Consider the following 115,343-nt stretch of genomic DNA (forward strand, 5'->3'; position numbering starts at 1 on the left):
GCGTAGGCTCGTTTCTTCTTTGCCAATGAACATATCACCGGCACGGAAAGTCGTATCAAGATCAGCGTTCGTCAGACCGTAGTGATTGATCGACAAATCATCTGGGGCAGGACGTTGCCACAAACCCAGCGGATCGAGCTGGGCGCCCTGATGGCCCCGCATCCTATACGCCTGGATCAGCCGCAGTACTTCAACCTGCTTCTTCTCGTGTTCGCTGCTCACGCTACCGGCGGAAACCGGTTGGGCGCGGCGCTGGTTTTTGGCCAGCAACACAAAATGATCGCGGATTGTAGAGTGCGAAACATCGGTGGCAGAGTTGCCGTCAGCGGGCAACTTCTGAAAGTAGGTGCGCCATTCTTCTGGCACAGCGTTAGGGTCGTGCAGGTAGAGCTCATAGAGCTCTTCCACATAGGCAGCGTTACCACCGGAAAGGTGGGCACTGTTCCACATGCGCTGCATCACGCTTTCTTGCATGCTTGGTCACCCTCGGTAAGGGGACACCACCGGCGAAGACACCATAGCAAACCTGAAAAAGTCCATGTGCAGCGACTAAGACAAGCCACCAAGGTCCACGCAGATAGTCCGGGTACCAGCCCGGATGCCCCTGCTGGTCTCATTTCTTCAAAGTAAGAGCCGCAGCTTTATGAGCTACTGCTCAGGTTAAAACTACGGCGCCGGTTGAAGCCTGCGCCGTAGCTAGTACAGGTACATCAGTTACGGGTGCAACGGTGCTACGTGTACAACAATCAAATCAAACGCCGCTTTGCAGCAGCATGCTGCGAATGTGACCGATAGCCTTGGTTGGGTTCAGGCCCTTCGGACACACGTTCACGCAGTTCATGATCCCGCGGCAGCGGAATACGCTGAACGGGTCATCCAGCGAAGCCAGACGTTCCTGGGTTTGAGTGTCACGGCTGTCAGCCAGGAAACGATAGGCTTGCAGCAGTGCAGCTGGACCCAGGAACTTGTCAGGGTTCCACCAGAAGGACGGGCAGGAAGTCGAGCAGCAAGCGCACAGGATGCACTCGTACAAACCGTCCAGCTTCTCGCGTTCTTCAGGTGACTGCAGACGCTCGATGGCCGGAGCCGGCGTGTCGTTCAGCAGGTAAGGCTTCACCTTCTCGTACTGCTTGTAGAAGATGCTCATATCGACGACCAGGTCACGTATAACTGGCAAACCAGGCAGTGGACGTACCACCAGCTTGTTGCCCTTGACCACTGCGGACAGCGGCGTGATGCACGCCAGGCCGTTTTTGCCGTTAATGTTCATACCGTCGGAGCCGCAAACGCCTTCACGGCAAGAGCGACGGTAGGAGAAACCTTCGTCCTGTTCTTTGACCAAGGCCAGCACGTCCAGAACCATCAAGTCTTTACCGTTGGTATTGACCTGAAATTCCTGCATGAACGGCGCGGCGTCCTGATCCGGGTTGTAGCGATAAACACTGACTTGCAACATATCGGCCACCCTTAGTAAGTACGAATCATGGGTTCGAAAGTCGGAACAGTCTTCGGCGAGAAGTTCACGGCACGCTTGGTTACGCGCTTTTCACCCGGGAAGTACAGGGTGTGGCACAGCCAGTTCACATCGTCACGGTCTTCAAAGTCTTCACGGGCGTGAGCACCGCGGGACTCTTTACGATTTTCTGCAGCAATTGCCGTAGCTTCAGCAACTTCCAGCAGGTTTTGCAGTTCCAGCGCTTCGATGCGAGCCGTGTTGAAAGCCTGGCTCTTATCGTTAATCTTGACGTTGGCGATCCGGCCACGAAGATCTGCCAGCTGAGCGATACCTTTCAGCATGTATTCGCCAGTACGGAATACACCGAAGTAGTTCTGCATGCAGCTTTGCAGTTCTTTACGCAGAGAAGCGACGTCTTCACCGGTGGTCCGCGCGTTCAAGCCAGCAAGGCGCTCAAGGGCGAAATCAACATCGCTTTCAGTAGCGCGACGGTATTCAACACCTTCACGCAGGCTTTGTTCCAGATGGATACCGGCAGCACGACCGAAGACCACCAGGTCGAGCAACGAGTTGCCACCAAGACGGTTGGCACCGTGCACCGATACGCAAGCCACTTCGCCAACAGCGAACAAGCCTGGAATGATGGTGTCCACGCCTTCGGCGGTCTGGGTGATCGCCTGACCATGAATGTTAGTGGCAACGCCACCCATCATGTAGTGGCAGGTAGGAACGACAGGAATCGGAGCAACGGCTGGATCGACGTGCGCGAAGGTCTTGGACAGTTCCATGATCCCAGGCAGACGGCTGTGCAACACTTCTTCGCCCAGGTGATCGAGCTTGAGCATTACGTGATCGCCATCCGGACCACAGCCGTTACCGGCGATGATCTCTTTGACCATGGAGCGAGCTACCACGTCACGACCGGCAAGGTCTTTCGCGTTCGGAGCGTAACGCTCCATGAAACGCTCGCCGTGCTTGTTGATCAGGTATCCACCTTCACCACGACAGCCTTCAGTAACCAGTACACCTGCGCCGGCGATGCCGGTTGGGTGGAACTGCCACATCTCGATGTCCTGGACCGGCACGCCTGCACGCAGCGCCATGCCGATACCGTCGCCGGTATTGATCAGGGCATTGGTAGTCGACGAGTAGATACGGCCCGCGCCGCCAGTGGCCAGTACGGTCGCGTTTGCACGGATGTACGAGGTTTCACCGGTTTCGATGCAGATCGCAATAATGCCGACGAATACGCCGTCCTGGTTCTTCACCAGATCCACCGCATAGTATTCGTTCAGGAACACAGTGCCGGCTTTCAGGTTAGCCTGGTAAAGGGTGTGCAGCAGTGCGTGACCGGTACGGTCGGCAGCGGCGCACGTACGTGCAGCCTGGCCACCCTTGCCAAAGTCTTTCGACTGACCGCCGAATGGACGCTGATAAATGCGGCCTTGTTCGGTACGGGAGAACGGCAGACCCATGTGCTCAAGTTCGAAGACCGCTTCTGGGCCTACGGAACACATGTATTCGATAGCGTCCTGGTCACCGATGTAATCGGAGCCCTTGACGGTATCGTACATGTGCCAGCGCCAGTCATCATTTGGATCCGCGGAGGCGATGGCGCAGGTAATGCCACCTTGAGCGGAAACGGTATGGGAACGAGTCGGGAATACCTTTGTGACTACAGCGGTCTTGTGACCACCCTGAGCCAGCTGCAATGCTGCGCGCATGCCAGCACCGCCACCACCAATGATGATAGCGTCGAAAGAAAGCGTATTAATGTTAGCCATGAATCAGATACCCCAAAGAATCTGCACACCCCAGACGAAGTAAGCGAACATCGCGATGCCGCAGACAGCCTGGAAGAGGAAACGTACTGCAGTCGCGGACTTGCCCAGCGCCATTGGCGTCAGGTAATCGGTCGCGATGGTCCACATGCCGACCCAGGCGTGAGCACCCAGAGCAACAAAGGCCAGCAGGCTGAAGATACGCATCCCGCTGTTCGCGAACAGCGCATGCCATTGGGCGTACCCCATGCCAGGGTTCGCAATGATGTACCCGATCAGGAATATGAAATAAGCCGCGAGCACGACCGCAGATACGCGCTGAGCCATCCAATCATAGAGGCCCGAACGCGACAGGTTAGTGACGTTGGTTACCATATCCATACTCCCGCCAGAACGATCAGCACCGCGGAGACGGCGAGAACGATTTTAGAGCCCAGTTTGCCGCCTTCCAGCGATTCACCGATGCCCATGTCCATAATCAAGTGGCGAATACCTGCCACCAAGTGATACAGCAAGGCGGACAGCAGACCCCAAATCACTAGCTTCGCTAGCACACTGGTCAAACACGCTTTCACTTCTCCGAAACCTTCCTCAGAACCCAGCGATTTGCCCAATGCATAAAGCATGATGGCAAGGCCGACAAAGAGGATGACACCGGAAATACGGTGAAGAATGGACGTGTAAGCAGTGACTGGGAGTTTGATGGTCCTTAGGTCGAGGTTTACAGGTCGTTGGCTATTCACGGCTTTTTTTCACACTTGAAGAGCCCCTAACAATCAGGGCAAAGTTGTTGGGAAGTGCACTGGTCAGGTACCCACCACCCAGGGAGTGACGACCCCTATGAAACAGGCCCTAAAGCCCCCGGCGGTCGGACGCAGAGTATAGACAGTTAGGCTACTAATGACAACGCGCAGACCTCACGCTAATAGGCAATTGCGCCCGCGTTATAAAAGGCGTAAACGGCTGTGATCTGCGAGGAAATAGCGCGCCAGAAGGCCTCTAAAGCATGACTTTAGGCAAATTGACTTTAGGATTTATCTCACTATAGTGGTGCGGGCCCTGCGTGGGGGGTCTGTCTGATGATTTGAAGCATAAATAGGAGGCCACATGGCTGACAAAAAAGCGCAGTTGATCATCGAGGGCGCAGCCCCCGTCGAGCTGCCAATTCTGACCGGCACCGTGGGTCCCGATGTAATCGACGTTCGCGGTCTCACCGCCACCGGCCACTTCACATTCGACCCTGGTTTCATGTCGACCGCCTCTTGCGAGTCGAAGATTACCTATATCGACGGTGACAACGGCATCCTGTTGCACCGCGGCTATCCGATCGAACAGCTTGCTGCACAATCGGATTACCTGGAAACCTGCTACCTGTTGCTCAACGGCGAACTGCCGACGAGCGAACAGAAAGCCGAGTTCGTCATCACCGTGAAAAACCACACGATGGTGCACGAACAGTTGAAGACGTTCTTCAACGGCTTCCGTCGCGACGCTCACCCGATGGCCGTCATGTGCGGCGTGATTGGCGCCCTCTCGGCGTTCTATCACGATTCCCTGGACATCAATAACCCGCAGCATCGTGAAATTTCCGCGATCCGTCTGGTTGCCAAGATGCCGACCCTGGCAGCGATGGTCTACAAGTACTCCATGGGCCAACCCATGATGTACCCGCGTAACGACCTGAACTACGCCGAAAACTTCCTGCACATGATGTTCAACACCCCCTGCGAGATCAAACCGATCAGCCCGGTGTTGGCCAAGGCCATGGATAAGATCTTTATCCTGCACGCCGATCATGAGCAGAACGCGTCAACCTCTACTGTGCGTATGGCCGGCTCCTCTGGCGCCAACCCGTTCGCCTGTATCGCGGCTGGCATTGCCGCCCTCTGGGGCCCGGCACATGGCGGCGCCAACGAGGCTGTATTGGCTATGCTCGATGAAATTGGAGATGTCTCGAACATCGAAAAATTCATTGCCAAGGCCAAGGACAAGAACGATCCGTTCAAGTTGATGGGCTTCGGTCACCGCGTTTACAAAAACCGCGATCCGCGCGCCACCGTGATGAAGCAGACCTGCGACGAAGTACTCAGAGAGTTGGGTATCACCAACGATCCACAGCTGGAACTGGCCATGCGTCTCGAAGAGATTGCGCTGACCGATCCGTACTTCATCGAACGCTCGCTGTACCCGAACGTAGACTTCTACTCGGGCATCATCCTGAAAGCTATCGGCATTCCCACCAGCATGTTCACCGTAATCTTCGCTTTGGCGCGGACTGTCGGCTGGATCTCGCACTGGAAAGAAATGCTCTCCAGCCCGTACAAGATTGGCCGTCCTCGCCAGTTGTACACCGGCTACGTGTCTCGCGACATCGTGCCACTGGAAGATCGCAAGTAAGATCGCAATCAGTTCTCGACCTTAACCGTCGAGAATAAAAAAAGGGCTGCCAGTGGCAGCCCTTTTTTGTACCGCCGGGAAAGCTGTCATCAGCTCCCGACGATCAGGATCGATTACTTCTCTGCCCGTTCTTTCAACGCTTTCAACGTATTGAAAGGGGCGTCTACTACGAACTTGTTGGCCAGCCATGACGGCACGCTACCACCCGGCTCGGTGTGAACCTGATACGTCACTTCAGTTTGATCGGCACCTTTGGGAACGAGCTTCCAGAAACCCTCCACTTGCGCGACCCTCACAAAGCCTTTTTCCTCAGGAACATACGTTGGCTCACCCTTCAGCGTACGAGTCAGAGTGCCATCAGCGCCCTGCTCAGAAGTCACCAACAATACCGAATCGCGCGGAGTCACAGGCCAAGGCGTATTGAACTGGGTGTAAGTCCAGCTCTGAGCACCGTCATGCTTGAGCAACTTCTGCGACTTGCATTCATGAATCCAGGCGCAGGCACCCACGACGTCCTCCTGCAAGCTGCGCAACTTGGCCACGCTCGCCTTGATCGTGGTGACACCGCGATACGCCTTGTACTGAGAACCAGCCACTTCGCTCAAAGAAATCTTGATGCCATCCGCATCCTTCGCAACCTGCCAGTCTTCAGCCTGAGCGGCAGCAGCCATCAATACAGTCAAACCACACACAACAGCTATCCGATGCAGCGAACTCATTGTTTTATTCCTTATTGTCAAAGTTCTGGTAAATCGGCTTTCGGTAAATCGGTCCAGCCCAGGCAACCAACGTCACGCAGCCCATCAAACTACTGCAGTCGCTTGCTCCCACCAGTCAATCAGGCGAATTGCCTCGGCCTGGCTTGACCCACAGACTTCCTCATCAGCCAAAAATGCGCTGCATACCGCTGGCCGCTCTAGCCTGCCGAACAGACCACACAGCGATTCGACAGAAAGATGCAGGCAACGTTCTCCTGCGGCCTTGCCATTTGGCATGCCGGGAATTGGCGAACTGATGGAGGGGGCGATGCAGCAAGCCCCGCAATCTGGACGGCATTCCATGGCGAATATCCTCACGACAGACGATCGGTAAAGTACCAGGAGATAGTACCCCCTAAAACGGCCGTTTGAAATGACCTGAGAGCGGACTGTGGGCCGGCGTTAGTGCTTGAACTCGAAATCGAGGGCCGCACCTTCCACTTGCCGGCGATTCTCATCTCGCAGTTGCAGACTCATTGCGTTATTCAGCAAACGGCCATTGAGCTGGAAGGCACTTTCCGGCGCGATCTTTTTGTCACTGAACAAAGGGGGCAGCAGGGGCGTGTTGACAGTGGACCCTACCCGACCAACGGACACCATCTCCTTGACCATATCCACCGGCAGACTCAGGTCCAGATTTGGCTGGGGGAGACGGGCCTGCTGCACAGTCTCGGCGGCTGATTGAGCGTTGCTAGCTATAGGCGCACGCGGCTTGACCGGCGCCTGCTCTGACTTGGTTTTGTTGGATGCGGCCTTTGGCACAGGGGCCTTGGCAGCGTGAGCATCCGGCTTTTTCGCCGCAGCAGGCTGACCCTGAGCAGCCGTCACTGGAACCACCGGCACGTTCGGCGGCAAGTCATGCACCGGCGGCACCACTGACGCAGGCGGCGCGGCTACCTGCACTTCAGCCGTAACCTTTGGCGCAGGTGCAGGGGTTTTCTGGGGGTCACAAGCACTCACCAGTACAATTAACAGCAAACCGATACAACGAAGAGAAGTCATAGGCATACATAGCAGCAAGGCAGAGGGCCATATGCTGGCCCGTTGGAAGACTCATGACAAGCCGGCAGATTCACACCGACGAGCATAATAATAGCGCTGGGCACAGGATTCGCCTCAGCGGGTGACACCTTAATAAGCGTACGCTGTCTCCTGGCACAGTTGTTTGGCAAGCATGCCCAAGGTCATCAACGCGCGCTCCGCCTCCCGATTCCATGGGATGCCACAGTTGAGTCGAATGCAGTGATTGAACTGTTCTGTATTGCTGAAAATAAGCCCCGGCGCGATGCTGATCCCCTGCTCCAAGGCTCGAACATGTAATTCCTGAGTATTAACCCGTCCTGGCAAGCTCACCCACAGAATGAATCCTCCCGTTGGGCGGCTCATTTGCGTGCCTTCCGGGAAATATTGCTGCACGGCCAACTGAAACGCGCTCAGATTTTTACGGTACTCCAAGCGAATAAACCTTAAATGGCGATCATAACCGCCGTTCTCCAGATAAGCGGCAACACCCATTTGCGTGACACTGCAGGCCGAATGGGTACTGAACGTCTGCAATCGCTGGATTTCTGCTTGATATTTCCCCGCAATCGTCCAGCCGATACGCACACCGGGCGACAGGGTCTTGGAAAAACTCGAGCAATAAATCACTCGCCCCAGCCGATCAAAGGCTTTCAAAGCCTTGGTTCGCCCAAGCTCAAACATCAGTTCGCCATAGATGTCGTCTTCAACGATTTGAATATCGAAATCCGAAGCAAGTCGTAACAGCTGCTTCTGCCGCTCCTCAGGAACGGTCCCACCCAACGGGTTACTCAGGCGCGACGTCATCACCAACGCCTTGATCGACCATTGGTTGGCCGCCAACTGTAATGCTTCCAGGCTGATGCCAGTAGCCGGATCACTCGGAATCTCGATAACCTTGAGCCCCAAAAGGTCTGCCATTTGCAGCAAACCATAATAGGTGGGCGACTCGGTCGCAATCAGATCGCCGGGCCGGGTAAGCACCCGCAAGGACATCTGCAATGCGTCGACGCAGCCGTGAGTAATCACCACCTCGGAGGGGTCGACCACTACACCCGCATCACGCATACGAATCGCAACTTGCCGGCGCAAGGGTTCGAAACCGGGACTGAACATATAGCTAAAGGCACGGGGGCTCTGAAAACGGGTGACCTTTGAGATTTGCTGATGCAATGCCCGCACCGGCAGATAGTCAACGTGAGGCACAGCCGCCCCTAACGGAAACACACCTTCGCGGCGCGATTCGACTAAAACCTGCTGGATAATGCTGCTTCGGGTGACCAGACCAGGGCGCTCTACCCGAGCAATATCCGGGGTGGGCGCAGTCAGCGCCGGTGTCTGGTGCACGTAATAGCCCGACTGTGGACGCGCTCGGATCAAACCTTGATCCTCAAGGTTTGCATAAGCCTGCAGCACCGTCGCATGGCTGACGTTGAGCTGCGAACTCATCTTGCGCACAGAGGGCACGCGCTCACCAGGCTGATAGACGCCACGGCGAATATCCTCGGCCAATTGCTGAGCAATACGTTGATAAAGTAAAAGATTGGTCATGACGCCACCCTTGATGCTGCTGACAACTTATTTTTATAGGGTTTTTAACACGGACACCTACCATAACAGTTACGAAGTGTACTGGGACAGTTTCTAAAAATGATAGCCCTATGGTGCATTGATTAGAAAATTCAATGGCAAAGCAGCCGCGCTTCAGTATTTTATACCCGTAAAAAAACCCGGCACCTTGCAGTTACCGGGCTTTTAAACGAAAAGCGCCTAGCGCGCTGCGCCCAAACGGCCTTTTTCGTCTGAGAAAACGATCTCAACCCGACGATTCTGCGCCCTACCCCGCTCCGACGCGTTTACGTCGACCGGGAACTCATCACCATAACCTTCAACGTGAAGACGCTGTTCATCGATACCCAGATCCGTCAGCACATCAGCCACCGACTGCGCCCGGTCTTTGGAAAGCTGAAGGTTTTCCTGCTTGCCGCCCGTGCTGTCGGTATAGCCCTCGATCCGCACGATACGCTTGGGGTTGAGCTGGAGAAACTGCATCAGCCTGAGCACTGTGCGGTTGGCCGAACTTTTCAGTTCGGCGTTCCCTGTATCAAATAGAACATCGCCCAAGGTCATGACCAGACCGCGATCTGTCTGGGTAGTGGCCAAGGCAACCATCTGCTTTTCCAGCCATTTGCCCTGTTGCTGCACACTGGCCAATTTGGCTTCACGAAGCGCCAATTGCAGGCGCTGACGGTCGAGCCCCGACCTCACCAACTGTTCCTGGTTGAGCATCAGGTTCGTATGCTCGCGAGCAATTTCGCTGTAGCGGCGGCTGAGGTAAGCGTAATGAATGACATCTTCGCCACTGCCCCAATACCCAGACAAACGCTCGGCACGCCCCAACGATTCGCCCGCGCGAATAACGTCCTTGGGGGCGCCACGCAGAACGTTGGTATCTTCTTTGACTTTCTGGAAGTCGGCACTGGCTTGCTGCAATGCCCGCTCGCTGTCCTGGTGCCCCGCACAACCAGACAGGCCAGCCGAACCCAGCAGAATGAACACACCCATCAGACGAGGAATGCGATTTACCGCGCGGCTCATTCAGCCTCTCCCACTTGCTTGCGCAGACGATTGAGTCGGGTGTCCAGTTGGGTCAATTGCTCCTGACTCCTCTGGGTCAGGACGCGCGCTTCGGCGAGCCGCGCATCGAGCTCCGACTGCTCGGCCTGCATGCGCGCCTCTTTGAATGACTGGTCCGCCATGTCGGCGCGGGCCTGAGTCAGTTTCGATTGAGCCAGGGTCAGCTCAGGCACTTCTTCGGTGGCACCCACCGCCGTGGCTTGCTCCACGGCTTGCTCAGTCAGTCGCAACTGTTCGATCGGTGCCGGATCGTTGGCACAGCCTACCAGGGCAGCAAAGGCTGTGACGGCGAATAAAGGTCGAATACTCACGAAAATCCCTACTTGTTTGGGGCGCTGGACGGCAGCGGCAGCTGCGCTTTCCAGAGTTCCAGATTGCGCTTCAGCACTTCATCTGACAGGCCAGAGGCGGCCGATTCTGTCATCTTTTTAGCCAGCTGTCCGCGCAACCATGGATCATTACAGGCCGAATTGAACGACAACGCCAAATACAGGCCCGGTTTATCCAGTGGCAAAGGCTGTGCAATCAGGTCCGCCGACATCCCCAATGCCTGAGCCATCGCTAGCCCGGCGTAGCGGCCCGCCAGTACGTATTCAACCTGCCCCAACATCAGTTTTTGAAACGCCTGGGTCAGATTCTCTACGCGCTCCAGATGCAGATGCTCCTTGGCTGCCGCCTCGAAGGGTTGCGTGAGGCGAATCTTTTCCGATACCGCACCGGGATGATCGTACAAATCGGCGAGGGCATTGAATGGCTGCGCATGATCATGCCGGGTCCAGACCATGATTTCGTTCTGGGTGATCGACGGATGAATGTAATCCAGCGATTCGAGTTCCGACGACTTCAACGGCGCGTCGACCAATAGGTCCATACGTCCGCTGCGCACTTCCTCCAGCGCCTGACTGCGCTTGCCCGCGTACAGTAATTCCACTTTCAGACCCAGCGCCTGGGCAGCCTGTTTGAGCAGATCGGCATTCGCGCCCATCAGGTGTTTCGGGTCCTGAGGATCACGCCATAGATAGGGCGGTGCGTCTGGGCTGCCCGTCGCGATCAGGCGCTCGCATTTGCCCGCCGCGACACTCAGCGATGGCAGGATGAACACGCCAAAAAGAAGCGATGGCAATAGCAGCCGAGGCTTGCTCATGGGGCAATCCTTAATCGAATCCAATAAAAAACCCGCTCATCGAAGGCCTTGGGAATCTGCGGCATGCCGCAACTTCACACAGCCCGAAATGAACGGGTTCTCTTTATAAGTGAAGAGCCTGGATTAAACCAGCTTCTCAAACTCAGGTATGGCTTCGAACAAATCAGCCACCAGGCCGTAATCAGCCACCTGGAAGATCGGCGCATCTTCGTCCTTGTTGATCGCAACGATCACCTTGGAGTCTTTCATACCGGCCAAATGCTGGATCGCGCCGGAAATACCGACGGCAATGTACAGCTGTGGCGCAACGATTTTGCCGGTCTGACCGACCTGCATATCGTTGGGTACGAAGCCTGCGTCAACTGCGGCGCGCGAAGCACCCACAGCGGCGCCCAGCTTGTCGGCCAGGGCGTACAGGTGTTTGAAGTTCTCGCCGTTCTGCATGCCACGACCGCCGGAAACGACGATTTTGGCAGCGGTCAGCTCTGGACGATCGGACTTGGCCAGTTCTTCGCTAACGAAGGTGGACTTGCCAGCATCGTGAGCAGCAGTAACCGCTTCAACTGCAGCGGAACCGCCTTCAGCAGCAACCGGATCAAAACCGGTAGCACGCACGGTGATCACTTTGACGGCAGCCGAAGACTGGACCGTCGCAATGGCGTTACCGGCATAGATCGGACGCTTGAAGGTGTCAGCACTTTCAACGGCGATGATCTCGGAGATCTGATCGACATCCAGCAGCGCGGCAACGCGGGGCAGAATGTTTTTACCGTTGGAAGTGGCTGCAGCCAGGATGTGGCTATAGGACTTGCCCAGCTCCACGATCAGCGGCGCAACGTTTTCTGGCAACTGATGTGCGTAGGCAGCGTTGTCGGCAACCAGCACTTTCGAGACACCAGCGATTTTCGCTGCTGCTTCGGCGACTGCGCCAACGTTGGCACCGACCACCAGTACGTGAATATCACCACCGATTTTTACAGCGGCAGCCACGGTGTTCAGGGTTGCCGGGGCAACGACACCATTTTCATGTTCAGCAATAACCAAGATAGTCATTTAGATTACCTTCGCTTCGTTTTTCAGTTTCTCGACCAGTTCAGCCACCGACTTGACCTTGATGCCGGCGCTGCGGGTAGCCGGCGCTTCAACTTTCAGGGTTTTGGTCGTGGAGGCGGTGGAAACGCCCAAAGCTTCAGGCGTCAGCACTTCAAGAGGCTTCTTCTTGGCTTTCATGATGTTTGGCAAGGAGGCGTAGCGTGGCTCGTTCAGACGCAGGTCTGTGGTCACGATCGCCGGCAGGCTCAGGGACACAGTCTGCAGGCCCGCATCGACTTCACGCGTGACGCTGACTTTGTCGCCAGACACTTCGACTTTAGAGGCGAAGGTGCCCTGGGCGTAGCCGCTCAGTGCAGCCAGCATCTGGCCGGTCTGGTTATTGTCGCTGTCGATGGCCTGTTTACCCAGGATCACCAACTGCGGTTGTTCTTTGTCGACCACAGCCTTGAGCAACTTGGCCACGGCCAGGGAGTTCAGCTCGTCGGCACATTCAACAAGAATGGCGCGATCTGCACCCAGAGCCAACGCGGTACGCAGTTGTTCCTGAGCGGTGGTCGGGCCAATGGAAACGACGACGATCTCGGTCGCAACGCCTTTTTCTTTCAGGCGGACGGCTTCTTCCACGGCGATTTCGCAGAAGGGGTTCATCGACATTTTGACGTTAGCGAGATCGACGCCGGAGTTGTCCGCTTTGACGCGAACCTTGACGTTGTAGTCGACCACTCGTTTGACAGCTACAAGAACCTTCATGGATTCCTCGTTACTCTCCGGTGAAAAGAAAATCGCCCGGGCGGGCCTGGCGATTGATACGCGTCGGTAAAAAGGACACCTCTAAAAACAACTGCACCGCGTTCACAACGCTTTTTAGAGGTGCCCTTGAAACCAGCGGTCAGCCTACGGCGAGCGCAAAACCGCCCGTATCTTGACCGGAACGTCTTTTCTGGTCAATACGCCAAAATAGTCAAACATGAGCAGCGCATCTTTGATTTATCTGGCCTGCAGCAAATTCAAACAAACGTTTGTATTGGACCTGAGCGATGGTCCAGATATACTGCGACCCTTTGCGGCGTGCAGGTCGGTTAATGTTACTCGCGACCCGCGCTAGTTGCTTCATATAAAAAAAACTGTTGAGCCCTGAGTAGGAGATAGCCTGTGGAACGCGAATACATGGAATTCGACGTCGTCATCGTCGGCGCAGGCCCCGCGGGTCTTTCCGCTGCTTGCCGACTGAAACAGAAAGCCGCCGAAGCCGGAAAAGAAATCAGCGTCTGCGTGGTGGAAAAAGGCTCTGAAGTAGGCGCGCACATTTTATCCGGTGCCGTGTTCGAACCTCGCGCCCTGAACGAATTGTTTCCGAACTGGAAAGAACTCGGCGCGCCGCTGAACACGCCGGTCAAGCGCGACGATATCTTCGTACTCAAAAGTGCCGACAGCGCAACTAAAGTGCCCAATGTGTTTGTGCCTAAAACCATGCACAACGAAGGCAACTACATTATTTCCCTGGGCAATCTGTGCCGCTGGCTCGCTCAGCAGGCTGAAAACCTCGGTGTTGAAATCTACCCGGGCTTCGCCGCTCAGGAAGCACTGTTCGACGAGAACGGTGTGGTGCGCGGGATCATTACCGGCGACTTGGGCGTTGACCGTGAAGGCCACCCCAAAGAGGGTTACTTCACCCCCGGCATGGAGCTGCGCGGCAAATACACGCTGTTCGCCGAAGGCTGCCGTGGCCATATTGGCAAACAATTGCTCAAACGCTTCAACCTCGACACCGAAGCCGACGCACAACATTACGGTATCGGCCTCAAAGAAATCTGGGAAGTCGATCCGGCCAAGCATGAACAAGGCCTGGTGGTGCACACCGCAGGCTGGCCACTGGACGTGATGGGCACCGAGAACACTGGCGGCTCCTTCCTTTATCACCTGGAAAACAACCAGGTGGTGGTCGGCCTGATCGTCGATCTATCCTACTCCAATGCCTTTCTGTCACCATTCGATGAATTCCAGCGCCTCAAGCACCACCCGGTGATCAAACAATACCTGGAAGGCGGCAAGCGCATCAGCTACGGCGCACGCGCCATCTGCAAGGGCGGCTTGAACTCGCTGCCGAAAATGGTCTTCCCGGGGGGCGCGCTGATCGGCTGCGACCTCGGCACCCTGAACTTCGCCAAGATCAAGGGCAGCCACACTGCCATGAAATCCGGCATGCTCGCGGCTGATTCGGTGGCTGACGCCCTCTTCGCTGGCAAGGAAGGCGGAGACGAGCTGAACACCTACGTTGAAGCCTTCAAAGCCAGCTGGCTGTATGACGAGCTGTTCGCCAGCCGCAACTTCGGCCCGGCACTGCACAAGTTCGGTCCGATCCTGGGCGGTGCGTTCAACTTCATCGATCAGAACTTCTTCGGCGGCAAGATCCCGTTCACGCTGCACGATACCAAGCCGGACTATGCGCGCATGAAGCTCGCGGCCGACTCGAAAAAAATCGATTACCCAAAACCCGATGGCAAGCTCAGCTTCGACAAACTCAGCTCGGTGTTTCTCTCCAATACCAACCATGAAGAAGAACAACCCTGCCACCTGAAGCTGGCCGACCCGAGCATCCCGATTGGCACCAACTTGCCGCTATACGACGAACCGGCCCAGCGCTACTGCCCTGCCGGCGTGTATGAAGTGATCACCAAGGAAGACGGCGAGAAACGCTTCCAGATCAACGCGCAGAACTGCGTGCATTGTAAAACCTGCGACATCAAAGACCCTTCCCAGAACATCACCTGGGTGGCGCCTGAAGGCAGTGGTGGTCCGACTTACCCGAACATGTAAGGCTGGCGATCGAACATCAAGGCTCCTTCGGGGGCCTTTTTGTTGCGTCTGAAAAACGACCTGCCCGCACCGGAACCATCAGCATCACTGATGCGTGCCAATCGCTTCGTCCCCAGGGCTGTGCTCGAAGTAGCGTTTGTATTCCCGACTGAATTGCGAGGTACTTTGATACCCGACGCGCAGGGCGGCCTGAGCCACACCGATGCCTTCGGCGATCAACATCCGCTGCGCCTTGAGCAGCCGTAGACGCTTCAAATACTGCACCGGGGACAACAGGGTGCCGCGCTTGAAGTGCTCATGAAAGGTCGAGGCACTCATGTTTGCGCAACGCGCCAGAGTCTCGACGCTGAGCGGCTCAGCATAGTGTGTATGCAAATGACTCAACGATGCAGCAACACGGGCAAACGGCCCTTGCTGCTCGACCAACGCCCGCAACACACTGGCCTGAGGCCCCCGAAGCGCGGCATACAACACCTCACGCAAACGTGCGCGGCCCATGATCTGGCATTCCATAGGATCGTGCAGGCAACGCAACAAGCGCTCAACACTGTCGCGCATCTGCGCATCGAGTGCGGCAGAACTCATGGACTCCAGGGTCTGGGGCTGAACGTCACGGCCAGGCATCAACCCCATGGACAGCACCAACTCCCCCAGCATGATCCGATCAATGCCAATCGCAACGCCGAGCAACGGCACTTCGGGTGTGGCAAAGGTTTCGCACTCGAAAGGCATCGACAACGCCTGAACCAGATAGCGCCCAGCGCCATATTCCAGAGTGCGCTGCCCCAGGTAGGCCAACTTGCTGCCTTGGGCGATGATCATCAGGCTCGGCTCGTAGATCTGTGGGCAACGCGCCACATTGCTTCGGGCCGAAACAATCTGCACCTCAGGCAATAGCGTCGGCAGAAATCCCGGACGAGTGGCGAGCGGCCGAATCAACGAGACCAGTGTTGCGTTGGCATCAAGGTAGCGGGTCAGCAACATGGGAATCCAGCTTCGCAAGAGGAATAGACGGCATCATCATCGCAGATCCGCCCAACAAAATAGCCAATCAGCGGTGATGCCGGAGGAATAGGCACGATAGCCGGAGGAATGACCATGGCCGGTCATGCCGTGCACGGGGACAATGGCTCGCATCACCCAGTCATTGTTTTGCGAGGTTCACTATGTATAACGCCATCGGTTACGCCGCTCAGTCGGCCACCGCCCCCCTCGCCCCCATGACCTTCGAACGCCGCAGCCCTAGGGCCGATGATGTGGCTATCGAGATTCTCTACTGCGGCGTCTGCCACTCCGACATCCACCAGGCGCGCAACGAATGGGGCTTTGCCGTCTACCCTTTGATGCCAGGCCACGAGATCGTTGGCAAGGTGACGGCCACCGGCGCGAATGTCAGCCGCTACAAGGTCGGCGATATCGTCGGCGTCGGTTGCATGGTCGATTCCTGCCGCCAGTGTGAAGCCTGCAACGCCGATCTGGAGCAGTATTGCCTGGAAGGCCCGACTCAGACTTACGCGTCGAAAGACCGCGTCGACGGCAGTATCACCATGGGTGGCTACTCTGACAGCATCGTGGTCAGCGAGCGCTTCGTCGTACGCATTCCGGAGAAACTGGACCCGGCCAGCGCGGCACCGATTCTGTGCGCCGGGATCACCACGTACTCGCCACTCAAGCACTACAACGTTAAACCGGGTGACAAGGTCGGCATCCTCGGGATGGGCGGCCTGGGTCACATGGGTATCAAATTCGCCAAAGCCATGGGCGCCGAAGTGACCCTGTTCACCCGCTCCGAGGCCAAGGCTGAAGAGGGCCGTCGTCAGGGCGCCGACCATGTGATTGTGTCAACCGATGCCCAACAGATGGCAGCCGCAGCCGGCCATTTCGACTTCCTGTTGGACACCATTCCGGTGCAACACGACCTCAACCCCTACCTGCAGACCCTCCGTTTCGACGGCGTGCACATTCTGGTCGGGCTGATCGAGCCGGTGGAACCCCCACTGCATGCAGTTAACCTGGTCATGAAACGTCGCGTGCTGGCAGGCTCGATGATCGGCGGCATGGCGGAAACCCAGGAAGTACTGGATTTCTGCGCCGAGCATGGCATCACCTGCGACATCGAGATGCTCGACATCCGCAACATCAACGACGCCTTCACCCGAGTGGTCGCGGGCGATGTGAAGTACCGTTTCGTCATCGACATGGCGAGCTTGAAAGCCTGATTCAGGCTTTGGCCCCTAACTCGGCCGAGAGTCGCGCTGCAGTCTGTTTGATCAGCGGGATCAGCTCGGCCATTTTATCCAGGGGCATATAAGGCACGGTACTGGCAATGCTGATGCCGGCAACGATTCGGTTGCTGGCATCACGTACCGGCGCGGCAACACAGCGAATCGACGGTTCGTTGTCCTCCAGATCAAACGCATAACCGCCCGCGACGTAGTCCATCATTCGTTGCTGGAACTGCTCCCAGGACTGCTCCTGATGCTGCGGCCACACGATGGATTTTCCGTCGACTGGCAAACTGATCCGATACAGACGCTGCCACTCGTCCTGCGTGCAATCAATCATCAACGCCTTACCAATCCCGGTGCGTGCCAGCGGCATGCGATGGCCCACCCGCGAGCGCATCTCGGGACCATTGCGGCCAGGGTTTTTGTGCAGATACAGCACGTCGTCACCCTCACGAATCGCCAGGTGCACGGTATCGCCGGTCAGTGCTGACAACTCGTCGAGATACGGACGCGCCAGAATTGCCAGCGGCACTTCCTCGCGGGCCTGAAAACCCAACTCGATCAACTTGGGCCCGAGCAGGTAACCCACCTGCGGCAAGACCCGCAGATAACGCTCTTCCACCAGACAGCTGACCAGTCGATGAGTCGTGCTGCGCGTGGTACCGATAACCCGCGCAATCTCCTTGAGGTCACGAGCACCACTGGCCACGGCCTGAACCACGCCAAGCCCACGCAGCAGGGTCTGGGTACCGGTTGGCGCAGCGTCCTTGATGGCGTTGCTTATCACAGGGTTGAGTGAGTCGTGCTGCATATCACGCCTTATCCAGTCAAAAAGCTGGCGACATTATCGTCGCCAGCTTGCCTCGGTTACAACTCGATGCGCTCAACCTTCCCCACCAACAGGATGTACGACAGCGCACCCACCAATGCCAGCACTGCCACGTAGGTGATGGCGGGCGCAAAGGAGTCGCCTGTTGCCAGAAAGCCGATCACGATGGGCGTGGTGATCGCCGCCAGATTGCCGATGAAGTTGAAGGTGCCACCGGTCAATCCCAGCAAGCGCGCAGGCGCCAGGGTCGAGACCAGCGACCAGGTGATGGACGCCAGCCCGTTACCGAAAAATGCCAATGCCAAAAAGGCGATCACCAACGGTGTCGACTCGACGTAGTTGGCGCCAATGATTGAGGTCGAAATCAACAGTCCACCAATAATGGGCAACTTGCGGGCAAACCCCACGCTGCTCCCGCGACGGATCAGCCAATCGGAGAAGAAACCCGAACAGAGCACACCCACGAACGCCGCAAGAAACGGCAGTGAGGCCAGTAAACCGGACTTTATAAAGTCCATGCCACGGTATTTCACCAGGTACGTTGGGAACCAGGTCAGGAAGAACCACAGCGTCGAGTTCAGGCAGAACTGCCCCAAATAAATACCCCAGAGCTTGCGCTTGCTCAGCACGATCCCCAGATCTGGCCAGCTGAAACCGCGTTTGTTTTTCTCGGTACTGGCCTGGATATCCACCAGCCCGCCGCCGTCGCGAATCAACTCGATTTCCGCCTGATTGACACCGTTGAAATCACGCGGCTCGCGATAAACCAAAAACCACACCAGCGCCCAGATAACGCCCACGACACCGGTGCTGACGAAGACCATGTGCCAGCCATACTGCGCTTGCAGCCAGGCTAGAACCGGCGTCAGAAACGCCAGCCCGACAAATTGCCCGGACGTATAAAAACCAATGGCCGTCGCCCGTTCACGCTCCGGGAACCAGGTGGTGACCACGCGGCTATTGATCGGATAAGCCGGCGCTTCCAGGGCGCCCACCGCCATGCGCAGAACAAACAGCGCGATAAAACTGGCAGCAAAGCCGAGCATGATGGTCGCCAGTGACCACAGCAACAGCGCGACAGCGTAGAGAATCCGCGGTGGCACGCGGTCCACCAACCAACCACCGGGGATCTGCATGGCGGCGTAGGTCCAGCCGAAAGCGGAGAAGATCAAACCGACATGAATCGGATCAATCCCCAGCTCAGTGGTCAAGGCCGGTGCGGCAATCGACAGGTTGGCGCGATCCAGGTAGTTGATCACTACCGTAATAAACAACAGCACCATGATGAAAAAACGCTTACGGGTCGGCGTCACTAACGACGCCTTTCCTGCGAAGGTCTGAGGTTGCATGAGGGTGCCTCTTTTTTATGTTTATGTGAGGACGTTGGATAACCTGTGGGCAGGCTTGCCTGCGAACGGCGCCGTATCTGATACACCGCGAATCGCGGGCAAGCGCGCTCCTACAAAGGGCTGCGGCTTCACCACTCGGCAAAACTACCGTCGGCATGGCGCCAGATCGGGTTGCGCCAGCGATGGCCGATGGCGGCGCGTTCCTTGACGTATTCTTCGTTGATTTCGATGCCCAGCCCGGGGCCGTTGGGGATCTTCACGAAGCCCTTGTCGTAGTCGAACACTTCCGGGTTTTTGATGTAATCCAGCAGGTCATTACTTTCGTTGTAATGGATGCCCAGGCTCTGCTCCTGGATAAATGCGTTGTAGCAAACCGCATCCAGCTGCAAGCAGGCGGCCAGGGCAATCGGCCCCAGCGGACAATGCAGCGCCAGGGCGACGTCGTAGGCTTCAGCCATGTTGGCGATTTTGCGGGTTTCGGTGATTCCTCCTGCGTGCGAGGCATCGGGCTGAATGATGTCGACGTAGCCTTCGCTCAGCACTCGCTTGAAGTCCCAGCGCGAAAACAAGCGCTCACCCAAGGCAATCGGGGTGCTGGTCAGGGGCGCCAGTTCCTTGAGTGCTTCATAGTTCTCGCTGAGCACCGGCTCTTCGATGAACATCAACTTGTACGGATCAAGCTCCTTCATCAGCACTTTGGCCATGGGTTTGTGCACCCGGCCATGGAAGTCGACGCCAATGCCTACGTTAGGACCGACGGCATCCCGCACAGCCGCAACGTTGGCCAGTGCAAGGTCGACTTTTTCGAAGGAGTCGAGGAACTGCAGCTCCTCGGTGCCGTTCATCTTGATGGCCGTGAAGCCACGGTCCACGGCCTCTTTGGCAGCGCGAGCGGTGTCCGCCGGGCGATCACCACCGATCCAGGAATACACCCGGATCTTGTCGCGCACCTGACCGCCGAGCAAATCGCTGACCGACACCCCCAGGGCCTTGCCCTTGATGTCCCACAACGCCTGATCGATACCGGCCAAGGCGCTCATGTGCACCGCCCCGCCCCGATAAAAACCGCCGCGATAGAGCACGGTCCAGATGTCCTCAATGTTGCGCGGGTCCTTGCCAATCAGGTAATCGGACAATTCATCCACCGCCGCAGCGACCGTGTGCGCACGGCCTTCGACCACAGGCTCGCCCCAACCAGTCACGCCTTGATCGGTCTCGACTTTGAGGAACAACCAGCGTGGCGGAACAATAAACGTCGTGAGTTTGGTGATTTTCATGTGTGCGCTCTCTTATTGGAGGCGACGCTCAAGGCGCCTGATCAACTCAATTCATTCCATGCCGACACGTAGGCTTCGGCTCGCTCGGCAACTTCAGCGGCGCTCATCCCCGGTTTGAACAGCCCTGAGCCAAGTCCGAAACCGGACACGCCAGCGTCGATAAAGACCTGCATGTTGTCCGGGGTAATACCGCCCACCGGGATCAGTGCGGTACCGGCTGGCAATACAGCAAGGAAGGCCTTGACCACTGCCGGGCCCATTTGCTCGGCGGGAAACAGCTTGAGTACGTCCGCGCCCTCAGCCAGTGCGGCGAAGGCCTCGGTCGGCGTGGCGACACCCGGCGACAGGTACAAGCCCGCCGCTTTGGCTGCGCGCAGCACCTTGGGATCGCTGTGCGGCATGACGATCACTTGACCGCCCGCTTTCTTGACCAGCCCCACTTGTTCGGGCGTCAACACCGTGCCGGCGCCGATCAGGCAATCGGCGGGCAACGTCGCGCGCAGAATACGGATGCTGTCGTAAGGCTCAGGTGAGTTGAGTGGCACTTCGATGACGCGAAAACCCGCCTGATACAACACCTCACCGATGGACGCCGCTTCTTCCGGGCGCAGACCGCGAAGAATCGCGATCAAGCCGTTTTTAGCCAGTGTTTGTTTGAGCATGTCAGACCTCTGCAAGAGTGGGCTTAAGCAAGTTGGCCTGTACTGCCAATTGCCATAAACCGCGTTCGGTAGCCTGTTCGGCCACGGTCACCTGAGCGAAGCCGCAGGCCGCCAGGGCACGTGAATATCGCGCGCACAGCTGGCCATTGCCGATCAGGATGATGGGAGGAAGGTGTTCGCTCGTCCGCCGCTGCAAGGCGACAAGCGCGACCAATTCGTGACCGATCAACACGCCGGACAGATAGTCGGACTGCGCGGTGGCGCTGAGTTCACCGGTCAGGCCAAGGGTCCGGCAGCTGAATATCGTCGACAGCAGCCCGGCTGCACCGTCAGCAGACCCTGCGACAGCGACGCCACGATCAAATGCCTCGGCGTCGAACGTCTCGCTGTGCTGCAGGGTTCGACCGAGGATGGTGTGTGCACTCAGGGCGGCATAGACCTCGCCCGTCATGAAGGTATCGAAATGCACAATGCAGCCATCGGCGACCTGCACCCATTTCGAGTGACTGCCAGGCAGGCCGATCAACAATGGGCCGTGATTTTTTTCGGCGGGTAAGCTGGCGAGAATGCCCACGACCTGGGTTTCTTCACCACGCATCACGTTGGGCAACACAGAACGCTGCAGCACGCCAGGAACGATGTGCACATCAACCCCACGGACACTGCGTACGGTTTGCAGGGCTGCGCTGAGACCCGCCACATCCGCAGGGGTTTCGAGGTACACCGCCTCACACCATCCCTGGGCGCTGCCCACCATGCCGCAGGCGATGACGGGCGTCCCGGGCTCGGCGTCGAGCCAATCGCCACACGCCTGATCGAACGCCAGTTCAAATCCATCGGCACACATCACCCCCGCAATCAGCCGGGGCGCGGTCGGTAACTGCATGATGCCTGCGCTCAACGAGCGCTGTTCCAGAACCTGGCCATGTTTACCAAGCCGATAGGCACGAAGAGAGGTTGTCCCCCAATCGAGCGCGATCAATAGCGCGTGCATCGCTTCACCTGTTTTTTTTGGGGTATGAAGTACGCAGTGACTATAAACCCGAAGCGCAATTTATCTCAATATGTAAATTACAATCCCACATATAGGGATAAATAAAAGTGACGTGCAAACTACCCATGCGCACAGGCATTATTTCCAGTGCTCCCCTCCCCACCTGCAAGGACGGCCGAAATGAAGCAGTTTCAGGTGCTCGATAGTTTTCGAGGGTTGTGTGCACTCATCATCGTGGTGCACCACTCCCACGTGCTGCAAAGCATCACGGAGCTGGCGTTGTTCAAGAACGCCAACTACCTGGTCGAGTTCTTCTTCGCACTGAGTGGTTTTGTGCTCTATCAGCGGTACGCGAACGCGCTGGGGTCCGTGCAGCAACTACGGCAGTTCATGATTGCCCGCACCTGCCGCGTGTACCCGCTGCACCTGTTCATGCTGCTGGTGTTCATCGGTTTCGAAGGCCTGAAGCTGATCTCATCCAATAACGTCAGCTTTGGCGGGGATCGGGCGCCGGGTGAGATCCTGCCAAATCTGCTGTTGATTCAGGCCTGGTGGCCGGGCTTCAACGCCCTGTCTTTCAACTACCCGTCCTGGATCGTCAGCGTCGAGTATTACGTCTGGCTGCTGTTCGGCCTGATTGCGCTGGCCTTGCCCAAGCACGCGGGCAGGGTTTTTGTTGCCATCGCCGCGCTCGCGTTGCTGGCGCTTTATTTCAAGGGCACGCCGCTGACCGATAACGTATTGAGAGGTTTGGGTTGCTTCTTCGCTGGCGGCGTTACGTATCGGGTCTACAGCCATCTGCAAAACCTGCGTCCAGGCCTCCTGCTCGGCAGCGTGCTGGAGGTGCTGATCCTGACAGCGATCTATCGGGTCATGACCCGTAGCGACACCCCACAGGACGCCCTGCTGAGTGTGCTGTTCTGCCTGGCGGTCGGGATTTTGGCGTTCGAAGCCGGCTGGGTATCGACGCAGTTACGCAAAGGTCTGTTTGCTTGGCTGGGCACGCGCTGGTTTTCGATCTACATGACCCATGCGACGGTGATTTTCGTAACGTCTATCGGTGTGATGGTAGCGGCCAAGGTCACCGGTCGGACACTGATGATTGATCTTCCCAGCGAAATCGCGGGGCTCACCACGCGTTACATCAGCACGGGCAGCGTGGTACTCGACAATCTGCTGATCGTCGTTGAAATCGCCGTGGTGCTGGTGATCTCCGCATTGACGTATCGCTACATCGAACGGCCCGGCATTGCGCTGGGCAAGAAATGGAACAAGGAGCACACAAAAGCGTATGCCTGAGGCTTTATTGCAGCCATAAAAAACCCGCGTCTCGAACCGAGACGCGGTTTTTTTTGAAGCGGCTAACGCATTAACGTTCCAGCAGAATCCGCAACATACGACGTAGCGGTTCGGCGGCGCCCCAGAGCAACTGGTCGCCAACAGTGAACGCGCCCAGGTATTGCGAGCCCATGTTCAACTTGCGCAAACGGCCCACCGGGATGCTCATTGTCCCGGTCACCGCCGTTGGGCTCAGCTCTTGAATGCTGGCCTCACGGTGGTTCGGTACCAGTTTCACCCAAGGGTTGTGCTGGCTGATCATGCCTTCGATGTCGGCGATCGGCACATCCTTGTTCAGCTTGATGGTCAGCGCCTGGCTGTGGCAACGCATGGAGCCGATCCGCACGCAGATACCATCGACCGGAATCGGGTTTTTGAATCGACCCAGAATCTTGTTGGTCTCGGCCTGACCTTTCCACTCTTCGCGGCTCTGACCGTTGGGCAGCTCTTTGTCGATCCATGGGATCAGGCTACCGGCCAATGGCACGCCGAAGTTTTCTGTCGGGAAGCCTTCGCTGCGCATCGCTTCAGCAACCTTGCGGTCGATGTCGAGGATCGCGCTGGCCGGGTTGGCCAGTTCGTCAGCCACGGCAGCGTGAGTAGCGCCCATCTGCTTGATCAGTTCACGCATGTTCTGCGCGCCGGCACCGGAGGCCGCCTGATACGTCATGACGTTCATCCACTCCACCAGACCGGCTTCGAACAAACCGCCCAGGCCCATCAGCATGAGGCTGACCGTGCAGTTGCCGCCAATGAAGTTCTTGGTCCCTGCATCGAGTTTTTGGTCGATAACCCTGCGGTTTACCGGGTCCAGCACGATCACCGCGTCATCCTCCATGCGCAGGCTGGAAGCGGCATCGATCCAGTAACCCTGCCAACCGGCTTCGCGCAGTTTCGGGAAGACCTCATTGGTGTAATCGCCACCCTGACAGGTCAGAATCACGTCGAGGGTTTTCAGTTCTTCGATGCTGTAAGCATCCTTCAGGGGCGCAATATCCTTGCCCACGGCCGGGCCTTGGCCACCGACGTTGGAAGTGGTGAAGAATACCGGCTCGATCAGGTCAAAGTCCTGCTCTTCCAGCATCCGCTGCATGAGCACGGAACCGACCATACCGCGCCAACCGATCAGACCTACACGTTTCATCGCAACTGCACCTTTAACGAAAAAGTGGGCCGCTCCGATAAGAGCGGGCCCGAGATATTACAGATTGAGCAGCGCGGCGACTACGGCTTCGCCCATTTCCTGCGTACCGACCTTGGCGTTGCCGAGCGACCAGATGTCGCCTGTGCGCAAACCTTGATCCAATACCAGGCTCACAGCCCTTTCGATCGCATCAGCAGCCTCCAGCTGATTGAAGCTGTAACGCAGCATCATCGAGACCGACAGAATCGTCGCCAACGGATTGGCAATGCCCTGCCCGGCGATGTCCGGGGCCGAACCGTGGCAGGGTTCGTACATGCCTTTGTTGTTGGCATCCAGCGACGCCGAAGGCAGCATGCCGATGGAGCCGGTGAGCATCGAAGCCTCATCTGACAGAATATCGCCGAACAGGTTATCGGTAACGATCACATCAAACTGCTTGGGTGCACGCACCAACTGCATGGCCGCGTTGTCGACGTACATGTGGCTCAGCTCGACGTCGGGATAGTCCTTGGCGACCTGCTCGACCACTTCACGCCAGAGCTGGCTGGATTCCATGACGTTGGCTTTGTCCACCGAACACAGCTTCTTGCTGCGAAGGCGGGCCATGTCAAAACCTACGCGGGCGATCCGACGGATTTCGCTCTCGCTGTACGGCAGAGTGTTGTAACCCTCACGCTCGCCATTGTCGAGGGTGCGAATGCCCCGTGGCGTACCGAAATAGATACCACCGGTCAGCTCACGAACGATCAGGATGTCCAGGCCCGACACCACCTCCGGTTTCAAGGTGGACGCTTCAGCCAACTGCGGATACAGAATGGCGGGCCGCAGGTTGCCGAACAGCTGCAGCTCGGAGCGAATCTTCAGCAAGCCTTTTTCTGGACGAATCGCACGGTCCAGCGTGTCCCATTTAGGACCACCGACTGCACCGAGCAGCACTGCATCGGCAGCGCGGGCCCGGGCCAGGGTTTCATCGGCCAATGGCACGCCATGCTTGTCGATGGCAGCGCCGCCGATCAGGTCATGGCTGAGTTCGAAGCCCAAGTGGTACTTGTCATTGGCCAGTTCCAGCACCTTGACCGCTTCGGCCATGATTTCCGGACCGATACCATCACCTGGGAGAATCAGAATCTGCTTGCTCATGCTTTCCTCAATCCATTTAAACGGCGCGTGATCATGCGCCTGCAAAAAGAACCATTGCCGCTTTTATAACTGTTTTATAGAAGCAACAAGACTAACGCTCTGCCCACAACACCAGCACATCGGTACTGAAGGATCCGTCATCAGTGATTTCAAAATACTCGCGCACTTCTGCGCCCATTGCCTGCTGCAACTCACGAATCGCGGCCCGTAACGCCTGTGGCGTACGCATACGCTCGACCCATGAACTGTATTCCAGATGCAAGCGCTGGCGGCTGTGACTGCGGGTGAATAACCCGGCCTCGCTGACGTGGCGCAACCACTCACCCGCAGAATAGTCGCGTACGTGGCTGGTGTCGCGCAGCACTTCAACGCTTTGCAGGTAGGTGTCAAACAGCGGGCTGCCCGGCGACATGACATCAATAAACGCTGCGACACCGCCCGGTTTCAGCACGCGCCGCACTTCACGCAGGGCCAGCCCCAGATCACTCCAGTGATGCGCCGAGTAACGGCTGAACACAAAATCGAACTCACCGTCCTCGAAAGGCAGGCGCTCGGCGGCACCGCATACCGTTTGCACGTTGCTCAGCCCACGCTCAACCGCCGCGCTGGCGACCACATCGAGCATCTGCTGCGACAGGTCGTAAGCGACCACCTCGCCCACCGACGACGCCACGTTAAAACTCACGTGACCGGCGCCACACCCCAGATCCAGCACTCGCGCATCGCCACGCCCGGCCACTTCGGCCTGTAGCAACGCGAACTCGGTGCCTTGAGCGTGTACAGCGCTGCTCAGATAGGCCGCAGCCTGCTCACCGAATTGACGCTGGACGACTTGAGTATGCGCGGTGTTGGTCATCATAGAGTTCCTTAATCCTTAATAGGTTTCGACTGTCGGGACGCTATCGCGGGCAAGCCCGCTCCTACAAGGACAGTACGCATTCTGTAGGAGATGTCGCCCCGTCTGCAACGGTGCGCAGTCGCGCAGTAAACTGGGTCCCTGTAGGAGCTGCCGAAGGCTGCGATAAGGTCGGCACGACCTTCAGCAATCCAGAGTTTACGACTGCTACGGTCGGACGCGACCCCGGACCGATTCGCAGCCTCCGGCAGCTCCTACAGGGGATCAGTATTTAGCTGAAAATATGACGACATTTATGCTTTATTTTTCAATAACTTATAGGTTGTTTGATGAGAGCGGGCTTGACCGCGATCAGCTTGACGCGGTCTATCAATCAGTCGCGAAACAACCACGGCTGGCTGGCCCGATGCATGCTCTCGAAGGTGGCGATCGCCTCGCCATCCATCAGGGTCAGACCGATGTCGTCCAGGCCGTTGAGCAGGCAATGCTTACGGAACGCATCGATCTCGAAGCTCAAGACTTTGCCGTCAGGACGGGTCACGGTCTGCGCCGCCAGGTCGACGTTCAATTGATAACCCGGCGTGGCCTCGACCTGTTCGAACAGCTCATCGACCTCCGCATCGCTGAGGATGATCGGCAGCAAACCGTTCTTGAAGCTGTTGTTGAAGAAGATATCGGCATAGCTCGGCGCGATGATGCTGCGAAAGCCATATTCTTCCAGCGCCCAAGGCGCGTGTTCACGGCTGGAGCCGCAACCGAAGTTCTCGCGGGCCAGTAACACGCTGGCGCCTTGATAACGCGCGTTATTGAGCACGAAATCCTTATTCAAAGGACGCTTGGAGTTGTCCTGATAAGGCTGCCCCACGTCCAGATAGCGCCACTCGTCAAACAGATTAGGACCAAAACCTGTGCGTTTGATCGACTTGAGAAACTGCTTGGGAATGATCTGATCGGTGTCGACATTGGCACGGTCCAAAGGAGCGACAAGGCCGGTGTGCTGAGTAAATGCTTTCATGCTGGGCTCCTTAGTGTTGGATCAAGTCACGGACGTCGACGAATCGACCGTTGACCGCCGCTGCCGCCGCCATGGCCGGGCTGACCAGGTGAGTACGGCCACCCGCGCCTTGACGGCCTTCGAAGTTACGGTTGGACGTCGACGCGCAATGCTCACCGGACTCCAAACGGTCCGGGTTCATCGCCAGGCACATCGAGCAGCCCGGTTCACGCCATTCGAAACCGGCTTCGATGAAGATCTTGTCCAGCCCTTCTTTTTCCGCCTGCGCTTTCACCAGACCCGAGCCCGGGACCACGATGGCCTGCTTGATGGTGGAGGCGACTTTACGGCCTTTGGCGATATCCGCCGCTGCACGCAAGTCTTCGATCCGCGAGTTGGTGCAAGAACCGATAAACACACGATCCAGCTGGATATCAGTGATCGCCTGATTGGCGTGCAAGCCCATGTACTTCAAGGCGCGCTCGATAGAGCCACGCTTGACCAGATCGGTTTCTTTGGCCGGGTCCGGCACGTTTTGATCAACGGCCAACACCATTTCCGGCGAGGTGCCCCAGCTGACTTGCGGCTTGATCTGGGCAGCATCGAGCTTGATCACGGTATCGAAGGTGGCGTCGGCGTCGGACACCAGGTCTTTCCAGGCTTCGATAGCCAGGTCCCACTCCACGCCTTTAGGCGCAAACGGACGACCTTTCACGTAAGCGACAGTTTTCTCATCAGTCGCCACCAGGCCCACGCGAGCGCCGGCTTCGATGGACATGTTGCAGATGGTCATGCGCCCTTCGACAGACAGGTCGCGAATCGCGCTGCCTGCAAATTCGATGGCGTGACCATTGCCGCCAGCGGTACCGATCTTGCCGATCACGGCAAGAACGATGTCTTTGGCCGTCACGCCGAATGGCAATTTGCCTTCGACCGACACCAACATGTTTTTCATTTTTTGGGCGACCAGGCACTGCGTGGCAAGCACATGCTCGACCTCGGACGTACCGATGCCATGGGCCAACGCGCCAAACGCACCGTGGGTCGAGGTGTGCGAATCGCCGCAGACCACGGTCATGCCCGGCAAAGTAGCGCCCTGTTCGGGGCCGATGACGTGAACGATGCCCTGACGCGGGTCGTTCATCTTGAATTCGGTAATGCCATATTCGTCACAGTTGTCATCAAGGGTCTGCACTTGCAGGCGCGACACCTGATCGACGATGGCCTCAATCCCGCCTTTACGCTCAGGCGTTGTCGGCACGTTATGGTCTGGGGTGGCAATGTTGGCATCGATCCGCCATGGCTTGCGCCCGGCAATACGCAAACCTTCGAAGGCTTGCGGCGAGGTCACTTCGTGAATGATGTGACGATCAATGTAAATCAGCGCCGAACCGTCGTCGCGCTGTTTGACCAAATGCGAATCCCAGAGCTTGTCGTACAGCGTTTTGCCGGCCATCAGACGTTTCCTCATCAGCGTATTTCTATGCCGGTTATTGATGACGTAGCTCAATAACCCTTTGGCTTGTGAGGCCGATCCTATGAGGTATGATTAAATAACTCAAATTCATATTTTTTATGCTTTGGATAACCAATTGGAATCCTAAAATGGATCTAGCCAATCTCAACGCATTTATTGCCATTGCCGAGACCGGAGGCTTCTCCACGGCAGGGGAACGCCTGCACCTGACCCAGCCGGCGATCAGTAAACGAATTGCCGGTCTGGAGCAACAACTCAAGGTTCGACTGTTCGACCGACTGGGCCGTGAAGTCAGCCTGACCGAAGCGGGTCGGGCGTTGCTGCCCAGGGCCTATCAAATTCTCAGTGTGCTGGACGACACTCGCCGGGCATTGACCAACCTGAGCGGAGAGGTCAGCGGACGCCTGACCTTGGCGACCAGCCATCACATTGGTCTGCATCGCCTGCCGCCTTTATTGCGCGAGTTCACTCGGCGATACCCAGAGGTAGCGCTGGACATCCAGTTTCTCGATTCGGAAGTGGCCTACGACGAAATTCTCCATGGTCGCGCCGAACTGGCAGTGATCACGCTAGCCCCAGCACCGCACACGCTGGTCAAGGCGGTATCGGTCTGGGACGACCCACTGGATTTCGTCGCGGCCCCCGAGCATCCTCTGGCCAACAGCGGTGCCGTGAGCCTGATGGATATCGCGAGCTATCCGGCTGTGTTCCCCGGAGAAAACACGTTCACCCACCACATTGTCAGCCGTCTGTGCGAAGCTCAAGGCCTGAAACCTAACATTGCCATGAGCACCAACTACATGGAGACCATCAAAATGATGGTCTCCATCGGCCTGGCCTGGAGCGTCTTGCCGCGCACCATGCTCGATGATCAGGTGGCGCGCATCCCTTTACCGGGCATTCAGCTTACTCGCCAACTGGGTTATATAGTCCACACTGAGCGGACGCTATCCAATGCTGCCCGGGCGTTCATGGCATTGCTGGATGCGCAAATAACGCAGCCCAATCCTTAAAAGTGCTGATAGATCAACGTTTTTGCCAACTCTCTCAGGGCTTGTTGACCGATGCCAAAAATAGCTGACAGCCTCCCACTCCCTGTACGCAATCAGGCAACCGACTCCAGCGAGTCGGAAAAGCGCTTTGCGATTCTTTATAACCTCAGCCCCAACGTCGTGCTACTGACCCGACTGGACGACGGCCTGATCTGTGAAGCCAATCGACATTTCGAAAGCCTGTTGGGCTGGCCGATCAAGGACGTTCTGGGCCGCACCAGCGTGGAAATCGGCCTATGGGCCAAGCCCGCACAACGCCAGCAGGTACTCGACCTGATTCAGGGCGAACCCAAACCGGTCAACCTCGAAGTCCAATTGCGCGCCAACAACGGCCGTGTGCACGATGGCACGCTCTGCGCGCAGAAGATCATGCTGGACGATTGCGCCTATATTCTCAGCACGTTTCTCGATAACACCGAACACAAACGCGCCGAACAGGCCCTCAAAGAAAGCCAGGAGCGCCTGGACCTGGCGCTGGACTCGGCGCAACTGGGCACCTGGGACTGGCACATCCCAACCGGGATGCTGTATGGATCGGCCCGCGCGGCACAATTGCACGGCCTGGAGCCCGAACCCTTTCATGAATCGTTCGACGCCTTTTTCGAAGGCGTTACCGGCGAAGACCGCAACAACATGCGTCAGGCCTATCGCAGCCTGCGTGAAGGTCCGGCAGGCAATTATCAGATCACCTATCGCATCCAGCTGGAAAACGGTGCTTCGCGCTTTCTTGAAAGCCGGGCCCGGCTCTATCGCGATGCCTATGGCGAACCGCTGCGCATGGCCGGCACGTTGTTGGACATCACCGAACAGGTCGAGCGCGAACAGCGCTTGAGCAGTTCCGAGGAGAAATTCGCCAGTTTGTTTCAGGCCAGCCCCGATCCGGTTTGCGTTACCCAATTCGAGACGGGGCAGTTCATCGAGATCAATCCCAGCTTCACCCAGACGTTTGGCTGGACCGCTGATGAAATCATCGGCCGGAACGTCGAGGAAGTCAGTTTCTGGGCGGACCCGGTAAAACGCCTGCAACGCAACCAGCAAATCGTCCGCGACAAGGGCCTGGATAATCTCGAGGTGTTGCTGCAGCACAAGGAAGGCGAATTGCTGACCTGCGTCATCTCCAGTCGCTTGATCGTGGTCGAGGAACAACCGTGCATCGTCACCACCCTGCGTGATGTCACCCAACAGCATCGCGCTGAAGCGGCGCTCAAGGCCAGCGAAGAGAAGTTTGCCAAAGCCTTTCACTCCAGCCCCGACGCCATCACCATCACCGAGTACGATTCGGGTCGCTACCTTGAGGTCAATGATGGTTTCTGCCGCCTCACCGGCTACGACAGCGACTACGTGATTGGCCGCACCGCCTTTGACGTTGGCATCTGGGCGGACCCGGAGCAGCGCAGTCTGATTGTCAGTGATTTGCTGGAAAACGGTCGCGTCCATCACCGTGAAATGTTGGCGCGCAATAAAAATGGAGACATGCTGACGGTTGAGGTATCGGTGGAACCGATCACCCTGAATGAAACGGCGTGCCTGCTAATGACCGCCCGCGACGTCAGCCAACTGAAGAACGCGCAAGCACAGATCCAGCATCTGGCCTACCACGATCCGCTGACCGACCTGCCCAATCGCGCATTGCTGATGGATCGCTTAAGCCAGCAGATTGCCCTGCTCAAACGCCATAACCTGCGTGGCGCCCTGTTGTTTCTCGACCTCGATCACTTCAAGCACATCAATGATTCTCTCGGGCACCCGGTCGGTGACAGCGTATTGAAGATCATCACCGCACGACTGGAAGCCAGTGTGCGTATGGAAGACACCGTGGCGCGGCTGGGCGGTGATGAGTTCGTGGTCCTGCTAGGCGGCCTGAAAGGAACCCGGGCCGAGGTCACCCACAAAGTGCGTGGTCTGGCCGACACCCTGCGCGAACTGTTAGCCGAGCCGATGTTCCTAGACGGCCAGCGTCTGCAGGTGACGCCAAGCATTGGCGTGGCCTTGATCCCGGATCATGGCTCGACCCCGGCAGACCTGCTCAAGCGTGCGGACATTGCCTTGTACCGGGCCAAGGATTCGGGGCGCAACACCACACAGATGTTTCACAGCACCATGCAGAAAGCCGCCAGTGAGCGCCTGCGCCTGGAAAACGATTTACGCCAGGCACTGCCTCGCGGGGAGTTCAGCCTGCACTACCAGCCCCAGGTGGACGCACGAGACAACCGCATCATCGGGGCTGAAGCGTTATTGCGCTGGAATCACCCACAACTGGGAGCGATGGCACCGACTCAGTTCATTCAGGTGCTGGAAGAAAGCGGAATGATTCTGGAAGTTGGCAGCTGGATTCTCGATGAAGCCTGTAAAGTCGGTGGGCAGTTATTACGTGACGCATTGATAGATCCAGATGATTTCAGCATGTGCGTCAACATCAGCCCTCGGCAGTTTCGTCAGAATGACTTCGTCGAGCGCGTCGAACGCAGCCTGCGCGCTCATCGCCTGCCCAGCCGCCTGCTCAAGCTGGAGATCACCGAAGGTATCGTGATCCAGAATCTGGACGACACCATCGCGAAAATGCGTCGACTGAAGAAGATGGGCGTCAGCTTCGCGATGGATGATTTCGGCACCGGTTATTCCTCACTGACCTACCTCAAGCGCTTGCCGGTAGCCGCACTGAAGATTGATCAATCATTCGTGCGCGACGCAACCACTGACCCCAACGATGCCGAAATCATCCGCGCCATCGTTGCCATGGCCCACAGCCTGAGCCTATCGGTGATCGCCGAGGGCGTGGAAAAACCGGAGCAACTCAGGTTCCTCGAACAACTGGGCTGTCATTTGTATCAGGGGTATTTGTTCAGCGAAGCGTTGCCGCTGGAGGCGTTTGTGGGGTTGTTGGGGCAGGAGGGGGGGATGTGAGTTTGGCGCATAAGCCTCTAAACAAGAAAGGCGCCGATCAGGGCGCCTTTCTTGAGCAGGCGTGATTTCAAGCCGCCTTGCAGCGCGCAAATCCAATCAGTTGCCCGATTCGTTCGCAATCAGTCTCACGCCGCAGTTCATTGAACAGCACCGTCGCCTCAGGGTAGCTTTTGGTCAGCAGCGCCAGCCATTGCTTCAAGCGGCCGGGTGCCTGAATCGGGGTCATCTTGTTCAACGCCTGTTGCCAGAAGTCTTGCAAGAAGGGCTGCAGTTGCGCCCAGGTCATCTCGACCACTTCCTCGCCCGCCTCCGCAGCAGCGATCTGCAGGGCCAGATCAGGACGCGCCACCAGCCCACGACCGATCATGATGTCTCTGGCGCCGCAGATTTCCCGGCAACGTCGCCAGTCGTCGACGGTCCATATCTCGCCATTGGCCACGACCGGAACCTTGACCACTTCCTGGATGCGCGCGATCCACTCCCAGTGCGCGGGCGGTTTGTAGCCATCGACCTTGGTCCGGGCATGGACCACGATCTGCCCGGCACCGCCATCGGCCAGCGCTCGGGCGCAATCGAGGGCACCTTCCGGGCTTTCATAACCCAGGCGCATTTTCGCCGTCACCGGAATATGCGCAGGCACAGCGCGCCGTACATGGTTGACGATGGTGTGCAGCAACTCCGGCTCTTTGAGCAGGATCGCGCCGCCACGGGAACGATTGACGGTCTTGGCCGGGCAACCGAAGTTCAGGTCCAGCACGGGGGCGCCCAGCTCACAGGCATAGGCTGCGTTTTCGGCCAGGCACACGGGATCGGAACCCAGCAATTGCAGGCGCAAGGGCACACCCGCGTCGGTCTTGGCCCCCTGGTGCAACTCCGAGGCGTATTTGTAGAAGTAGTGGGCCGGCATCAGGCGCTCGGACACACGGATGAACTCGGTCACGCACCAATCGATGCCACCAACCTGAGTCAGCACATCGCGCAGGATGTCGTCGACCAACCCCTCCATGGGCGCCAAGGCAATTTGCATGGGTCACACTCGAAAAAAAGTCAGGCAGTTTACGGGGCGGCCAGCGGATTGGAAACGCATAGGCGCCGTATGGTTTCAGGCGTACTGGTTCACCAGTGCCGGACCATAGCCTTCGATGAACTCGGCGGGCATGCGTTTTGGCTTGCCACTGGACAGTTCAATGCAGACGAAGGTGGTTTGCGCGCGCAGCAAGGTCAGACCGTCACTCGGGCGTTTCAATTGAAAACGGCGAGTCATCTTCAGACGCTCGTCCCAGTCGACGATCCAGGTGGCCAATTGCAGCTCATCGTCTTCGTAAGCGCTGGCCAGGTAGTCAATTTCATGCCTGACCACGGCCATGGCCCGATCGATTCGGCGGTACTCGCTCAAGTCCAGACCGAGCCGTTGTGAGTGTCGCCACGCGCAGCGCTCCAGCCAGGTCACGTACACCGCGTTATTGGCATGGCCTAGCCCATCGATGTCTTCAGCCGCCACGCTCAGGTCAATGACGAATGGTGTTGCCAGGTCCCAGCTCATGCTCACTCCTTCATGCTTACCCCTTGGAGGGCAACTCGCGAGCAGTGTAACGGAAGCTCAGGCAGATTGGCCCTGCCTACATCACTGTACCGCCGACTTGGCGGCCCGAAGTACGCGATCGGACAGCTCGCACGGCCCCAGAGCGCGTGCCAGGGCCAGACCACCCATCATCAATGCCACGTCAGCCAGGACCTTGTCGGCGTCCTCAGGGCTGTCGGCCAATTGCGCCACCATCAGCTCCATATGCTCCGCCAACACCGCACGGAAATCGTCAGGCAGACGTGAAAGCTCACCCACGGTTGATGGCAACGGGCAGGCATGTTCCGACGCATCCCGGTGTTTACGTGACAAATAAAAAGCGGCGACCAGCGCGCGGCGCTCATCACCAGGCAATTGTTCATCGATTTGCGCAACCGACGCCCGGCGCTGACTGAGCAACTGGCTGAAGGCCTCAAGCATCAAGGCATCCTTGCTTTCAAAGTGTGCATAGAAACCGCCCACGGTCAGGCCTGCGGCCCCCATGACATCGCTGACACTGGGCTCAGCCGGGCCGCGCCGGATCAGTGCAGAACTGGCTGCCTGAAGAATGCGTTCGCGGGTTTGCGCTTTTTTGTCGTTCATGTCCGCCTCCGGATATTATGGAAGTAATATTATCCGCATAAGAACGCTTGGCAAGTGGATTGTTATGCGGCTGGTCGGCTGGATAGCGTCAATGCGGTGCAGGAAAGGATTGGCAGAGGGAATTGCAGGGGGGGTAAAGCGCGGCACAAAAACAAAAGGGCCATTCAATAATTGAATGACCCCTAAATCCCGTAGAACGGGTAATCGTGGCGTCCCCTAGGGGACTCGAACCCCTGTTACCGCCGTGAAAGGGCGGTGTCCTAGGCCACTAGACGAAGGGGACGCAAAACCTTCTATACAACGTGATCAGACTGAGCCTGATCGGTTCAAGGTCTGCGTGGCCAGACCTCGAACTGTACAATTTGGTGGAGCTAAACGGGATCGAACCGTTGACCTCTTGCATGCCATGCAAGCGCTCTCCCAGCTGAGCTATAGCCCCAGATTTTTCGCCTCGCGGCGGAGCACAACCTTGCGGCAATGCTTCTTGATACTGGCGTCCCCTAGGGGACTCGAACCCCTGTTACCGCCGTGAAAGGGCGGTGTCCTAGGCCACTAGACGAAGGGGACGCAAAACCTTCTATACAACGTGATCAGACTGAGCCTGATCGATTCAAGGCCTGTGTGGCCAAACCTTGAACTGTACAATTTGGTGGAGCTAAACGGGATCGAACCGTTGACCTCTTGCATGCCATGCAAGCGCTCTCCCAGCTGAGCTATAGCCCCACGTTGTGGACGGGGCGCATATTAATCGCGACCTTGGAACCTGTCAAATATATTTTCAACATATTCCAATATTTTTCGTCGGCATAACAATCACTTACCGCCCAACCCCCGTAAATCCAGGGGCACGATGGTCACTGTGCGCCCTACTCCCGGCAGACACAATGACCATTGACCTCTCACAAGCGTGTCAGGCAATGGCGCCCAACAGCTTTTCCCACTCCTTGTTTTCTTTCTTCGACACGCCGCCGAGCAAGTCGATGGCCTGACGCAGACGGAAGCGTGTCAGGTCCGGACCGAGGATTTCCATGGCGTCGAGCACAGAGACAGAACTGGCCTGACCCGTGATTGCGGCGAACATCAGCGGCATGGCGTCACGCAGCTTGAGCTCCAGGTGCTCGACCACGGCCTGGATACAGCCTGTGATCGGGTCTTTTTCCCACTGGCGCAAGGTCTCCAGCTTCCACAGGATCAACTGCATCAACTGCCGAACCTGATCTGGCGACAGTTTTTTGTGCTCGAACAGCTTGGCATCCAGCTGCAAGCCACCGGCGAAGAAGAAACCGGCCAACGGCGCGACCTGACTGAAGGTTTCTACGCGCCCCTGAACATGAGGCGCAATCTTCATCATGTACTCAGGGTTCAGCGCCCAGTTCTGCACACGACGGGCAAACTCTTCGACCGGCAACTCACGCAGCCATTGGCCGTTGAGCCAGGACAGCTTCTCGATATCGAAGATCGGCCCGCCCAGCGAAACCCGCGACAGGTCGAAATGCTCGACCATTTCTTCCAACGAGAACTTCTCGCGCTCGTCCGGCATCGACCAGCCCATGCGGCCCAAGTAGTTGAGCATGGCTTCTGGCATGAAACCCATGCGCTCATAGAACGTCACCGAGGTCGGGTTCTTGCGCTTGGACAGCTTGCTCTTGTCCGGGTTACGCAACAGCGGCATGTAGCACAGCTCCGGCTGTTCCCAACCGAAATATTCGTACAGCAGGATCAGCTTCGGTGCCGACGGCAACCACTCTTCGCCGCGCAGGACATGGGTGATACCCATCAGATGGTCGTCGACGACGTTGGCCAAAAAGTAGGTCGGCAGCCCGTCGGTCTTCATCAGCACTTGCATGTCCATGCGATCCCACGGGATCTCGACGTCGCCACGCAGCATGTCCGGCACCACGCAAACGCCTTCGCTTGGCACTTTCATGCGGATCACATGAGGCTCACCAGCGTCCAGACGACGCTGAACCTCCTCTTTCGACAGCAACAAGGCACGGCCGTCGTAGCGCGGGGTTTCGCCCCGGGCCATCTGCTCGGCGCGCATCTGATCAAGCTCTTCAGCGGAGCAGAAGCACGGGAAGGCATAGCCCTTCTCGACCAGCTCCTTGGCGTACTTCTGGTAAATCTCGCCGCGCTCGCTCTGCCGATACGGGCCGTGAGGGCCGCCGACATCCGGGCCTTCGCTCCACTCGATCCCCAACCAACGCAACGCATCGAAAATCTGCTGCTCAGACTCACGCGTCGAACGCACTTGATCCGTGTCTTCGATGCGCAGGATGAACTCGCCGCCATGTTGCTTGGCAAAGCAATAATTGAACAATGCGATGTAGGCAGTGCCAACGTGGGGGTCGCCAGTGGGCGATGGCGCGATGCGGGTGCGGACGGTGGTCATGAAAGATCTCGAATAGGTCGAACAAGCGGCGAATCTTAACAGGCGCGACCCCCATGGCTCCAGCGCAGGGGCGCAATCAACGTACGGGTGAGCGCTTGCATGACCCGGACAAGGCAAACACACGGCATAACGGACTAAATGAATACCCAAACATCAACCTCAGTCATCATTCGGGCATATGGCTATGTGCCAGAACTGAACACTGATAAGTTTGCTTACACTTCAACTCATTCAGACCGCCCATGCCCGCCCAACTTAAACGCCGCCTGTACATTTTTTTCACGATAGCCCTACTGATTGCCCTCGCCTTCTTTGCCCAGTGGTTCTTCAAGGGCCGCTTCTACGAAACCACCGACAACGCCTATGTACAGGGCGAAATCACCCGAATTTCCAGCCAATTGGGCGCTCGCGTCGATGAAGTATTGGTGCAAGACAACCAGCACGTCGAAAAAGGCCAGTTGTTGATAAAACTGGACGCCGCTGATTTTCATCTGGCCGTTGACCGGGCGAAGGCCATGCTCGATACCCGTGAAGCCGAGCGCATTCAGGCGCAAAGCAAACTGACCCAGCAAGGCAGCATGATTGCCTCCGCTCAAGCACAAGTGGCCGCCAGTCAGGCGACCTTCGGGCGCACACAAATCGATTTGCAGCGCGCCGAGACCTTGCGCAAACCCGGCTATGTTTCCGAAGAACGCGTCACCAACCTGACTGCCGACAGCCATATCGCAGGTTCGCAGGTCACCAAGGCCCAGGCCGATGTACAGGGGCAACGGCAACAGGTCGTCGCCCTCTCGGCGGAAACTCGGCGCCTCGACGCGCAGATCGCCAATGCCCGAACCGACCTTGCCCAGGCTGAACTCAATCTGCAACGCAGCGAGATTCGTGCGCCGCTCAGCGGGATGATTGGCCAGCGCGGCGCGCGCAATGGCCAATATGTACAGGTCGGCGCGTATTTGCTGTCAATAGTGCCGGATGAAGACATCTGGATTCAGGCCAACTTCAAGGAAACCCAGATCGGCCATATGGTGCCTGGACAAGCAGCCGAACTGATTTTCGACGCCTATCCCGATACCCCCGTCGACGCTAGGGTCGAAAGCCTGTTTGCCGCCTCTGGCGCCCAATTCAGCCTGCTGCCGCCGGACAATGCCACCGGCAACTTCACCAAGGTGGTCCAGCGTATTCCGGTGAAACTGACCTTTGCCGCCGACAATCCATTGCACAGCAAGATCCGCCCCGGGATGTCGGTGACGATCAAGGTAAACATCAAGGCAGACGGCGCTGACAGTGGCCGGTGATCAACTGATCCGCCCCGCTGGCGAACCCAGTCGACGGGACTGGATCGCAGTCATGAGCGTGATGCTGGGCGCTTTCATGGCGGTGCTGGACATCCAGATCACCAACTCTTCGCTCAAGGACATTCAGGGCGCGCTGTCAGCGACCCTCGAAGAAGGCTCATGGATTTCCACCTCGTACCTGGTAGCGGAAATCATCATGATCCCGCTCACCGCCTGGTTGGTGCAGCTGCTGTCGGCGCGACGCCTGGCGGTCTGGGTGTCGTGCGGGTTTCTGCTGGCCTCCATGCTCTGCTCCATGGCCTGGAGCCTGGACAGCATGATCGTGTTCCGCGCCTTGCAGGGCTTCACCGGTGGCGCACTGATCCCACTGGCATTCACCATGACCCTGATCAAACTGCCCGAGCACCATCGCGCCAAAGGCATGGCTTTGTTTGCGATGACCGCGACGTTCGCGCCCTCGATTGGCCCGACGCTGGGCGGTTGGCTAACGGAAAACTATGGCTGGCAGTACATTTTCTACATCAACGTACCGCCCGGCCTGCTGATGATCGCCGGCTTGCTCTATGGCCTGGAAAAGAAAGCTTCGCACTGGGAGCTGCTGAAAAGCACCGACTACGCCGGCATCGCCACACTGGGGGTTGGCCTGGGCTGCCTGCAGGTATTTCTGGAGGAAGGCCACCGCAAGGACTGGCTCGAATCCCACCTGATTGTAAGCCTGGGCAGCATCGCCCTGATCAGCCTGATCACCTTCGTGACTCTGCAACTGTCCAAACCCGCGCCGCTGATTAATCTGCGCATTTTGGGCGAACGCAATTTTGGCCTGTCGAGTATCTCCAGCGTGGGGATGGGTGTGGGTTTGTATGGCTCGATCTATCTGTTGCCGTTGTACCTCGCGCAAATTCAAGGCTACAACGCGCAGCAGATCGGCGAAGTGATCATGTGGATGGGTATCCCGCAGTTGTTCTTGATCCCGCTGGTGCCGCAACTGATGAAAGTGATACCGCCGAAGCTGCTGTGCGCCTTGGGTTTCGGGCTGTTCGGGTTTGCCAGCTTCGCCTCCGGAGCGCTCAACCTGGACTTCGCCGGACCGCAGTTCAATCAGATCCAGATCGTGCGCGCCCTCGGCCAACCGCTGATCATGGTCACTATTTCGTTGATCGCCACCGTCTATATCCTGCCCAAGGACGCAGGCTCCGCATCGAGCCTGTTCAATATCCTGCGAAATCTGGGCGGTGCCGTTGGTATCGCCCTGCTCTCCACCCTGCTTGATGCCAGGACCAAGGTCTATTTCGACTATTTGCGCGAAGCCATTGTCCCGAGCAATCCGCAGGTCGCTGAACGCATGGCCTTGCTCACGGACACGCTGGGCAACGAACAAGCCGCCCTGGGAAAACTCAGTGAAATCGCCCACCAACAGGCATCGATCATGGCCTACAACGACGCCTTCCATTTCGTCGGGATCGCGCTGGGCGTCAGCATGATCGCCGTGCTGCTGACCAAAGCGCTGCCTGTTGGGGTCAAGGGCGGGGCTGCGCATTAAAGAGTGTCAGCGCCTGCACTGGCCTTTTCGCGAATGAATTCGCTCCCACCGAGATTGCATATTTTCTGTGGGAGCGAATTCATTCGCGAAGGCGTCGGTTCAGATACCAATTCAAACGGTCAACAACCGCTCCCGCAGCTTGCCGATCTCGTCGCGCATCTGCGCCGCGGCTTCGAACTCGAGGTCGCGGGCCAGTTGATACATCTTCTCTTCCAACTGACGAATGCGCTTGCCGATCTCGCCCGGCGTGCGCAATTCGGCTTCGTACTTGGCGTTCTCTTCGGCAGCCTTGGCCATGCCTTTGCGCTTCTTGCTGCGCGAGCCTGGCACGACGGCGCCTTCCATGATGTCGGCAACGTCCTTGAACACACCTTTAGGGGTGATGCCATGCTCCAGGTTGTAGGCAATCTGCTTGTCACGACGACGGTCGGTTTCGCCAATCGCCCGTTCCATAGAACCGGTAATCCGGTCGGCGTACAAAATCGCCCGGCCGTTGAGGTTACGCGCAGCACGGCCAATGGTCTGAATCAGCGAGCGCTCTGAACGCAGGAAGCCTTCTTTGTCAGCGTCGAGGATCGCCACCAGCGACACCTCAGGCATGTCCAGGCCTTCGCGCAGCAGGTTGATGCCCACCAGCACATCAAACGTGCCCAAGCGCAGGTCGCGGATGATTTCAACCCGCTCCACGGTTTCGATATCCGAGTGCAGGTAGCGCACCCGAACGCCGTGATCAGCCAGGTAATCGGTGAGGTCTTCGGACATACGCTTGGTCAAGGTGGTGACCAACACCCGCTCACCCACGGCCACACGCTTACCGATCTCTGACAGCAGGTCATCGACCTGAGTCAGCGCCGGACGAATCTCGATTTGCGGGTCGACCAGACCCGTAGGTCGCACTAACTGCTCAATCACCCGACCGGCATGCTCAGCCTCATAGTTGCCAGGGGTGGCCGAGACAAAAATCGTCTGCGGGCTGACGCTTTCCCACTCGTCGAAGCGCATTGGCCGGTTGTCCAGTGCCGACGGCAGACGGAAGCCATACTCGACCAGGGTTTCCTTGCGTGAGCGGTCGCCCTTATACATCGCGCCCACCTGAGGCACGCTGACGTGGGATTCGTCGATCACCAGCAGCGCATCGGCTGGCAAGTAGTCATACAACGTCGGCGGCGGCGAGCCGGAGGGGCGTCCGGACAGGTAGCGCGAGTAGTTTTCGATGCCGTTGCAGTAACCCAATTCCAGGATCATTTCCAGATCGAAACGGGTGCGCTGCTCCAGTCGCTGCGCTTCCACCAGCTTGTTGTTGCTGCGCAGGTATTCCAATCGTTCCTTAAGCTCGACCTTGATGCCTTCCATCGCATCCAACAGCGTTTCGCGCGGCGTCACGTAGTGGCTTTTCGGATAGAACGTAAAGCGCGGCAGCTTGCGCATTACCACGCCCGTCAGCGGGTCGAAGGCAGAAATGTTCTCGACCTCGTCGTCGAACAGCTCGATGCGGATCGCTTCAAAGTCCGATTCGGCCGGGTGAATGTCGATCACGTCTCCGCGCACGCGGAACGTCGCCCGGGCGAAGTCCATGTCGTTGCGGGTGTACTGCAAGTCAGCCAGACGCCGAAGCAGCTCGCGTTGATCGAGCTTGTCGCCGCGATCGACGTGCAGCACCATCTTCAAGTAGGTCTCGGGGCTGCCCAAGCCGTAGATGCACGACACGGTGGTGACGATGATCGCGTCTTTGCGCTCCAGCAACGCCTTGGTCGCCGACAACCGCATCTGCTCGATGTGGTCGTTGATGGAGGCGTCCTTCTCGATAAAGGTGTCCGACGACGGCACATACGCTTCTGGCTGGTAGTAATCGTAGTAAGAGACGAAATACTCCACAGCGTTGTTCGGGAAGAACGCTTTGAACTCCCCGTACAACTGCGCCGCCAGGGTTTTGTTCGGCGCCAGCACCAGGGTCGGGCGCTGCACTTGCGCGATCACGTTGGCGATGCTGAAGGTCTTGCCCGAGCCGGTCACCCCGAGCAATGTCTGATGCGCCAGCCCGGCCTCGATCCCTTCGACCATCAAGCGAATAGCTTCCGGCTGGTCACCGGCTGGCTGGAAACGGGTTACGAGCTCAAACTCAGACATACGCTACCTCTGGGTTCATTCCGGCCTGCAAAATAGCGCAGAAATGAGAAAACCGCGAACGACCGATGCCGCCGGGAAAAGACATGAAGACACTACAAATGGAGTCAAAGACGTCACCTTTCAAGCATCCATCCTACAAACCCAAAACAATTGCGGTTGCAATTTGACTAACGGTTGAAAAATAAACGGGAAAAACCCTGAAAAACGCCCTCCAGCCTGTCGCGGCGCTCACCGATGCTCTCTATACTAGCTCCCCGTTTGCACACCGCTCTAGTGCACTCGGCCGGAGCGTTGTACCCCTTCACTCCTCCATTCAGAGCTGCCGTAAAAATGAGCCTGTTCTCCGCTGTCGAAATGGCACCACGCGATCCAATCCTGGGCCTCAACGAAGCATTCAACGCCGATACCCGAACCTTCAAGGTCAACCTGGGGGTCGGGGTGTACTGCAACGAAGAGGGGCGAATTCCACTCCTGCGGGCTGTTGCCGAAGCCGAGAGCATTCGGGTGGCTCAACACGTTGCTCGCGGCTACTTGCCGATTGATGGCATTGCCGCTTACGACCTGGCCGTGCAAAAACTGCTCTTCGGTGCCGAGTCGCCGCTGCTGGCTTCCGGTCGTGTCCTGACCGTCCAGGCCGTCGGCGGTACCGGCGCATTGAAAATCGGCGCTGACTTCCTCAAGCAGCTCAAGCCCGACGCCGTTGTGGCCATCAGCGACCCTAGCTGGGAAAACCACCGCGCCCTGTTCGAGACTGCCGGTTTCCCGGTGCAAAACTATCGCTATTACGATGCGGCCAGTCATGACGTGAACCGCTCGGGCATGCTCGAAGATTTGCAGAACCTGCCTTCAGGTTCGATCGTGGTCCTGCACGCCTGCTGCCATAACCCGACGGGTGTCGACCTGAGCCCTGAGGACTGGAAAAATGTCCTCGACGTGCTCAAAGCCAAGGGCCACGTGCCGTTCCTGGACATGGCGTATCAAGGCTTCGGCGACGGCATCGAAGAAGACGCCGCCGCAGTGCGTCTGTTTGCCGAGTCGGGCCTGACCTTTTTCGCCTCCAGCTCGTTCTCCAAATCGTTCTCGCTGTATGGCGAACGCGTGGGCGCGCTGTCGATTGTCACTGAGTCGAAAGAAGAAACCGCACGGGTTCTGTCCCAGGTCAAACGCGTGATCCGCACCAACTACTCCAACCCGCCGACCCATGGTGCGAGCATCGTTGCTGCGGTGTTGAACAACCCTGAGCTGCGCGCGGCATGGGAGCATGAGCTGGGCGAAATGCGTCTGCGGATTCGTGACATGCGTCAGTCCATGGTCGAGAAACTGGCCGCCCAAACCGACCGCGACTTCAGCTTTGTCGGTCGTCAACGCGGCATGTTCTCGTACTCCGGGCTGACCACCGAACAGGTTCATCGCCTGCGCAATGAATTCGGCATCTACGCCCTCGACACCGGCCGGATCTGCGTTGCTGCGCTGAACAAGAGCAACATCGACGTCGTGACCAAGGCGATTGTTCAGGTGATCTGACGGTCGTTGAGCGGTACACAAAGGGAAGTCAGTGTGAACTGGCTTCCCTTTTTATTTAAGTCAGGCACCGATCAAATGTAGGAGCTGCCGAAGGCTGCGATCACCCCGGGGTCGCGTCCGACGGAACCGGTCGCTTTCTTGAGACCGCTGAAGGTCGTGCAGGTCGCCCGCGACCCTGGCCTATCGCAGCCTTTGGCAGCTTCTATCAAACTGACTTTTAATCCTTTAAAAACAATGTGTTAGTGCTGGCATTGATATGTATATCCGGCATTTGGGTGTGCTGGAATTACGGTTTCGCTTTTACAGCGAGGAACCTTTTACAAGCGTCGGGACGCCGAACCGCAAAAAGGTACCCCAAAACGCTAGCCCCTCCATGCGGATCCTCGCTTAGGCTCGGACTTCCCTCGCTCCGGCGTTGCTCCGAGGGTCGCCGCAAGGGGCCATCCCTGGCCCCGTGCGGCTAACTCGGCGTCCTGCCTCGTTACCCCCTGCGCAACGCCTGCGCTCGGCCTCCTGGAAAAGGGGCCTCGCCGTAATTCGATACTCAACTCACACAAAAACCAAAAACCAATCAAGATCCCAGTGGGAGCGAATTTATTCGCGAAGGCGTCTTATCTGACACACCACCACCGATCACTACACACAAATCGCAACCCAGTTTGCTACGCGACAGCGCGGCGTCGCAGACGGGGTGGCAGCTCCTACAAGCGTATGCGATTTACTGCGCTTTCTTCCGATACGCCATCGAATCATCAATCCGTTTGAGGATGTAGTCCCCCGCCGCTACTGGCGGGTACAGGCTCGATGCCGGATCGATACCCAGATCACAGGGATCAACCACCGCGCTGTAGGTCGGGTCGTAAAAGGTCGCAATGGAATAGCGTTCATGACCTGATCTGTTGATCACTCGATGCAAGGTCGAGCGAAACCGGTTATTAGACCAATGCGCCAACAGGTCGCCGACATTGACGACCAGACTGCCGGGGATGGGCGTGGCATCGATCCAGCTATCGGAACCCAACTCGCGCACCTGCAAGCCCCCGCTATTGTCCTGATACAGCAAGGTGATGCAGCCGTAATCCGTGTGCGGCGCGACCCCGAATTGATCTGCTTCGGCCATCGGCGGGTGGGGTGGGTAATACACCATCTGCGTCCGTTGCAGCGGCGTGTGGTACTTGCCACTGAAGAAGTCTTGCTCGATGCCCAGCCCTGTCGCCACCGCCTTCAACAGATCGGCCCCGGCCTTGCCGATTTCCGCGTAGTACTCAGCCAATGCAGTGCGCAACTCCGGCATGAACGCTGGCCATTGATTCGGCCCCCGCAGGGCTTCACCGGCAACCACACAAGGATCGTCTTCGGGCAGTTCCAGACCGATACTGAAGAACTCTTTGAGATCAGGCTTGGTCGCCTCATACATGGTCGCCCCGCCCAATGCATGCCAACCACGGTGCCGCTTATTCACCGCCACCTGACGTTTGGTCTCGACTGGGTAGGCAAAGAACTGCGCCGCCGCCGCCATCGCTCGGTCAATCACGTCCTGCGGCACCCCATGATTGATGATGTAGAAGAAGCCGATTTCGCTGCAGGCCTGGCGAATGGCGTCACCGGCCCGGCGAATACTCGCTTGATCACCTTCGCGAACACCGGACATATCGATTAAGGGCAGATTAGCGCTGGAGGTCATGCTCACTCCCGGTTGCGTGGATTATTCAGTGCTGGAACAAGGGATCGGGCGGACAGCTGAACGCCCGGTATAGACAGGTGTAAGCATTTACTGTGCCGCCTGTGTCGTCCTTTTCGGCAAATCCTCATGCCCACGCTGACCACTGCTTTTCCTGACGACTGACGTCGCCCCGTCACCCACAATTGCCGGGTTTCCCTTTGCCCCAACCGTGGGCGAAACGACCTCAAGGGGTGCAACTTTCAGTGACAGCAACCGGCAAAAAAATCGCAGACTATTCCGTTGGATTCCGGAAAACAGGCCCAGGAGCGATCCTCACGATTTGCCATCGGCACCTTGGCCTGCATTTTGCCTTACCTGTATAGACAGGTAAGCATGGCTATCTTCTCTTTCACCGACTCAGGAGCGCCCATGCGTCGCTATCATTCAGGCCCAGACTATCGTCGCGCACACAGTATTGCCGAACTGGCGTCGATGGCCCGTCAACGGCTGCCACATTTCGCCTGGGAATACCTGGAGGGCGGCGCCGAAGAGGAACTGACCCTCAAGCGCAACCGTCAAGCCTTCGCTGAGATCAGTCTGCTGCCGCACACCCTGATTCCTTGCGCTACCGCCCACACCCAGCGGCGTTTGTTAGGTGCAACCTGGCCGCTGCCCTTTGCTATCGGTCCGACCGGCTATAACGGCATGCTGTATCGCGATGCCGATATTCACCTGGCGCGGGCCGCCACTGAACGCGGCCTGCCCTTCACCCTCAGTACCGTGTCCACCAGCACCCTGGAACAGGTGGTCGCTGCCGTACCGGACGTCAACCTGTGGTTCCAGTTGTACTGCCTGCGCAACCCTCAGGTGCAACAAGACCTGCTGCACCGCGCAAACGCCGTTGGCTGCAAAACGCTGCTGCTGACCAGCGATGCCGTGCTGCTGGGCAATCGCGAGTGGGACAAACGCAATTTCGTCCGGCCGCGCCACCTGAGCCTGCGTAACAAGCTCGATGTGCTACGTCATCCGCGTTGGATCAAACAGACGCTGTGGCCACATGGTTTGCCGAACCTGGCCAATATCGAGCGCTATCTGCCCCCAGGGCAACGCACCATCGAAGGTGCTGCGCACTTTATCGGGTCGCAAATGGACACTGGGCTCGATTGGGATGCCTTGGCGCGACTGCGGGATCGTTGGCCTCAACACCTGTTGCTCAAAGGCGTGCTGCACCCGGCAGATGCCGAAAAGGCCATCGCCCTGGGGCTCGACGGGTTAGTGATCAGCAACCATGGCGGCCGCCAACTCGACGGCGTGCCCGCCAGCATTGACTGCTTGCCAGCGATTGCCGCCGTGGCCAAAGGCAAGCTGACGTTGCTGCTCGACAGTGGCATTCGCCGTGGCACCGATATTCTCAAGGCCTGTGCACTGGGCGCCGATGCAGTTTTGCTAGGGCGCGCTACTTTGTATGGAGTGGCCGTCGGTGGTCAGGCCGGTGCCGGGCACGCCCTCGACCTGCTGGCGCAGGAGTTACGCCTGGCCCTGTCCTTGCTCGGCCAACCGGACTTGAGCCGACTCGACAGTCGCGGGTTGCGCCTGAACCCTCTCTCTTCTTTTACCGTGAGCTAAACCGATGCCCCCTCTGCAACAGACCCTCAAGCAATTGCGCGCAGCATTGGGTGACGCGGCAGTCGTCACGGGTGCCGCGATCAATCAACGGCACTACAGCGACTGGACAGGGCACGCACCCGCCTGCCCGGCAGCAGTCTTGCTGCCACGGACCACCGAAGACGTCGCCGCCGCCTTGCGCATCTGCAACGCAGCGCGGCAAACGATCGTGCCTCAAGGGGGAATGACCGGGCTGGCCGGCGGCGCGGTGCCTCGGGAAACCGACATCGCCTTGTCCCTGGAGCGCATGCGTGGCATCGAAGAAATCGACCCGGCCGCCGCCACCATCAGCGTTTGGGCGGGCACCACCCTGCAAGAAATCCAGCACGCGGCACTCGACGCAGGTTTTCTGTTCCCGCTGGACCTGGGTGCCCGTGGTTCATGCCAGATCGGCGGCAATATCGCGACCAACGCGGGCGGCAATGCCGTGATCCGCTATGGCATGACCCGAGATCTGGTGCTCGGCCTGGAAGTGGTTCTGGCCGATGGCCGCGTGCTCAATCTGCTGAACAAGATGATCAAGAACAACTGCGGTTATGACCTGAAACAGTGCTTCATCGGCAGCGAAGGCACCCTTGGGGTGATCACCCGCGCCATCTTGAAGCTCGCGCCATTACCTGGCGAAACCACGACCCTGCTCTGTGCCCTGCCCGACTACGCCAGCGCGGTTGGCCTGCTGCGTCGCGTGCAACGCAGCGTCGGCACCCCGCAAGCCTATGAACTGATGTGGCAGGACTTTTTCCGCCTGGGTGTTTCCTGGCTGGAAAACCCCGTAGCACCCCTGTCGCAGGATTATCCGCTGTACGTGTTGCTGGAGTCTGCCGCTCCCCGTGAGCTGCTGGAACAGACCCTGGAAGACGCCATCACTGCAGGCGAAGTAGTGGATGCAGTGCTGGCCAGCTCACAGACCCAGGCTCGCGCCCTGTGGAAGATTCGCGAAGCGACCGGCGAATTTCCGCTGCGCATGACGCCATTGAATTTCGACGTCAGCCTGCCCATCGGCCAGATCGGTGACTTCGCCGAACTGTGCCGCCAGCGCCTTGAGCAACGCTGGCCGGGTAACCATAGCGTGTATTTCGGTCACATCGGCGACAGCAATCTGCACCTGACCGTGGACTGCGATTCGTTGCCGCAGCCAGCACCTGTCCTTGAGATTGAAGATCTGGTCTATACCGCTATTGGCGAGTTAGGCGGATCGGTGTCTGCCGAGCATGGCATTGGCCTGCTCAAGCGCGAGTTTCTTCATCACTCGGTCAGCAATGAAGCGCGGCAGGCAATGCAGCAACTCAAGGATTGCTATGACCCCAACGGCATCCTCAATCCGGGAAAAATACTCGGCTGAAGCTCATCCCAGGTTGTACATACAGGTATGGCACGCTAACTGCTTTGACTAATCGGCAAGAACCCGTTGAGTCACCTGCAGAATCCCTTAGGCAACAATCATAAAAATCAAAACAAACCGACACAAACCACCAGCGTTCACTGCATCTGATGAAGGAGTTACCCCATGCAACTCGATTCTCTGTTCAGTAAGACATTCAACGGCCTGTGCGTCGCCATGGCCCTGGCCGTTGCTCCCCTGGCGGCACATGCCGATCAACTGGCCGATGTAAAAAAAGCCGGCGAGCTGGTGGTGGGCACCGAACTGCAATTTGCCCCATTCGACTTCACCGAAAACGGCAAACAGAAAGGCATGAACGCCGAACTGTTCGAGCAGCTAGGCAAAGAAATGGGGGTCAAGATCAAGTTTCTCGACCTGCCGTGGCCTAGCGTGTTGCCAGGGCTGGAGGCGAAGAAATTCGACGTGGTCGCGGGCCCTATTATCGTCACCAAGGCGCGTAAAGAACGCTACCACTTCGTGATGCCAATCGCCGAAGCCACCGTCGCGCTGATGATTGGCGCCAACGACCAGACCATCAAAAAGCCTGAAGACATCTCCGGCAAAACCGTGGGTGCAGGCAAAGGTTCGGCGCAGCTCGAAGAACTCAAAACCTTCGCCGCTACCCTGCCGGAGAAAGTCACGATTCGCGAGTACGTCGACAACAACCAGGCCTATGCCGACCTGGCAGCCAAGCGCATCGTTGCCGTGGCCAACTCCCTGCCGAACATCTCCTACGTCGCGGCAGAGAAATCAAAGTTGTACAAAGTGGTCATGCCTCCGTTCGGCAAGAAATCCTACTTCGCCTACCTGGGACGCAAGGATGACGACGCCAACAGCCTGATCGCCGCCCTCGACGCCGCCATGCTGAAAATGCACGAAGACGGTCGCCTCGCCGCCCTGCAGAAAAAATGGCTGGGGGCCGAAATGGACGTGCCCAAAGCTGACTTCGACCCTACCTGGTAATCCGTTTTTGCGGGTTGGATAAACGGATCGCCGGCTCAAGCGGGTCGGCGATCATCGAGGGTGGAGTCACGACGATGTTCGATTGGCCTTTACTGCTGCAAAACCTGCCGTTACTGCTGAGTAGCTTGCTGGTGACCCTTGAGGTGTCGGTCGCGGCATTGGTGTTTGGTTTTGTCATCGGCGTTATCGTCGGCAGCTTACGGCTGTCACCCATACCGCTGTTAAGACGCCTGGGTGGCGCCTATATATTCGTGTTCCGTGGCATTCCGCTGCTGGTGCAATTGCTGTTCATCTATTACTTCCTGCCGCGCATCGGCCTGCCGAACGTCTCGCCCATGGTGGCGGCAGTGATCGCGCTGTCGCTGGCGGCAGGGGCTTATATCGCAGAAATCATGCGCGGTGGTTTTCTCGCCATTCCCGGCGGTCAGTTGGAAGCCGCGGGCCTGCTGGGCATGAGTTCAGGACAAATGCTGGTGCGGATTCGTGTGCCTCAAGCGGTGCGCTTGACCTTGCCGGCGCTGGTCAATGAAATGATCCTGCTGATCAAGGCGTCGTCGCTGGTCTCCGTGGTGGGTCTGGCTGACCTGACCCGTACTGCGCAAAATATCGCAGCCAGTGATTACATGTTCGTTCAGGACTACCTGATGCTGGCCGGTTTCTACTGCCTGATCAACATTCCGCTGGCGTTTTGTGGTGGCCTGCTGGAGCGTCATCTGAAGGAGCGAGCCCTATGATTTTTGACCCCAGGATCATCACCGAACACCTCAGTGACATCGGCCAGGGTTTCATGGTCACCCTCGGCACGTGGTCTGCTGGTGTCGTCCTAGGGCTCATGCTGGGCATGCTGATCGCCGTCGCGCAGCTGTTCGGCAACAACCTGGTTCGCGCGCCGCTGCGGGTGTTCATCGAAGTGATTCGAAGTACGCCGTTTCTGGTCCAGCTGTTTCTGGTGTATTACGGCGGGCCGTCTTTTGGCCTCAGCCTGGAGCCGATCCCGGCTGGCATCCTCGGCCTGGGCATCTACGGCAGCGTCTATTTCGCCGAAATTTTTCGCGGCGGGTTCGAGTCCGTCGCCCGCGGCCAACTGGAAGCCGCCGATTGCCTGGGCATCAGCCGCCTGCAATGCGTCATACGCATCCAGGTCCCGCAGATGCTGGTGATGATCCTGCCCGCACTGGTCAACCTGGTGAGCGTCCTGTGCAAGGAAACCGCCGTATTGTCGATTATCACCATCCCGGAACTGACCATGGTCCTCACCGGCATCGGCTCGGAAACCTTCGCCTTTGTCGAAACCCTGTTGGTGCTGTGTATCGGCTACCTGGTGTTGGTGGAGATGTGTTCACGACTGGGCATGCTCCTGGAAGTGCGCGTCGGGCGCTTCATGCAGAAGCAGCCGCGATGAACAATGTCCTCCCTCCTGTCATAGACCCGCGCTTGGCACCCACGACCGTAATGCCAACCGCCACGCACTTATCAGAATTGCAGGAATCAGGTGAAGCGATGAAGACTCCCGAGGCACTCTCCGACAACCGCGAGCCAATGTTGAAACTGCACAGCGTCGGCAAAAGCTTCGGCCCGCTGCGCGTACTCAAGGGTATCGACTTACAGGTCCAGCACTCTGAAGTGGTGTGCCTGATCGGCCCCTCCGGCTCGGGTAAAAGTACCCTGCTGCGCAGCATGGCGTTTCTCGAAGAGTACGACGAAGGCGAGATTTATATCGAGGGCAAACTGCTTGGCTGGGTGCCGGAGAATGGCAAAGGCCGCAAACGCGCTGCGCAATCACAGATCAATCTGGTGCGGCGCAATGTCGGCATGGTCTTTCAGCAATTCAACCTGTGGCCGCACATGACCGCACTGGGTAACGTCAGTGAAGCGTTGTTGCGCGTACGCAAACTGTCTGCCGCTGATGCGCGACAACGGGCCATGGCGATGCTCGATAAAGTCGGCCTCGCCCACAAGGCGGAGGCTTATCCCGCCCAGCTTTCCGGTGGACAGCAACAGCGCGTGGCGATTGCCCGAGCGCTGGCCATGGAGCCGCACATCATGCTGTTCGATGAGCCAACCTCGGCCCTCGACCCGGAGCTGGTCGGCGAGGTGCTGCAAGTCATGAAAACCCTGGCCAAAGAAGGCATGACCATGGTCGTCGTCACCCATGAAATGGGCTTCGCCGCACAAGTGGCCGATTCGGTGGTGTTTCTCGATCAGGGGGAAATCGTCGCGCGCGGCACGCCCCATGACATTTTTCATAACGCCGAACAGCCGCGCCTACAGCAATTCCTGCAGAACTACCTGGACCGCAACGCCTTCTGGCAAGACAACAAAGAAGGGAGCCCGGCATGAACCGCGTTGCCAAACTCGGCAGTAATGAAAGCCCGGTCAGCCGCCGTAAGGATAACGACCTGTTCCTTGATGCCTGGCGAGTGTTCTCACCGAATAACAGAGGCGGAACGCCTGATGATTAAAACGGCACCGCAAGCCCTGTACCGGCGGGCGAAGGATTTTGTACAAGACAAGCTCCAGTCCGGCGAATGGAAGCCCGGCGATTTGATTCCTTCGGAAAACCGGCTGGTACAAGCGCTGAGCATGTCGCGCATGACCATCAACCGGGCGTTGCGCGAATTGACCGAGGAAGGCCGTCTGGTGCGAATCTCGGGGGTCGGCACGTTTGTCGCCGAGAGCAAACCGCAATCGAACCTGCTGCGCATTACCAACATCGCCGACGAAATAATCGCTCGCGGCCATCGCTATTCCTGCCAGGTGTTGCATCTGGGTCGCGAAGCCGCCTCTATGGCCGTGGCAGCCGCCTTGGCGTTGCCCACCGGCACGTCGGTGTTTCATCTGCTGTGCGTACACTACGAAGAAGGCGTGCCCGTGCAACTGGAGGATCGTTACGTCAACCCGGAGCTGGTGCCCGAGTTTCTTCAGCAGGCATTCGGCGAACACTTGCAACCGGCCAGGTACCTGCTGCAGGTGATCCGCCCTGACGAAATGGAACACATCGTCGAAGCCAGCCACCCCAGCAGCGACGAAAGCAACTACATGCAGATCGACACCAATGAGCCCTGCCTGATACTGATGCGCCGCACCTGGAGCGGCAGCAAAATTGTGACTTATGTGCGCCTGGTCCATCCCTCATCACGCTATCGACTTGGCAGCCGTCTGCCCGTCAACGGTGCGTACCGCGACAGCTGATCCCGCTCAATCGCTCGCCATTAGCCGGGCGCTGGCCTACCATCGCCCGGCCTGTGGTTTCACGCAGAGCCCGATTACGCTAAGGAATCACCATGACCGACCAACACCGCATGCATTCAGGCCGACTTGATGGCCGGCATCCACAGCAAGGGGTCGAACAATGAGCCTCGACGGGATCGTGTTACCAAAAGGCGTGGGACCCGACGCCGAGAAGCTGCTGGACGCCATCACCCAAGCAGGCACGGCCGATGATTTGAATCGCGCCGGGGGCAAAGCTGAAGGGTTCGTCCTGGGACTGGAGAGCGGCAAGTGCATTAAAAGTCAGATCGCGGAACGTCTTTATGTGGCCTTTGACGACGCGTGCAGCCAACGACTGACGGAACTGTCGGCGTAACTATCAGCGCGATCTGAACAATAAAAACATACCCATATCACAGTAATGCTGTTCGCTTAAGCGGAGCAGCCTCGCGATCCACCAGATAGCGGGTTTTTGACATATTCACCGCCTTGGGCCTCGCTGGCTTGGGGCGTTTTGTTATACAAAGCACGCTGATATATGTCCACAGGCAAATTTAAAACTCACGCTGTGCTTGGTTAAGTCGGTGAATCCCAGATAACCAGCTTTTGAATTCTGTCACACCGCGTTGCGCCATTCGCAGGCAAGCCTGCTCCCACAGAGGTATGCGATCTACTGTGGGAGGCCTCGCCGCGTCTTCGACGCGGCGCTGTCGCGCAGCAAACTGGGTCCCGATTCTGCCCGGAGGGCGGAGCTGACTTGTCTGCGAAGGCCATGCGGCGCGGTGTGTCTGGCAGACCGTGTTGTAGCGTCTTCGCAGACTCGATATCGCTGATCCACCAGACAAAGAAAAGCCCCGCATCTGCAGCAATGCTGTTCACTTAAGCCGAAGGTCAGCAGTTTTTGACTGCTCAATCTACGGCGAAAGCCAAGAAAAACGCCGCGACCCCATGCAGGGTAAGTGGCGTTTTTCCTTAACTAAACAGCATTGCTGCATCACAGGGCCTTTCTTATAACGCAGGTCATAAGCGCGTTATCAAAGCGTACTAGACAATGACCTATCCGCCATTAGAGCAACCGTTACCCATCACCAAGTATTCAAGAATATGTGCCTTGCCGGCGGAGTCCAGGTAGTTCATTTGCACCGGAACCGCTTCACAGCCCGCTCGGGCTTCGGAAATCGATAGGACCTTTGCGATGTCAGGTCTCATTGAATAGTCGTAGTGTTCAACGACAAGCTGTTGCGGGGCAGTCCCTTCATGTTTTTCATCGGCCATGCTGACTGCAGACACACAGGCTAATAAAAACAGCAGTGACGCTTTCATCTTTGCATTCCTTTCACTTTAGATTCGACAGGCAGCAGTGTCCGCAGCAAGTCAGTTTCATCTTGCGGGTCTGCGCGATCAAAAGGTCTATTCAGGTTTAACGGTTGGCGAGGTGAATGGTAGGCGGCCATCACGTTTATTCACAGTGGCTATTCGAATAAAGACTATGTGCATTTTTGGTAACAATCACGCCGCCCCCTGCCCCTCTCGACCGCCCTAGATCTCCCGGCTTGGCTCAAATCACCTTGATTGCCTGGCTGATGGCGCTTTCGCACGCTGACCACCGGTAGAAGCAGTGACTTGCATAACGCGATTCGCTCATTCATATTATGGTCGTAATATTAACGAATCCACCAGGTAGTCCCGTCATGAATAGCTCAACTGCGATAGGTGACACCGACACAGCGGTCGCTGCGATAAAAAGCCGGCCGGTGCTGCTTAAGCGTGTTCTGTTGTTGATCGTGCTCGCCACCGTGCTGGTGCTGGCGGTGGTGTTCGGCATTCATTGGTGGACCGTCGGACGTTTTATCGAGTCCACCGACGATGCCTACATCGGTGGTGATGTCACGGTGATCGGGCCGAAGGTTTCCGGTTACATCACTGAACTAAACGTCACCGATAACCAACGGGTACACGCAGGCGATCTGTTGGTGAAGATTGATGACCGTGACTACGTCGCCGCGCTGCACAAAGCCGAGGGCGCAGTCGCCGCAGAGGAAGCCTTACTGGCCAATCTGGACGCTACTGAGCAACTGCAATACGCGGTGATCGGACAAGCCAAAGCCAACATCGACGCGGCCAACGCCGAGACCGTCCGCTCCCGTGACGACCATTCTCGCTATCAACGGCTGGTCACCGAATCAGCCGTGTCTGTCGAAAGCGCGCAACGGGTAGATGCCACCTTCAAAACCGCCCAAGCCAACGGGGCGAAGGCTCAAGCCTCGATGCTGGCGACCCAACGGCAAATCGCAGTGATTGCCACGCAAAAGCAACAGGCCCGCGCTGCGCTGATGCAGGCCAAGGCCGAGCAGGACATGGCGCAATTGAATGTGGGCTATACCGAGTTGCGTGCCCCGGTCGATGGGGTCATCGGTAATCGCCGGGCGCGGGTTGGCACCTTCGCCGCCGCCGGTTCGCAACTGCTGTCGGTGGTGCCCGCCAGCGGCCTGTGGGTAGACGCCAACTTCAAGGAGGACCAACTGGCCCACATGCTTCCAGGCCAAGCGGTGAGCATTCATGCTGATGTGCTTCCCGGTCGCGAATTCCATGGTCATCTGGACAGTCTCGCTCCGGCAACCGGCGCGCAGTTCAGCGTATTGCCACCCGAGAATGCCACGGGCAACTTCACCAAAATTGTGCAGCGGGTACCGGTGCGGATTCTGCTTGATCAAGCCGACGGCGTTCTGGGCCATTTACGTCCGGGCCTGTCGGTGACAGCTGAGGTGGATACTCACGCCGACGCAGGCCACCGCATCACCGAAAATCAGGCCAGCGCACCATGAGTGCCGTCCTAGCACCCCCCGCCAAACCCTTCGACGCGGCGTCAATGGCAACCGCAACCAAAGTATTCGCCTTCGCTACCATGTGCGTCGGCATGTTCATCGCCCTATTGGATATCCAGATCGTTTCGGCGTCGCTGCGGGACATCGGCGGTGGCCTGTCGGCGGGTACCGATGAAACGGCCTGGGTGCAAACCAGTTACCTGATCGCCGAAATCGTGGTCATTCCGTTGTCGGGCTGGTTGTCGCGAGTGATGTCCACGCGCTGGCTGTTCTGTGCGTCAGCCGTAGGTTTCACCCTGGCAAGCCTGCTGTGTGGTGCAGCCTGGAACATTCAGAGCATGATCGTGTTTCGGGCGCTGCAAGGGTTCCTCGGCGGCTCGATGATCCCGATGGTGTTTACCTCAGCGTTCATGTTTTTCACCGGCAAACAGAAGGTCATCGCTGCATCGACCATCGGTGCCATTGCCTCCCTGGCGCCAACCCTTGGCCCGGTCATCGGCGGCTGGATCACTGACGTCTCGTCCTGGCACTGGCTGTTCTACATCAACCTGGTGCCCGGGATTTTTGTCGCGGTGGCCGTGCCCATGCTCGTGCGCATCGACGAACCGGACCTGTCGCTGCTTAAGGGGGCGGATTACCTGAGTATGGTGTTCATGGCGTTGTTTCTCGGCTGCCTGGAATACACCCTCGAAGAAGGTCCACGCTGGAACTGGTTCAGCGACAGCACGATCCTGACCACCGCCTGGATCTCCGGGCTGGCGGCCCTCGCTTTCATCGGTCGCACCCTAAGCGTGTCCAACCCCATCGTCGATTTGCGGGCCCTGAAAGAGCGTAATTTCGCCCTTGGCTGTTTCTTCTCATTCGTCACCGGCATCGGCCTGTTTGCAACGATTTACCTGACGCCTCTGTTTTTGGGCCGAGTGCATGGCTACCGCGCACTGGACATTGGCCTGGCGGTATTTTCCACCGGGGTGTTCCAGATCATGTCGATTCCGCTGTATGCCTTTCTGGCCAATCGCGTCGACTTGCGCTGGATCATGATGGCCGGTCTGGGGCTGTTCGCAGTGTCCATGTGGAACTTCTCGCCCATCACCCATGATTGGGGGAGTCATGAACTGATATTGCCTCAAGCGCTGCGTGGCATTGCCCAACAACTGGCAGTGCCCCCTGCCGTGACCCTGACCTTGGGTGGGCTGGCTATGTCGCGGTTAAAACAGGCCTCGGGCCTGTTCAACCTGATGCGTAACCTGGGCGGCGCCATCGGCATCGCCGCCTGCGCCACGATTTTGAATGACCGCACCAACCTGCACTTCACGCGCTTGGCGGAGCACCTGAACAGCACTAATGAAGCGATGAACCAGTGGCTGAGTCAGGTCGGCGACAACCTTGCCACCCTGGGCCAGACCGGCAGCGAAGGCACCACGGCGGCCTTGCATCAACTGTGGTTGCTGACGTACCGCGAAGCGCAGACGCAAACCTACTCCGACGCATTCCTGGCGATCATGGTGTGTTTCATCATCGCGACGGCGATGGTGCCGCTGATGCACAAGGTCGTGCCGCCCGCAGCACCGTCACCCGATGCCCATTGAGGCCGTCAGAGGGATGTGCATCAGGTGTACATCCGCCCTCACTCCTTGGGCGATAGATCGGCCATGCCCTTCAGCAACTCGATGGGCAACGGGAAGACAATCGTGGAGGTGCGGTCGTTGGCAATCACACTCAGGGTCTGCATGTAGCGCAGTTGCATGGCACCGGGTTGCCGACCCAGCACTTCAGCGGCTTCTGCCAACTTCTCCGAGGCCTGCAGTTCGCCTTCCGCATGGATCACCTTGGCCCGCCGCTCACGTTCAGCCTCAGCCTGTTTGGCGATGGCACGAATCATCGATTCATTGAGGTCGACGTGTTTGATCTCGACGTTCGCCACCTTGATACCCCAGGCGTCGGTCTGTGCGTCGAGCACTTTCTGAACATCGGCATTAAGCCGCTCACGCTCGGCCAGCAGTTCATCCAGCTCATGCTTGCCCAGCACGGCCCGTAACGTGGTCTGCGCCAGTTGGCTGGTGGCCATGAGAAAATCTTCTACCTGAATGATCGCCCGCTGCGGGTCAAGCACCCGGAAGTACAGGACCGCGTTGACCTTCACCGAAACGTTGTCCCGGGTGATCACATCCTGCGGCGGCACATCCAGCACCACCGTGCGCAGATCGACCCGGACCATCTGCTGCACCATCGGGATCAGCAAGATCAGGCCAGGCCCCTTTACCTGCCAGAATCGCCCCAGTTGAAACACGACCCCGCGTTCATATTCACGCAGGATACGAAAGGTCGACAGCGCCAGCAGTACCAGGAGCAACACCACCGTGCCAAAACCCAATTGCACAAACATGATCACTCTCCTTGAAGGGGCGTTTCTGGCACCACCGTGACCTCCAGCAGCAGGCCACGGCGCGCCATTACCCGGACCCGTTGACCGGGCCGTAACGGTGTTTGACTCAACACCTGCCAGTTTTCACCTTGCAGTTGCACCCAGCCGCCCAAGGGGTCATCCGACTGCAATGCGCTTATCGTGACCATGCTGCCCACCAGACCCGCGTCCCCGCTCACGACCTTACGGTGTCGAGACTTGAGCCCGACGCCGACCAAACCGATAAGACATAAGGCACTGATGACCGCCAAACTGATGATCATCGGCAGCGAGATGGCAAAACCTGGCGCTTTTGTGTCCATCAATATGGTCGCGCCCCCCATGAAGGCGATAATGCCGCCAAAGCCAATCACCCCGAAACTGGGCAAGAACGCCTCAGCCACCATCAGCGCCATCCCCAACAGGATCAAACCGACACCGGCATAACTGACAGGCAACAGCTGCAAGGCATACAGCGCCAGCAGCAGGCAAATGCCGCCGACCACCCCACCCGCTCCCGTGCCAGGATTGAACACCTCTACAATCAGGCCAAACACGCCGACCATCATCAAAATCAACGCCACATTGGGGTTGGTGATCACCGTCAGCAGTCGGATACGCCAATTCGGATCATCGCGAATCAGCACCGCATTCGCGGTATGCAGCTGAACGTCCACACCGTCCACCTTCAGGCTTTTACCGTCCAGTTGCTTGAGCAGATCGCTCAAATCCCTGGCCTGGTATTCGATGACGTTACGCGCCAGGGCTTCAGAATCGGTCAAGCTGACCGCTTCACGGACCGCCTGTTCGGCCCACCCGGCGTTACGCCCGCGCAATTGCGCCAACCCACGCAAAAACGCCGACGCATCGCTGATTTGCTTGCGGGTCAAGATGTCAGTGTCAGACGATTGCGACGGGGTCGGCTGTGCGCCAATCTGAACCGGTGTCGCGGCACCCAAATGGGTGCTCGGCGCCATGGCGGCAATATGACTGGCATAGAGAATATAGGTGCCCGCACTCGCGGCACGGGCACCACTGGGCGAGACATAACTGACCACGGGCACCGGGCTGGCAAGAATAGCCTGCACGATCACCCGCATAGCGCTTTCCAGCCCACCCGGTGTATCGATGGTGATCACCACCAGCTGCGCGTGCTCGTTAGCTGCCTGGGTCAAGCCATCAACCACGTATTCGGCACTGGCAGGGCCGATGGCATCGTCCAGAGTCAGCACCCTGACCGAACCTTCTGCCGCAGTCGCCCCCGCCGGCAACCCGAGCAACACCATAAATAGCCCTACACAGCGCCACCAGCGACTGCTCACAGGAGCCTCCTGAACACGTCTCGCCGACTCATCAGTTGTTATTTTAGTTGACCCCAGCGCCGGACGGATGAGTTTAAGGATCAGACCTCAGCTTAGCGGCTCCATCAAATGCAGATTGACTAAGCTGTAAGCCTAGCCTCCCGGCAATTTTGTCGGGTGCGGCACGGTAACGGCGGCGACGATTTTGCCGCAGAATTGATCTCGGCATACGGAGTTCAGCATGAAGCGCAGTGACGTTCTGATCATTGGGGCCGGGCCTACAGGGTTGGTGCTGGCGCTGTGGCTCAGCAAGCTCGGGATCAAGGTGCGAATCCTCGACCAGACGGCCGCGCCTGGCACAACATCGCGAGCCCTGGCGGTCCAGGCACGCACGCTTGAGCTCTACCGGCAGCTCGACCTCTCGAACGTCATTGTGCAGCAGGGCCACAAGGTGCCTGCGGTCAATCTATGGGTCAAAGGCGAACAGGCTGCGCGCCTGCCGCTGGACGTTATCGGTAATGATCTGACGCCCTACCCCTTCATGGAAATATTTCCTCAGGACCAGCACGAGCAGTTACTGATCAAGCGACTGGCAATGTTCAGTGTCTCGGTCGAGCGGCAGACTGAATTGACGAGTTTTGTGGATGATGGCGATCGCGTCATCGCACGCTTGCTCAGAGCGAACGGTCAGGAAGATATCTGCGAAGCCAACTACCTTGCTGGCTGCGACGGTGCACGTTCAACCGTGCGCAAAACCCTTCATACGAGATTCCCGGGGGGTACCTATCAGCAGGTTTTCTATGTCGCCGACGTGGAAGTAGACGGTCCAGCCATCAACGGCGAACTGCACGTGGACCTCGATGATGCAGATTTTTTGGCCGTATTCCCCTTGGCCGGTGAAGGCCGTGCGCGCCTGATTGGCACCGTGCGAGACGAGCGCGCCGAACATGCGGACACACTCAAGTTCGAGGACGTCAGCAGCCGGGCGATCGAGCACCTCAAGGTTCACGTCCATAAGGTGAACTGGTTTTCGACCTATCACGTGCACCACCGGGTGGCAGAGCATTTTCGCAAGGGGCGAGCGTTCCTGCTGGGTGACGCCGCACATGTCCACAGCCCCGCAGGCGGCCAGGGCATGAACACCGGTATTGGCGATGCGATCAATCTCGCCTGGAAGCTGGCTTCAGTGCTGACGGGCAGTGCATCGGACAGCCTGTTGGACAGCTATGAACTCGAGCGCATCGGGTTTGCGCGACGACTGGTGGCAACCACCGACCGGGTGTTCAACTTTGTCACTGCCGAGGGGCGAATCGCCAATCTGGTGCGCACACGCATCGCCCCTCTGCTGCTGCCCAAAGCGGTGGCGCTGGAACCTGTACGCGACTACCTGTTCCGCACGGTTTCGCAGATCACGTTGAACTACAGAGGGATGGCCCTCAGTGCTGGCACCGCAGGCGAAGTCCACGGCGGCGACCGTTTGCCATGGGCGCCTGACAACGGCATCGATAACTTCGACTCGCTATCGACGCTGTCCTGGCAGATCCATGTGTATGGCATTGCGCGCGACACACTCGTCACATGGTGCGCTGATCGCCATGTGCCGCTGCACGTTTTTGCGTGGAAGCCGGCGCATGTGACGGCCGGTTTCGCGCGCAACGCACTCTATCTGCTCAGGCCGGATACCTATGTGGCGTTTGCCGAAATATCCGGTGATCCAAAAGCCCTCGATCGTTACTTCGCTGATCGCAGGATCCAGCCTTAAAGCCTGCCTTGAGCCTACCCTGCCGCAGAAAAAGCTCAGGCACCGACGCGACTGTCGCTGCCTTGAATCGCTCTCTCGATCCTGGCACGCGCAGGCCCAGTCAGTCGTTTGACGCCTAAAAGCCTCGCAATCTCAAGTGCCCGGTCTCCGAGCGGAATCAAACAGGCTGCCGTGCGCAGTTCCTCAACCGCAATTTCCTCAACAGATCGTGCGTCTTTGTCCGTCGCGGGAATGCGATAACGATCCCAGGCTGCAATGTCCTGCTCGGTACGCCATACGAACTGATCCTCGATCAGGCCATCCTGCAGATGGTGGTTTCGTTCGGCAAGCTCCAGAACGCGGTCGCGTATCAAGCGACCAGACCGCTGAAAGCCATGAGCCCGAGCGATCCTTTGTACCAGCAAGGAATCAAGAATTGGAGCCTCCTGAATCAACACATGCTCAATCAAATCGGCGAGCACGAGATCGTAGTCCTGGGCATAAAACTGTTCGGGGTTTATCCGTTCACCCATGCTGGCAAAATCGGTAACGCGGTATTCATCGCACGTCGGCAACGCAGAGCCAACCTCGAAATACCTGGCCACCCGAGGCTCCGCTGCAGGTTGTTGAGTGGCCGACACCGGCAGTTCGGCCAGTTCAAGGGGCGCAACCTCCATGACGGCTTCCGCCACAGTGCTTTCCACTATGGAGGCCTGTGGCAGCACAGCGTCTTGCTTAGGCTCAATGAGGCGCATGTTCGACCGAGAGGCTTCGAGCAATGCGTCCAAAGAAGCATGCAACCGATCAAGTGCCCCAGCCTTGTCGATCCACCATTCGGTAGACCATAACCGAACCAGTTTCCAACCCAACCCTTCAAGGATTGCGCCGCGAACTTTGTCCCGATCACGCGCAGTAGCGGCGCTGTGATAGGTCGCGCCATCACATTCAACGCCTGCCAGATAATCACCAGGTCTGTCGGGGTGAACGATGCCAAGGTCTATTCGGAAGCGCGACACACCTATCTGCGGAATTACCTGCCAACCCTTGCGCCTCAGACCTTGTGCAACTGCTTCTTCAAAGGGGGAGTCATAGCCCCCTACCGAACCTTGTATCGCTTCCGCCAATGCACGCGGCCCACGCTGTGCGAACTCAATGAAATGCTTCAGATCTCGCACGGCACGAGCATTGGTACGATTCAGATCAACCATCGAGGCGTCGAATGATGAAAACACCAGCATCTCACGTCGCGCACGGGTTATAGCCACGTTAAGCCTGCGCCATCCACCCTCTTTGTTAAGGGGGCCGAAGTTCATGGACATGACTTGAGCGCCAGGTTCGGTTGGGCCATAACCCACCCCAAGCATGATCAAATCACGCTCATCGCCTTGTACCGTTTCCAGGTTTTTGACAACAACGGGCTCTGCCAGATCATCCTGAAAGAAGGGTTCGATGTGCGGATAGCGCTGACGTGCCCGGTCCAGAAGATCGGTAATCAGTTTTTGTTGATCGGTGTTTAGCGTAATGATGCCAATCGAGTATCCCGCAGCGATGAACGCTGGATCTGTCAGGCGCTTTACGGTTTCGGCCACAATAGCTTCAGCTTCAATCTGGTTGTGGCGCCCTTTTCCCTTGGCATAGACCCCGTCGACTCGGCGCCATTCGACAGCACTGGCCCGGGTTTCTGCCGCTGGGAACGTGATCAGATTGCTGTCGTAGTACCGATGATTGGAGAACGCTATCAAGCTCTCATGCCGGCTACGGTAGTGCCAGCTAAGGCTATGGCTTGGAATACCTGCCCCCAGGCACTCATCCAGAATGCTCTCCATATCCTCTGACGTGTCGTCATCCGACGCGCTCGCGGCTCGGTTGAAGAAGTTTGTGGGCGGCATCTGACGCGGGTCACCCGCAATAACCACCTGCTTGCCACGAGCGATAGAGCCGATGGCATCCCAGGGTGCAATCTGCGAGGCCTCATCGAAAATAACCAGATCGAACAGCGCCAGATCTGGCGGCAAGTATTGCGCGATAGACAATGGGCTCATCAGCATGCACGGGGCCAGCCGGGTCATGGCATCCCCCATTTCAATGGCAAGTTGTCGAACGGGTTTATGCCGGCGGGACTTCTGCAACTCATGTTTTAGAATGCCGAAACCACCCTGTTTGCCGATGTCGTTTTTGGCGGGAATCAGGCCACAGAGTTTTGCGCGGATGTAGCGCACCGTGAGCGTGGAAAGATGGTCATCAAGCCGGCGAAAGGCGTCGATATCACTCATGTGCTCCGCAGGTACGAAGTTACGTAACAGCGGCTCGGCGTCGATTACAACGGCCGCGAACCAGCGTGCATAGGCGGTCTCGAAAGCGGCACTGGCACCGCCCGCCGCCAACGCGTTGGAGGTCAACGCTTCGGTCAACGGTTGAAGACCCAGGTTGATCGCCTCATCCCGAACCCGGCACCAGTCGCACCAGGCTTTAAGCTGTGCCTGCTGCTGACTGATCTCGACAGCGGCGCTACGCACTGCTTGGGTATTGGCCATCGTCACAGCCTGGGACGTTGCCAGGTCACTGAACCGTTCTGAGGTTTGTTTGAAACGGCTGACACTCTCTTTAAGTCGGTGCAGTGCTGCGGCGATAAATCCATCGGCCCCTAATAACTCATTTGCCTCCACGATCAACTTCAGGGTCGTTTCGCGCAGAACAATCAGGTGATCCGGCGAATGGGCAAGCGTACTGATCATTGATCGTATTTGCTCACCAAGGTCCATGGCGGATGCAATACGGGCCGTGTCGCTGGAAAGGCCGTTCCAGGCAGGCAAGGCGCTCAACTCTCCAGCCATCCCGTCTACTTCTGCAAGCAGGGTTCGCATATGCAACAACTTGGGCAGGTCAGCCGCCGTATCCGGTAACCCGCTCGCGCCGCCCTGACTGGCGAGATTTTTTGTCACTTTCGTCTTGGCCAATGTCGCGAAGAACCAGAACTTGTCCTTTGCCTGGGTCCACTCTTGGCCTAACTGCTCAAGATTGATTCGACGGCAGGCTTGCGAGGCATAAGGCAACGACAGAGAAAGCTCGGTTGATCGATACGCGTCCAGCAGCTCAATGGCACGTCGGGCGGCCTGCACCTTGGCTGGCGCAGTGGGGGTGAATATAAAACCGAGGTCTACGCCATGTGCGCAGAGCAATAGCGAGACGAATGTCACCAGTTGGTCAATGTCATCAATCTCGGCTGAGGGCAGAGCCAGATGGGTGCCCTCGAGCAATTTGTCACTCGCGGCTTGCAACCCGTCGATCGCTTCTGGCAATTCGCGGGCGACGGCAACCATTGCCTCCTGCCAACCGTTTGACCAATCAGTCCGGGCAACGAAGGCAAAACCACCGGGCAACTCTTGCGCGGCCTTACTGTTCAAATCGAGGCGGCGGGACACCGCTTGCAATTGCGCGTAGGCGTTGACATCGTGCTCAGTACCCGCAGGCCAACTGAGACGAGGGGTAGACGTCGTGGCGTCACGCACGACACGGCCAATCGCCTGGTGGACAGACATTCCATTCGGCCAGCGCTGGTGCAACAGGTGAACGACACCATTAAGCGTGTTTCGCAGCGTATGTATTTTTGCAGTTTCTGCTGCCCATTCCTCTGCTGTCAGTGCATCGCGAACGTCCCAGGCACGCTCCAGTTGTTTAAGCACATCGACTTTGGACGTCTTGCTGGAGTGAAGCTCAAGGCAAAACTCACCCAGTCCTTTTTCCTCCAGACGGCGATAAACCACCTCCAGTGCTGCCATTTTTTCCGCGACGAACAATACGCGTCGGCCGAGTGCCAGGTTGTGCGCGATCATGTTGGCGATGGTTTGCGACTTCCCCGTTCCAGGCGGTCCATCGAGGACAAAATCGCAACCATTGGCCGAAGCAACGACGGCCGCCAACTGCGAGGAGTCAGCAGGCAATGGGGTAAACAGATTGGCCGGACTGACCTTGAGGTCGAGTTCTTCGGGTCGAGGGAATTCACCTGAAGAAATATAACCCTCTCCACCGGCTGCACGTTCAAGCAGGTGTTTTACCAAGGGACTTTGTAGCAGTTGCTCAGAGCGCGCCGACAGGTCTTGCCACATCAAGTATTTGGCAAAGGAGAACGTGCCAAGTACCAGCTCATGGGTGACTTCGAACCCAGGTACGTCTCGGATCGCCCTTCTGACAATATTCCAGATGCCCTCGATATCAATACCGCTGTCATCGGCAGGCAACTCTCCGTCGAGCCCCGGAATGACTAACTCGAAATCGTGGCGCAGAAGTTCAAGCAAGGTCAGATTAAAGCGCGGCTCGTCCTCAAGCAGGGTCATTGTCACGCCAGACAATGCACTTTTACGCTCAAGTTTTACGGGAAGCAAAATCAGCGGTGCAGAGTAGGACTTCGGGTCATCGGCCGACTTCTTCCATTTCAGAAAACCGATGGCCAGGAATAACGTATTAGCGCCACCCTCATCCAGATCGCTGCGGGCTTTGCGGTACAGATCAATCAATGCGGCTTCGAGCTTGGTCTTTTCCAGCGTCGCCAGCACTTCCCCACGACTTAGCGCAGTGCGTGCATATTCGTCACGCAGACTTTCCCGGTTTTGCTGTTCATACAGTGCCGCGTCTCTTCCACCGGCTTCGAGGTCGGGTATCGACACAATTCGAATGCGCTTGCCACCCGCAAGCTGATCTTCTAGCGCTCCGGGGTCCGGGCATACCAGACGAACGCCCTTCGCACTGTCTGGCAGGTGCAGCAACCGGTTACGGGTTGTCAGATCCAGTAATTTGCGCTGCCAAAGAGTGAGTTTTCCCGCAGGGCTATCGACTTCAGGAAGGATCTCGACATCAAAGCCAGGAAGCATTGGAGCCTCTTCCAATGCTTCGTTATCACACGAGACGTCCGACTCATCAGACTTGCGTAAACCCGCGCCTGACGACAGTGGGCGAATACGTTGCATACGGGCGCGATGTATATCAATCGCCATGATGAAGTCTTCATCATTGACCTGCCGCTCTGCCAGGGCAATCGCTTGACTAAAACTTGGCGCAGGGAACTGAGTGGCCAGCGTGGTTTCGAAAACCACCAATTCTTTGAGGTCGATCCTCTTGCGCACCGCCGAAGCTTCATCTGTAACGAGCTGGGAGAATTCTTGGGGCTGTAGCCATACACCAACGAACGCGTGCCCTTTGGTCATGATCAATAACGGATTAAGACCTGCCTGCTCGAGTGCCGCAGCGAACAGCAGCGCCGTGTCGAGACAGGTCGCTACACCGCCTTCAAGAATCAAACCCGGGGTGCGAATTTTTTGACCTTGGGTTTCAAAGCTTGCCGGGGGAAGCGCATAGCTGAGCTTCAGACCACAGACGGCCGACCATAGTGCTGAAGTGAGTTCCCATGTCCGGGTTCTGGATTGGCCAGCGTAGCCATCGATAGCCTCTTTTTTCCCGGCACGTCGCAACACATCGGACATAGACTTCAACACCCGGTCTACCGCCGAATCGTTGGGCATGGCAAAAGCCGCCAACAACTCAGGCATGGCGATGACGCCACCCCATTCATTCTTTGCCAGAAGTTCTACAGGGTAGGCGCGCGTCACCAGCACTTCGCCTTTGCACATCAACCGAAGCGATAGTTCACCTGTCACGCTTTCCGTCAGGTCAGCCAGATAACCCGCACTCAGCTTTACGTCACGCTCAGGGATGTGAAGGTCCGACGCTTTACCTAATCGATCAAGACGCCACGTCTTCGACTCCAGAAAGGGAGGATCAGCAGTCAGCTCCAACACCAGATCGTTCAGGTCGATGTCGCCGTCATTTATCACGACAAGCTCACGCAGCACGGGTACTGAATTTTGGTGAGAAGCAAAGCCGATTTTGCTGGCGATCACCCCCTCGATCTTGAAACTCATTAACCATTACTCCGTCAGCGGGGTCGCGCGTGTTCAGGAAAGCACAAGCAGCGTCAAATACTTCGTATATTCACTGACTTACGATTCTTTTTAAACCGCTTTGTTCAACTTATCCCGCGCAGATAAAATCGACTTTTACCTTTCACGCCACGCGCATCGACTTACGATGAAACTGCAACGCCTTGATGACTTCCCCCAATCCACAAAGACGTCCTGCCTGTTCTCAGCCCGTAAATTAAGTTATGCCGTGGCTGACGGCTTGAAACTTAATTACCCCAGCCGCCAGGTCCCGGACGCCCGAGAAGTCTGGATCAGTTGGTCGAGCGCCATGGGCTTGGCGAAGTAATAACCTTGCGCCTGGCCTGCGCCCATTTCGCGCAGCAGATCGAGGGTCGCGACGTCTTCCACGCCTTCGGCCACCACTGAGAGGTCGAGTGATTGGGCCATCCGCACAATGGCCCGGACGATGGCACGGCTGCGCGGGCTGGTGGTCAGTTCAAGGATGAATGACTTGTCGATTTTCAGGCCGCTGAAGCGGTACTGGTGCACATAGCTCAGCGACGAAAACCCCGCACCAAAGTCATCCAGCACCACCGACATACCGTTATCGGCCAGTTGCTGCATGGTTCGTCGCGCAATGTCCGGTTCGGCCACTAGCGCGCCCTCGGTCAGTTCCAGGCAGATCCGCGACGGTGCAACCCCATGCTGGGCCAGCAGCGTCAACACTTCACTGGCGAGCTCCGGGCGGGTCATGCTGTAGCTGGAGCAGTTCACGTGCACGGGCGGCCAGTTGGCGTGTTCGGGTTGCGCCAGAATGACCACAATGCTGGCCAGCATGTACAGGTCGAGCCGCCCGATCAGGCGCAAGCCTTCTACAGCGGGCAGAAACTCGCCCGGCGCGACGATCCTGCCGTCTGGCTGATGCCAGCGAATGAGCGCCTCAAGCGCGACCAACGCTCCCGTCTCCACACTAACGATGGGCTGGAAATAAGGCACGAGTTCGTCCGCGCGCTTGAGCGCATTGCGCAGCGCACCTTCTTGTTCAACCTGATCCGACACCTCGCGCCGCGCCTCTTGATTGAACACGGCATAGCTGTCCCGACCAGCACTTTTGACCCGATACATCGCCATGTCCGCATCGCGCAACAGGTCGGCTGGTTCATAGTGAAACTGGCTGTCAGCGCTGACAATACCGATGCTGCAGGAAGAGAAAACTTCATGACCGTTGATAAAAAACGGCAGGTCAAACGCGGCAAGAATTCGCTCCGCGATGTTGACCACTGCGTCGAGCGGCGCCTCGGGCGCCAGCACCGCAAATTCATCACCGCCGAGCCTCGCCAACAGGTCGCTGTCACGCAGACAACTGCGTAGACGATGAGCGGCCTGTATCAATAGCAGGTCGCCAAAATGATGGCCCAGGCTGTCGTTGACCATCTTGAAGCGGTCAAGGTCGATGAACATGACGGCCAGCGCTCGGCCGTCGCTGCCAAATTGAGCCCACGCCACATCAAGGCGCTGCTGCAAATAGCTGCGGTTTGGCAGACCGGTCAATGCGTCATGGGAGTTCTCGTGTTGCAACTTGGCATTGGCATGGTCAAGTTCGCGAGTACGGTCCTGAACCCTGGCTTCCAGCTTGAGATTGGCCGCATGGATCGCTTCGGCAGCGCTACGACGGGACAACGCGGTGTCGATATGACGCGACACGAAGGTCAGCAATTCTTGATCGCGCTGTGAATAGCTCACCTCGGCGGTATAGCTTTGCACCGCAAGCACGCCACGCACCACGTCACCCTCGAACAGAGGAATGCCCAGCCAGGAATAGGATCGGGTGGACTCGTTGATAATGTCGATTTCGCCGAGGCTCTCCAACCTCAAGGCTTCGTCCCGATCAATCAGCCGCGGCCGGCGCTGGCGTATCACATACTCGGTATACCCACGCTGACCGCGTCGCGACGATGGTCGCGTCACCTGTCGCTCATCGACATAGTAAGGAAACGTGACCTCTGCGGTTGTGTCGTCGAAAAGTGCGATGTAGAAGTTTTTCGCAAACAAAAGATCGCCCACGATCCCGTGCAGGCTCTGAAACAGCGCTTCCATGTCACCGGGCTGGCTTGAGAGTTCGGCAATCTGGAACAGTGCGCTTTGAAGGTGTTCGGCGCGCTCCCTGTCCGCCACTTCCTGGCGTAGCGCGTTATTGAGTTCGGACAGCTCCTGGGTGCGTCGCAACACCGTTTGTTCCAGGTCGGCACGGTGCAATATGCGGTCGAGGGCCATGGCCACGTGCCGTGCAACGACCAGGAACAGCGCCCGGTCCTCTGCACTGTAAACCCGCGAAACGTCATACACCTGCATGGCTAGCATGCCGAATACATCATCCGATGCATTCTTGAGCGGTGCGCCCATCCAGAACTCGGGACGATCGCCTATGCAAAAGAATCGGCCTTGTGCTTGCGCCGCCTGGATACCAGCGGCGTCGATAAGCAGTGGCTGGCCACTGCTCAGCACCTGTCCGGTCAGGGACAAGTGCATGGGATCGAGGAATTCGTAGTTTTCGGCTTCCAGCGCGTCAACATCAATGATGTCGACGTAGTAAGGGTAAGAAATTTTGCCGCTACGCGGATCATAGAGCGCGAGGTAGAAGTTTTCAGCATCAATCAGGGTCGCCAGTAATCGATGAACCCCGACCAGGAACACCGAACGCTCACGTGTGGAGCTGGCAAGGTAGGTGATCTCATACAGAACGCGCTGGGTAATTTGCGCCCGAGCCAAGGTATCGGTCTGCACCTGAAGGCCCAGACGCAGTGCAAAATCGGCCAGGGCTGGATTTAATGCATCATCCAACGGCGCCAATAGCCAACCCAGTACGCTTTCGCCGTTACCCGTTGGCCAACGGTACAGTCTCCAGGCGACGCAAAAAGCATCGAACGCTTCATTCTCGATACTGGCAGGCCATTGCATCCCACGATCGCCCTGTCCCACCCGATGCAGTTGCTCACCCGCTCTGTACACCACCCATGACGTCGTGTGGTCCCAGCTCTTCGCTGCCGCCAACAGTGTTTCAATCGTGCCCTTGGCGTTGCCCGAGCTGCCGACAGATTGAGAGGCGACATCGGTGCAATCACTCGATTGCCCCAGGGTGTCGGTCAAAAGAGGGAAACTCATCAGCGCTCCAAGAGCCAGAAACTGGCGGTACACATCTGATGGGTAATAATCGATGTGCTAACAATCCTTCGGTTTAAAGCTTATCGCGCTTTATTTCAATTTTTTTATACGTTTTAGTGCGGTCCCCTCTCCAATAACACATTAGTTCATCGCGCGTTATCGGCGGATCCCGACGCGGCCGCACTGCTGCGGTACATAAAGACCAAGGCGAGCCCCAGGCAGGCCATTGCCAGGATACGGCTGCTCGACAATTCGATGGCAGGATTGCCCAGCCAGCCAAAATTATCGATCAACATGCTCATGCCCAGTTGACCGACGATTACCGCAACGGTCGCGACCGCCGTACCGACCCGAGGCACAGCGCCAACCATCACTATCATGTAGATCACTCCGAAAAAGGCACCGCCGAGCTGCCACTTCGGTACATCCAGCAAGCTGGTGGAGTGCGCTGGCTCGAAGAACAGGATAAGCAGCGCGGAGATTACCGCGCCTACCACGAAGGTCAGCAAGCTGCTGCGCAACACACCCACAGCCTCTCCGAGACGGCCATTGATCGCGGCCTGAATGCTTAGAACGGCACCAGCGGCCACCACCAGAATCAACAATAGAATCACGTTCATCATCAACCTCGCGCGATCAAAACAAGGGCCACCAGAATCAGTATCAACGCCACCCAGCGTTCAACGTTGACCCGCTTGCGGGCAGTACCGAACCAGCCGAAATGATCGATCGCCACGCTTTTGCCAACCTGACCGGAAAGAATGGCAATCATGGTCATCGCGATCCCGATGTGGGGCGTCGCCAATGTCAGCACCACCACATACATCGGCCCGAGGAACCCTCCCAGCAATTGCCAACGCGGCAACTCAGACAATGCGGGCCCCTGTTGCGGTCCACTGAGCAGCGTCAGCAAAAACAGGAGGGCGGCACCGACCCCGAAGATACTCAGGGTTGCCCACAAGTGCCCGACCTGCACACCCAACGGGCCGAGCAGCCCAGCTTCGACCGACAGGCCCATGCCTGCGAGAATCACCAGAGGCAGCAGCAGCAACTTTTTCAGCCGGGCGTGCCGGTCCTGATCTTCAAGTACAGCGTTTTCCAGAGGTGTGACGTGCATCAGGTGCCCCTTCTACAAAAATCGAGGTGCAAGACCAAGGCCTTGTCGAGGGCGCGAAGTATGGGTTGATCGTCCTTTGCGTAAAATGGGACTATCCACAAAGTACTTTTGCGTAACTCGCACAGCAGGATTAATCATGCACGGCTTCAACGCGTTGGGATTCAAGGCGCTGCGCCTGTTCGTCGCCGTGCTTGATCGAGGGAGTTTTTCCGAGGTTGCCCGCCGTGAAGGTGTGGCACCCTCCTCGATTTCACGGCAAATCCAGGTGATGGAAAACGCGCTGCAACAACAACTGTTGTATCGCCATACGCGCGCCGTTACGCCAACCGAGGCCGGCCGATTGCTGGAGCACCATGCCCGGCTGGTGCTGACGCAATTGGAGGAAGCAGCACGGGCCTTGCAGGAGCAGAAAAGTGAACCCAGCGGTCTCGTACGGATCAACGCCCCCGTGGTCTTCGGTCAACGGCATCTGGCGCCCGGGCTGGCCGAGCTGTGTCGCCGCTATCCGAAGTTACAATTCGACGTGCAGCAGACCGACACATTCGTCGACCCTTTGCAGGAAGGCGCGGACTTGCTGTTCCGCATCGGGGTCCTGAACGACTCGAGCATGCAGGCGCGCATCCTCGCGCCGCAACGCTATCGACTCGCCGCCAGCCCGGCGTACCTGGCACGCCACGGCACACCGCAGCACCCGGATGAGCTGGCCGCGCATCAGTGCCTGGCCTATAAAGGCATGACCGGCCAGCAGCGCTGGTTCTTTCGCCTTGGCCAAGACAATTGGGTGCCTTACACCGTCAAAGGCCCACTGACTGGCAATCACGCCGAAACCCTGACCCAGGCCGCCGAACTCGGCATGGGCCTGGTCATGTTTCCCTCGTGGCTGATTGGCGAGGCCCTGCACAAAGGGACGCTGCAAGCGGTACTGACCGAGTTTCAAGTGTCGACCAGCCTCGAACCTCAGCAGATCGCGGCCCTGTGGCCAACCAGCCGACGTCTTTCGGTCAACGTCAGAACGGTGATCGATTTCTTTGTCGAACGTTTTGGGCCAACGCCCTATTGGGATCGTTGAGCGCTACTCCTTTTCAGGCTGTTTCGAGCCTGCTATTGCTTTTACTTCCCTGCAACCACTGCGCAGGGTACTTTCGCCACCTCATAAATGCCTAAATACGGTGTGGCGTCATTAATACCGACATCATCAAGGCACCCTTGTGTCATCAATCCGGAGATATTGAATGTCTTTTTTCGTTAAAAAAGCCGCTGTGTTGGTCTTGGCGATGGCGGCCAGTCTGGGTGGGATGAATGTTTACGCGGCGACTGCGCCTACCACGCAAACGTCGGACGTACAGAAGGTATCGACACTTGGGGGCAAATTCGAATTCAACCTTCCCGCCAGTTATGCCGCCAACCCGTTGCCCGCTGGCGATGAGGCAAGCGGCACTGCGGGTGCGGCCGGAACGATGTACGTCAACAAAGCCACGAGAAGTGTGGTCATCGCCGTCGAACACACCCTTCCCTCTGGCGTGACCGCTAAAGACAATGACGCCGGTTTCCTCGACGGTGCTGTGACCGGTTTTCTCAACCAGCAGGTCGCGAGCTTGCCTGACTTCAAGAAGCTCAGCGAGAAGAAGCTGACCCTTAAAGGTCTCGGCGTGCGCCAGATCGACAGCACCGCCACCATGGGCGGCGGCAAGACACTCAACACCACCTTTCTGGCCGGTTCAGGCTCCCACATGTCGGTCGTCCAGGTCATATTTCGCGCAGATGACCAGGCTGGGCACGACAAATTGATCAAGCAAATCGTCGGCGGTAAATGATGTTGATGCGCCTGGGAAGCGACTGCCTTGAAGGTCAGCTTCCAGGCATCATTGATTGATGTGTTGCAGCCAACTGTTCAGGTCCACCATTTCGGTCTGGCTGATCGTATGACCCACTCCCGGATAGGCATGGAACTCCGGCGCCAGGGCCAACCTTTGCAGCAGCGTATCTGCGTCGGTGGCGCCTGAATAAGGGAGTTTTTGGTCTGCGGTGCCGTGACCAATAAAAATAGCCACCTGCTTGAGGTCATCGGCAGGTTTCAATTCAGACTTCAACACCGGCAGAATCTTTCCACTCAACACCGCTATCCCACGCACGACCGCAGGGTCGCGCAGGGCAACTTCATAGCTCATGATCGCCCCTTGGCTAAAACCGACCAGAAACACCTTGTCAGGCCGGGTGTGGTATTTCTCGGTAGCCTTGGCGATAAAATCAACGATCATCCCAGCGCTGCTCTTCAGGTCGGCTGTCTCGCCATCGTAATCACCCTCGCCTGCCTTCTTGTTGAACCACTGATAGCTGTCTGACTCGACCTCAAACGGCGCCCGCACCGACAGATAGGTGTAATCAGCCGGCAGTTCATCTTTTATCCCGAACAGATCCTCTTCATTGCTTCCCGAGCCATGAAGAAAAATGATGAGCGGTTTGTTGTGCGAGCCTGGATCGGCCTGCTCGATATAACTCAACGGCAGATCGGTTTGCAGTGTTGTTTCGGCGTGGACAGCAGTCGATGCCAACACAAACAAAACGGTCAAAAGTTTAATCATCGTTCAATCCTTTCTCGGCCCCTCAACGAGGCGTGCCTGGGGTGATATCTGCCGTGGGTCTGTATGCAATTCAATCAAGGCGGGAACACCCGCCTGCCGGGCACGCTGGAACGCAGCGGCAAAATCCTCGGTGCGCTCGACCAATTCGCCGTAGGCGCCAAAGGATCTGGCAAAGGCCACGAAGTCCGGGTTGACCAGGGTGGTCGCCGACACCCGGCCAGGGTACTCACGCTCCTGGTGCATACGAATGGTCCCCAGCATACCGTTGTTGACCACAATGACCACCAGCGGGGCGCCGAACTGCATGGCGGTCGCCAGTTCCTGCGGATACATCATGAAGCAGCCATCGCCCGCAAAGCAGACCACCGTGCGCTCGGGGTTGCGCAGCTTGGCGGCAATCGCAGCGGGAAAACCGTACCCCATCGCGCCGTTGGTGGGTGCCAACTGAGTACCGGGTTGCCGAAAACGGTAGAAGCGCTGAACCCACACCGCGTAGTTGCCAGCACCGTTGCTGATCACGGCGTCATCGGGCAACACATCGTTCAAGTGTGCGACCACGCGCGCCATGTCCACGCCGACCAATTCCGGGTGGGCCTTGAGCGGTGTCGAATGCTCAAGATAATCAGCCCGCGCTGTTTCCGTCCAGGACGTCCACGGCTGCTCGGTGAGCGGCTCGAGTCGCGCCAGCGCAGCAGCAAAACCGCGCAAGGAAGACACAATCGGTAATCGAGCTTGATACACCCGACCCAATTCCTGCGGATCAGGATGCACGTGAACCAGCGGCTGCGTCGGCACTGGACTCTTGATCAGCGTGTAGCCATTGGACACGGTTTCACTGAGGCGCGAGCCAATCACCAGCAGCAGATCGGTGGTCCGCAGGCGCTCAGCGAGCTTGGGCGAGACACCCAGGCCCAATTGACCGACATAATGCGGATCGCGGTTATCGAACAGGTCCTGGCGACGGAACGAGGCCGCCACCGGCAGATTGTTCGCCGAGACAAAATGCGTGATCGCCTGTGAGGCTTCGGCATCCCATCCAGTGCCGCCCAACACCACCAGTGGCTGGCGCGCGGCACTGAGCAGCTCGCGCAACTCAACCATCGCCGCAGGGTCCGGTGCGGCGTACGCAACGCGCACAGGCGGCGCGTCAGCACACAAGCCACTGCCGAACAACACCTCTTCCGGCAGGCTGATGACCACCGGCCCCGGACGCCCGGAGAGTGCGATGCTGAACGCCTTGGCGACGATTTCCGGAATGCGCTCCAGGCTATCGATCTCGGCCACCCATTTCGCCAGGCCGCCGAACATCTGGGTGTAATCGACTTCCTGAAAGGCCTCGCGGCCCTTGAAGCCACTTTCGATCTGGCCGATAAACAGAATCATCGGGGTCGAGTCCTGTTTGGCCGTGTGCACCCCATTGCTCGCATGGGTGGCGCCGGGACCACGGGTGACAAAGCAGATCCCTGGACGCCCCGTCAGCTTGCCGTAAGCATCGGCCATGTTAGAGGCCGCACCTTCATGGCGAGTGACGATGGTGCGGACAGAGTGGGCATCATGCAGGGCGTCGAGCACCGGCAAATAGCTTTCGCCGGGCACGCAATAGACGGTGTCCACCCCATTGCGCAGCAGCGCATCGACCAGGATTTGCCCACCGTTGCGTGACTGAATGACTTCGGGCATAAACTTCAAGCTCCTTGTTACGAGTCCCCGGCAGAAACCTGCACCGGAATGGCTATCAGAATGGGCCACCCTTCTGAAAACGCAAAAAAATGACACACATCGGCAAACCTGATCGTTGATGGCTAGCGGCGGCCGGCTCCGTCTATGCTTGTTGCTACAGCACATTCCCCAGTGAGGCGACCAAGGTGACCACCGTTAAATTAGCGCTCTTCTCGCTACTCGCACCCTTGATTTATCTCGGTCTGGCCATCCTCGGCCGGGGCGGATTTGTCGCGTTTTTTGGGCAGCCGGCATTGTTTGCCGTCAGCGTCGTGACGTTGATCATGTCTGTGGCAGCCCTGTTCTCGGAGGGTAATTTAAGCACCGGCGAACGAGAGGATCGCTCCAATCGTTGGGTCCTCGTGCCCCTTATCCTGATTGGGTTGCTGAGCGCCTGGCTGCCAGCCTACACGGACCGGTATGGGTTCTGGACGCTGGACGGCGACACGGTTCGCTGGCTGGGCGTAATGCTCTTCGTCGCGGGAGGCGCGCTGCGGATGTGGCCGGTGTTTGTACTCGGCCGCAGGTTCAGCGGTTTGGTGGCCATTCAGCCCGGGCACACCCTGGTCACCAGCGGTCTGTACAGCGTCATTCGTCACCCGAGCTACCTCGGTTTGTTGGTTAACGCGCTGGGCTGGGCGCTGGCTTTTCGCTCCGGCGCCGGGGTGTTGCTGACCCTGCTGCTGATCCCGCCGCTCATCGCTCGCATCAATGCCGAGGAAGTGCTGTTGCGCACGCACTTCGGCGCCGAATACGATGCCTGGTGCGCCCGTACTTCACGCCTGATTCCTGGACTCTATTAACGCGCGGCCCCGTTAGACCAACAAGTCTTCAAAAAAGGCCCCAAACGGTCGAGTGGGGTGAGCGATCTGGATTTCCAGAATCCACAGCCCGGCGTTGGGCGTAGCATCGAAATCCCCCAGGTTCCCTCCCCGGTAAATCGCATGGGGAAAGTCGCTGACGCGATGCCCCTTGATGTTCACGTTAAGCACCCAGCCCATCTCGATTGCCTGCTCCTGCGCGTAGCTGTAAAGCGCTTGTCCTGCCACGCCCTGGGTTTTCCAGTGCAGTTGAACCCGGTCGAACAAGGTTTTTGCGGCGGCGGCGCAGGCCACCATTTCAGGGTCATTTCCGGTCGTGAAGGTGTCGCCGGCGTCACCCTCGTGACCCTCCCAGACAGCGCCCATGTCAACGAAGAAAATATCATTCTCGCCCAATAGCGGATCACCCTCGGAAGGTTGCTTGAAGGTTTTCAACGTATTGGCGCCGAAGCGGATCAACAGTGGGTGCCAGATACGTTGCATATCCAGCTCCGCCAGAATCTGCTTGCCCAAGACCTGCGCCTCTGACTCTCGCATCCCCGGCTTGATCAACAACCCCATCTGCTCGATCGCACGCCATGTCATCTGCTGGGCATGCTTCATGGATTCAAGGGTGTAGAACTCACCCACGGCTTCTTTTGCAACTACGGCTGTCATCCTGTGTCCCCGACGTGTTTACGATCCAAAAAAAGAGATGCGCTGTATGAGCTGTTATACAGCGAACATCTCAACTCGGCTGATGGGAGTCAATAAGCGTTCCGCTCAATCAACAGACATAAACACCCTGGACTCGTGAGACGCCCATCATCTGGACGGCCAAACGTGAACACTCGACTACCCTCAACGGGACAACTGACGCTACCAGGGTGATTGGCGCTCATGACAACGATTAGCCGCATGTTGCGAATCCTCATTTCAGGGCTGGTATTGGCTGCAGCTTTGTACCTGCTGGCCTGTGTCCTGCTGTTCGTGTTTCAACGCTCGCTGATCTACTTCCCACAGCCCCGTTCCATGGGTAGCTCATCGACGGTTCTTGAGCTTTCACAACCGGATGCGAAGGTGCTGGTGTCCGTCTGGCCGCATGCAGGGGCTAATGCGTTGATTTACTTCGGCGGCAATGCCGAGGATGTTTCGCTGAGCCTACTGCCGTTTTCGCAAGCGTTCCCGGATCACGCTATTTATCTGCTGCACTATCGCAGTTTCGGCGGCAGCACCGGATCACCCACCGAAGAGTCGATTGCACGCGACGCCCTGGCCTTGTTCGATAAGGTCCACGCAAGCCACGCCAAGATTGTGATTATCGGTCGCAGCCTAGGCACGGGTGCCGCCATTCGCCTCGCCAGCGAGCGGCCAGCCTCGCGGCTAATCCTGATTACGCCCTATTACAGCCTGCTGGAGCTGGCCCAAAGCAAAATGCCCTGGTTCCCGGTGAAATGGATACTGCAGGACACCTTTGAATCCTGGCGCTACGCACCGCTCATTAAGGTGCCGACACTCCTGATCGCGGCCGAACAAGACCAAATCGTTCCCCGTTCCAGCACAGAACAGCTCTATACACAGTTTGCCAAAGGCGTGGCCACGTTGCAGGTCATTCCCGGCAAAGGCCATAACTCCATCTCCGACAGCCCTGAGTATTTGAAAGTGTTGGGGAGCGGGATGTAGTGCCATTGATAGCCCCCTGCGTGACCGGCTACGCCCAAGAAAATGGGGCGCATCCGGGTTTTCCCGCCGAGCACCAAACATTCGAAATAGGCCTTTAACGCTCTAACGCGCGGCTTTGAGCGCGTCGTGTGTAAATAAAAGCTTTACACTCAAACGATAACGATTATCATTGGCGCTATGTTTCACATTATGGATTAGGCTCAGTGATCAGGAAGTCACCTGTTTTGGCCCGCCTCGAAAGCGGCGAAAGCGTCTACGGTTTACTCAATTCGGTCCCCTCCCCTCTGCTGTGCGAAATGATCGCCAGCGCCGGTTATCACTTCGTCATTCTCGATATGGAACACCTGCTGCGTGCCGGCGATGAGCTGATGCATTGCCTACGCGCTTGCGAATCAGCGGGGATTTCAGCCTGGCTGCGTATCCCGGAAGTCGACGTCAAACTGATTGGCCGCGCGCTGGACGCAGGCGTCGAAGCCATTGTTCTGCCGCGCGTCGAAAGCGCCGACGAAGTCGCCCGGGCCCTGGAAGCTGCGTATTTCCCACCGCTGGGCACGCGAGGAATCAGCGGCGGTCGCATCACCGGTTTTGGCCATGTGTCATTGCCCGACTACATCGAACTGGCCAACCGCCAACGACCCATCGTACCGATGATCGAAAGCGCTGCAGGGCTTCGAGCATTGCCCGAAATTCTCGCGCTGCCCGGCATCGGCATGGTGCTCGAAGGCGCGCTCGATCTCGCCCTCGATTTGCAACTGGGTCCTGACCCACTGCACCCGCACGTCTGGCAAGCCCTGCAAGGCATGGCCGATGCCTGCGCCGCCGCTGAAGTCCCCTTTTGCGCGAACCCTCGCACCCCCGAACAACATGCCTGGTGGCGTGAGCGGGGGATTCGCAGTTTCCTCGCCGGTGAGGACCGCGGCCTGCTGCACAACGCGTTGAAAGCGCGCTTGAACAGCCTTCAATTTCCCAACTGAGCCTGAACGAAGTCCAAATGAAAACAACAAACTGTCTGTTTGCGTTTCCCTTCAGTCTGCTCTCCCTGAGCATCTGCCAAACCGCACTGGCCGACGACCCGCCTGCCGATTACTCGCTCGCCCCCATGGTGATCAAGGGTGACGTGCTCGGTACCGCAAGCGATCCGGAAGTGCGTACCTACTCCGGTAGCCGCAGTGTGATCGATGCCGCCGACTTGAGAAAAGGCAGCGTACGCGGCATCGACGATGCCTTGCAGCGCGTGCCCGGCGTCAAAATCTTCGATGAAACCGGCACCGGGGCCTTGCCGCAGATTTCCGTACGCGGTTTGTACGAGAGCCGAAGCGGACGCATTCAGGCCTTGTCCGATGGTATTCCTCTGGCGTTGGCACCTTATGGCCAGACGGGGCTGTCGCTGTTTCCAATGACCCTGGCGACCATCGACCGCGTTGACATCGTGCGCGGCGGCGCGGCGGTGCAGTACGGCCCCAACAACGTCGGTGGCGTGATCAACTTCATCAGCGCACCGATCCCCCACGAAATGCAGACCACCCTTCAGGAGCGCACCACCTTCGCTGCCGGCGGTCATCAGCTATTCGACACGTATATGGGGATCGGTGGTTACCTGACCGACAACCTCGGCCTGCAACTGGACGTCAATACCGTACAAGGCGAGTACGGCCGCGAGCACTCCGACACCGACATTCAGAACTACCGGCTGCGAGGTCAGTGGAACATTGACGACGACCACTCGCTGAGTTTTGGTGTGCAGCACTACGCGGCGGATATGGATCTGGCCGGCGCCCTGAGCGTCCAGGACTACAAGAACGATCCGCGTCAGTCGACCCGGCCACTGGACCGCTTCGAAGGTGATACCGATCGGGTCTGGGGCACTTACACGCAACAGCTGGGCGCCATGGGCCCCTTCGATTCAGTGGAGTTCAGCTGGACCAACTTCGCCCACAACAGCTACCGCAACTTCGTCGTCGGCCTGCCCTTTACCCCGGATGGTACCGCCGTGACCCAGCAGGACGGTCCGCGTGACTTCAAGGTGTGGGGCAGCGAACCGCGCCTGAGCATGAGCATCGACGGCGACAAGGTCGGCCAAACCTGGGTGCTGGGTGCCCGCTACGTCAAGGAAGACATCGATTACCGGGTTGATCGCGAAGCCCTCGGCACGGGCGTGACCAGCGTGTTCCGTGACTGGCATTTCAACGACGAAGCCAAAGCCGCCTACCTGAGCAATGCCATCAGCCTGTTTGACCGACGCCTGACCATTACCCCTGGCGTCCGTTACGAAAATGCGCGCATGGACTATAACGACGGCATCACCGGCTTCCAACGCAGCAACCTGGCCGAAGAGTGGTTACCCGGCCTGACCGTCGGCTTCCAGGCCAATGACGACTGGTACGTGTACGCCAACGCCCAGCGCTCGCTGCGGCCACCGCAGATCACCCAGATCGTCAAGGAAGGCGACGTGGGCGCAGAAATCGCCTGGAACTATGAGACCGGTGTGCGCTACACACCGTGGGAAGGTTTGCGCGTCGACGTCGGTCTGTACCGCATCGATTTCGATAATCAGATCGAGTACAACGCCACCACCGACCGTTACGTGAACCTGGGCAGCACCCGCCATCAGGGCATTGAGACCGAGCTGTTCTGGACCCCGTCGGTGACCCCGAACCTGGACCTGCATGCCAGCTATGCGTACCTCGATGCCAAGCAGCGAGCGGGTGACTTCAAAGGCAACGAAGTGCCCTTCGCCTCCAGGAACCAGTTCAACGCCGAAGGTCGTTACCACTTCGCCGAGCACTGGACCTACAGCCTCGACGGACTCTACGTCAGCAGCGCCTACACCGACGCGGCCAACAGCGGCGCGGAAGACGCCAGTGCTTCAGTCGGCAAGCTCCCGGCGTATTGGGTATTCAATACGGCGCTGGAGCGCGAATTCAAGCTTGACGACAAAAGTGTGCTGACCACCTCAGTCGGCATCAGCAACCTGTTTAACCGCGAATACTACTTCCGCGGTATCGACACCAGCCCATGGGGTCGCCAGCCGGCCCCGGAGCGCGCCCTCACCGTCGGCGCAAACTACCGTTTCTAACTGCGCAACCGCGCCCTTGTAAACCCAGTCGCCCAACTTTCTTGGGACGGGCGACTGCTGACCCCAGGAAACTCGCCATGCACCGCCCCCTCGTCATACTCACCCACGTTACCCACGCAGCTATTACCGAAGGTTTTCTACCCGCCGCCCGCAAACGCAAACTGCCGGTGGTGCTGATCAGCGACCATGCCCAAGAGCATCGGCGTCTGCTCGCCACGTCTGACTTTCCCGCGCAGGACCTACTGATCCTCGAATGCGATGTATTCAATCCACTGGCGGTGATCGAACTGATCAACGCCCACGGCCTGCGCCCTGCAGCGGTATTTTCCAACAGCGATCACCTGCAAACCGCCACTGCGCTCGTGGCTGAAACCTTCAACGTGCCCGGCAAGGATTGGCTGATGTGTCACTGGGCAAAAAACAAGGCGGTCATGCGTGAGCGCATGCAGGATCTGGGCTTGCCCGGCCCCTGGTTTCACGTGCTGACCGCTGGCAGCGCGGTGCCCGACGATGCAGCGTTCCCGCTGGTGGTAAAACCCACCCAAGGCGTGGCCAGCCTTGATGTGCGCTTGTGCCACAACGCCGACGAACTGAGCGATTACTGCACCCGGTTCTGGCAGCAACAACCCGGTCGCGCACTGTTGCTGGAGGCCTATATGGAAGGCCCGCTGTTCACCCTCGAAACCCTGGGTGATGGACAGCGATTTCAGGCCATCGGCGGTTTTGACGTCAGCCTGTCACCCCCGCCGCATTTCGTCGAACTGTCTGCACGCTGGAACGGTCCGCTGAGTTGCGCCCACCGAGCAAACGCAGTGGCCCAGGTTTCCGCCTTCGGCATCCACTTCGGCGTGTGCCACAGCGAATTCATCCTCACCGCAGAGGGTCCGGTGCTGGTGGAAATCAACTACCGCAGCATCGGCGACGGCCGTGAGTTCCTTCTGGACCGCCTGCTGCCCCAAGGTTGGTTTGATCGCATCCTCGCGTTGCACCTGGGCTCGTCATTGCCAGATATCCAGCCCTGCCAGGCCGAAGCGCTGGTGCACTATCTGGTCACCGACACACCTGGCCGCCTGCAACAGGCCCCCAGCAGCTTCCGTCACGAACAGGACAATCATTGGTGCGACTACCGTGCGCTGCACGAGATTGGCGACGACATTCACGTGAGTCACTCGAACAAGGATTATCTGGGCGTGCTGCGCCTGATCGCGCCTGATTCCGCCAGTCTGGATGCACGTTTCGCGGCCACACTGGCCGATCTGCGCTGGGTGATGGCATGAGCGGGCTGACCCAGGACGCCGATCACGCGGCCATCAGCCAACGCATTATCGATTGCTGCCTGCGCGAAGATATTCGCGGGCTGCTCAGCCAAGGCGTGGTCCAGCGCCTGCCCACCGAACTGGGTGAACAGTGGGCCGCAACAGTCAGCCCACACTGGCTGCGCATCACCCACCTGGGCACCGAAGAACTCTGGTTGCCGGTACACCAAGGCGGCCCTTTACAGGCCTGGAGCGCGTCCAGCCATGCCTGGCTCTGCCAGCAAGACGGACACGTCTTCATCGAGCACGGTTACGCACGCTGGCTCGAACACCTGAGCAACGGTCTGGACGACGCCAGCCTTGAGCTGTTTACCGCTTACCGCAAAGAGGCCGACTGCGCCGTGCACCATCGCACGCTGTGCCATGCGGCCTATCAAGAGCACTCGACTGCGCTGAGCAACATCCTCGACGAGCCCGCCTGGGACCAACGCCTGATCGGTATCGACCGACTCGCCAGCTACCTTGATCACCCGTACTACCCCACCGCCCGCGCCAAAAGTGGCTTCTACAGCACGACCCTCGAATGCTATGCCCCGGAATTCGCCCCACGCTTCAAACTCAACTGGCTGGCTGTGCCGAACGAGGCCCTGACGTTGAGCAGCTCGCCACCCAAGCATTGGCCGAGCTTTGTAGAACTGGGTTTGAAGCAAAGCCTCGCCGCCACCCACTCTCTGCTGCCGGTGCATCCGCTGACTTGGCTGGAGCTGGAAAAATACGGGTTGCCCGACGGCACGATCAAGGCACCGCACAGCGCCATGGACGTTGAGCCGACCCTGTCGGTGCGTACCGTGATGTGCGTCCAGCAACCGCACTGGCACATCAAACTGCCGTTGCTGGTGACCACCCTGGGCGCCCGTAACCTGCGCCTGATCAAGCCCAGCACGCTGTATGACGGTCATTGGTTTCAGACCACGCTGCAAGCACTGGCCAAACGAGATCCTCAGCTGGGCATGCGCTATCTGCACGTTGATGAGGAACATGGCGGGCATGCTGATGAAAGCCGCCACCTGGCCTACATCGCGCGTCACTACCCCGGCGAACTGGCCGTCGCCACCCTGGTGCCGGTCGCAGCCCTCGCCAGCCCGTTGCCCGAGGGTCGACTGTTCGTCGAGCAACTGGTCGAGCACTTCTACCAAGGCTCGCTGCAACGCTGGCTCGAAGAGTATCTGGACCTGCTGCTGCACGTGCATCTGCGCCTATGGCTGGGTTATGGCATTGCTCTGGAAGCCAATCAACAAAATGCCGTGCTGATCTTCGAAGCTGATCGCCCATTGCGCCTGCTGATGAAAGACAACGACGCCGCACGCCTCTGGCCCGAGCGTTTTGCCGCCGCCTGCCCCGATCTTGCCGAATGCCCTGCGGCGTTGCGTGACGAGCGCATCCGCGTCAACGATGCCCAGCCGCTGGCCGAGATGTTCTGCACCATTACCTTGCAACTGAATATCGTCGCGGTACTGGAAGCGATCATTGCCGCAGGCCTGGCCCCTCGCGACGAACTCTACGCCACCTTGCGCCAGCGTCTGCTCGATTGCATTGAGCAACTGGAGGGCGAAGGCCTGAACTGCGCTGAAGCCAGACGCGTGCTGCTCGACAGCCCGAAACTACCGGTGAAATACCTGCTCAGTGCCGGCAGCCTGTTCAGCAAAGCGCACTCAGGCGCCCAGGACATCAACAAGTTCTATGGCTACAGCGCGGCAAACTTCCTGCAGGAGGCACACCCGTGCAACGCAGACTGATCGCCAGCGTATTGCTCGGCCACTATCTATCGGCCTTCACCGCCCTCGGTATTCCGTTGTACCTGCCACGCATCCTCGCCGACCTGGCGCCGGATGCGCCGGGCTGGAGCATCGGCGTGTTATTTGTCCTGCCGACCTTGTGCACGGCTCTGGCGGCGCCACTCTGGGGTCGTTGGGCGGATAGACGGGGCTGTCGTTTGTCCTTGTTGCGTGCCCATGCAGGACTGTTCGCAGGCTTTCTCCTGGCCGGGTTCAGTACCAACCTGCCGATGTTCGTGCTGGCCTTGGTTATTCAAGGCACCTTCGGCGGGGCGATGGCCGCGTCCAACGCCTACCTGGCGACCCAGTTCAAGGATGGTGACCTGTCACGGGCCCTGAACTGGACCCAATATTCGGCACGTCTGGCCATGATCAGCGGCCCCATTCTGCTCGGTCTTATGACGGCGCAAGGGTTAGGACTGGAGCTGTATCGCTACCTGGCCTGGCTGCCATTATTGGCGTTCGTGATGATCCTGCCGCTGCCTGCCGACACCCCCCGCCATCAGGCGAATGCGACGAAAGCTAACGACAAACTCAGCCAACTGCCGACGGACATGCCACGCCTGCTGCTGGTGCAGTTCCTGTTCAGCTTTGCCATGGTGGTCACCTTCCCGTATTTCGTCCCCTACGGCGAAGCGTTGGGCATTGGCAACGACGCGCTGATCGGTGTGCTCTACAGCCTGCCGCACCTGGTCTATCTCATCGCCCTGCCCCGGGTTCAGCGGCATGCAGCCAACCTGCTGCTGCCCGGCCTCGGGCTACTGGCCGTCAGCAACGCCCTGCAATTCTGGAGCACCCAGGCCGAACCTTTGTTTGCCCTGCGCCTGCTCAGCGGCGCCGGCATGCTCCTGGGATTTGTCGGCCTGCATCGCTGCCTGAGCCAACGCAGCCGCCAAGGCAGCGCCGGGCGCCTGTTTGGCTGGTTCGATGCCAGCGGCAAATGGGCCGGCACAGCTGCTGGTGTGACCGCCGGGCTGGTCAGTCAAACATGCGGCATTTCCTCACCTTTCCTCGTTGCCTGTCTGGCCGCCGTTGCTGCGATGGCCTTGGCACGTCCCCTACTCATGACCTCGCGGGAAATACCAGCATGACCCTTGCTCTGACCACTGCGTCCCTGCATGAGCGCGCCCTTGATGGTGAAGCCCAACGGCACGCTATCGAATGCCTGCTCAATTGTTACCTGCGCGAATACGCCCTGCCCCGCGACGAGGCGAGCCTGGACTATCGTGCCCAGAATCTGCCCATGAGCCTGCGTCAACTCAATGGCCAGTGCATCAGCATCTGGCTGCCCAGCGGACGACTGGTGGTGCGTGTCGACCGTGCGAGTGTGCTCGGTCGCTGCCGCTTCGTCAGCGCACCCTATTTCAAAGGCAATGGGCACAGCTGGCACCCGTTGAGCGCCGCCGAACTGGCGCGCCTGCTCTGTGTGCCGCTGAGCCGAGCGGAGCGTGTAGGCGAGATGTTGCAGCAGATCGATAATAGCCTGCAGATCACCCGGACCTTCCTCCGGCATGCCAGCCCGGATCGAGATCAACCGACTGACAGCCTGCTGGCCTCGGAACAGCATCAGATTTGGGGCCACGCCCTGCATCCAACCCCCAAGAGCCGCGAAGGCATCTCGCAAAAAGACCTGTTGGCCTGCTCGCCGGAAGTCGGTGCTTGCTTCGAGCTGCACTGGTTTCGTGTTGATCCGGCATTGATCCAGCATCAGGGCGACGACCCCCGAGCCACGCTGCATCAGCTCTGCGGCCGAAACGATCTGTACCCTTGCCACCCGTGGGAGGTCGAGCGGATTCTGGCCGACCCCCTGGTCCGTCGCGCACAGCAGCGCGGCCTGGTGGAGTATCTCGGCCCTCAAGGTCTGGCGCTGTACCCGACCTCGTCGGTGCGCACCCTTTATCACCCAGAGCTTGCCTATTTCCTGAAGTTTTCGATGCATGTGCGCCTGACCAATTGCGTGCGCAAGAACGCCTGGTACGAACTGGACAGCGCGGTCGCCCTGACCCGCTTGCTCGCCCCCGTGATGGCCGAGTTGGCCCGCGAACTGCCTGATTTTCTGCTGATGCCGGAACCGGCCGCCAGCACCCTGGACCTGAGCAGTCTTGGCACCCTGGAGCAGGCCCGCGAAGTCACCGAATGCTTCGGCATCCTCTATCGCCAGAACCTGGATGAGACCACCCGCGAGCGCTACCAACCGCAAGTGGCCATGGCGTTATTCACTTGGGATCTGCAAGGTCGCAGTGTTTGCCAGCGCCTGGTGCAGCAATGTGCCGAGCGTCTTGGCCTCGACATGGCCAAGGCGACCCTGCGCTGGCTCGACGGCTATGCCCGTCAATTGCTCGGTGGGGTGATGCATTGCCTGTTCCGTCAGGGTGTAGTGCTGGAGCCACACTTGCAGAACACGCTGCTGGGCTTCGACGACGACGGCCTGCCTTGTCGGGTCTGGATTCGCGACCTGGAGGGTACGAAGCTAGTGGCCAGCCATTGGGCACCGGAACGGCTCAGCGAACTCAACGAGCGCACTCGCGCCTCGCTGTACTACAACGAGGATAAGGCCTGGCAACGTGTGGCCTATTGCGCGCTGGTGAATAACCTGGGCGAAGCGATCTTCCATTTGGCCAACGCCGACTCAGGGCTGGAAAATCAACTGTGGGCGCACATCGGCACACTGCTGCAGGCACAACGAGGGGTGCTGGATGACCCCGCTCAACTGCGCGAGTTATGTGCAGGGGCGCCGCTGCCCAGCAAGGAAAACTTCATGACCCGCCTGATGATGCGCGCCGACCGTGAAGCAGGCTATACCGCCCTCCCCAGTCCGCTGACGGCGACTCGCCTGAGGGCTCGCTCATGAGTTTGCCGACACGCGTCACCCAGGCCATCGGCCAATTGCGCGAGCAACAGCAAACACCGCTCTGTGCTTACGTCTACGATCTGGTCGCCCTGGAGCAGCACGTTCGGCATATGCGTGAAACGCTGCCCGCTAACTGCGAGCTGTTCTATGCCGCCAAGGCCAACCCGGAAGCACCGATTCTGCGAACCCTGGCGCCGCTGGTGGATGGTTTCGAGGCCGCGTCCGGTGGCGAGTTGCGCTGGCTTTATGCGCAATGCCCAGGGCATTCGCTGATCTTCGGCGGCCCCGGCAAGCTCGACAGTGAACTGGAAATCGCCATGGACTACCGGATTTCGGTCTTCCATGTTGAGAGCCTGACCGAGTTACGCAGCCTGGCACGCATCGCTGCCAGACGTCGCCAGCGGGCGCCGGTCATGCTGCGCCTGAACCTGAAACTAGCCGAGGCACCCGACAGCCGTCTGGTGATGGGCGGCAAACCGACCCCATTCGGCCTGGACGAAGACGCATTGGAGGAAGCGCTGAAACTGTTGCGTGATGAGCCCTGGCTGGAGTTGCAGGGCCTGCATTTTCATTTATTGTCTCATCAGCTTGATGTGGCCGCTCACCTGAGACTGATCCGCAGCTACTGTCGCACCTTCAGCCAGCTCTGCACCGAACACGGTCTGCACCTGCCCCTGCTTAATGTCGGGGGCGGCATGGGCATTAATTACCAGGACCCGCAGAGCTCGTTTGACTGGCCGGCATTCTGCCAAGGGCTCAAGGTACTGATCGCTGAAGAAGGCATGGGCGATACGCGCATACGCTTCGAGATCGGCCGCTTTATCAGCGCAGCCTGCGGCTACTATCTGATGCAAGTCCTGGACATCAAACGCAGCCACGGTCAGTACTTTGCCATCGGCCGGGGCGGCACCCACCACTTCCGGACACCCGCGGCCCAAGGGCATAACCATCCCTTTGTCGTGATACGGGGCCCGCAACCGGCACACCTGCTGAATCAGTCGGTCACCTTGGTCGGGCAATTGTGTACACCCAAAGATGTGCTGGCCAGTCAGCAACCGGTCGCCGCCCTGGCGATTGACGACCTACTGGTGTTCACCTTGGCGGGCGCCTATGCCTGGAACATTTCGCACCGGGACTTTCTAATGCATGAACCACCGCAGATGCTGTTTCTGACTGCATAAATAGCTGACAGCCAGCCGCTACGTATCACGTAGTGGCCGGCACAGGCACGTTCACAAGGGGGGCGCCAAACAGCTCGTCCGGTATTTTGACGAAAATACTGTACTTCGCACCTTCCATGGCTTCAAAGGCGATCAACTTGTCCACCAGCGCGGTGTTGAGTACCTTGCCAGCATTGAGCAGCAGCATGCCATTGTCGGCATTGAGGTTGCGAGCCAGCACCATATCCCCCTTCAGTTCGCGGGTACTGACCACCTTGACCGTTGGATCGTTCAGGGTGACATCGCTCAAGTACGCTGCGCACACCTGAACGAAACGCTCCACCAGCTCGGGGTCGTAAAGCCGGCCAGCGTATTTGCGGATAAAAACCAGTGCTTCATCACTGTTCATTTGCCGTTCGAGGATTAACCCCCGCTGCAACTCGATAAAGTCCACGGCCAGTTTCAGCAAGCGTGAACCAAATGGAATCGCCTCGCCTTTGAGGCGGTCGGGGAAGCCCGTGCCGTCCCAACGTTCCTGATGGTGAAGAATCAGCCGGGCCGCATCCTGCATGGGCTCCAACGTCATCAAGAGCGACTCGCTCTGCTTCGGATAACCGCGATAACTCTCACGGTCCGTATGGTGCAACAGATCGGCAGGTGCGCCCATCATGCTGTCGCTCCAGCTCAGTTTCCCGATGTTGTAGAGCGCTGCCGCCATCGCCAGGTCACGGCTGCTCGCTTCGTCCATGGGGTGGCATTTGCAGTACGTGCGAACCAGATCGATGATCTGCCGGTTAGTCTGCTTGCCCTTGGGCAACCGCTGATTGACCAACAGCGAGAACACTTCGGTGCTGGTGGCATAACTGTGTTTGAGTTCATCGTAGGCAAGGTCAAGCATGTCGGCGGTCTGTTGCAGCTCGGACATCCTCGCTGCAACGCGCTTTTCCAAGGTGGCATTAAGCGACTGCAGAGCGTCATTCTGTTCACGGGTCAGCCGTTCCAGGCGTTGTCGCTCGCGCTCTGAATGCTGGTGGTCCAGGGACTGGCGCAACGTCAGCTGTAGCTCCTCATCGTTCCAGGGCTTACTGATATAACGATGAATTTTCCCCTCGTTGACCGCTTTGATGATCGTGTTCAGGTCGGCATAGCCGGTCAGCAGAATCCTCGTGGTGGCCGGGTAGCGCTGATGAATCTCGGCCAGCAAGGTGGCCCCATCCATATTCGGCATTCGGGCGTCGGTCATTACCAGATCGATTCTCTGGCTAGCCATCAACTCCAGGGCTTTCTCGCCGCTTTCGGCAAAAAATAAATCATAGGGCTGACTGCGCAGCAGGCGTCGCAAACTGTTGAGAATGAACTCTTCATCATCAACCAGCAGCACGCAGGGTTTATAAGCCGAAACTGAAGCGGATTGCTCATCCATAGCGTTACCTGACATCACTGATTTGAAGGGCACTTACGGGTTTTCGATGATAAAAAAAGCCTGTTCCCTCGCTTTTTTTATCAAGGGCAGAAGCATTTTTAACAAACTGATGGCACATTAGCTACGATTTCCCGGCGGAACACCTCGTCGAGGGCTATGCTCCCCGAAACAGGATCCAATGTATACGTCACCGTTGTTGCAAGCTCAGGAAGGGGTATCCGTATGCGAACTATTCATCCGCGTGCAGATTTGCTGGAAACTGTTGCATGACCAACCCGGCCAACCGGGTAAATCGTCGTGTTCTGATCATCGACGACACGCCATCGATCCATCAGGACTTTCGGAAAATTCTCTGTCCGGAGCCGGACAATGAACAGCGTCTGGCTTCGACTGAAGAGGCGCTGTTCGGCACGGTGCAGGTCGTACGAAAAACCTTCGAACTCGATTCCGCCTATCAGGGGCAAGAAGCCCTGGAGCTCGTCAAACGAGCGCTGGTAGAAGGTCGTCCCTATGCGCTGGCATTCATCGACATGCGCATGCCACCTGGCTGGGATGGCCTGAAGACCATTGAACATCTGTGGCAAGCCGACCCGCAATTGCAGATCGCGCTGTGCACCGCCTACTCCGACTACTCCTGGGAAGCGATGACCGAGCGTCTCGAGTTCGGCGATCAACTGCTCATTTTGAAAAAGCCGTTCGACAGCCTGGAAATCCGCCAGATGGCCAGTGCACTGACGGTCAAATGGCAGATGACTCAGGATGCTGCGGCAAAAATGCTCAACCTCGAGCAAACCGTCGCCGAACGCGTTCAGGAACTGCTGAAAGTCTCTCATCTGCTCCAGTACGACGTACTGACGGGGCTGCCCAACAGCTCGCTGCTGGGTGACCGTTTGACTCAAGCCATTGCCCTGTCCCGCCGCCACACCCTGCAATTGGCCGTGATGTTTATTGGCCTGAATCGATTTGAGCGCATCAATAGCGCCCTGGGCCATCCAACCGGCGATGAAATGCTCAAACTCATCGCCCGCAGCCTGGTGCAGACCGTACGCCAGTCCGACTCGGTGTTTCGCTATGGCGCGGATGAATTTGTGCTGGTGCTGGCTGATGTCCATCACCCCCAACAAACCAAAAGCATTGCAGAAAAACTGTTGACCGCCCTCAAGGCTTCACACCCTATCGCAGGGCATGACCTGAGCGTCACCGCTAACCTGGGCATCAGCATCTTCCCGGATGATGGGGAAGATGCGACTGCCTTGATCAAAAAAGCCGAAACCGCCATGCGCAACATCAAGGACATCGGACCGGACGACTTCTGTTTTTTTGCCGATGCCATGAATCAGCGTGCCCGCGAGCAACAATCCATCGAGTCAGGCATTCGACTGGCGTTGGAGCGCAAAGAGTTTGTCCTGCACTACCAACCTAAGTTGAACCTGGATACCGGAAAAATAGTCGGCGCCGAGGCGCTGATCCGCTGGCTCAGGCCGGGACAAGGTTGGCTTTTTCCGTCGGAGTTCATTCCTATTGCTGAAGACTGCGGCCTGATCGTCCCACTGAGCAAATGGGTATTGCGCGAGGCCTGTCGCCAGACCTGCGCATGGCAAGCAGCCGGCCTGCCACCGATTCGCATGTCAGTGAATATTTCCGCCACTGAGTTTCGCCAGAAAGGTTTTCTCGACGGTATTCGCACCATAGTTGAAGAAACCGGAATGAACCCTGAACTGCTGGAGCTGGAAATCACCGAAGGCGTTCTCATGCAAAACGCCGAGTCGACTATTCAGATCCTGCAAGCGATCAAGGAAATGGGCATTCGGTTGGCCATCGATGACTTCGGGACCGGCTACTCCAGTCTGAGCTATCTGCGCCGCTTCCCCATCGATGTGTTAAAAATCGATCAGTCATTTGTCCGGGACCTGACTACCGACAGCAATGATGCAGCATTGGTCAGCGCCATCATCAGTCTGGGGAAAAGCCTCAAGTTGAACATCATCGCCGAAGGTATCGAAACCCTGGAGCAGCTTGACTTCCTCAGGGCCCACCACTGCGAAGAAGGCCAAGGCTATCTCTTCAGTCGAGCGGTAGGACCCAACGCATTCGCCAAAATATTGAGTGGGGGGATAGTGGAAACGGTACAACAGGAATAAATCAGGCAGGGCTTGCCCGCGGACGTATTTCGGACTGAATTCAGTGCCCGGGATCAATGCCATCAGGGTCTATGTAATCAAAGAGCTATGCCTACAAGGATAGGTACCATCAAGGAATCATCGATGCCGTTACATGGATTGGCTGTCTCTTTTGCGCTGCTGCTTGGCATCTGCGCACACGCCGGTGCAGCACCACTGGACGAACCACTAAAACCTTTGCCTGATGTCGTGATACACAACCCTTTACAGGTCGAGCTGGGTCGTCAGCTATTCAACGATACGCGCCTGTCAGCCAATAACAGCGTGTCTTGCGCCAGTTGCCATCACCTGGAAAAAGGCGGGGCAGACGACAAGCCTTTTTCCATTGGCGTTACGGGTGCCATGGTCGGGGTCAACACTCCGACCGTGTTCAACGCGAGCCTCAACTTCAAGCAGTTCTGGGATGGTCGGGCCGATTCACTGGAGGCACAGGTCGAAGCGGTCGTCCGAAGCCCCCTCGAGTTAGGTAACACATGGAAGGCCGTTATCGACACCCTGTCCAACGATCCTGGCTACCACGCGGCGTTCACCAACGCCTACCCCGATGGTGTCACGGCAGCCAATGCCCAGAATGCCCTGGCGACCTACGAGCGCACCCTGTTGACGCCCAACTCGCGCTTCGACCTCTACCTCAAGGGCAATACCGACATCTTGACCCTTGACGAAAAATACGGTTATCAGCGCTTTAAGCAATATGGGTGCATCGCCTGCCATCAAGGGGTCAACATTGGCGGCAACATGTACCAGAAATTCGGTGTAATGGGCGACTACTTCAAGGCGCGGGGTAATCCGACCGAGGCGGACCTGGGGCGTTATCGGGTGACCAGTAATGAAGAGGACCGCAACGTTTTCAAAGTGCCAAGCCTGCGCAACATCGCCCTCACGGCCCCGTACTTTCATGACGGGTCGGCCAAGACGCTCGATGAGGCCGTCGACGTAATGTTCAAATATCAACTGGGACGTGTTCCTTCAGAGCAAGACAAAATCCTGATCATCAAGTTTCTCAAGACGTTGACAGGTGAGTTCGGAGGCAAGCCCCTATGAAGCTGTCCCGTCGACTTACCTCGCTGTTCTTGAGCACAATGACCCTGATACTCGCCTCGATTCTGGTGTTCCTGTACATCAAGTCCACCACCGATAACACGTGGAACTACATCGAGTCACGGGACCTGATTCGTCAGATCAAGCAACTGGATGCGCAATGGGAAACAGAAATCCTCAAAGCCAGAATTACTGTCAGTCAAAATTACGACCCGCTTGTCGATCCGCTGACGACGATGACCGCGCTCTGGAAACGGTTCGACCTGATCGAGTCTGGCCATGAACGCCACACCGTAGACCTCTGGCAAGGCAGTCGAGATGCGTATTTAAGCGCAATCAAAGAGAAGACGGAGCTGGTTGAGCAGTTCAAGTCTCATAACGCCGTACTGCGCAATTCCCTGGCCTTCCTGCCCACAGCTGAAGACGATATTCAGAATGAGCTGAACCAACTCAAAGACAGTGCTCCACTGCTGCAGAACACCTCGATGGACATCTATGACCTGCTGCTCAGCAGCCTGGAGTTCTCCCAAGTCACCTTTGACGACAAAGCAGCCGACATCCAGGTTGGCCTGAACCGGCTGAACGTGGACAAAGATCGTTTGCCGCAGCCACTCCATCTTCCCCTGGAAATTCTGCTCAGCCATGTGGATCTAATTCTGCGCGAGCAACCTGTAGTCAACGATTTGCTGGAGCACATAAGCGTCGTTCCCGTGGCTGCTCGACTGGATGACATCAATAACGTTCTCAATAACAACCAGGAGCAAGCCGTCAACATCAGTCAGCAGTACCACCTGTACCTGCTGATTTTCTCGGCATTGATGGTCGTCCTGCTGTTGTACCTGGCTATTCGTTTGCTGCGTAGTTATGCCGAAATCAACAACGTCAACAAAGCCCTGCATGCCGCCAATGAAGGCCTGGAACAACGCGTAGAAGAGCGCACCCAGGAACTGAAGGACACCCAAAGCGAGTTGTTCGCTACCGCGCGCCTGGCAGGGATGGCCGAAATTGCCACCAATGTGTTGCACAACGTCGGCAATGTGCTGAACAGCGTGAACATCTCCGCTGATCTTGTTACTCGGAAACTGCGTACCAGCAAGGCTCAGGGGCTCACTAAAGCGATGCAATTGATGAGTGAACATGAGCAAGATCTGGGTGACTACATCACCCATGACGAGAAAGGAAAACTATTGCCGGGCTACCTGAGCCAACTGGTCAAAGCCTTGAACACGGAACAAGAGAGCATGGCCGACGAACTGGCGCAACTGACCAAAAGCGTTGACCACATCAAGGATATAGTCACCACCCAGCAGTCCTATGCAGGAGCCTCCAGCCTGGCTGAACCCCTGAGCATCAACGACTTGCTTGAAGATGCCCTGCGCATGAATTCCGGCGCATTGACCCGCCACCACGTCACGGTCGTCAAGGATTTCAACAATGTTCCTGAAATCATTGCAGACAAACATCGACTGTTGTTGATTTTGATCAACCTGATCAGCAACGCCAAATACGCAATGTCCAACATGGACGGCCGCGACCGGAAAATGACCCTGAGCATAAAGTTCATCGACGACTCCATCTTGCGGATCAGTGTCCAGGACGAAGGTGAAGGGATCCTGCCAGAAAACATGACACGAATATTTGCCCACGGCTTCACCACCCGCAAAGATGGCCACGGCTTTGGCTTGCACAGTTGCGCCCTGGCCGCGATCGAGATGAATGGACAATTGACTGCCCACAGCGACGGACCGGGTAAAGGTGCTACTTTCACCCTTGAATTACCTCTGAAGATCGCGACGGGAGACCAATGAACACTTTATTGAACCGACGCATCCTGCTCATAGACGATACCCCCGCCATTCATGACGACTTTCGCAAAATCCTGCAGCCGCCCATCGACGAAAACCCTGACTTGGACCTGATGGAGGCGGCGCTGTTTGGAACAGCGGCCAAGACCGAGATCCAGCCATTCGAGCTCGACTCGGCGTACCAGGGTCAGGAAGGTCTGGCCATGGTGTGCCAATCACTCAAGGTCAATCGCCCCTATGCACTGGCGTTTGTTGACATGCGCATGCCCCAGGGCTGGGATGGTGCAGAAACTATCGAGCATCTGTGGGAGCAAGACCCGTGCCTGCAAATAGTGGTCTGCACCGCTTACTCCGATTACTCCTGGGAGGAATTGCTGGAACGGCTGCATGGCCATGATCGATTGTTGATTCTGAAAAAACCTTTCGACAACATCGAAGTCCTTCAGCTAGCCAACACCCTCACCGCCAAATGGGACATGACCGCGCGCGCGTCGGTGCAAATGAGCAATCTTGAGCATTTGGTCGAGCAGCGGACCCTTCAGTTCAAACAGGCGAGCGAAGCCCTACAACGCGAAATTGACGAACGCAAACAGCTGGAAAGTCAGCTGGTACAATCCGAAAAGCTGGCCTCCCTGGGACAACTGGCCGCCGGGGTTGCTCACGAAATCAACAACCCCATCGGTTTTATCTCGTCCAACCTCGGGACCCTTGAAGGTTACTTCATCAAGTTGCAGGACATGCTTGACGCCTACCAGCATTCAGAAGAGGGCATCGCCTCGGCCGAGATTCTCGATCACTTGAAAAACATGCGCGAGCGCGTCGAGCTGGACTTTCTGAGCGAAGATATTCCGCTGCTGATCAAAGAGTCCAAGGAAGGCATCAGCCGCGTCGGTAAAATCGTCAAAGACCTCAAAGACTTCTCCCGCGTCGACTCGAATCAGGAATGGCAATGGGCCAACCTGCAACAGGGCATCGAATCGACCCTGAACATCGTCGCCAACGAACTCAAATACAAGGCCGACGTCATCAAGGAATACGCCGACCTGCCCGATATCCAATGCCTGCCCTCGCAGATCAATCAGGTCATCATGAACCTGGTGGTCAATGCCGCCCAGGCCATCGGCCCCCAGCGCGGCAAAATCACCCTTCGCAGCGGGGTTGAGGCAGAGCACATCTGGCTCGAAGTGGCCGACACCGGTTCGGGGATAACCCTCGACACCATGCAGAAAATTTTCGACCCTTTCTTCACCACCAAGCCCGTCGGTCAAGGAACAGGGCTTGGCCTGTCCCTTTCCTACGGGATCGTGAAAAAACATGGGGGTGACATTACCGTCAACAGCGAGGTCGGGGTGGGGACTACGTTTCGGGTAACGTTGCCGATTCGGCAGCAACAGCCGAACACGTGACGCCCCCCGGAGCAACGCCGGAGCGAGGGCAGTCCTCGCCCTCTCTTCGACGCCGCGCTGTCGTGCAGCAAACTGGGGTGCGATTTGCATGTCGTGGTCGGTGGTGTGTCAGATAAACCGTCTTCGCGAATGAATTCGCTCCCATCAAACAACACGTAACTAACTGAAATTAATTGATTATTTGTAGGAGCGCGCTTGCCCGCGATAAGGACCGAAGGGCCTTCCTGCGACATCGGCGCCAACCCATTTGCGACTGCTTCGCAGCCGATCGCGGGCAAGCGCGCTCCTACAATTTGCTGCGCGACAGCGCGGCGTCGAGTACGGCGCGGAATCTCGTGTTGTATCTGCCGGTAAATATGAAGTGCCCCCACCCTAACCTGACTAGCAGCTCTGAAATTACTGACCAGACGTGGCGACCTTACCTTGCATCGCTGCTGTTAGTTTATCGACGTTGTAGCGGAACATTTTGGCGTAGGTCGCAGCCGGGCCGTCTGCGGGAGATAGGGCTTCGACGTAGAGTTCGCCACCTGGCTGCGCGCCACTGGCTGCCGCGATTTGCTTGACCAGCCGTGGGTCGCCGGAGTTTTCGAAGAAGTAGGCGCTGACCTGTTCGCGCTTGATTTGACGGATCAATGTGGATACGTCGGCGGCCGATGCTTCAGCTTCGGTGGAGAATCCCAGAGGTGACAGAAAGGTCACGCCATACGCATCGCCGAAGTAACCGAAGGCATCATGGGACGTGAGGACTTTGCGCTGCGCAGCGGGGATCGCCTGGACTTGCGCACGGGCATAGCTGTCGAGTTGTTGTAACTCAGCGATATAACGCTCGCCGTTGGCCTGATAAACAGGTGCGCCCTCCGGATCGGCTTTTTCCAGCGCGGCGATGATGTTGCGTACGTAAATAACGCCGTTGGCTGCACTGTTCCAGGCATGCGGATCAGTGATGCGCTTGCCGTCCTCTTCCATGCTGCGGGTCTTGATGCCATTGGACAGAACCACCGGCTGGCCTTGATAACCAGACGCCTTGATCAAGCGATCAAGCCAGCCTTCCAGATGCAGGCCGCTGACGAACGCCACGTCAGCCTTTTTCAGGGCCTGAGCGTCAGCCGGAGTAGGCTCGTAAACATGAGGATCGCCGTTGGGCCCAATCAGCGAGGTGACATGAACCCGGTCGCCGCCAACGGTGTGCACCATGTCAGCGATGATCGTGAAAGAGGCCACGGCTTCCAAAGGCTTGGCTTGGGCCAGTGTGGCAAACATGGACAGCGAGAAAGCCGCCATTGCACCTAACAACATTGCTCGTTTCATGACATTCCTTGAGTGGGCTTTCAATGGGCCAGATGGGGTTTTGGAAACAGTCGACGCACAATTCCGGTACGTCCAAACAACAGCGAAAACACATAGAAGGCGCTGGCGGTCAGGACGATGGTGGGACCGGAGGCAACGCCTAAGTGATAGGACACGATCAACCCGATCAGGCCGGAGAGCGTTGCCACAAGGGCCGAGATCAACATGAGTGCGCCCAGGGATGTCGCCCAAAAACGTGCCGCGGTGGCGGGCAGCATCATCATCCCGACGGCCATCAGTGTGCCCAGGGCCTGAAAACCTGCGACCAGGTTAAGCACGACCAGCAACAGAAACAGCACGTGATAAAGCGAGCCGCGTCCGCCCACTGCCCGAAGGAAACCAGGGTCGAAACATTCCAGCACCAGCGGTCGATAAATCAGTGCCAGCAAGATCAAGGTAAACGAGGCGATCCCGCTCACCATGTAAATGGCGCTGGCGTCGATGGCGAGGATGGTGCCGAACAGCACATGCAGCAGGTCCACGTTTGAACCGTGCAACGACACGATCAGTACACCCGCCGCCAGGGACGTCAGGTAAAAGCTGGCAAAGCTTGCGTCTTCGCGCAACGCTGTGAGTCGGCTGACCAGCCCCGATAGCAATGCCACCGCCAGCCCCGCGATCAGCCCGCCGAAGCCCATCGCCGGCAGCGACAGGCCCGCGAACAGAAAGCCAACCGCCGCCCCCGGCAGCACCGCGTGGCTCATGGCATCGCCGACCAGGCTCATACGTCGGAGCATCAATAACACGCCCACCGGACCCGAGCCGATACCCAGCGCCAGGCAAGCCACCAAGGCCCGGCGCATGAAGCCGAACTCGACAAAAGGTTGGACGAGATTGGCATACAGCATCATGGTTTGTCCCCTTGTATATCGGCTGCGCACAACTCGGCATCCGCGCTCCAGAACTCGGCCATATTCCGCGCCCGACGCAAGTTTTCGATGCTCAACACGTCAGCGGTATCGCCCCAGGCAATCGTCTCGCGAGCCATCAACAGCGTCTGTGGGAAGTGTTGACGGACCTGCTCAAGATCGTGCAGCACCGCGATCACCGTGCGGCCTTGTCCGTGCCAGACCCGCACCAGTTCCAGCAGATCCCGGGTCGTGCGCGCATCGATGGCGGTGAACGGTTCATCCAGCAGAATCACCGCCGCATCCTGTAGCAACAAACGGGCAAACAGCACGCGCTGAAACTGCCCTGACGACAGCGAACCGATGCTGCGTCCGCCGAAACCTTCAAGGCCGACCGCCGCCAGCGCCTCTTGCGTCTGCTTGCCCTGATCGCGAGTCAGCCCGCGAAAAGAGCCAATGCTGCGCCAGGCGCCCATCGCCACGATGTCCGCGACACTTAACGGAAAACTGCGGTCGATCTCGGCAGCCTGGGGCAGATAACCCAGCGTCCGTGTCGCCAGCTTGCCGAGATCGACCCGGCCGGCGGCAGGCTTCATCGTGCCGGCAATGGTTTTGATTAACGTCGATTTGCCCGCACCGTTAGGGCCAACGATGGCCGTCAGGCTACCCGCCTCGAAGCGACCACTGATGTGGTGCACCGCAGGGCGTCGTTCGTAAGCGACGGTGAGATTGTCAAGAGCGATGGCAGCACTCATGGAATGGCCACCGCCCATACGACAGCCAGCCACAGCAACAACAGCATCGCGAGTGACAGCAGCACCCGTTTCCAGGCAGATTGGGCCAGCACTGAACTGGCAATAGAGGGTGCGCGAGGAGCTTTCACTGGACAGAAACTCGAAATCATTTGTTATATTATTACATATCTTTTCTGGTTTGAGTTTTCCTTTTTTTGCTCGCGCCGCGAAATGTCTCGTGGCGCTCGCTGTATCATCACCAGCGCTCGCTCCCTCGATTTTCATGCGTTCCCAGAATTAAGGACAATTCATGCGTACCCGCTTACTGATTTCCACGGCATTCGTGGTTGGCGCCGCCGTGTGCGCGCAGGCCCAGGCCAGCTCTGATGGTGCTTGTTATCCGAGCTGGTCGTTGTTCAAGAGCACGCCGGATGTGTGCAACAACCTGGCCTTTCTCAACCCTGGTAACGACAGCCGGGTGAACCTGCACCTGCTGCTGGCCGATAAAGGTGTGTTGCCGCTGACGCCCACTGCACTGGGCAATGACGATCTGTCCGAGGGTTATGGCCCCGTACCGTTCCCGGTGTATCGCCTCAACCCGGCGGCGTCCGGGGACGTCACCAACGAACCCGGCACATCCAGCACTGCTGCCTTGGGCAAGGTACTGGAGCAACTGGGGATCACGCGTGAGGGCGTAGCGACCGCAGGTGACGCCTTCCTGTCCGGCGAAGGCAGCCGGTGTCGGAGCAATTCCGACGACAGCGCCATGGCCTTTATCAGTCAACTGCTGAGCAGCACCGAGCTGTCCGCAACCGAGCGTCAGGCATTGGCTCGCAGCCGGATGCAAATGCTCGCCGCGTGCAGTTGGGAAAGCGCCCAGCAAGCCAGTCTGCTGCCAACTGATATTCAGTCGGTACAGGGCAAGGCCTTCGCCACTTACCTGCAAGCTGCCGGGGATTTCTACAGCGGCCGTTTCGCCGATGCCGGAAAGGCATTTGCCACGCTGGCTGACAGCCCGCAGCCTTGGCTGAAGGAAACCACGCTCTATATGACTGCCCGCACTGCGCTGAATACCGCCCAGCAAAATGCGTTCGACGAATACGGTGTGCTGACCCTCGAACAGGTGGACAAGGCGAGCCTGCAACAAGCCCAAAACGCGTTCCAGAGCTACCTGAGCACCTATCCGACAGGTGATTACGCCGTGTCGGCCAGAGGTCTGTTGCGGCGCGTACACTGGCTGGACGGAGACGCGGGCAAACTCGCCGAGGACTACATCTTTCAATTGACCCAGACCCAAGAAACGCAACGTAACGTTTCCCTGGATGGATTAGTCAACGAAGTCGACACCAAGTTACTGACCGGCAGCGCCGAAGCGGTTCAGACGCCGTTGCTGTTGGCGATCCATGACTTGATGCAGATGCGCGATCAGTCCAGACAGAAGCTGACCCTGGCCGGCTTACAGGCGCAAAAAGCCGTTTTCGCCCAGCAACCGGCGCTGTATGACTACCTGCAAGCGGTGTTTGCGCTCTACGTTGACAAGAACCCGGACAGCGCCTTGAAACTGCTGCCGAGCGATCTCCCATCAACCCTCGATTACCTCGCCTTTAGCCAGCAAACCCTGCGCGGCCTGGCGCTCGAAGCCCGGCAAGACTGGAAAGGCGCCGAAGCCCTTTGGCTGCAACTGCTACCGTTGGCAAAACAACCGTTGCAACGTGAACAACTGGAACTGGCGCTGGCCATGAACTACGAGCGCAGTCAGCAGTTGGCCAAGGTTTTCGCTGTCGACTCGCCGATCAAGACCGCGCAAATACGCTACATACTGCTGCGGCAGTTGGCGGATGCGCCGTTGCTGCGTCAGCAAATCACCCAAGGGCTGGAGGCCACCGAGCGCGATACGGCGTTGTTCGTTCTGCTCTACAAAGACCTGCTGCGCAGCCAGTACCAAACGTTTGCCAACGACTTGAAGCGGTTACCGGGTAAGCCGTCGGAGGAAAAATTAGGCAGCAGCCTCGGCTATGTCTATACCAACGGCCAGGCGCTGAATATGTTCCGGTGGAACGGTGACAAGGCCGAGTCCGGCTACGCCTGCCCAGGCATCGCCGACATCGCCGAAAACTTGCAGAGTGATGGCAAAAACCCACAAGGCTTGAACTGTCTGGGGGAATTCATTCTGCGCAACGGTCTCGACGGCATGCCTCTGGAACAACGACCCAACGTCGGCAACCTCGGCGGCACAGCGTCAGCGTTCATGGGTGACGTTTTTTCGAGACTGAACGGCTATCAACAGGTCATCGGTAATGCAAAGGCCCCGCATAAAGACCGGGCTTATGCTTTATTCCGCGCCATCAATTGCTATGCCCCTGCGGGCTACAACAGCTGCGGCGGCAACGACGTCACCCCAGAGGTGCGCAAAGACTGGTTCCGCCAACTGAAGACCGGATTCGCTGACACGACCTGGGGTAAGTCATTGCGGTATTACTGGTAAGCAATGACACGCCTCGGTCGCTGCTTGTTACCTGTCGGGCTGCTGTTGGGCTCATTGTTGCTCGCCGGGCCTGCCTTAGCAGCGGTGGACGCCCGCGACTATGACGCCTTCTGGCTGTGGAGCGGCGTGGCCCCGCAGCCGGTGTTGGCCCAGGCCAAGACCCTCTACGTCCTGCAGGGCCAGATCAGCGCCTCCAGGCAGGACCCGCAACACAGGGTTAACTTCATCGCCCAAGGCATGGCCGTGCCGCAGCTGCAGCTGCAGCCGAGTCAGCGTCAGGTTTGGGTGGTCTACCGCGCCCACACCCTGCGTTGGCCAGCGTCTGTGTATACGCAATTACTGGGGCAAGTGAAGCGCTGGCAACAGGCAGGCAATGCTGTGGTCGGCATCCAGATCGACTTCGACGCCCGCACCCTGTACCTGCAAGAGTACGTCAGCTTCCTGCGCGACCTGCGTCAACGTCTACCCAAAGAATACCGTCTGAGCATCACCGGCCTGATGGACTGGAGTAGCAACGCTGACCCGGACGTTATCGGCCAGCTCAAAGGCGTCGTCGACGAAGTCGTGGTGCAAACCTACCAGGGACGCCACAGCATCCCCGACTACGCCGCGTACCTGCCGCGCCTGAGCCGCCTCGGGTTGCCGTTCAAGATAGGTTTGATTCAGGGAGGGGAATGGCAGGAACCGGAGTATCTGAAGAACCGTCCGTGGTTCAGGGGGTACGTGGTGTTTTTGCAGAATAGGTAGGATCAAACAGCGCGGTGCTACCGAAACAACTTACCGGCGATAGTCCTGGTCTCTACCCTCACGATCATGTCCCCGGTCCTGCTCATACCCGCGATCATCGCCACGGCCACGATCATCGCCACGGTCACGTTCGTGGCCGCCGCCATGATCGCGACCACGTCCGCCTCCATCATCCCAGTACGGCCAGCAGCCTCCCAGCAGGAGAGAGCCTGAAATCACCAAGATAAATACAGATATTCGTTTCATTTTATCGTCCTGAAAAGCGAGGGTCAGAGCCCCGGCAAAGGGTTGTCGCGGCACGTGGATGTCAGTCCAGTACGCGATCAACTCAAGATACGACCACAAAGCAGATCAATGATTCACCCGCGCAACGTGAACGATAGCGCAATAGAACTTCAGCGACTGGGGTCGCCGTGAGCGTGCGCTTAGTTGTGGGAGCAGATCATCGCGAGGAACTGATTCTCCACGCTGACACCACTCGGCGCCTTGTCATCCCAAAGGATCAACTCGCCGTTGTAATACGCAAAGTAGTTGGTGTTATTCGTATCCCGCTGGTGGGCGAAGCCACACACCGCAAGGTCCTGCCCGGTTTCGTCCGTGGCAGTCCCGAACAGCGGATCAAAGGACCAACCGCCGCCATCAAACCCGGTGAGTGCCTTCGCCTCAGCCGCGCGTTTATTCTCTGCCGAGACCGCCACTTTAAACCGGGTCGGATGAGTACTGGTGCTCTTCGCTGCTTCCGGTAACGGGGTATTCGAAGGCTCATTGCTGGCGCAGCCCGCCAGAAACAAGCACGTCAAACCGAGTCCAATAATCATCTTCATTGATGCGCCCCACGCCAATTAACCGACCTGTACCGTAACACAGCCCCCTTTATTGTTTGAGCAGTTGCATCTGCTGACGATAGTCGTCGGTCACCTGTCGCGACTGACTGCTGCTGGTAATCACCCGTGGCGTTATCAACACGATGAGCTCAGTCCGGTCCTTGGATTTGCTGGTATTGCCGAATAGCCAGCGCAAGCCGGGGATACGTCCGAGGTAGGGAACGCTGCTGTCGCTTTCGCTGTTGTCCTGTTTGATCAAACCGCCCAGCAGTACAGTCTGGCCGCTTTGCACGGCGACTTGCGTCGAGACTGATCGGGTGGAGATGCGCGGATTGGTGGTGGTTGTCGAGCTTGAACTGGCGCCGGCATCGCTGACCTGTTGCTGAATGTCCATGTAGACCAGACCGCCTGGGTTGATCCGGGGCACTACGTCGAGAATCACGCCGGTTTGTATGTATTCGACGCTGCTCAGCGTGGTATCGGAGTTGCTGGTATTGACGGTGGTTTGACTGATGGGAATGTTATCGCCCACTTGAATTTGTGCCGGTTGGTTATTCATCACCACCAGCGACGGCGCCGACAGCACCTGGGTACGGCCATTGGTTTCCAGCGCGTGCAACGCAACTTGCAAGTTGGTGCTGACGAAGGAGTAGAACAGCGAGTCGGTCGCCCCCAAGCCTGCCCCGCCGGCCCCTAAGGCGCCCTGGCTGCCAGAGGTGTTGGCGACAGTGGTGCTGGAGGCGTTTTTCGCCAGCTTACCGAGGTACCACTGCACCCCCATGTCCAGCTCACCCGTGAGTTTGACTTCCAGAATGCGTGTTTCTATCTGCACCTGAAGCGGCGGATTGTCGAGGCGCTTGATTACTGATTCGATTTCCTTCCACTGGGCAGGACGCGTGCGTACCAGCAACTGGTTGCTGCTTTTCTGGGCGGTGATGCGGGTGCTGGAGTCGATGCTCTTTGCCGCAGTCCCACCGCCCTGCTCCGCGTTGTCGCCCTGACTGGCGCTGTCGTCGCCCGTGTCCGAGCTTTGTGTGTCGTCAGTGGTGGTGTCCTGGCTCTGGTCCTGCTTCTGATTCTGGTTGCCGTTCAGATTGCTGCTGTTGCCCAGCCCCCCGTTGCCGCCCATGCCACCCGTGCCGCCCGACCCGTTGCTTGAGTTAAGCGAAGACAAGGTAGCGATTCGCAGTCCTGGCGCGACTTTGGCGGCAGGCTCATCCTTGATCGCGCCGTTGCCATAAATCTGCCGCAGGTATTTGGCCAGGTCGGTGGCTTTCATGTTGCGCACGTCATAGACGTACATCTGCGGCTCGTTGCCGCCACCTTCGTCGATGGTGTGAATCCAGTCACCCACTTCGCGCAGGTATTCGGGTTGCGACGAAATAGCCACCACCGAGTTGGTCCGCTCAATCGGCAGAAAACGCACCATCCCGGCCAGCGGCATACCGCTATTGGGGCCGAACATTTTCTGCAACTCGGGCATCAACTCGCCGACTGAAGCGCGTTGCAGGCCATACACACCCACGGACATGCCTTTGAGCCAATCGACATCGAAGGTGTCGATGGTGTCTTGATAATTGGCCAGCTCATCCGGCGTGCCCGCCAGGCTCAGCACATTGCGCGCAGGGTCCACCAACAGAAAGGCGTTTTCCCGGGCAAACGGTTTGAGCAGTTTCTGCATTTCGGTTGCCGAGATATAGCGCAGTGGGAACAACCGCGCCGACAGACCGGTGGACGGTTGCGACACGGTCATTTCCGGCACCAACTTACCTGCAACAGCCTGACTGGCCGGGAGGATCACGTAACGATCGCCTTGGCGAATCATCGCATTATCAGTCCAGGACAGCAGCGTTTCCAGAATCGACAGCGCCTGTTTTTTATTGACCGGCTTGGACGTGGAGAAACTCACATCACCTTTGACGCCCTCCGCGATGCTGTAATTCTCGTGCAGCAGGTCACCCATGACGCTGTTGATCACCGCCTGAATCGGCTGATGGGTGAAGTTGAACACAATATCGCCACCTGCCGGTTCAGCCCTCGCGGCAGTAGCGGCAGGTGGCTGTATGAACCTCTGATTGCCTTTGATGATCTGTCGCTGCGGCGAGGTGGCGACTTGGGGCTGAGGCGCCTCGGTTGGTGGCTGCTCTGTTCCCGGGTCCACCGGCTGACGTTGTGAGCCCGTGCCTTGCAGGGCTTCATGCAGCAAACCGCTGTCTTGATCGGGGGTATCGGGTGTGGTTGCACAGCCACCGAGGGCGACGGCAGCAGCCAGGCAAAGCAAGGGTGTACGTAAAGTAGCGATGCTACGACCTCCTGAAGGGGTGCCCATCACGGGGCGGAATCATGGGGAAGTGAAATGGGTGGGGTATTCGACGGCGCGGGAAGCCGGGGTGCAGGTAACCGCAAGATTTGCGTGCGGCCGTCAAGCGTAAAACTGGCTTGCGTCGGCGCGAGCCGTTGCAGCGTCCAGCCATTGGGCAACTGCTGACCCTCGTTGACTTTCAACGCCGGACCTTCGGCCTGCTTGAGCAGGGCAACATGCACATCGCCATTGATAACCACCCCGGTCAGCGTCAGGCCGGCCAGACTCGAAGCCGGTGCTTGCGCCTGCGCGGTGGACTGATCCGGACTGCGATCAGTACTGAACAGCGGTGCCTGCCAGGTATTGGCCAGGCTTTGCAGACTCGCCTCCGGCGCCTGAGTGACAGAACGCTGATCCCCCGGCAGCGTGGGTGGCGACCGTTCGGGTAACCAGTGCGGCGAATGGCCGACACCGCTGAACAGCGCTGCAATCAGCACTGCCAAGGCGGCGGCCAGCCCCAGCAAGCAGCGTTCGAACCCGCGAAGTGAGCCAATCATGGCGTTGCCTCCGCCACAGCGGCAGGTTGCAGATAGCCCCGCACCAACAGGTGCACGGCGAGTTTCCCAGCACCGCCGCCAGTGGGCGCATCGGGAGCCCGACGCACGCTCAGCTCATCGACGAACAGGAACGGCCGCTGGTATTCAAGCTCATGCAGGATCGCCGTCAGCGGTTCGATGGCGCAGTCCAGGGTCAGGCTGACCTTCACTTGCCGATAAGGCTCGGTGCTGTCCTGTTCCGGGGTGATCGGCATGCGCTGGGTCAATGCACAGCCGCCACCGGTGTTGGCGTGGCTGTGAATCAGATCGGCGATGCGCTGCATCAGATCTGCGGCAACGGCGCTGGGGTCCTCGCCCGGCAGGAGGCTGGTGCTGCTGGCGGGATCGCGGCGGGCGTGTTCCAGTTGCTGGCGTAATGAATCACCCTGCTGCAACAGTCCGGCGTAGCGCTGCTGCTGCTCACGCAACGGCGCGGTCTGCTCGTTGATCTCGCGCAAGGGACCGGCGAACCAGCTGTCGATCAACAGCCAATAGCCAGCGCAAAGCACCAGCGCCAGAACGATCAAGGCGGCGCCCCGGCGTTCACGGGGTGTCAGTGGTCGGCGCATCGGCGGTCTCCTGATGCAAGTGAGCGCGCAGGGAAAAATGATCCTTGCCGGTTTGCGCATCGGGTTGGATCACACCCTGGAACTGGGCGTTCTCAAGATTCGGGCAGGTCTTAATTCGCGCGATCAAGGCGCTGGCCTTGGCGCTCTGACCGGAAAATGAGACGTCTGCGCTGTCATTGATTTCCAGCAGATCGAGCCAGGTGTCGCGGGGCAGGCACGCGGTCAACTCGCTGAGCAGCGCGGCGAGCGGTGGCTGGGCCGCCTTGCGCCGCAGCAGGTAGCTGGCCGCACCACGGGTATTGGTCAATTGCTGACGCAACTGCTTAACCTGCGCAACCTGGCTTTTTTGCGCCTGCACAGTGGCTTGCATCTCGCTGAGCAGGCGTTGCCGATCGTTCAACCAGAGCACCATCACGGCGACCAGCAACCCTGCGCAGACCAGCAGCAGTTTGCGCTGCAATCCACGACCGGACCGGCGTTGGCGCGGGCGTAGCGGCGCGGGCAGCAAATCAATGCCCAACCGCCCATCGCCAACACGTACATCCACCGCATGCACGCGCAAGCCCTGCTCTGCGCAGTCAGCCAGGATCCGATCAAGGCGCTCACGAACAATGGCGACCAGTATCACCTTGACGAAGGTAGCGCTGCGGCCATCCTGTCGCGCCACGAAATACAGCTGCTCGCGGTCGAACGGTGTGTAACGGTCCAACTCGTAGCCGACCACCGTGGGTAAATCCCGCGACGCCGCTATGGGCAGTTGCAGCGTCTGAACCAACACGGCCTCAGGTGGCAACAAAAGGATCTGCCGCACTTCAGCGGAGACCGTCAGCGTGGGCGCAGACAAGGGCCAGGCATGCACGCACTCGGGCGTTTCGCGGACCAGTAACTGGCGCACTCGCAAAGGCAGGCACGCACGCAACTCAGCCAGCCATAGCTGCCAGCCACGCTGCATAAGGCTGCCACGCCACTGCTGGACGATGCGTTCACGCCATGCCCAAACGGGCGCTAGACGCACTGAATTCAATGGATTCATTCTTGCCAACGCAACACCTTATAAGGCTGTGCGCCTCCCTCCGATGGGTTCAATAACACAATGGTTTCCAGGCTGGCCGACAGGCCGCCCGGTAGTTGCGCCTGGCTGTCGATGACAACCACCTGACCGGGGTCGGCGCCGACGGCGCTCTGCTTCGGCAGGTTCAGCGCACGGCGCAATAACACTGTCGCGAACGCCGGAACAGGACGGTCTAGCCCGCTCCACAAGGTGATCTCGGGCAGCAGGCGGGTATAAAGCGTCTGCGTCATGCCCGGTAATTGCCGCACTTCTTCAATTACCCGTAAGGGCGGCTGACCGCCAGCCCTGCGGGTTTCCAGCGCCTGCGCGATGGCTGAGGCCTGATCCCTGGCGGCGCCGCAGGCCTGGGCCAAGCGAACAATGTCGGCCACCACCGCGCTATTCAGGTCAAGCTTGCCGCGCTCGCTGCGCACGCTCACCGTCAGTTGCGCGTCGTCAAAGCGCAACCCGAGCGCACGACCGTCGGCGACCCAACGGGAACGTTGCAACGGATCCAGCAACGCCTGCACCGCAAGGTTCACACCCGCCTCGGCAGCCAGCAGCGCACGGGTGTGTTGGCGTTGCCAGAGCGCTTGCTTGTTTTCGAGCTGCACCCAGCCAGCCAGACCGGCCAACAACAGACTGAGCAACGCCAACGCCCACAGCACCAGCAGCAGGGCCACGCCTCTTTGCCGCCTCATTGCCCGCCTGCTCCGCCCGATAGATCCAAACGCAACGCAACCACCTCGCTCAACCAGGCCACGGGGCCGCCGACCCGCGCATCGATACGCACCGCACGCGGCAGACGGTTCGGCCACGGCCAGTCGGAGACCCAGCCGGTCGCCTCGCCCTTGGGTGAGAAACCGCGATAACTCAGGCTCAAGTCCTGCACGTCGCGCAGTAATACCTGCGGCTCACCCCACGGTTGCGAAGCATTGCCTGCGACACCGTTCTGGATCTGCGCGAAAGCGACCTGCAATCGTCGTGCGCCAGGGGGACCGCTCAGCGCCAGGGTATGCCGTTGAATCCCGCCGCCCAGTGCCCCGGGTAATGTCGCGACAAATTGCAGACGCTGCGCCGAGCCTTCGAAAAAGCCGCTGGTCTCGCTGTCATCTTCGGACGTGTCGAGGGGCAGCGCCTGACTGATAGAGGCGCGCAAAAAGGCCTGGGCGGTGCGTATTTCATCCAGGCTGACGGTGTAACGTTCGGCCTTGAGCACCGCTCGGTTAGCGCCCAGCAATGCGCTGCCGACCAAGGTCAGCAGCACGCCCAAAAGACTCAACACCACCATGATTTCCAGCAGCGTGAAGCCGCGTTCACGCGCCCTCACAAGTCCGACTCAGTGGACGAGCCAGTGCTCGGCCCGCGTATCCGCAAGGTACTGAAACGCGCCTGCCGCTGAGCCTCGCTGATACTCAGGTCCAGGCGAAACAGGCGGGGCTGCTCAGCCCGGGTCGGCTGTTGTAGGATCGTCAGCTGCCAATGAACACTATCGTTCAATACACCCTCGCGGTGCCCACTTTGCAGGGGGCCGGCGCCTTCTTGATCAAGCAGCGTGCGTGCGGCCAGGGTTAGCCGGTCGCTGCGCGCAACCTGCTGCAACGAACGAGCGCTCTGTCCAAAGGCAACCAACAGCACGCTGCAGCACACCGCCATCACCGCCAATGCCGCCAGCATTTCCAACAGGGTAAAACCGGCTTGCTCAGGGAGCCTCATGGCAGGCTCCGAAGCTGCACACTGCCGGTCAACCAACCCACGTCGATACGCCACCGTCGCTCGTCATGGGTTAGCACAAGATTGCCGCCACTGGAGCTGCCATCGGGATAAAACTCCACGGCAGCGCCCAGTTCTGCGGCCGTGTGCAACGCCACGCTCAGGTCTGCCGGCCAGTGATGCTCGGCCTGGCCTGGCGCCTGAAACACAAAACGGTGTAAGTCAAAAACCACCTGTGCCGGTTGACCGCTGACGATGGCGTTGACCCGGGTCGCGCGCAACGCCTCGACCATCTGCCCGACTGCACGGCGCTCGCCAGCGGAGCGCATGCCTTGCTGCAAACCAAAGCCCACCAGCCCGACCGCGATGCTCATCAAAACGATGACCACCAGCATCTCCAGCAGGGTGAAGCCTCTATTTGCAGCGGACGATGTCATGGCGGCGGGTTATTCCCAGTTGCCCAGGTCGGCACTGTAACCTTCGCCGCCGGGTTGGCCGTCCTGACCATAGAAAATCAAGTCGAAGGTACCGTGCTGGCCCGGAAAGCGGTAACCGAAGGCGTGGCCAAATGGATCTTTCAGGTCCGACGGCTTCGCGTATGGACCCGCCCAACCCGAGGCACTGCCGGATTTTTCGACCAACTGTTGAAGATTTTTCGGTGGAGAACCGAGGTCCAGTGCATAGCTCTCGACCTTCATGCTGAGGCTGGCCAGTTGCGCCTTGCCCGCCCCGTATTTGCCCTTGTCGACGTTGCCGCCCACCTGACGCACGACGATGGTCGCGACGATCCCAAGCAAGACAATCACGGCGAGCATTTCCAGCAGCGTGAAGCCGCGCTGACGACGGCCAGGTACAGCGTTGAATCGGGTTCGGGTGCAGCTCATTACGTTGATTCCTCGTGGACAATTTTTCAGATATTGCTGGTGAGGCTCATCAGCGGCAGCATGATTGCGAGCATGATCACGGCCACCATCGCAGCCATGACCACGGTCAGCGTCGGTACCAAGGCCGCGAGCATGCGGTCGATGCCACGCTTGGCCTCGACGTCGAAAACGTCGGCGACCTTGAGCAGCATGCTGTCGAGTTCACCGGCCTGTTCACCGACTTCGATCATTTGCAACGCCAGATCAGGCAGCAGCGGCTGGGCACCAAATGCGCTGGCCAAGGTGCCGCCACCTTTGACCGACTCGGTCGCCTGCTCTACTTGCACCTGCAAGGCCCGGTTGGTGCAGACTTGACGAGCGATGACCAGCGCTTGCAGCAGCGCGACCCCGTTGCTGAGCAACGTACCCAGCGTGCGCGCCAGCCGGGCCGCTTCGATTCGCTGCAGCAAGGGGCCGATGACGCGAATTTTCAACAAGCGACGGTCACGGCGTTGACGGCGCTGCGGGTCTCGCAGACGCAGCGCCGCGCCCCAGATCAACACGATCATTGCGGCCAACACCGCCAGACCGTAATCGCCGAGAAACTGCCCGAGGTTCAAAATGATTTCGGTGATCAGCGGAATCGGCACGCCCAGATCCCGAAAAATCGGCACGAACTGCGGCACTACATACGTCAGCAACAACGCCAGCGAACCCAGTACGCCGACCACCAGAAATGCCGGATAGATCAGCGCGTTGATCACTTCGCCGCGCAGCGACTGACTGCGCTCAAGGTAATCGCTCAACTGCCGCAAGGTGCTTTCCAGCGCGCCCCCCGCCTCCCCTGCACGCACCATGCTGATATAGAGCGCGGAAAACTGCCGGCCCTCTTCTTCGAGTGCCACCGACAAGGGTTTACCCGCCTTGACCTGCTCACGAATGCGCTTGATCAGGGCACGGGTCTGCGGCTGGCCGGGCTGTTTGAGCAAAATGGTCAGCGAACGCTCCAGCGGCTGACCGGCACCCAGCAGCGTTGCGAGCTGTTGAGTGAAACTGACCAATGCCGCGCCCCCCAGCGTGTCGCGCCCAAGCGCCTGGCGCAGGCCGCCAACACGGGCAGCGTCTATGTGCAGCAGCAACAAACCGCGCTTGTGCAGAGCTGCCACGGCAGCGGACTTGTCTTTCGCGTCCAGAGTGCCTTGCTGCACGACGCCCTGCCCGTCGAGGGCCCGATATTTGAAGGGGGTCATGGTCAGTCTCCGCGAGTAACGCGTAGCACTTCTTCCAGCGAAGTGATGCCAGTAACGGCCTGACGCAGCCCTTCCTCATGCAAAGTACGCAATCCCGCTCGGCGCGCCGCCTGTTCGAGGGTCGCGGCATCGGCATGGCGCATCAACAGGCCGCGCAGTTCTTCGTTCATCACCAGCAATTCAGTGATCGCGCTGCGCCCGTGATAACCGCCACCCGCCGCGTCCGTGCGCGGCCGATAGAGGCGAATCGGACGCTCGTCAGTGAAACGCTCCAGTTGGTGTTCGGCGATCAACTCCGCAGGTGCATCGAATGCCTCACGGGTCGCCGGATCGAGACGGCGCACCAGACGCTGGGCAAGAATGCCGTTGACCGTGGAGGCAATCAGATAGCTTTCGACCCCCATGTCCAGAAGCCGGGTAATACTCGCTGCCGCGCTGTTGGTGTGCAGGGTCGAGAGGACCAGGTGGCCGGTTAGCGAAGACTGGATGGCGATACGGCAGGTTTCCAGATCGCGCATCTCACCGATCATGATCACGTCCGGGTCCTGACGCACGATAGAGCGCAGGGCCCCGGCAAAATCCAGCCCGATTGCCGGCTTAACCTGGATCTGATTAATCCCTTCGAGCTGATACTCCACCGGATCTTCGACGGTGATGATCTTGCGTTGCGCAGTATTGAGCCGGGACAAGGCGGTATAAAGGGTGGTGGTCTTACCGGAGCCGGTCGGCCCGGTGACCAGCAAAATGCCGTGGGGACGGTCGAGTACATCGAGGAAGGCGTCCAGCCGCGCACCGTCGAAACCCAGGCTGGGAAAGTCAAAATTAATGGTCTGGCGGTCCAGCAGCCGCATGACCACCGACTCGCCGAAACTGGTGGGTACGGTCGACACGCGCAGGTCGAGTTCCTTGCCTTGAATACGCAACATGATCCGCCCGTCCTGGGGCAAACGTCGCTCGGCGATATCCAGCCGGGCCATGATCTTGACCCGGGAGATCACGGCTGCCGACGAACTGGACGGTGGCGCTTCGGCCTCATGCAGTACGCCATCAATGCGGTAACGCACCTTGAGCTGGCTTTCGAACGGCTCGATATGAATGTCGGAGGCGCGATGCTCGACGGCTCGCTGCAGGATCAGGTTGACCAAACGGATCACGGGCGCCTCGGACGCCAGATCTTTCAGGTGCTCGATATCTTCCAGTGAGCCACCTTCGTCATCCAGGTTCTCGATCAACGTACCCATGGCCGAGCGACCTTGGCCGTAGTAGCGCTCGATCAAGGTTTCGACTTCGTTGCGCGGCCCGATCGACAACCAGACCGGCACTTCACAGGCGTAGGCGATGGCTTGAAAGGGGTACAGAACGCTTGGGTTAGCAGCCACCACCTGCAACCCGCAGTCGCTCCATCCCACCGGCACTACCTGATAGTGACGCATGAAGCGCTCGGTCAACACCGGCAACGGGTCAAGCACTGCCGGCGCGCTGTCGGCCAGCAACAAGGGGGCCTGCAACAACGCCGACCATGCACGCGCCAATTCAAATTCGGAGACCAACCCCAGGCGCGTCAACAACCCGAGTAACTCGGTGCCCTCGGACTCTAGCAACAAACGTCGCGCACGCTCCAGGTCGACCGTTTTCAACCCAGCGTTTTCCATCAGCCACACACAAATCTGCTTAGCATCAGGAATCAGCAGATGGGTGGAATCGACAGGCATTAACGGCATGGGCACGGACATTCTGTGTAGATCGGAGGGCCAATGATCACAACGCTCCCCCTGAGCGAAGGAGCCTGCGAGAGAAAACGTCAAACCATCAGTTCGATGTTTTCTGGGTGGTGGTGCTTAGCGGACGGCCACCTTTGATGGTCTTAGCCTTCTGTTTTTTCACGGCGTTGGCATCGTGGGTCTGGGTCATCACGGTGGAGTCCGTTGCACCGGATGTCGCCTCCGCATCTGTCGAGTCCGCAGCCATTGCAGCACTACACAGGGTAAAACCTAAAACAATACCAGCGCCGACCAGGGGCAACTTCATAAACGCTCTCCACTCGATAAATATGAAATGACTGTGCTCTAGCCTGAAACTACCGAGCCAGAGCTTATAACCAACAAATTCAGGCAAAGTGCCAGTAACACAATAAATAGACTCGACCTGAAATCGTTAAACCTATCGACTAACTGGTTTAACAAGAGTTCCTGAATTGTAATAAAAAAGTCAAAAACCACTCAAATACGCTTTTGTTTGACTTCTTGTAGCAAGAATTGCCTTAATTATGCAGCCAAAACGCTGCACAAGTCCTTCTCGTGATGGCATATAGGCATGAGACGGGCGAGACAATAAATATAATTCTTATAATATAAAAACAGCAGCCACTAACAACTATCGCACTGAAACATAATCGTTTCAACAGCGCGGTAACGCTAAATCATTGCCCAAATAAAAGTTGTGAGCCCTTAACGATCACAACTAACCCATCTAGTACAAATGTTGTTGGAGGCCCCATGAGTAAACGAAAAATGATCGGTGCACAGTCTGCGCTGGCCTTGCTGGCACTGGCGGTGTCGCAGGTTCACGCCACCGATGCCACTCAACAGGCAGCCCGTGAAGCTCGCGCTGACCAAGCAGCTGACAAGACCCTGGCGACGATGACCCAGGAAGAAAAACTCGCGTATATCGGCGGTACCGCCGGCTGGGATGTGAAACCCCTGACCCAACACGGCATTCCGCAAATTCACGGTGCCGACGGTGGCGTCGGCGTTCGCTACACCAGCGAGGGCAACGATCAAGGTGTTGTCTATCCCTCAGGCCCAAACCTGGCCGCCACCTGGAACCCGCGCCGCGCCATCGACCTGGGTCGCGCGCTGGGTTACGACACGGCGACCGGCGGCTACCAGTTCATCACCGGCCCTGGCACTAACCTGTACCGCATGCCTTATGGCGGTCGCGCATTCGAATACCTGTCCGGCGAAGACCCGTTTTTGGGGGCCAGCCTGGCACCTGCAGTGGTGAACGGCATACAGTCCCGCGGCGTCTGGGCCAACACCAAGCACTTCGCGGCCAATGACCAGGAAAGTAACCGCTTCAACCTCAACGAAGTCATCGATGAACGCGTGCTGCGCGAGATGACCTTGCCGTCTTTCGAGTCTGCTTCGAAGAACAGCAAAACGGCGATGATGATGTGCTCCTTCCAAAAGGTGAACGGCGACTTCGCCTGTGAAAGTACGCACCTGATTCGCGATATTTTGAAAAAAGAGTGGGGTTATACCGGCTTCATCCAGAGCGACTACAACGCGGTGGTCCACGGCCTCAACGCTGCCCAGGCGGGCACCGATCTGGACATGATGGGCTACCAGATGAACAGCACCATCCTCAAGCCTTACCTGGACAGCGGCGAGTTGAGCGCAGCCACCATCGATGACAAAGTGCGGCGCATTCTCAAGCAGATCTACCTGTTCAAATTCGACAGTAAAACGCCGTCGACCGTGCACGACATGAACAGCACTACCA

At 58.2% G+C, this 115,343-nt stretch carries 98 protein-coding genes, 4 tRNA genes and 2 pseudogenes (2 of these 104 running past the window's edge); 40 read left to right on the forward strand and 64 right to left on the reverse strand.

Features of this window, described 5'->3' with window-relative positions; translation table 11 throughout:
• The 5 genes from AC1ME2_RS02610 to sdhC form a co-directional block, all read right to left on the reverse strand.
• Positions 1-474 carry the start of a 2-oxoglutarate dehydrogenase E1 component gene (locus tag AC1ME2_RS02610; protein WP_480439137.1) on the reverse strand. 2,358 nt of this gene lie to the left of the window's left edge, so 474 of the gene's 2,832 nt are visible here — the first part of the coding sequence; the start codon lies at positions 472-474; its stop codon lies beyond the left edge, outside the window.
• Between the two features lie 277 nt (positions 475-751).
• Entirely contained in the window at positions 752-1,456 is a 705-nt protein-coding gene (locus tag AC1ME2_RS02615) for a succinate dehydrogenase iron-sulfur subunit (RefSeq protein WP_480439138.1), read from the reverse strand.
• A gap of 11 nt (positions 1,457-1,467) precedes the next feature.
• A complete protein-coding gene (sdhA, locus tag AC1ME2_RS02620) occupies positions 1,468-3,240 on the reverse strand; it encodes a succinate dehydrogenase flavoprotein subunit (RefSeq protein WP_480439139.1) in 1,773 nt (590 codons plus the stop codon).
• A gap of 3 nt (positions 3,241-3,243) precedes the next feature.
• The gene (gene sdhD / locus AC1ME2_RS02625) at positions 3,244-3,612 is read right to left on the reverse strand and encodes a succinate dehydrogenase, hydrophobic membrane anchor protein (protein WP_480439140.1); all 369 of its coding nucleotides are present in this window, start codon (positions 3,610-3,612) and stop codon (positions 3,244-3,246) included.
• The gene (gene sdhC, locus AC1ME2_RS02630; protein WP_480439141.1) at positions 3,606-3,980 is read right to left on the reverse strand and encodes a succinate dehydrogenase, cytochrome b556 subunit; all 375 of its coding nucleotides are present in this window, start codon (positions 3,978-3,980) and stop codon (positions 3,606-3,608) included. The genes sdhD and sdhC overlap by 7 nt, the downstream gene beginning before the upstream one ends.
• A 364-nt stretch (positions 3,981-4,344) precedes the next feature.
• On the opposite strand from sdhC, the gene gltA reads away from it, so the two are divergent.
• Positions 4,345-5,634, forward strand: coding sequence for a citrate synthase (gene gltA, locus AC1ME2_RS02635; RefSeq protein WP_480439143.1), 1,290 nt, complete (start codon positions 4,345-4,347; stop codon positions 5,632-5,634).
• A gap of 113 nt (positions 5,635-5,747) precedes the next feature.
• Here the strand turns inward: gltA and AC1ME2_RS02640 are convergent, their stop codons facing one another.
• The 9 genes from AC1ME2_RS02640 to AC1ME2_RS02680 form a co-directional block, all read right to left on the reverse strand.
• Positions 5,748-6,353, reverse strand: coding sequence for an START domain-containing protein (locus AC1ME2_RS02640; RefSeq protein WP_480439144.1), 606 nt, complete (start codon positions 6,351-6,353; stop codon positions 5,748-5,750).
• Between the two features lie 84 nt (positions 6,354-6,437).
• The gene (locus tag AC1ME2_RS02645; protein WP_480439145.1) at positions 6,438-6,695 is read right to left on the reverse strand and encodes a YkgJ family cysteine cluster protein; all 258 of its coding nucleotides are present in this window, start codon (positions 6,693-6,695) and stop codon (positions 6,438-6,440) included.
• A gap of 99 nt (positions 6,696-6,794) precedes the next feature.
• Complete coding sequence (locus AC1ME2_RS02650; protein ID WP_480439146.1) at positions 6,795-7,394, reverse strand: translation initiation factor 2; 600 nt, start codon at positions 7,392-7,394, stop codon at positions 6,795-6,797.
• A gap of 129 nt (positions 7,395-7,523) precedes the next feature.
• Positions 7,524-8,963 (reverse strand): aminotransferase-like domain-containing protein, encoded by a 1,440-nt coding sequence (locus AC1ME2_RS02655; protein WP_480439147.1) that lies wholly within the window; start codon positions 8,961-8,963, stop codon positions 7,524-7,526.
• A 219-nt stretch (positions 8,964-9,182) separates the two neighbouring features.
• Entirely contained in the window at positions 9,183-10,010 is an 828-nt protein-coding gene (locus AC1ME2_RS02660; protein ID WP_480439148.1) for an OmpA family protein, read from the reverse strand.
• Entirely contained in the window at positions 10,007-10,360 is a 354-nt protein-coding gene (locus AC1ME2_RS02665) for a DUF4398 domain-containing protein (RefSeq protein ID WP_480439150.1), read from the reverse strand. The genes AC1ME2_RS02660 and AC1ME2_RS02665 overlap by 4 nt, the downstream gene beginning before the upstream one ends.
• A gap of 8 nt (positions 10,361-10,368) precedes the next feature.
• Positions 10,369-11,193 carry a substrate-binding periplasmic protein gene (locus tag AC1ME2_RS02670; RefSeq protein WP_480439151.1) on the reverse strand — a complete coding sequence of 275 codons (825 nt, stop codon included), beginning with the start codon at positions 11,191-11,193 and terminating at the stop codon, positions 10,369-10,371.
• Positions 11,194-11,316: 123 nt separating this feature from the next.
• The gene (locus tag AC1ME2_RS02675) at positions 11,317-12,246 is read right to left on the reverse strand and encodes an electron transfer flavoprotein subunit alpha/FixB family protein (RefSeq protein WP_480439153.1); all 930 of its coding nucleotides are present in this window, start codon (positions 12,244-12,246) and stop codon (positions 11,317-11,319) included.
• Entirely contained in the window at positions 12,247-12,996 is a 750-nt protein-coding gene (locus AC1ME2_RS02680) for an electron transfer flavoprotein subunit beta/FixA family protein (RefSeq protein WP_480439154.1), read from the reverse strand. It lies immediately after the preceding gene.
• Between the two features lie 402 nt (positions 12,997-13,398).
• Between AC1ME2_RS02680 and AC1ME2_RS02685 the strand changes: the two genes are divergently transcribed.
• Positions 13,399-15,063 (forward strand): electron transfer flavoprotein-ubiquinone oxidoreductase, encoded by a 1,665-nt coding sequence (locus AC1ME2_RS02685; protein ID WP_480439155.1) that lies wholly within the window; start codon positions 13,399-13,401, stop codon positions 15,061-15,063.
• An 84-nt stretch (positions 15,064-15,147) separates the two neighbouring features.
• Here AC1ME2_RS02685 and AC1ME2_RS02690 read toward each other — a convergent pair whose 3' ends face one another.
• Positions 15,148-16,047, reverse strand: a complete 900-nt coding sequence (locus tag AC1ME2_RS02690) for an AraC family transcriptional regulator (protein ID WP_480439156.1) — start codon at positions 16,045-16,047, stop codon at positions 15,148-15,150.
• Between the two features lie 182 nt (positions 16,048-16,229).
• On the opposite strand from AC1ME2_RS02690, the gene AC1ME2_RS02695 reads away from it, so the two are divergent.
• Positions 16,230-17,282 carry an NAD(P)-dependent alcohol dehydrogenase gene (locus AC1ME2_RS02695; protein ID WP_480439158.1) on the forward strand — a complete coding sequence of 351 codons (1,053 nt, stop codon included), beginning with the start codon at positions 16,230-16,232 and terminating at the stop codon, positions 17,280-17,282.
• 1 nt (position 17,283) lies between these two features.
• Here AC1ME2_RS02695 and AC1ME2_RS02700 read toward each other — a convergent pair whose 3' ends face one another.
• The 5 genes from AC1ME2_RS02700 to AC1ME2_RS02720 form a co-directional block, all read right to left on the reverse strand.
• Positions 17,284-18,102, reverse strand: a complete 819-nt coding sequence (locus AC1ME2_RS02700) for an IclR family transcriptional regulator (RefSeq protein WP_480439159.1) — start codon at positions 18,100-18,102, stop codon at positions 17,284-17,286.
• Positions 18,103-18,158: 56 nt separating this feature from the next.
• Complete coding sequence (locus AC1ME2_RS02705) at positions 18,159-19,469, reverse strand: MFS transporter (protein ID WP_480439160.1); 1,311 nt, start codon at positions 19,467-19,469, stop codon at positions 18,159-18,161.
• A gap of 128 nt (positions 19,470-19,597) precedes the next feature.
• The gene (dgoD, locus tag AC1ME2_RS02710) at positions 19,598-20,746 is read right to left on the reverse strand and encodes a galactonate dehydratase (RefSeq protein ID WP_480439161.1); all 1,149 of its coding nucleotides are present in this window, start codon (positions 20,744-20,746) and stop codon (positions 19,598-19,600) included.
• 41 nt (positions 20,747-20,787) lie between these two features.
• Entirely contained in the window at positions 20,788-21,408 is a 621-nt protein-coding gene (locus AC1ME2_RS02715) for a 2-dehydro-3-deoxy-6-phosphogalactonate aldolase (protein WP_480439163.1), read from the reverse strand.
• Between the two features lies 1 nt (position 21,409).
• Entirely contained in the window at positions 21,410-22,402 is a 993-nt protein-coding gene (locus AC1ME2_RS02720; protein WP_480439165.1) for a 2-dehydro-3-deoxygalactonokinase, read from the reverse strand.
• 180 nt (positions 22,403-22,582) lie between these two features.
• On the opposite strand from AC1ME2_RS02720, the gene AC1ME2_RS02725 reads away from it, so the two are divergent.
• Positions 22,583-23,701 (forward strand): acyltransferase family protein, encoded by a 1,119-nt coding sequence (locus AC1ME2_RS02725; protein WP_480439166.1) that lies wholly within the window; start codon positions 22,583-22,585, stop codon positions 23,699-23,701.
• Between the two features lie 70 nt (positions 23,702-23,771).
• Here the strand turns inward: AC1ME2_RS02725 and asd are convergent, their stop codons facing one another.
• The 5 genes from asd to leuC all read right to left on the reverse strand — a co-directional run bounded on the left by asd (position 23,772) and on the right by leuC (position 29,330).
• Positions 23,772-24,884 carry an aspartate-semialdehyde dehydrogenase gene (gene asd / locus AC1ME2_RS02730; RefSeq protein WP_480439168.1) on the reverse strand — a complete coding sequence of 371 codons (1,113 nt, stop codon included), beginning with the start codon at positions 24,882-24,884 and terminating at the stop codon, positions 23,772-23,774.
• Positions 24,885-24,941: 57 nt separating this feature from the next.
• Complete coding sequence (gene leuB, locus AC1ME2_RS02735) at positions 24,942-26,024, reverse strand: 3-isopropylmalate dehydrogenase (protein WP_480439169.1); 1,083 nt, start codon at positions 26,022-26,024, stop codon at positions 24,942-24,944.
• Positions 26,025-26,115: 91 nt separating this feature from the next.
• Positions 26,116-26,880 (reverse strand): class I SAM-dependent methyltransferase, encoded by a 765-nt coding sequence (locus tag AC1ME2_RS02740; RefSeq protein ID WP_480441966.1) that lies wholly within the window; start codon positions 26,878-26,880, stop codon positions 26,116-26,118.
• Between the two features lie 373 nt (positions 26,881-27,253).
• Positions 27,254-27,895: a 3-isopropylmalate dehydratase small subunit gene (gene leuD / locus AC1ME2_RS02745; protein ID WP_480439170.1), complete on the reverse strand. Its 642-nt coding sequence runs from the start codon at positions 27,893-27,895 to the stop codon at positions 27,254-27,256.
• A gap of 10 nt (positions 27,896-27,905) precedes the next feature.
• Positions 27,906-29,330, reverse strand: a complete 1,425-nt coding sequence (leuC, locus tag AC1ME2_RS02750) for a 3-isopropylmalate dehydratase large subunit (protein ID WP_480439171.1) — start codon at positions 29,328-29,330, stop codon at positions 27,906-27,908.
• Between the two features lie 149 nt (positions 29,331-29,479).
• Here leuC and AC1ME2_RS02755 point away from each other — a divergent pair, with 149 nt between their 5' ends.
• Positions 29,480-30,364 (forward strand): LysR family transcriptional regulator, encoded by an 885-nt coding sequence (locus AC1ME2_RS02755; RefSeq protein WP_480439173.1) that lies wholly within the window; start codon positions 29,480-29,482, stop codon positions 30,362-30,364.
• Between the two features lie 108 nt (positions 30,365-30,472).
• A pseudogene (locus AC1ME2_RS02760) lies at positions 30,473-33,307 on the forward strand (bifunctional diguanylate cyclase/phosphodiesterase); the annotation flags it as partial.
• 67 nt (positions 33,308-33,374) lie between these two features.
• Here the strand turns inward: AC1ME2_RS02760 and AC1ME2_RS02765 are convergent.
• The 8 genes from AC1ME2_RS02765 to gltX all read right to left on the reverse strand — a co-directional run bounded on the left by AC1ME2_RS02765 (position 33,375) and on the right by gltX (position 37,863).
• Positions 33,375-34,334: a tRNA dihydrouridine synthase gene (locus tag AC1ME2_RS02765; RefSeq protein ID WP_480439174.1), complete on the reverse strand. Its 960-nt coding sequence runs from the start codon at positions 34,332-34,334 to the stop codon at positions 33,375-33,377.
• A 75-nt stretch (positions 34,335-34,409) separates the two neighbouring features.
• On the reverse strand, positions 34,410-34,850 hold the full coding sequence (locus AC1ME2_RS02770) for an acyl-CoA thioesterase (protein WP_480439175.1): 441 nt from the start codon (positions 34,848-34,850) through the stop codon (positions 34,410-34,412).
• A gap of 81 nt (positions 34,851-34,931) precedes the next feature.
• On the reverse strand, positions 34,932-35,471 hold the full coding sequence (locus AC1ME2_RS02775) for a TetR/AcrR family transcriptional regulator (RefSeq protein WP_480439176.1): 540 nt from the start codon (positions 35,469-35,471) through the stop codon (positions 34,932-34,934).
• A 207-nt stretch (positions 35,472-35,678) separates the two neighbouring features.
• A tRNA-Glu gene (locus tag AC1ME2_RS02780) sits at positions 35,679-35,754 on the reverse strand.
• An 80-nt stretch (positions 35,755-35,834) separates the two neighbouring features.
• Positions 35,835-35,910 (reverse strand) — tRNA-Ala (locus tag AC1ME2_RS02785).
• Between the two features lie 52 nt (positions 35,911-35,962).
• Positions 35,963-36,038: transfer RNA gene (locus AC1ME2_RS02790), tRNA-Glu, on the reverse strand.
• Positions 36,039-36,118: 80 nt separating this feature from the next.
• Positions 36,119-36,194, reverse strand: a tRNA-Ala gene (locus tag AC1ME2_RS02795).
• Positions 36,195-36,381: 187 nt separating this feature from the next.
• On the reverse strand, positions 36,382-37,863 hold the full coding sequence (gene gltX, locus AC1ME2_RS02800; RefSeq protein ID WP_480439177.1) for a glutamate--tRNA ligase: 1,482 nt from the start codon (positions 37,861-37,863) through the stop codon (positions 36,382-36,384).
• Between the two features lie 242 nt (positions 37,864-38,105).
• On the opposite strand from gltX, the gene AC1ME2_RS02805 reads away from it, so the two are divergent.
• Positions 38,106-39,158, forward strand: coding sequence for an HlyD family secretion protein (locus tag AC1ME2_RS02805; RefSeq protein WP_480439178.1), 1,053 nt, complete (start codon positions 38,106-38,108; stop codon positions 39,156-39,158).
• Positions 39,148-40,698, forward strand: a complete 1,551-nt coding sequence (locus AC1ME2_RS02810; protein ID WP_480439180.1) for an MDR family MFS transporter — start codon at positions 39,148-39,150, stop codon at positions 40,696-40,698. Before AC1ME2_RS02805 ends, AC1ME2_RS02810 begins: the two co-directional genes overlap by 11 nt.
• Before the next feature lie 111 nt (positions 40,699-40,809).
• Here the strand turns inward: AC1ME2_RS02810 and uvrB are convergent, their stop codons facing one another.
• Complete coding sequence (gene uvrB / locus AC1ME2_RS02815; RefSeq protein ID WP_480439181.1) at positions 40,810-42,825, reverse strand: excinuclease ABC subunit UvrB; 2,016 nt, start codon at positions 42,823-42,825, stop codon at positions 40,810-40,812.
• A gap of 330 nt (positions 42,826-43,155) precedes the next feature.
• Between uvrB and AC1ME2_RS02820 the strand changes: the two genes are divergently transcribed.
• Positions 43,156-44,349, forward strand: coding sequence for an amino acid aminotransferase (locus AC1ME2_RS02820; protein WP_480439183.1), 1,194 nt, complete (start codon positions 43,156-43,158; stop codon positions 44,347-44,349).
• Positions 44,350-45,067: 718 nt separating this feature from the next.
• Here AC1ME2_RS02820 and AC1ME2_RS02825 read toward each other — a convergent pair.
• On the reverse strand, positions 45,068-46,033 hold the full coding sequence (locus tag AC1ME2_RS02825) for an isopenicillin N synthase family dioxygenase (RefSeq protein WP_480439184.1): 966 nt from the start codon (positions 46,031-46,033) through the stop codon (positions 45,068-45,070).
• 408 nt (positions 46,034-46,441) lie between these two features.
• On the opposite strand from AC1ME2_RS02825, the gene AC1ME2_RS02830 reads away from it, so the two are divergent.
• The 9 genes from AC1ME2_RS02830 to AC1ME2_RS02870 all read left to right on the forward strand — a co-directional run bounded on the left by AC1ME2_RS02830 (position 46,442) and on the right by AC1ME2_RS02870 (position 53,607).
• Positions 46,442-47,638 carry an alpha-hydroxy acid oxidase gene (locus tag AC1ME2_RS02830; protein WP_480439185.1) on the forward strand — a complete coding sequence of 399 codons (1,197 nt, stop codon included), beginning with the start codon at positions 46,442-46,444 and terminating at the stop codon, positions 47,636-47,638.
• Positions 47,639-47,642: 4 nt separating this feature from the next.
• Complete coding sequence (locus AC1ME2_RS02835; protein WP_480439186.1) at positions 47,643-49,019, forward strand: FAD-binding oxidoreductase; 1,377 nt, start codon at positions 47,643-47,645, stop codon at positions 49,017-49,019.
• Positions 49,020-49,184: 165 nt separating this feature from the next.
• Positions 49,185-50,021: a transporter substrate-binding domain-containing protein gene (locus AC1ME2_RS02840; protein WP_480439187.1), complete on the forward strand. Its 837-nt coding sequence runs from the start codon at positions 49,185-49,187 to the stop codon at positions 50,019-50,021.
• A gap of 74 nt (positions 50,022-50,095) precedes the next feature.
• A complete protein-coding gene (locus tag AC1ME2_RS02845) occupies positions 50,096-50,755 on the forward strand; it encodes an amino acid ABC transporter permease (RefSeq protein WP_480439188.1) in 660 nt (219 codons plus the stop codon).
• Complete coding sequence (locus tag AC1ME2_RS02850) at positions 50,752-51,423, forward strand: amino acid ABC transporter permease (protein ID WP_480439189.1); 672 nt, start codon at positions 50,752-50,754, stop codon at positions 51,421-51,423. The genes AC1ME2_RS02845 and AC1ME2_RS02850 overlap by 4 nt, the downstream gene beginning before the upstream one ends.
• Positions 51,424-51,521: 98 nt before the next feature.
• The gene (locus AC1ME2_RS02855; RefSeq protein ID WP_480439190.1) at positions 51,522-52,361 is read left to right on the forward strand and encodes an amino acid ABC transporter ATP-binding protein; all 840 of its coding nucleotides are present in this window, start codon (positions 51,522-51,524) and stop codon (positions 52,359-52,361) included.
• Complete coding sequence (locus tag AC1ME2_RS02860; RefSeq protein ID WP_480439191.1) at positions 52,358-52,483, forward strand: hypothetical protein; 126 nt, start codon at positions 52,358-52,360, stop codon at positions 52,481-52,483. Before AC1ME2_RS02855 ends, AC1ME2_RS02860 begins: the two co-directional genes overlap by 4 nt.
• Positions 52,476-53,213 (forward strand): histidine utilization repressor, encoded by a 738-nt coding sequence (gene hutC / locus AC1ME2_RS02865; RefSeq protein WP_480439193.1) that lies wholly within the window; start codon positions 52,476-52,478, stop codon positions 53,211-53,213. The genes AC1ME2_RS02860 and hutC overlap by 8 nt, the downstream gene beginning before the upstream one ends.
• A 160-nt stretch (positions 53,214-53,373) precedes the next feature.
• Entirely contained in the window at positions 53,374-53,607 is a 234-nt protein-coding gene (locus AC1ME2_RS02870; RefSeq protein ID WP_322179587.1) for a hypothetical protein, read from the forward strand.
• Between the two features lie 680 nt (positions 53,608-54,287).
• Here the strand turns inward: AC1ME2_RS02870 and AC1ME2_RS02875 are convergent.
• Positions 54,288-54,554 (reverse strand): DUF2790 domain-containing protein, encoded by a 267-nt coding sequence (locus AC1ME2_RS02875; RefSeq protein ID WP_480439194.1) that lies wholly within the window; start codon positions 54,552-54,554, stop codon positions 54,288-54,290.
• Between the two features lie 368 nt (positions 54,555-54,922).
• Between AC1ME2_RS02875 and AC1ME2_RS02880 the strand changes: the two genes are divergently transcribed.
• Positions 54,923-56,056, forward strand: a complete 1,134-nt coding sequence (locus AC1ME2_RS02880) for an HlyD family secretion protein (protein WP_480439195.1) — start codon at positions 54,923-54,925, stop codon at positions 56,054-56,056.
• Complete coding sequence (locus AC1ME2_RS02885; RefSeq protein WP_480439196.1) at positions 56,053-57,645, forward strand: DHA2 family efflux MFS transporter permease subunit; 1,593 nt, start codon at positions 56,053-56,055, stop codon at positions 57,643-57,645. The genes AC1ME2_RS02880 and AC1ME2_RS02885 overlap by 4 nt, the downstream gene beginning before the upstream one ends.
• A 38-nt stretch (positions 57,646-57,683) precedes the next feature.
• Here the strand turns inward: AC1ME2_RS02885 and AC1ME2_RS02890 are convergent, their stop codons facing one another.
• Positions 57,684-58,442, reverse strand: coding sequence for a slipin family protein (locus AC1ME2_RS02890; RefSeq protein ID WP_480439197.1), 759 nt, complete (start codon positions 58,440-58,442; stop codon positions 57,684-57,686).
• Between the two features lie 2 nt (positions 58,443-58,444).
• Positions 58,445-59,782, reverse strand: a complete 1,338-nt coding sequence (locus AC1ME2_RS02895) for an NfeD family protein (RefSeq protein ID WP_480439198.1) — start codon at positions 59,780-59,782, stop codon at positions 58,445-58,447.
• A gap of 220 nt (positions 59,783-60,002) precedes the next feature.
• On the opposite strand from AC1ME2_RS02895, the gene AC1ME2_RS02900 reads away from it, so the two are divergent.
• Positions 60,003-61,523, forward strand: a complete 1,521-nt coding sequence (locus tag AC1ME2_RS02900; protein WP_480439199.1) for an FAD-dependent oxidoreductase — start codon at positions 60,003-60,005, stop codon at positions 61,521-61,523.
• A gap of 35 nt (positions 61,524-61,558) precedes the next feature.
• Here AC1ME2_RS02900 and AC1ME2_RS02905 read toward each other — a convergent pair whose 3' ends face one another.
• The 4 genes from AC1ME2_RS02905 to AC1ME2_RS02920 form a co-directional block, all read right to left on the reverse strand.
• Positions 61,559-67,417 carry a DUF3320 domain-containing protein gene (locus AC1ME2_RS02905; protein ID WP_480439200.1) on the reverse strand — a complete coding sequence of 1,953 codons (5,859 nt, stop codon included), beginning with the start codon at positions 67,415-67,417 and terminating at the stop codon, positions 61,559-61,561.
• A gap of 270 nt (positions 67,418-67,687) precedes the next feature.
• On the reverse strand, positions 67,688-70,579 hold the full coding sequence (locus AC1ME2_RS02910; protein WP_480439202.1) for a sensor domain-containing phosphodiesterase: 2,892 nt from the start codon (positions 70,577-70,579) through the stop codon (positions 67,688-67,690).
• 146 nt (positions 70,580-70,725) lie between these two features.
• Positions 70,726-71,199, reverse strand: a complete 474-nt coding sequence (locus tag AC1ME2_RS02915) for a DMT family transporter (protein ID WP_480441967.1) — start codon at positions 71,197-71,199, stop codon at positions 70,726-70,728.
• A 2-nt stretch (positions 71,200-71,201) separates the two neighbouring features.
• Positions 71,202-71,696: a DMT family transporter gene (locus AC1ME2_RS02920; protein WP_480439203.1), complete on the reverse strand. Its 495-nt coding sequence runs from the start codon at positions 71,694-71,696 to the stop codon at positions 71,202-71,204.
• 136 nt (positions 71,697-71,832) lie between these two features.
• Between AC1ME2_RS02920 and AC1ME2_RS02925 the strand changes: the two genes are divergently transcribed.
• Positions 71,833-72,765 (forward strand): LysR family transcriptional regulator, encoded by a 933-nt coding sequence (locus AC1ME2_RS02925; protein WP_480439204.1) that lies wholly within the window; start codon positions 71,833-71,835, stop codon positions 72,763-72,765.
• Between the two features lie 163 nt (positions 72,766-72,928).
• On the forward strand, positions 72,929-73,510 hold the full coding sequence (locus AC1ME2_RS02930; RefSeq protein WP_480439206.1) for a DcrB/PsbP domain-containing protein: 582 nt from the start codon (positions 72,929-72,931) through the stop codon (positions 73,508-73,510).
• Positions 73,511-73,558: 48 nt separating this feature from the next.
• Here AC1ME2_RS02930 and AC1ME2_RS02935 read toward each other — a convergent pair whose 3' ends face one another.
• Complete coding sequence (locus tag AC1ME2_RS02935; RefSeq protein WP_480439208.1) at positions 73,559-74,278, reverse strand: alpha/beta hydrolase; 720 nt, start codon at positions 74,276-74,278, stop codon at positions 73,559-73,561.
• Between the two features lie 3 nt (positions 74,279-74,281).
• Positions 74,282-75,958: a thiamine pyrophosphate-binding protein gene (locus AC1ME2_RS02940; protein ID WP_480439209.1), complete on the reverse strand. Its 1,677-nt coding sequence runs from the start codon at positions 75,956-75,958 to the stop codon at positions 74,282-74,284.
• Between the two features lie 185 nt (positions 75,959-76,143).
• Between AC1ME2_RS02940 and AC1ME2_RS02945 the strand changes: the two genes are divergently transcribed.
• On the forward strand, positions 76,144-76,800 hold the full coding sequence (locus tag AC1ME2_RS02945) for a methyltransferase family protein (protein WP_480439210.1): 657 nt from the start codon (positions 76,144-76,146) through the stop codon (positions 76,798-76,800).
• Positions 76,801-76,812: 12 nt separating this feature from the next.
• Here AC1ME2_RS02945 and AC1ME2_RS02950 read toward each other — a convergent pair whose 3' ends face one another.
• On the reverse strand, positions 76,813-77,475 hold the full coding sequence (locus AC1ME2_RS02950; RefSeq protein WP_480439212.1) for a M24 family metallopeptidase: 663 nt from the start codon (positions 77,473-77,475) through the stop codon (positions 76,813-76,815).
• A 240-nt stretch (positions 77,476-77,715) separates the two neighbouring features.
• Between AC1ME2_RS02950 and AC1ME2_RS02955 the strand changes: the two genes are divergently transcribed.
• From AC1ME2_RS02955 to AC1ME2_RS02990, 8 genes are all read left to right on the forward strand, one after another.
• A complete protein-coding gene (locus tag AC1ME2_RS02955) occupies positions 77,716-78,480 on the forward strand; it encodes an alpha/beta hydrolase (RefSeq protein WP_480439214.1) in 765 nt (254 codons plus the stop codon).
• A 224-nt stretch (positions 78,481-78,704) separates the two neighbouring features.
• Positions 78,705-79,454 (forward strand): HpcH/HpaI aldolase family protein, encoded by a 750-nt coding sequence (locus AC1ME2_RS02960; protein ID WP_480439216.1) that lies wholly within the window; start codon positions 78,705-78,707, stop codon positions 79,452-79,454.
• Positions 79,455-79,471: 17 nt separating this feature from the next.
• Entirely contained in the window at positions 79,472-81,556 is a 2,085-nt protein-coding gene (locus AC1ME2_RS02965) for a TonB-dependent receptor family protein (protein ID WP_480439218.1), read from the forward strand.
• Between the two features lie 77 nt (positions 81,557-81,633).
• Positions 81,634-82,833 carry an ATP-grasp domain-containing protein gene (locus AC1ME2_RS02970; protein WP_480439219.1) on the forward strand — a complete coding sequence of 400 codons (1,200 nt, stop codon included), beginning with the start codon at positions 81,634-81,636 and terminating at the stop codon, positions 82,831-82,833.
• A complete protein-coding gene (locus AC1ME2_RS02975) occupies positions 82,830-84,608 on the forward strand; it encodes an IucA/IucC family protein (RefSeq protein ID WP_480439221.1) in 1,779 nt (592 codons plus the stop codon). Before AC1ME2_RS02970 ends, AC1ME2_RS02975 begins: the two co-directional genes overlap by 4 nt.
• A complete protein-coding gene (locus AC1ME2_RS02980) occupies positions 84,593-85,738 on the forward strand; it encodes an MFS transporter (protein ID WP_480439223.1) in 1,146 nt (381 codons plus the stop codon). Before AC1ME2_RS02975 ends, AC1ME2_RS02980 begins: the two co-directional genes overlap by 16 nt.
• Positions 85,735-87,498 carry an IucA/IucC family protein gene (locus AC1ME2_RS02985; protein WP_480439224.1) on the forward strand — a complete coding sequence of 588 codons (1,764 nt, stop codon included), beginning with the start codon at positions 85,735-85,737 and terminating at the stop codon, positions 87,496-87,498. The genes AC1ME2_RS02980 and AC1ME2_RS02985 overlap by 4 nt, the downstream gene beginning before the upstream one ends.
• Positions 87,495-88,679: a type III PLP-dependent enzyme gene (locus AC1ME2_RS02990; protein ID WP_480439226.1), complete on the forward strand. Its 1,185-nt coding sequence runs from the start codon at positions 87,495-87,497 to the stop codon at positions 88,677-88,679. The genes AC1ME2_RS02985 and AC1ME2_RS02990 overlap by 4 nt, the downstream gene beginning before the upstream one ends.
• A 25-nt stretch (positions 88,680-88,704) precedes the next feature.
• On the opposite strand, the gene nosR is transcribed toward AC1ME2_RS02990, so the two are convergent.
• Positions 88,705-90,081 carry a response regulator c-di-GMP phosphodiesterase, NosR family gene (nosR, locus tag AC1ME2_RS02995; protein ID WP_480439227.1) on the reverse strand — a complete coding sequence of 459 codons (1,377 nt, stop codon included), beginning with the start codon at positions 90,079-90,081 and terminating at the stop codon, positions 88,705-88,707.
• A 266-nt stretch (positions 90,082-90,347) separates the two neighbouring features.
• Between nosR and AC1ME2_RS03000 the strand changes: the two genes are divergently transcribed.
• From AC1ME2_RS03000 to AC1ME2_RS03020, 5 genes and pseudogenes are all read left to right on the forward strand, one after another.
• Entirely contained in the window at positions 90,348-92,222 is a 1,875-nt protein-coding gene (locus AC1ME2_RS03000) for a putative bifunctional diguanylate cyclase/phosphodiesterase (RefSeq protein ID WP_480439229.1), read from the forward strand.
• A gap of 123 nt (positions 92,223-92,345) precedes the next feature.
• Positions 92,346-93,305, forward strand: a complete 960-nt coding sequence (locus tag AC1ME2_RS03005) for a cytochrome-c peroxidase (protein WP_480439230.1) — start codon at positions 92,346-92,348, stop codon at positions 93,303-93,305.
• Positions 93,302-95,110, forward strand: coding sequence for a DAHL domain-containing protein (locus tag AC1ME2_RS03010; RefSeq protein ID WP_480439231.1), 1,809 nt, complete (start codon positions 93,302-93,304; stop codon positions 95,108-95,110). The genes AC1ME2_RS03005 and AC1ME2_RS03010 overlap by 4 nt, the downstream gene beginning before the upstream one ends.
• A 590-nt stretch (positions 95,111-95,700) precedes the next feature.
• Positions 95,701-95,787: pseudogene (locus AC1ME2_RS03015) on the forward strand (hypothetical protein); the annotation flags it as partial.
• Between the two features lie 126 nt (positions 95,788-95,913).
• Positions 95,914-96,513 carry an ATP-binding protein gene (locus AC1ME2_RS03020; RefSeq protein ID WP_480441969.1) on the forward strand — a complete coding sequence of 200 codons (600 nt, stop codon included), beginning with the start codon at positions 95,914-95,916 and terminating at the stop codon, positions 96,511-96,513.
• Positions 96,514-96,909: 396 nt separating this feature from the next.
• Here the strand turns inward: AC1ME2_RS03020 and AC1ME2_RS03025 are convergent, their stop codons facing one another.
• Genes AC1ME2_RS03025 through AC1ME2_RS03040 form a run of 4 tightly spaced genes read right to left on the reverse strand, consistent with a single transcriptional unit; the run spans position 96,910 to position 99,591 of the window.
• Entirely contained in the window at positions 96,910-97,821 is a 912-nt protein-coding gene (locus AC1ME2_RS03025; RefSeq protein ID WP_480439233.1) for a metal ABC transporter substrate-binding protein, read from the reverse strand.
• Positions 97,822-97,841: 20 nt separating this feature from the next.
• On the reverse strand, positions 97,842-98,711 hold the full coding sequence (locus AC1ME2_RS03030) for a metal ABC transporter permease (RefSeq protein WP_480439234.1): 870 nt from the start codon (positions 98,709-98,711) through the stop codon (positions 97,842-97,844).
• Entirely contained in the window at positions 98,708-99,463 is a 756-nt protein-coding gene (gene aztA, locus AC1ME2_RS03035) for a zinc ABC transporter ATP-binding protein AztA (protein WP_480439235.1), read from the reverse strand. Before aztA ends, AC1ME2_RS03030 begins: the two co-directional genes overlap by 4 nt.
• Positions 99,460-99,591 (reverse strand): hypothetical protein, encoded by a 132-nt coding sequence (locus tag AC1ME2_RS03040; RefSeq protein ID WP_480439237.1) that lies wholly within the window; start codon positions 99,589-99,591, stop codon positions 99,460-99,462. The genes aztA and AC1ME2_RS03040 overlap by 4 nt, the downstream gene beginning before the upstream one ends.
• 161 nt (positions 99,592-99,752) lie before the next feature.
• Here AC1ME2_RS03040 and AC1ME2_RS03045 point away from each other — a divergent pair, with 161 nt between their 5' ends.
• Positions 99,753-101,927 carry a PA5441 family protein gene (locus AC1ME2_RS03045; RefSeq protein ID WP_480439238.1) on the forward strand — a complete coding sequence of 725 codons (2,175 nt, stop codon included), beginning with the start codon at positions 99,753-99,755 and terminating at the stop codon, positions 101,925-101,927.
• A gap of 3 nt (positions 101,928-101,930) precedes the next feature.
• On the forward strand, positions 101,931-102,674 hold the full coding sequence (locus tag AC1ME2_RS03050) for a DUF3142 domain-containing protein (RefSeq protein WP_480439239.1): 744 nt from the start codon (positions 101,931-101,933) through the stop codon (positions 102,672-102,674).
• Between the two features lie 30 nt (positions 102,675-102,704).
• Here the strand turns inward: AC1ME2_RS03050 and AC1ME2_RS03055 are convergent, their stop codons facing one another.
• The 14 genes from AC1ME2_RS03055 to AC1ME2_RS03120 form a co-directional block, all read right to left on the reverse strand.
• On the reverse strand, positions 102,705-102,920 hold the full coding sequence (locus AC1ME2_RS03055; protein ID WP_480439240.1) for a hypothetical protein: 216 nt from the start codon (positions 102,918-102,920) through the stop codon (positions 102,705-102,707).
• A 179-nt stretch (positions 102,921-103,099) separates the two neighbouring features.
• The gene (locus AC1ME2_RS03060; RefSeq protein WP_480439241.1) at positions 103,100-103,498 is read right to left on the reverse strand and encodes a hypothetical protein; all 399 of its coding nucleotides are present in this window, start codon (positions 103,496-103,498) and stop codon (positions 103,100-103,102) included.
• Positions 103,499-103,547: 49 nt separating this feature from the next.
• Positions 103,548-105,827: a type II secretion system secretin GspD gene (gene gspD, locus AC1ME2_RS03065; RefSeq protein ID WP_480439243.1), complete on the reverse strand. Its 2,280-nt coding sequence runs from the start codon at positions 105,825-105,827 to the stop codon at positions 103,548-103,550.
• Positions 105,827-106,357 (reverse strand): type II secretion system protein N, encoded by a 531-nt coding sequence (locus AC1ME2_RS03070; RefSeq protein WP_480439244.1) that lies wholly within the window; start codon positions 106,355-106,357, stop codon positions 105,827-105,829. Before AC1ME2_RS03070 ends, gspD begins: the two co-directional genes overlap by 1 nt.
• Positions 106,354-106,965: a type II secretion system protein GspM gene (gene gspM / locus AC1ME2_RS03075; protein ID WP_480439245.1), complete on the reverse strand. Its 612-nt coding sequence runs from the start codon at positions 106,963-106,965 to the stop codon at positions 106,354-106,356. Before gspM ends, AC1ME2_RS03070 begins: the two co-directional genes overlap by 4 nt.
• Positions 106,940-107,998 (reverse strand): PilN domain-containing protein, encoded by a 1,059-nt coding sequence (locus tag AC1ME2_RS03080; RefSeq protein ID WP_480439246.1) that lies wholly within the window; start codon positions 107,996-107,998, stop codon positions 106,940-106,942. The genes gspM and AC1ME2_RS03080 overlap by 26 nt, the downstream gene beginning before the upstream one ends.
• Positions 107,995-108,717 (reverse strand): type II secretion system minor pseudopilin GspK, encoded by a 723-nt coding sequence (locus AC1ME2_RS03085; protein ID WP_480439247.1) that lies wholly within the window; start codon positions 108,715-108,717, stop codon positions 107,995-107,997. The genes AC1ME2_RS03080 and AC1ME2_RS03085 overlap by 4 nt, the downstream gene beginning before the upstream one ends.
• Positions 108,714-109,346: a prepilin-type N-terminal cleavage/methylation domain-containing protein gene (locus tag AC1ME2_RS03090; protein WP_480439248.1), complete on the reverse strand. Its 633-nt coding sequence runs from the start codon at positions 109,344-109,346 to the stop codon at positions 108,714-108,716. The genes AC1ME2_RS03085 and AC1ME2_RS03090 overlap by 4 nt, the downstream gene beginning before the upstream one ends.
• Positions 109,343-109,732 (reverse strand): type II secretion system protein, encoded by a 390-nt coding sequence (locus AC1ME2_RS03095; protein ID WP_480439250.1) that lies wholly within the window; start codon positions 109,730-109,732, stop codon positions 109,343-109,345. Before AC1ME2_RS03095 ends, AC1ME2_RS03090 begins: the two co-directional genes overlap by 4 nt.
• Positions 109,729-110,166 carry a GspH/FimT family pseudopilin gene (locus AC1ME2_RS03100; RefSeq protein WP_480439251.1) on the reverse strand — a complete coding sequence of 146 codons (438 nt, stop codon included), beginning with the start codon at positions 110,164-110,166 and terminating at the stop codon, positions 109,729-109,731. The genes AC1ME2_RS03095 and AC1ME2_RS03100 overlap by 4 nt, the downstream gene beginning before the upstream one ends.
• Before the next feature lie 9 nt (positions 110,167-110,175).
• Complete coding sequence (gene gspG, locus AC1ME2_RS03105; RefSeq protein ID WP_480439252.1) at positions 110,176-110,613, reverse strand: type II secretion system major pseudopilin GspG; 438 nt, start codon at positions 110,611-110,613, stop codon at positions 110,176-110,178.
• A 26-nt stretch (positions 110,614-110,639) separates the two neighbouring features.
• The gene (gspF, locus tag AC1ME2_RS03110) at positions 110,640-111,842 is read right to left on the reverse strand and encodes a type II secretion system inner membrane protein GspF (RefSeq protein WP_480439253.1); all 1,203 of its coding nucleotides are present in this window, start codon (positions 111,840-111,842) and stop codon (positions 110,640-110,642) included.
• Positions 111,843-111,844: 2 nt separating this feature from the next.
• Entirely contained in the window at positions 111,845-113,563 is a 1,719-nt protein-coding gene (gene gspE, locus AC1ME2_RS03115; protein WP_480439254.1) for a type II secretion system ATPase GspE, read from the reverse strand.
• A gap of 88 nt (positions 113,564-113,651) precedes the next feature.
• Entirely contained in the window at positions 113,652-113,870 is a 219-nt protein-coding gene (locus tag AC1ME2_RS03120) for a hypothetical protein (protein ID WP_480439255.1), read from the reverse strand.
• Between the two features lie 467 nt (positions 113,871-114,337).
• On the opposite strand from AC1ME2_RS03120, the gene AC1ME2_RS03125 reads away from it, so the two are divergent.
• Positions 114,338-115,343: the beginning of a beta-glucosidase gene (locus AC1ME2_RS03125; protein WP_480439256.1), read on the forward strand. The gene runs 1,772 nt beyond the window's last position; the window shows 1,006 of its 2,778 coding nt (coding positions 1-1,006); it begins with the start codon at positions 114,338-114,340; the stop codon falls past the right edge of the window.

The organism is Pseudomonas sp. ASL9 (genome assembly GCF_056680335.1).

Excerpts from the sequence above, each read along its gene's own strand:
- AC1ME2_RS02615 (WP_480439138.1), bottom strand. The coding sequence starts at position 1,456 with ATGTTGCAAGTCAGTGTTTATCGCTACAACCCGGATCAGGACGCCGCG.
- sdhA (WP_480439139.1), bottom strand. The coding sequence starts at position 3,240 with ATGGCTAACATTAATACGCTTTCTTTCGACGCTATCATCATTGGTGGT.
- sdhD (WP_480439140.1), bottom strand. The coding sequence starts at position 3,612 with ATGGTAACCAACGTCACTAACCTGTCGCGTTCGGGCCTCTATGATTGG.
- gltA (WP_480439143.1), top strand. The coding sequence starts at position 4,345 with ATGGCTGACAAAAAAGCGCAGTTGATCATCGAGGGCGCAGCCCCCGTC.
- AC1ME2_RS02640 (WP_480439144.1), bottom strand. The coding sequence starts at position 6,353 with ATGAGTTCGCTGCATCGGATAGCTGTTGTGTGTGGTTTGACTGTATTG.
- AC1ME2_RS02645 (WP_480439145.1), bottom strand. The coding sequence starts at position 6,695 with ATGGAATGCCGTCCAGATTGCGGGGCTTGCTGCATCGCCCCCTCCATC.
- AC1ME2_RS02650 (WP_480439146.1), bottom strand. The coding sequence starts at position 7,394 with ATGACTTCTCTTCGTTGTATCGGTTTGCTGTTAATTGTACTGGTGAGT.
- AC1ME2_RS02655 (WP_480439147.1), bottom strand. The coding sequence starts at position 8,963 with ATGACCAATCTTTTACTTTATCAACGTATTGCTCAGCAATTGGCCGAG.
- AC1ME2_RS02660 (WP_480439148.1), bottom strand. The coding sequence starts at position 10,010 with ATGAGCCGCGCGGTAAATCGCATTCCTCGTCTGATGGGTGTGTTCATT.
- AC1ME2_RS02670 (WP_480439151.1), bottom strand. The coding sequence starts at position 11,193 with ATGAGCAAGCCTCGGCTGCTATTGCCATCGCTTCTTTTTGGCGTGTTC.
- AC1ME2_RS02675 (WP_480439153.1), bottom strand. The coding sequence starts at position 12,246 with ATGACTATCTTGGTTATTGCTGAACATGAAAATGGTGTCGTTGCCCCG.
- AC1ME2_RS02680 (WP_480439154.1), bottom strand. The coding sequence starts at position 12,996 with ATGAAGGTTCTTGTAGCTGTCAAACGAGTGGTCGACTACAACGTCAAG.
- AC1ME2_RS02690 (WP_480439156.1), bottom strand. The coding sequence starts at position 16,047 with ATGTTGCTGACCCGCTACCTTGATGCCAACGCAACACTGGTCTCGTTG.
- AC1ME2_RS02695 (WP_480439158.1), top strand. The coding sequence starts at position 16,230 with ATGTATAACGCCATCGGTTACGCCGCTCAGTCGGCCACCGCCCCCCTC.
- AC1ME2_RS02700 (WP_480439159.1), bottom strand. The coding sequence starts at position 18,102 with ATGCAGCACGACTCACTCAACCCTGTGATAAGCAACGCCATCAAGGAC.
- AC1ME2_RS02705 (WP_480439160.1), bottom strand. The coding sequence starts at position 19,469 with ATGCAACCTCAGACCTTCGCAGGAAAGGCGTCGTTAGTGACGCCGACC.
- dgoD (WP_480439161.1), bottom strand. The coding sequence starts at position 20,746 with ATGAAAATCACCAAACTCACGACGTTTATTGTTCCGCCACGCTGGTTG.
- AC1ME2_RS02715 (WP_480439163.1), bottom strand. The coding sequence starts at position 21,408 with ATGCTCAAACAAACACTGGCTAAAAACGGCTTGATCGCGATTCTTCGC.
- AC1ME2_RS02720 (WP_480439165.1), bottom strand. The coding sequence starts at position 22,402 with ATGCACGCGCTATTGATCGCGCTCGATTGGGGGACAACCTCTCTTCGT.
- AC1ME2_RS02725 (WP_480439166.1), top strand. The coding sequence starts at position 22,583 with ATGAAGCAGTTTCAGGTGCTCGATAGTTTTCGAGGGTTGTGTGCACTC.
- asd (WP_480439168.1), bottom strand. The coding sequence starts at position 24,884 with ATGAAACGTGTAGGTCTGATCGGTTGGCGCGGTATGGTCGGTTCCGTG.
- leuB (WP_480439169.1), bottom strand. The coding sequence starts at position 26,024 with ATGAGCAAGCAGATTCTGATTCTCCCAGGTGATGGTATCGGTCCGGAA.
- AC1ME2_RS02740 (WP_480441966.1), bottom strand. The coding sequence starts at position 26,880 with ATGACCAACACCGCGCATACTCAAGTCGTCCAGCGTCAATTCGGTGAG.
- leuD (WP_480439170.1), bottom strand. The coding sequence starts at position 27,895 with ATGAAAGCATTTACTCAGCACACCGGCCTTGTCGCTCCTTTGGACCGT.
- leuC (WP_480439171.1), bottom strand. The coding sequence starts at position 29,330 with ATGGCCGGCAAAACGCTGTACGACAAGCTCTGGGATTCGCATTTGGTC.
- AC1ME2_RS02755 (WP_480439173.1), top strand. The coding sequence starts at position 29,480 with ATGGATCTAGCCAATCTCAACGCATTTATTGCCATTGCCGAGACCGGA.
- AC1ME2_RS02765 (WP_480439174.1), bottom strand. The coding sequence starts at position 34,334 with ATGCAAATTGCCTTGGCGCCCATGGAGGGGTTGGTCGACGACATCCTG.
- AC1ME2_RS02770 (WP_480439175.1), bottom strand. The coding sequence starts at position 34,850 with ATGAGCTGGGACCTGGCAACACCATTCGTCATTGACCTGAGCGTGGCG.
- AC1ME2_RS02775 (WP_480439176.1), bottom strand. The coding sequence starts at position 35,471 with ATGAACGACAAAAAAGCGCAAACCCGCGAACGCATTCTTCAGGCAGCC.
- gltX (WP_480439177.1), bottom strand. The coding sequence starts at position 37,863 with ATGACCACCGTCCGCACCCGCATCGCGCCATCGCCCACTGGCGACCCC.
- AC1ME2_RS02805 (WP_480439178.1), top strand. The coding sequence starts at position 38,106 with ATGCCCGCCCAACTTAAACGCCGCCTGTACATTTTTTTCACGATAGCC.
- uvrB (WP_480439181.1), bottom strand. The coding sequence starts at position 42,825 with ATGTCTGAGTTTGAGCTCGTAACCCGTTTCCAGCCAGCCGGTGACCAG.
- AC1ME2_RS02820 (WP_480439183.1), top strand. The coding sequence starts at position 43,156 with ATGAGCCTGTTCTCCGCTGTCGAAATGGCACCACGCGATCCAATCCTG.
- AC1ME2_RS02825 (WP_480439184.1), bottom strand. The coding sequence starts at position 46,033 with ATGACCTCCAGCGCTAATCTGCCCTTAATCGATATGTCCGGTGTTCGC.
- AC1ME2_RS02830 (WP_480439185.1), top strand. The coding sequence starts at position 46,442 with ATGCGTCGCTATCATTCAGGCCCAGACTATCGTCGCGCACACAGTATT.
- AC1ME2_RS02835 (WP_480439186.1), top strand. The coding sequence starts at position 47,643 with ATGCCCCCTCTGCAACAGACCCTCAAGCAATTGCGCGCAGCATTGGGT.
- AC1ME2_RS02840 (WP_480439187.1), top strand. The coding sequence starts at position 49,185 with ATGCAACTCGATTCTCTGTTCAGTAAGACATTCAACGGCCTGTGCGTC.
- AC1ME2_RS02845 (WP_480439188.1), top strand. The coding sequence starts at position 50,096 with ATGTTCGATTGGCCTTTACTGCTGCAAAACCTGCCGTTACTGCTGAGT.
- AC1ME2_RS02850 (WP_480439189.1), top strand. The coding sequence starts at position 50,752 with ATGATTTTTGACCCCAGGATCATCACCGAACACCTCAGTGACATCGGC.
- AC1ME2_RS02855 (WP_480439190.1), top strand. The coding sequence starts at position 51,522 with ATGAAGACTCCCGAGGCACTCTCCGACAACCGCGAGCCAATGTTGAAA.
- AC1ME2_RS02860 (WP_480439191.1), top strand. The coding sequence starts at position 52,358 with ATGAACCGCGTTGCCAAACTCGGCAGTAATGAAAGCCCGGTCAGCCGC.
- hutC (WP_480439193.1), top strand. The coding sequence starts at position 52,476 with ATGATTAAAACGGCACCGCAAGCCCTGTACCGGCGGGCGAAGGATTTT.
- AC1ME2_RS02870 (WP_322179587.1), top strand. The coding sequence starts at position 53,374 with ATGAGCCTCGACGGGATCGTGTTACCAAAAGGCGTGGGACCCGACGCC.
- AC1ME2_RS02875 (WP_480439194.1), bottom strand. The coding sequence starts at position 54,554 with ATGAAAGCGTCACTGCTGTTTTTATTAGCCTGTGTGTCTGCAGTCAGC.
- AC1ME2_RS02880 (WP_480439195.1), top strand. The coding sequence starts at position 54,923 with ATGAATAGCTCAACTGCGATAGGTGACACCGACACAGCGGTCGCTGCG.
- AC1ME2_RS02885 (WP_480439196.1), top strand. The coding sequence starts at position 56,053 with ATGAGTGCCGTCCTAGCACCCCCCGCCAAACCCTTCGACGCGGCGTCA.
- AC1ME2_RS02890 (WP_480439197.1), bottom strand. The coding sequence starts at position 58,442 with ATGTTTGTGCAATTGGGTTTTGGCACGGTGGTGTTGCTCCTGGTACTG.
- AC1ME2_RS02900 (WP_480439199.1), top strand. The coding sequence starts at position 60,003 with ATGAAGCGCAGTGACGTTCTGATCATTGGGGCCGGGCCTACAGGGTTG.
- AC1ME2_RS02905 (WP_480439200.1), bottom strand. The coding sequence starts at position 67,417 with ATGAGTTTCAAGATCGAGGGGGTGATCGCCAGCAAAATCGGCTTTGCT.
- AC1ME2_RS02910 (WP_480439202.1), bottom strand. The coding sequence starts at position 70,579 with ATGAGTTTCCCTCTTTTGACCGACACCCTGGGGCAATCGAGTGATTGC.
- AC1ME2_RS02915 (WP_480441967.1), bottom strand. The coding sequence starts at position 71,199 with ATGAACGTGATTCTATTGTTGATTCTGGTGGTGGCCGCTGGTGCCGTT.
- AC1ME2_RS02920 (WP_480439203.1), bottom strand. The coding sequence starts at position 71,696 with ATGCACGTCACACCTCTGGAAAACGCTGTACTTGAAGATCAGGACCGG.
- AC1ME2_RS02925 (WP_480439204.1), top strand. The coding sequence starts at position 71,833 with ATGCACGGCTTCAACGCGTTGGGATTCAAGGCGCTGCGCCTGTTCGTC.
- AC1ME2_RS02930 (WP_480439206.1), top strand. The coding sequence starts at position 72,929 with ATGTCTTTTTTCGTTAAAAAAGCCGCTGTGTTGGTCTTGGCGATGGCG.
- AC1ME2_RS02935 (WP_480439208.1), bottom strand. The coding sequence starts at position 74,278 with ATGATTAAACTTTTGACCGTTTTGTTTGTGTTGGCATCGACTGCTGTC.
- AC1ME2_RS02940 (WP_480439209.1), bottom strand. The coding sequence starts at position 75,958 with ATGCCCGAAGTCATTCAGTCACGCAACGGTGGGCAAATCCTGGTCGAT.
- AC1ME2_RS02950 (WP_480439212.1), bottom strand. The coding sequence starts at position 77,475 with ATGACAGCCGTAGTTGCAAAAGAAGCCGTGGGTGAGTTCTACACCCTT.
- AC1ME2_RS02955 (WP_480439214.1), top strand. The coding sequence starts at position 77,716 with ATGTTGCGAATCCTCATTTCAGGGCTGGTATTGGCTGCAGCTTTGTAC.
- AC1ME2_RS02965 (WP_480439218.1), top strand. The coding sequence starts at position 79,472 with ATGAAAACAACAAACTGTCTGTTTGCGTTTCCCTTCAGTCTGCTCTCC.
- AC1ME2_RS02970 (WP_480439219.1), top strand. The coding sequence starts at position 81,634 with ATGCACCGCCCCCTCGTCATACTCACCCACGTTACCCACGCAGCTATT.
- AC1ME2_RS02975 (WP_480439221.1), top strand. The coding sequence starts at position 82,830 with ATGAGCGGGCTGACCCAGGACGCCGATCACGCGGCCATCAGCCAACGC.
- AC1ME2_RS02985 (WP_480439224.1), top strand. The coding sequence starts at position 85,735 with ATGACCCTTGCTCTGACCACTGCGTCCCTGCATGAGCGCGCCCTTGAT.
- AC1ME2_RS02990 (WP_480439226.1), top strand. The coding sequence starts at position 87,495 with ATGAGTTTGCCGACACGCGTCACCCAGGCCATCGGCCAATTGCGCGAG.
- nosR (WP_480439227.1), bottom strand. The coding sequence starts at position 90,081 with ATGGATGAGCAATCCGCTTCAGTTTCGGCTTATAAACCCTGCGTGCTG.
- AC1ME2_RS03000 (WP_480439229.1), top strand. The coding sequence starts at position 90,348 with ATGACCAACCCGGCCAACCGGGTAAATCGTCGTGTTCTGATCATCGAC.
- AC1ME2_RS03005 (WP_480439230.1), top strand. The coding sequence starts at position 92,346 with ATGCCGTTACATGGATTGGCTGTCTCTTTTGCGCTGCTGCTTGGCATC.
- AC1ME2_RS03010 (WP_480439231.1), top strand. The coding sequence starts at position 93,302 with ATGAAGCTGTCCCGTCGACTTACCTCGCTGTTCTTGAGCACAATGACC.
- AC1ME2_RS03020 (WP_480441969.1), top strand. The coding sequence starts at position 95,914 with ATGCGCGAGCGCGTCGAGCTGGACTTTCTGAGCGAAGATATTCCGCTG.
- AC1ME2_RS03025 (WP_480439233.1), bottom strand. The coding sequence starts at position 97,821 with ATGAAACGAGCAATGTTGTTAGGTGCAATGGCGGCTTTCTCGCTGTCC.
- AC1ME2_RS03030 (WP_480439234.1), bottom strand. The coding sequence starts at position 98,711 with ATGATGCTGTATGCCAATCTCGTCCAACCTTTTGTCGAGTTCGGCTTC.
- aztA (WP_480439235.1), bottom strand. The coding sequence starts at position 99,463 with ATGAGTGCTGCCATCGCTCTTGACAATCTCACCGTCGCTTACGAACGA.
- AC1ME2_RS03045 (WP_480439238.1), top strand. The coding sequence starts at position 99,753 with ATGCGTACCCGCTTACTGATTTCCACGGCATTCGTGGTTGGCGCCGCC.
- AC1ME2_RS03050 (WP_480439239.1), top strand. The coding sequence starts at position 101,931 with ATGACACGCCTCGGTCGCTGCTTGTTACCTGTCGGGCTGCTGTTGGGC.
- AC1ME2_RS03055 (WP_480439240.1), bottom strand. The coding sequence starts at position 102,920 with ATGAAACGAATATCTGTATTTATCTTGGTGATTTCAGGCTCTCTCCTG.
- AC1ME2_RS03060 (WP_480439241.1), bottom strand. The coding sequence starts at position 103,498 with ATGAAGATGATTATTGGACTCGGTTTGACGTGCTTGTTTCTGGCGGGC.
- gspD (WP_480439243.1), bottom strand. The coding sequence starts at position 105,827 with ATGGGCACCCCTTCAGGAGGTCGTAGCATCGCTACTTTACGTACACCC.
- AC1ME2_RS03070 (WP_480439244.1), bottom strand. The coding sequence starts at position 106,357 with ATGATTGGCTCACTTCGCGGGTTCGAACGCTGCTTGCTGGGGCTGGCC.
- gspM (WP_480439245.1), bottom strand. The coding sequence starts at position 106,965 with ATGCGCCGACCACTGACACCCCGTGAACGCCGGGGCGCCGCCTTGATC.
- AC1ME2_RS03080 (WP_480439246.1), bottom strand. The coding sequence starts at position 107,998 with ATGAATCCATTGAATTCAGTGCGTCTAGCGCCCGTTTGGGCATGGCGT.
- AC1ME2_RS03085 (WP_480439247.1), bottom strand. The coding sequence starts at position 108,717 with ATGAGGCGGCAAAGAGGCGTGGCCCTGCTGCTGGTGCTGTGGGCGTTG.
- AC1ME2_RS03095 (WP_480439250.1), bottom strand. The coding sequence starts at position 109,732 with ATGAGGCTCCCTGAGCAAGCCGGTTTTACCCTGTTGGAAATGCTGGCG.
- AC1ME2_RS03100 (WP_480439251.1), bottom strand. The coding sequence starts at position 110,166 with ATGACATCGTCCGCTGCAAATAGAGGCTTCACCCTGCTGGAGATGCTG.
- gspG (WP_480439252.1), bottom strand. The coding sequence starts at position 110,613 with ATGAGCTGCACCCGAACCCGATTCAACGCTGTACCTGGCCGTCGTCAG.
- gspF (WP_480439253.1), bottom strand. The coding sequence starts at position 111,842 with ATGACCCCCTTCAAATATCGGGCCCTCGACGGGCAGGGCGTCGTGCAG.
- gspE (WP_480439254.1), bottom strand. The coding sequence starts at position 113,563 with ATGCCGTTAATGCCTGTCGATTCCACCCATCTGCTGATTCCTGATGCT.
- AC1ME2_RS03120 (WP_480439255.1), bottom strand. The coding sequence starts at position 113,870 with ATGAAGTTGCCCCTGGTCGGCGCTGGTATTGTTTTAGGTTTTACCCTG.